Genomic DNA, 110,611 nt, shown 5'->3' with positions numbered 1-110,611 from the left:
CGAAACCGGTGTGGCTGTGGTCCTCGCGCACCGGCATGACCGGCCAGGACGTCGACCTGCGCTGGCAAGCGTTCCTGCGTAGATTCGATCTTGAACACACCTTCCGGCTGTTCAAGCAGACCCTGGGCTGGACCGTCCCCAAGGTCCGCGATCCGCACACGGCCGACCTGTGGACGTGGCTGATCATCGCCGCCCACACCCAGCTCCGCCTCGCCCGCCCCCTCGCCGAGGACCTCCGCCGACCCTGGGAACGGCCCGCCGAGCCCCGCCGACTGACCCCCGCCCGGGTCCGCCGAGGGTTCCGCCACCTCCGCGTGAAGACCGCCCGTCCCGCCGACGTGCCCAGACCCTCCAAGCCCGGACCCGGACGCCCACCCGGCTCGAAGAACCGCAGGCCAGCCCCACGTCACGAGCCTGGGAAGACCGTGAAACGAATCGAAACCCTCACCGAACACGTCCGCCAGAAACAGCAGCGAGGTTAATGATCAAGCTAAGACGACGTCTCATTTGGTGAGTCTTCGGTAGCAGATGAGGGTGCAGGCGATGCTGGTGAAGGCCAGGAAGTGGTCGGCTTTGCGTTCGTAGCGCCGGTGGAGTCGGCGGCAGCCCGCGAGCCAGGCCATGGTGCGTTCGATAGTCCAGCGGTGTCGGCCCAGCCGCTGGGACGACTCGATGCCCTTGCGGGCGATCCGGTGGGTGATCCCGCGCTGGCGTAACCATCGCCGCAGGTGGTCGTAGTCGTAGCCCTTGTCCACGTGTAGTTTGGCGGGGCGCCCCCGGCGGGGTCCTCGTCGGGAGCGGATCGGTGGTATGCCGCGGACGAGGGGTTCGAGGGCCTGGCTGTCGTGGAGGTTGGCGCCGGAGATGCCGATGGACAGGGGCAGACCGGTCCGTTCGGTGATCAAGTGGATCTTTGATCCTTTCTTGCCCCGGTCGACAGGATTCGGACCTGTCAGCTCCCCCCCTAATCAGTTCTGGGAGTCGGCCGTGCGGCAGACTCCGGGTGGTAGCCGACGGCAGGTGAGCACTTTGTCCCCCAGGACTTTCAAGTCCTGCTGAAAGACCGTGCCCCTGCCGTTCGGCCCGGAGAGTTGATCGCTGCTGGGATGTCGTGCGCGCCGGACCTGGCGTGAGCACTGCTTGATTAGGTCGCAGATGGTTCTCCGGCAGGCTGCTGAAGATGACCGGCATCGAGTGCGGGAGGACCGTTGCGACTGTTCGTCGGGGATGACTGGGCCGAGGACCATCACGACATCGAGGTGATGGACTCCACGGGGCGACGGTTGGCCAAAGCCCGAGTGCCCGAGGGGGGGCCTCCCCCTGAGTGGTGGACACGCTGATACTGGATCTGCTTGATCCGGAGGAAGCGAGAAGACCGCCGATGGCGATGAAGGACTACTCGGACGAGTTCAAGGCCGATGCCGTGGCCCTGTACGAGTCCGCACCCGGGGCGACGTACAAGAGCATCGCGGCTGACCTGGGTGTCAACCGGGCGACCCTGCGTGAGTGGGTGCTGCGGGACCGTGAACGCCGTGGTGTCACCGCCGCGGCTGCGAAGCCGGCCGCCCAACCTCGGGAGGGGGTGCCGTCCACTGATCCGGACGAGCGGGTCCGGCAGCTGGAGGCTCGGGTGGCCGAGCTCGAGGCGAGTGAGCGCAAGCTTGCCACCGAGCGGGACATCCTCCGCAAGGCGGCCAAGTATTTCGCCGGAGAGACGAACTGGTGATGAGCCGCTTTCAGTTCGTTGACGACCATCGGAACACCTACGAGGTGAAGCGGCTCTGCCAAGTCCTGGACTTGAACCGGTCCAGCTACTACAAGTGGCTCGCCGGCGCCGAGGGCCGGGCCGCCCGGCAGCGGGAGGACCGGATCCTGGCCGAGGAGATCCGCGAGGTCCACGGCGAGTCCGGCGGCGCCTACGGCTCCCCGCGAGTGACCGCCGAGCTTCGCGAGAAAGGGCGGCGGGTCAATGAGAAGCGGGTCGCCCGGATCATGCGGGCGTTTTCCATCACCGGCATCCGCCTGCGCAGACGCGTGCGCACCACCGTCCCGGACCCGGCAGCCTCACCGGTTCCGGACCTGTTCCAGCGGGACTTCACCGCCACCGAGCCGGGGCGGAAGTACATGGGCGACATCACGTATCTCCCGCTCGCAGGCGGGGAGTTCCTCTATCTCGCGACCGTGCTGGACTGCTTCAGCCGCAAGGTCGTGGGCTGGTCCATCGCCGATCACATGCGCACCGGCCTGGTCGCCGACGCACTGCGGATGGCAGCCTCGACCCGCGGCCGCCTGGACGGCGCCGTGTTCCACTCCGACCACGGGGCGCAATACGGATCCCGGGCCTTCGTCGGCCTCTGCGACCAACTCGGGGTCACACGGTCGATGGGCGCGGTCGGCACCAGCGCGGACAACGCGGCCTGCGAAAGCTTCCACGCTTCCCTGAAACGCGAGACCCTCCAGGGCGCCCACGTCTACGGGGACGCCGACACCTGCCGCAGGACCGTCTTCGCCTGGCTGACCCGCTACAACACCCGCCGCCGACACTCCGCCAACGGCCACCTCAGCCCCAACGAATACGAACACCGACACCACAGTATCAGCGTGTCCACCACTCAGGGGGAGGCCCCGGTCCCGGCGAAGATGCGCTGGCATCTCAGCAAGGGAGTCGCGTTCCCCGGTGCCGACCCCCACACGAAGTACTGCCGCGTCCCTCACCCGGCCGTGTGCCCCGCGGTCGAACACACGGACCTTCCCCCAGAGCTGTCAAGGGGAAGCTTCGCTACAACTGCTCCGCGAGGATGCGTTCGATCACGACGGCCACTCCGTCCTCGTTGTTGGCTGCCGTCCGTCCGGAGGCCGCAGCGATCGCGTCCGGGTGCGCGTTGCCCATGGCGTACGACCGGCCTGCCCAAGTGAGCATCTCCACGTCGTTCGGCATGTCGCCGAAGGCGACGACCTCCTCATTGGAGATGCCGAGTTCGGCGCAGCACAGCGCGAGCGTGCTCGCCTTGGAGATGCCCGGACCGCTGATCTCCAGCAGCGCACTGGGGCTGGACCGGGTGATACTCGCGCGGTCGCCGATGGCGAGGCGGGCCAGGGTGAGGAAGGCGTCCGGGTCCATTTCCGGGTGGTAGGCGAGGATCTTGAGCACCGGCTCATGGGCGCCCGGGGCGTCCGCAGCGAGCAGTTCCTCGGCTGGCGCGAGGATGTCCGGGATCTCTATGTGCAGCTTCGGATACGCCGGTTCCTGGCGGAAGCCGTACGTCTGCTCGACGGCGTAGAGCGTGCCAGGCGCGGCGTCCCGCAGCAGTCGTACGGCGTCGACCGCGTTCTCCCGGGCGAGCTCTCGGACCTTGACGAAGCGGTGGGTACCGGGCCCGCCGTGCAGGTCGACCACGGCGGCGCCATTGCCGCAGATCGCCAGCCCGTGGCTGTGGACGTGGTAGCTGACGACGTCCATCAGGCGGGCCGGGCGACCCGTGACGAAGAACACCTCGATGCCGGCCTCCTCGGCCGCGGCCAGTGCGGCGACCGTGCGCTCGGAGACCGACTGGTCATCGCGTAGGAGAGTGCCGTCAAGATCCGTCGCGATCAGCCGGGGTGGAACGCTGGAGGGCAGCGTCTCAGGCTGTCGGGTCGCTGAGGTCACGGGGTCCCCTTCTCGGATCCACTAGAAGAAATGGATATCACTAGTGCAGCAGGTCGCAAGTCCTGTTCGGGTTGCTGGTGACGTGGTGTGGTGGTCATGCGGCCTTCGTGAGGCTGTCCCGGGCGGGCTCCTGGTGTTGGGGGCGGCGGGCGAGGTAGCGGGCGTGCTCGGCGTCGGCGTCGTAGCGCCACCGGTAGGGGCGGGCGGTGCGGTTGTGCCTGACGGTGAACGCGGTGATCTTGGCTTCGAGGTCGTCGCGGGAGACGAAGTCGCCGCCGCGCAGGACGCGGCGGGTCAGGGCGGAGAACCACTGCTCGATCATGTTCAGCCAGCTGGCGTGCTTGGGGTGACGGTGAACCGGGGGTGGGCGGCGAGCCAGGCGCGGGTGGCCCTGGATGTGTGGGAGGAGCCGTTGTCCATGACCAGGTGGATGCGCAGGGCCGGGTCGGTGCTGCGGTCGAGCATGGCCAGGAAGCGGATGAAGTGCGCGGAGTCGTTGCGCTCGACGCGCTCGGCGACCACCTGGCCGGTGGCCACGTCCATGGCGGCGACGATCGAGACGGTGCCGTGGCGCTTGTACTCGAACTCGACGCGCCGGTCGCGGCCGGGGCTGGCGGGTTGGGCGGGGCGGATGCGGGAGCGGGCCTGGATGCCGGTCTTCTCGTCGACGCTGACGAGGAGGGTGTCGGCGGGGATGTCGAGGTAGAGGCGGCACACGGCGCCGGCCTGGGACCAGAAGGCGTCGTCGTCGGCCCTGTTGAGCCAGCCGCGGATTTTATGCGGGCGCACCCTGGTCTCGGCCAGGACGCGGCGCACGGTTGCGCGCGAGAGCGCCATGCCTCGCGTCGCCAGATGCCCGGCGACCAGCGCCTGTGTCCAGCGGGCGGCGCCCTCGGGCGGGAGGGAGGTGGCGACGGCGATGACGGCCAGGCGCTCGCTGGGCCCGTACCTGTCCGGGCGGCCGCTGCGTGGGTGGTCGAACAGGCCCGGCACGCCGTGCCGGGCGAAGCGCAGCCGCCACCGGCGCACGGTCGGCTCGCTGCAGCCCAGCTCGGCGGCAATCGTGCTGTTGGCCAGGCCGTCCGCGGCCAGCAGCACGATCCGTGCGCGCAGCGCGATCGCCTGCGGGCAGCTCGGGGCGCCGACCATGGCGAGCAGCTTGCGTTGTCGACGAGCGGTCAGATGCAGTGCGGCGGCGGGCGGATGGGCCATCGGGGACGCTCCGGAGCGCGAGGAGATGCGGGACCGCAGCGATCATGCCGTGCCCGCGCCCCCGCCCGGCCCGGGGCGGTGTGCGGCAGACTTCCCCCGTGCCCGTTCCGCCGCGCCCGCTCAAGGCAGTGGTCGACGACCGCGTCGACCACTGCGCCGTCACCAGCGGCCGCTGGCCCGCCCTCACCGAGGTCGACACCCGCTGGCGCGGCTCCTTCGGCTACTTCGCGGCCCTGGTCGGCCCGGAGGAAGAGCAGGAGCGCATCCCGCTGTGCCGCATCGAGTACCTCGGCGGCGACCGGTGGACCTTCGCCCTGTACGACCCTGCCTCGGACTCCTATATCCCCCAGCTCCTGCACACCGGTCGGTGGGAGGGCAGCCCCGACGACGCCTTCGAGACGGCCGCCCTCGTCCATCTCGCTGACTACGAAGCGTGAGCGAGTGCAGGACGCTCAACCCGAACAGGACTTGCGACCTGCTGCACTAGGTCCTGTCTGAAGTCCAGATCACGAATGTGTGGGATCGCCTGCGCGCGACGGGGTGTCCTTGGTAGTCAAGTGGCCATGGCGCGAGGCGATCTCACCGACGAGCAGTGGTCCCTGATTGAGCCCCATCTCCCGATCGCCGCGGTCGGGCCTATCCCCGACCTGCGGAAATACTTCAACGCGGCGATGTGGCGCTTTCGGACCGGCAGCCCGTGGCGCGACCTGCCGGAGGAGTTCGGCCCCTGGCAGAGTTCCTACGACCGCTTCCAGGTCTGGGCGAAGCAGGGCATCTTCCAGAATCTGATGGAGATGGTGATCGCGGAAGCTGCCGCCCGCGACCAGGTCGACCTGGGGCTGGTCAGCGTGGACTCGGCGACAGCACGGGCACACCACCATGCCGCCGGGATGATCCTGGATCCGGAGCAGCTGGCAGCCCTGGAGGCGGCTGTCGAGGCCGAAAAGGGGGTTTGGTGGAAGGACAACAGCCGCAAGACCGGCAGGAAGAGGACCCCGCCCGCGAGGAGCGACGCCGGGTTCGCCGACGGTACCGGATCCGCTTGACCGCCGCTGACCTGGGGCGTTCGAGGGGTGGGCTGACCAGTAAGATTCATCTGGCGGCTGACCGGCGCTGCCGTCCGCTGGCGTTCGTGCTCACGCCCGGGCAGTGCGGTGACAGTCCGCAGTTCGTCCCGGTGCTGGAGAAGGTGAAGGTCCGCGGGCCGGTCGGGCGCCCGAGGACCCGGCCGGACGCCATAGCCGGCGACAAGGCGTACTCGTCCCGCAGCAACCGTGCTCACCTGCGCAAACGCAACATCAAGGCCGTCATCCCGGAGAAGAAGGACCAGGCCGCCAACCGGAAGAAGAAAGGCCGCAAGGGAGGCCGCCCCGTCAGCCACGACTCCGCGCTCTACAAGGAGAGAAACACCGTCGAGCGGTGCATCAACCGTCTCCGAAACTGGCGGGGCATCGCCACCCGCTACGACAAGACCCCAACCAGCTACGAAGCCGGACTGCACCTGTGCGGTGCGATGCTCTGGCTCCGCAGCATCACACCGCCCTCATGATCCGAACTTCAGACAGGACCTAGTCCTGTTTACCTTGTCCGCCGACGTACTGGCGATCAACTACCCTTCTCCCAAAGGGGATGTAAAGTGTCCTGATCGCTTTTCAACCTTCCGCGCGTCCGGCGTCGCCAGCGCGTGCCTGACAAGGGCGGCATTGGTGCATGGTTGACGGTTGCGGCCAGGTGGCTGAGGCGGCACGCATTCCCCGTGCGGCCGCCATCCGGGCTCGGGATGGCTTGGCCAAACCACAGAGGCAGGTTACGCATGGCGAGGTCGGCAGATCACGAGGGCGGCGGCGTAGCGTCTGCTCCCATACGGGTGCTCGGGCCGCTGGAGGTTGACGGCGAGACCGGGGCCGTGCACGTGGCATCGGGCCGACAAGAGGTCGTTCTGTCTGCTCTGGTACTCAATCTGAACCGGGTGGTGGAGACCACTTACCTGGTGGACGCCATCTGGCCGCAGGAGCCGCCGGAAACCGCACGCACCCAGGTCCAGATGTGTGTCTGCAAGCTGCGCAAGGCGCTGTCCGGCGGCGGAGCCGTCGCTGCCATCGAGACACGCGCCCAGGGGTACGTCCTGCGGGCGCCGGAGGAGGCAACCGACATCGGGAACTTCCGTCGACTGGTGAGCGAGGCCCGTGACCTGGCCCGTACCGGCTTCACGCAACCCGCTGTGGAGCGGCTGCGCTTGGCGGAAGACCTGTGGCGGGGCCGGTGCCTGACCGGTATTTCCAGTGAGGTCCTGGCCCGCGTGGCAGCGCAGTTGGACGAGAGCCGCTTGGAGGTACGGGAGACGTGTCTGCGGCTGGAACTCGACCTGGGTCACCACGACCACCTGGTCAGCGAGTTGCGGCAGTTCGTCGCCGCCCATCCGCTGAGGGAGCAGCTGCGGGGACACCTCATGGTGGCGTTGCACCGCTCCGGCCGACAGGCGGAAGCCCTGGAGGTCTACCAGCAGGGCCGGGTACTGCTCGCCGAGGAACTGGGTCTCGATCCGGGCAAGGATCTGCGCGACCTGATGGAGGCGATCCTGGCCGACGACCTCGGCTTGACGCCCGCCGGTGAACCGGCGGACCGACCTCCCGCCGAGGCGGCGCCGCCCGCTGCGGCGGACGAGCGCGAGGCCGCTTCCGATCCGGTCGTCATCCCCCGGCAACTGCCCGCCGATTTCGGCGACCTCGCGGGCAACGACGACATCGTCCAGACGATCTGCGCGGCGGTGACCGAGCGGCAGGAGCAGGGGATGCTGAGCGTGGTCCTGGTGCTCGGCAGGCCCGGTGTCGGCAAGAGCACGATGGCCACGCACGTGGCGCACCTCCTGGCGACCGATCACTTCCCGGACGGACAGCTCTACTGCGATCTGCGGGGGCTCGGCGAAAAACCCGTGGACCCGGCGCAGGCGTTGGGACGGTTCCTGCGGGCGATGGGTATCCCCGGCCAGGCCCTCCCCGAGTCGCTGGACGAGCGCGCGGAGATGTATCGCAGCCTGCTGGCCGACCGCCGGGTCCTGGTGCTGCTGGATGACGCGATGAACGAGTCGCAGGTGATGCCGTTGCTGCCCGGTACCGGCAGCAGTGCCGTGCTGGTCACCAGCCGCGGGCGGCTCACGGCGTTGCCGGGCACGCGCAGCTTCGAATTGGAGCCGCTGGATTCGGAGCAATCCATCCGGCTGCTCGGGCGCATCATCGGGGAGCACCGGGTGGCGGACGAGGCGGAGGCGGCACGCGTCCTCGTCGGTCTGGTGGGCGGGCTGCCTCTCGCACTACGCATCATCGCCGCGCGGTTGGCCGCGCGGCCGCACTGGTCGCTGGCCTCGATGTGGCATCGGCTCAACGACGAGCACCGCCAGCTGGACGAGCTGGCACACGGCGAGCTCTCGATCCGGGCGAGCCTGTCGCTCAGCTACGACGGCCTGGCGGCGGCCGACCGCCGGCTGCTGTGCCTGCTCAGCCTGGCCGGTGGGCCGGTGGTGCCGGGCTGGCTGGGGGCGGCCCTGACGGACGACCACACTCCGCACCCCGCCGACCTGCTGGAACCGCTCGTCGACATGCGCCTGCTCGACATCGCTGGGGTGGACCAGGGTGGGGAGTTCATGTGCGGGCTGCCGCAGATCGTGCGGACCTTCGCGCACGACCGGCTGACCTCGGAGGTCCCGGAGGAAGAACGGGCTGCGGCGGTGCGGCACACGGTCGGCGGCTGGTTGGCATTGGCGGAACGGGCCCACAGGGACATATACGGCGGCGCGTACACGATCGTGTCGGGCCGCGCCGAACGATGGCATCCACCGGAGGACTACGTCCGACGGCACCTCCGCGATGGCCTGGCGTGGCTGGAGAGCGAGCAGGGCAATCTGTCGAATGCGGTCGAGCTCGCGGCCCGGGCCGGGCTCGACGAGTCATGCTGGGAGCTGGCCACCACGTTGGTGACGCTGTTCGAGGCACGGGGTTACCCCGAACTGTGGGAGAGCACTCACCGGGTGGCGCTGGCCGCAGTACGGGAAGCGGGCAACGAACTCGGCCAGGCGGCGGTCCTCGGCTCGCTCGGCACCCTGCACCTGTACCGCCACGAGTACGAGGCGGCGAGTCCTTATCTGACGGCCGCCCTGAGGACCTTCGAACTGGTCGAGGAGGCGACCGGTCAGGCGCTGTGTCTACGTGACCTGGCGCGCATCGAGCGGCACCGCGGTGACAGCGACCGGGCACTGGCCCTCTACGGGAGCGCCGAGCGGAACTTCGCACGGGCCGAGGACAGCATCGGCCGGGCGTATGTGCTCGGCGAGATGGCGCACATCACGATGCGCCGCTCGGATTTCGAGCGCACCCGTTCCTATCTCGACGAGGCGCTCGGAATCTGCCGGTCGGCGGGTTTCGACCGGGGCCAGGCGCTGACGTTGCGGCGGCTCGGCCAGATGCTGATGTACCAGGAGCAGTACGAAGCTGCAGAAAGGATTCTGCAAGAGGTGCTCGCCATGGTCCGAGCGAGCGGTGATCTGGTCGGAGAGGGGCACCTCCTGCACGACCTCGGCCACGTCCACCTGCATCTGCGCCGTACGGACCAGGCCATCTGGTATTACTCGCAGTCGCTCATGGTCCGGGAGCGGATCGCGGACCACAGCGGGGTCGCCGCCCTCCGGGCGGATATGGCCGCAGTCCTCGGCAGGCCGGTCACTCCGGGCGGATAGCGCCGGCGAGCGCCCGCCCGTCACGTCCACGGCGTGTTGTCGTCGGCCGTCCCGTTGGCGACCGACACGGTGGCGTGACCCCGCACGAGCTGGTGCTGAACGCTCGCGGCGCCCACGACCAGCGAGATGGCGACGAGCATTGCGGCGGCGATTGCCTTGGTGAGGTCCATTGCGGTTCTCCTTTGTCGTCCGATCCGTGTCGCTTCGTAACCAGCTTCGGCCCGACGCGTATCGCGACGGCATGCCAGCGTTATCACCGCACTATCCCGGCCCTGACCCGGCGCGAATACGCTCGGCATGCCGGAGCGATAGGGCGTGCGGCGAGATTCATTCCTGCCGACCTCGCAACCCCGCGGCACCCGGCGCTCAAGGAGTGATTCGATGTCCGTAGGAACATGGGCCCCGGCGACGCCCGCACTGTTGAGCGTCCCGGTACCCCCGCCGCAACGCGGCCCCGGAACGCCCGCCATAGCGGCGGTGGATCTTGTCAGGGAATTCACCCGCAAGAAGAAACCCCCGGTACGTGCGCTACGGCGCCTCTCCCTGACCGTGGCGCAGGGCGAAGTGCACGGGCTCCTCGGCCCGAACGGCGCGGGCAAGACCACCTTCGTCAAGATTCTCAGCACCATCCTCTTGCCGACCACCGGCCAGGCGGCGGTCTGCGGTTACGACGTCGTACGCGACAGCCACCAGGTACGAAGGCTGATCGGCGTCGTCATGGGCGGCGAACGCGGCCTCTACACCCGGTTGACCGCCCGGCAGAACCTGGAGTTCTGGGGCGCCGTACAAAAAGTCCCGCACAAGGTGCTGCGGTCACGTACCGAGGAGTTGTTGCACCGGCTCGGGCTGGCGGCGAAAGCGGACGCGCGGGTCGAAACGTACTCGCGCGGCATGAAGCAGCGGCTCCACCTGGCCCGCGGACTGATCGGGGACGCCCGGGTGCTGTTCCTCGACGAACCGACCATGGGCATGGACCCGGTCGCCGCCCGCGAGTTCCGCAAGCTGATCGGCGAACTGCGCGACGAGCAGCGCACGATCCTGCTGGCAACCCACGACATGGCCGAGGCCGAAAGCCTCTGTGACCGCGTGAGTTTCGTCCGCGACGGCACAGTCGTCGCCACCCGCTCGCCACAAGCGGTGGCCGAGCTGGTATCCGCCGCGCAAGGCATCGAACTGGGCGGCGTCGACGCCGCCCTAGCCTCGACGCTGGCCGAAGTACCCGGCGTCACCTCGGTCACCGCCGACGGCCCGACCGTCCGGGTCCTCGTCCGCTCCCAGGACGACTTTCCGCGACTGCTGCACCTGCTGGCCGACCACGGCGTCACGTCGCTGCGCACGCTGCGGCCCTCCCTCGAAGACGTCTACGTACGGCTCATCGGCGACCGCGGACTGGAAGTCTGACCGTGGGCGCCGTCCGGGCCGGATTCCTTCTCCAACTCCGCTTCTACCGCCACTATCCCGACCTGCTCGTGCCGCTACTGACCGCCCCGCTGTACAGCGGGATCTTCACGATGATCATGAGCTACAACGGGCGGACCGATCTGGCGGGTGCCGCCTCGCTCGCACCCTTCTACATGTCGCTGTGGTGGTTCGCACTGTTCAGCGGCGGCTGGATCATCCAGACCGACCGCTGGGAGGGCACCCTCGAATACGTCGTGGCGGCTCCGGCCGACTTCGCGGCGGTGGTCTTCGGCCGGATCGGAGCGACCACGCTCCCCGGGTTCGCCGCGTTCGCCGAGACCTGGCTGTTCGCCCGTTACGTGCTGGGCAGCGACGTCACGGTGCGCCACTGGGGCGTCTTCCTCGGCTCCTTCGCCCTGACGCTGCTGGCCATGGCCGCGACCGCGCTGCTGATGGCGGCGGCGTTCGTGCTCGCCCGCAACGCCGTCACCCTATCGAACTCGATCAGTTTCCCGTTCTACGTGCTCGGCGGGATCCTGGTGCCCGTCGCACTGCTGCCCGGCTGGCTCCAGCCGCTGTCCAAGGCCGTCTTCCTATCCTGGTCCGCCGATCTGCTACGGGCCGGCATCGCCACCGCTCCGGTGCCACACCCGATACGCGGCATGGTCATGATCGCACTTCTGGGGGCGGTCGCGCTGGCCGCCGGCCACACCCTGCTGCGGCGCATCCTCGGCCAGGTACGCAGCACCGGAGAGCTGGGGCTGCGATGAACCTCCTGCACGTCATACGCCGCGCGTTCTGGCTCGGTGCCCGCGACTACACGGCGATCTTCACGTGGAAGACCTGGCTGACCAACTGGTTCGTCCGGGTCATCGCCCAAGTCAGCTTCTTCGCCCTGGTCGGCCGCATGCTCGGCGCCCCCGGCCAGACACAGTTCCTGCTGGTCGGCAACGCCGTGATGCTGGCCGCGATGGTTGGGATGTGGGCCGTCAACATGGTGAACTGCGAACGCAGCGCCGGCACCCTGCCGCTGCTGGCCGCCAGTCCCACCCATCCCGCGGTGGTGCTCGCCGCCCGCGGCTCCTATCTCATCGTCGACGCCACCCTGTCCGCCTCCGGCGCCCTGCTGGTGACCGCTTACCTCTTCGGCATGCCGCTGCCATGGCCCCGGGTGGCCGCAGTGATCGCGCTGATCGCCGTCGTCGCCACTTCGACGTTCTGCTTCGGCACCCTAGCCGGCAGCCTGCTGCTGGGCTTCCGCTCGATCGAGACGATCGTCACCAACGTCGGCCTGGTCGCCCTGATGACCCTGTGCGGAGTGAACGTCCCACTGGACTTCTACCCGGAACCGGTCCGCTGGGTATCGTCCGTGCTCCCGCTGACGCACGGGCTGGTGGCCGTCCGCCACGCCGTGGCCGGTGAACTGCGGGCCGCCCTGCTGCCGGCGCTGCTGGAAGCGCTGGTGGGCGCCGGCTGGCTGACCGTCTGCCTGCTCATCTTCACCACAGTCGTCCGGCGCGGCCGCCGCCACGGAACCCTCGACTACGCGTCGTGACCGGCGCCAGCCCCGCCACTTCGTACGGAGCGAACGATGCCCTGCGCAGCCTCACCCACGGCCGTCCTGAGTACGGTCTCCTCCGACTCGCACACCTGGAATCTGATTTTCCTTGAGCTGCTGCTCACCGAGACCGGCTACCACGTTCACAATCTTGGCGCCTGCGTCCCCGACGAGCTCCTGATCGGGACCTGCCACGACCGGCGCCCCGACCTGCTGGTGCTCAGCTCCGTCAATGGACACGGTGCGATCGACGGGGCACGGGTGATCAGGAGCCTGCGTGCCGCTCCCGCCCTGGCCGCGCTCCCGGCCGTGATCGGCGGCAAACTGGGCACCGACGGGGACAACGGCGTGCCCGCGCGTCGACGGCGGCTGACCGAGGCCGGCTTCGACGCGGTGTTCGAAGGCGCGTCCGCCGTCGTGAACTTCCAGACCTTCGCGCGCGATGTGCGGGATGCAGCGCTGATCCCGGGCGGCGTGCGATGAGGGCCGGCATCCGGCAGGACTTCGGCGGCCTCGTACGACGGGCGCGCGCCCGCGGCGAGATCGTGGTGCAGCCCCGGATGGGGTTCAGCGACCCGGCCGCCATGCGATCGGGGCTGGCAACCGTGGCAGCTCTGCCGGCAGCCACCGCCGGGACGATCACCGTGGACAGCTACACCCGGTTGCGGGACTACGCCGCCTTGCGTGAAGCCCTCGCCGCTGGGGAAACCCTCAACGGTTATCCCATCGTCACCGCCGGAAACCGGACCACCAGGGCAGTCACCCGGGGTCTGACCGACGACGACTTCCAGATCCAAGTGCGGCACGGCTGCCCCGATCCGCTGGACATCGTCCGGTCGATGACGAACGCCGGGCTGTACGCGACCGAGGGCGGCCCGCTGTCGTACTGCCTGCCCTACGGCCGGCTCCCCGTGGCCGAGTCCGTCGAGAACTGGCGGCGTACCTGCGATCTCCTTGCCTCCCAGCGCCACCCGGACACCGAGCCGCATCTGGAGACCTTCGGCGGCTGCCTCATGGGCCAACTGTGCCCACCGGAACTGCTGATCGCGGTCAGCATCCTGGAAGGCCTCTTCTTCCGGCAGCACGGGCTGCGCAGTGTCTCCCTGAGCTACACCCAGCAGACCCACCACGCCCAGGACCGCCAGGCACTTACGGCGCTGCGGACACTGGCCGGTGATTACCTCACCGGCATCGACTGGCACATCGTGCTCTACACGTACATGGGAATGTTTCCCACCACCCCGCACGGCGCACGGCGGCTCAGGAGGCAAGCCGCCCGGTTGGCCGTCGAAGGGCATGCCGACCGGCTGATCGTCAAGACCGCCGCCGAGGCACACCGCATACCCACAACAGCCGAGAACTCCACCGCTCTGCTCGACGCCGCGGCCGATCTCACAGCGCCGGCGGACCGCCCCGTACGGGAGAACGACGACCGCGCCACCAGGGTCGTGGACGACGCACGGACCTTGATCGAAGCAACGCTCGAACTGTCCCCGGACGTCGGCGACGCACTGACCGGCGCGCTGCGCCGCGGCTACCTCGACGTGCCGTTCTGCCTGCATCCGGACAACCCCGGACGGGCCATCTCGCACATCGACCGGACCGGCCGGCTGCGTTGGCTCTCCGTCGGCTCAATGCCGCTGCACGCCGGCCACGGACCGGCGGCCCCGACCTCGACCACGCTGTTGGCCGATCTGGCCCATGTGGCCGGCCGCTTCGACTCACTGGAACCCCGTCCCGGGCCGCGGCACCAAGCGGTTCTCAGCACCGGAGGAATCCGATGACCACCAGCATCCCGATCCACAGGTCCCACCCCATCCAGCAGGACGCCATGCACGACTACTCCACCGAACACACGCCCCGGCTGGTACGCATCGGCGAAAGCGAATGGACGCTGTGGCCCACGGCCATGGTCCGCGGGGCGGGTTTCCCCGCGGAAGCGGTCCAGCGACTCGCCGACGTACAGCTCGCGGCTCTCGCCGACGCGGCCCCTGAGACCGGCGCCCCCGGCGCCGAGTTCCTCCGCGTGTGGGACGAGAGCGCCGAACGGACCAGCGGCGAACTCGCCACGGTGGCCGCGTCCGACCGCTTCCAGTCTGCGGTCGGCTGGCAGAACCCGCGCTTCCTCGACACCGCGGTCGAGCCGTTCCTGCGTCAGCGGGCCGCGGGCAAACCGGCGAACAGCAAGCGCCGCACGCGGGAGCAGACCATCGCGACGTACTGGCAGCGGTACTGCCTGAAGAACGAGACCATCGGGTTCTTCGGGCCGGCGGCCTGGGCGTCGGTCGGCGGCGACGACGAGGTCCTGCACGCCGAGCCGGGCCCGGACATGGTCGCCGAGGGCACGGTCCACCTGGAGCGCTGGGCAGTCGACACGCTCGCCCGCAGCCTGGCCGGGAAGTTCGACCTGCGGCCCTGGCTGCGCCCGCGACGCAGCCCCTTGGTAGGGCTCGACGGCGACCGCGTCGGCCTCGCCGACGGCACGAGCGAACCGGTGGACGCGTGCTCTGCCGCCGTGCTGGCCACGGCCAACGGCGCGATGACCGCCCGCCAGCTCGCCCAGTTGCTGATCGGACGGGCGGATCTTCCGCTGACCAACGAGGCGGATGCCTTCGCTGTGTTCGACCGGCTCCGGCGCAAGCGGTGGCTGATCTGGCGGCTCGAGCTCCCGACCTCGCTGGCGGCCGAGGAAGACCTGCTCGCCCTGCTCGGCGAAATTGACGACGAGGACGTACGCGCCACGACGGTCGGCCAGGTCACCAAGTTGATCGACGGACGGCGGCGGTTGCAGGCCGTCTGGGCCAAGCCCACTGAGGCGAGGCACGAGATGGACCGGCTGGAGCAGACGTTCCAGCGGCTCACCGGAGCCGACGGCACCCGCCGCGCGGGCCAGGCATACGGCGGCCGGACACTCGCCTATCTTGAGTGCCGTCGCGACCTCACTGTGCGGGTGGGGGCCCGGTTCACTGACTCGATGCGCCCGATCACCGGCGTGCTGGACAGCATCCGCTGGCTGACGTGGCGAATCCGTGAACAGCTCGAACCGGACGTCCGCGCCGCGTACCGATCGGCCCAGGGGCGCAGCACGTCCGCCCACGGCGTCGACGCGGCCACCTTCTGGGTCGAGTGCATGCCCCTGCTGGGTGGCCGGATGGACGCCGTGGTCCGCGAAGCCGTCGCCGAGTTCCACCGGCGCTGGCACACCGTCCTCGACCACGACCCGGACGTACACCAGGCCGCCTACACCACGGCGGAGCTGGAACCGGCGCTCAAGGAACAGTTCGACGCCCCCGAACCCGGATGGACCCAGGCCAGGCTGTCCTGCCCGGACGTGATGGTAGCCGCGGGAAGCGACGAGGACGTCCGCCAGGGGCACTACAGCATCGTGCTCGGGGAGGTCCACGCGGCGATGAACTCCCTCGACTACATCTCCATCGTCCCGAGCCATCTCGATCCCGGTGTCCTGCGCGCCGGCCTCGACGCCAGCTTCCCCGGGCCGCGGCTCATGCCGGTGCTGCCGACGGAGAGCCGCCCGCACTTCACCGTGCGATCCCACCCGGCTCTCTTCCGCGCCGAGGACCACCGGCTCGCCATCATGCCGCAGACGCCGCTCCCGCAAGCGGAAGGCACGATCCTGGCCGCGGACGCGGTCGTCCGTGAAAGCGACTGCCGACTCGTCGTGTCGATCCCAGGTCACACCGGGCAGTTCGATGTGTTCGATCTGTTCGGCGAGACGCTGAAAGCCCTGATGCTGCGGCACTTCAGCCTCTTCCCGATCCGGCGCCACCGCCCGCGGATCTCGGTGGACGAGGTTGTCCTCGCCCGCGAGGGCTGGCGTGTTCCCGTGGGCGACCTGGACTTCGCCCGGCTGCCGGACGCAGGGCAGCGGTTCATCGCGGCCCGTCGGTGGGCCGCGAAGCTCGGCCTGCCTCGGTACGTCTTCGTCAAGTCTCCTGTGGAGACCAAACCGTTCTACGTCGATTTCGCCGCGCCTGTCTTCGTCGACATGCTCGCCTCCTGCGTGCGCCGTACCGCCCGGGACGGCACCGGGGGTGAGACGGCCACGCTCACGTTCGTCGAGATGACCCCCGGCCCGGACGAGCTCTGGCTCGCTGGTGGCGACGGTCGGCAATACACGTCGGAATTCCGGTTCGCCGCTCATGACCTGCGCGCGAGGGCAGGAGGCGGACAGTGAACGCGTTCTCCGAGGCCCTCACCGCACTCGGGACCGACCACATCCGGCTCGCGTACCACTACGCGGATGTCGGCGACGCCGACGCATACGGCTCGCTCCTTGACACCGATGTGGATATCGAGGCCCCGGGATTCCTCTACGGCCGGGGCCGGGCCGAAGTCCAGCAGCAAGCGGCCCGACTGGTCCCGGGACAGACCCGGCACCAGATCCACCTCGTCATCGCGGACCAGCGCAGCATCGTCGTGGTGGGCACCGCCCGCACCGGCCACTCGGCGGCCACCACGGAGTTCACCGATGTCTTCATCTTGTCGCGCGACGCGTTAATCCTGCGCCAGCGTCGCTACCTGGCCAGGCGCGACACCAGCACCAACGCCTGAGTTCATGAAGAGGAGTAGTCCGATGAACCACACAGTTGCCGAACTCGATCAGGTCATCACGCTCGTCACGGAGGTCCTCGGAGTCCACGGGCTCACCGCGGACAGCAACTTCTTCGACGCCGGCGGCGACTCGCTGACGGCCGCCCACCTGTCGCTGCTCCTCGAAGAGCGCTTTGGCACGGGAGTGGATCTCTTCACCATCTACGCGTCCGAGGACCTTCGCGAGATCCACACCGCGCTGCTCGACGCGACGGGATGCCCCGCATGAGCGCCGTAACACTCGCGGTGGAGCGGCCGGCAACGCGCTCCGTCCTGATGAGCCGGATACGGCAGATCGCGGCCGAGCGAGGCGGGAACATCGCGATCAGCGGGCCGCACACCCGGCTCGGCTACCGCGACCTGATCGAGCGGGCGGACGCCTGGGCCGAGTTGCTGCGCGGGTACGCGCCTCCCCCGGGGGCCGTAGTGGCGCTGCGGGTGATGGACCCCACGTTCCTCGCTCCGGCGTTCCTCGCCGTCCGCGACGCCGGACTGGTGCCGACGCTGATCGACTCACAGGCCCCGGCAAGCCGCCGTGCCGCGGTTCTCGACGCGGCTCGTCCGGCCTTGCTGATGGACGTACGCGACATGCCCGAGATCGCCGAGGTGTCGTCGGAGCCGAGGCTGCTGCCCGCCGGCGCGGGATATCTGGGCTTCACCTCAGGAACACAAGGCCCGCCCAAGGGCATCGTCGCCCAGGAGCGCGGCGTGCTGCGCTTCATCGACTGGGAGATCTCGACACTCTCGGTCGGCCCCACCGACCGCGTGGCCATGATCAGCCCGCCGACGTTCGAGGTCGTGTTCCGCGAAATGTTCGTCGGCCTGGGCTCGGGCGCACAACTCGTCACGGCGGACGTCACCACGCGCGCCGATCCGCGTGCGGTCCTTCCCTGGCTGGCGGAGCGGGACATCACCGTCGTGCATGCCGTCCCCGGCCTGGCGGCACGCTGGATGGCCGCCGCTCCCGGTGTCCACATGGATCGTCTCCGGTGGACGCTGTTCGCCGGTGAACCGCTGCACGCCTGCCATGTGGACGCGTGGCGAGACGTGGCCCGGCACACCGAGGTGGGTAACCTCTACGGGCCGTCGGAGACGACGCTGGCCAAGTTCTGGTACCACGTGCCCCGGGATCGGCGTCCCGGTCTGCAACCTGTCGGCCGGCCGTTGCCGGGCGCGCGCCTGCGGCCCCTCGAAGCCGCCGACGGCGTCTTCCGGGTGGGCATCGACACCCCCGACGGCTCCTTCGGCTATCTGGAAGGCACGGCATCCCCGGCGGACCATGCCGCTCTGACGCGCACGGCGGGCACCACCGTCTTCCGCAGCCAGGACCTCGGAATGCTGGACGCGGACGGCGATCTGATCATCAAGGGCCGCCTCGACGCCCGGGTCAAGCGGCGCGGGGTGTTCGTCGATCTCGGCGCCATCGAGGAGGCCGCGAACCGGCTTCCCGGTGTCGCCTCGGCCGCCTGCGTGCACACCACTCCGGCCACCGGTGGCTCGATCGTGCTGTGCGTCGAGGTCGATGTGAGGCTGTCGGTACCGGACCTGCGCAGGGCCCTGTTGCGTGTCCTGGGGCCGGAGTCGCCGGACCGGGTCGTCGCCGTGCCACGTCTGCCCCTCTCACCGAACGGCAAGATCGACCGGCGGGCGCTCCTCGCGGCCCTCGAAGCAGAGTCGGCGCCGCTCCCGGAAAGGGCGAGCGCATGACGAACCGCGTCGTGGTCATCGTCGACCCGTACTCCTCCGGGGTTCTCTACGCGCCTGCCCTGCGCAGGGCGGGTTTCTCACCCGTCGCCGTACGCTCCGCCCCGTTCCCGGCCACGCAGTTCACCTCCACGTTTCGCCCCGACGACTTCGACCGGTGCCTGCTCGGGGACACCGGCCTGGACTCACTCGTGCGGCAACTGGCCCCGCTCGGCGTCGCCGCGGTCGTCCCCGGCTCCGAGAGCGGGGTGACCCTCGCCGATCGCCTCACGGCGAGATTGACACCGGCGACCGCCAACCTCCCCTCGCTCGCTCACTGCCGCAATCACAAGGGCCATATGACGGCGGCGGTCGCCGCCGCGGGACTGCCCGTCACCCCGACCGTCTGTGTCCACGAGCCGGACCAGGCGACGGACTTCGTCGAACGCGGCGACGTCGCCGGGCACGACCTCGTGATCAAACCGGCGACCAGCGTCTCCACCGACGGCGTGACCCTGGCCCCCGCCAGCCGGGGCTGGCGTCCCGCCGTCCGGAAACTGCTCGGCAGGACCAACGCCACCGGCGTGCGCAACGAGGAAGTCGTCCTCCAGCGGCGCCTGACCGGCACCGAGTACGTGGTGAACACCTTCACGGCCGAGGGCCGCCACCTGGTCTCCGATGTGTGCCGCTACACCAAGGTGACCAACGGGGACAGCTTCGCGGTCTACCAGGACGTGGAGTTCCTGCCGATGGACGCCCCCCACGTCCCGGACCTCATCGCGTACGTACGGCGAGCGTTGGACGCCCTCGGGTTCCGGTTCGGCGCGGCCCACACCGAGGTGATGCTCACGGCCGAGGGCCCCCGCCTGATCGAGGTCAACTCACGCATCGCGGGCAGCGGCATGGCCGCGGCCGCCGAACTGGCCACCGGCGACAACGCGGTCCGACGGCTCGTCCGCCATCTGCTCGGTGAACGCGACCAGCCCGACGGGTTCACCCTGCGCCGGACCGTGAAGGTGGCCATGTTCATCGCCGAACGCAGCGGTGTCGTCACGAACGTGGAGGCATACCAGTCGATCCTGGCCTTGCCGACCTGCCGTGGCCTGCACCTGAACGTCAGCAACGGCGACCGGATCCAGGCCACCTCCGACCTGCTTTCGTCCCTGCGACTCGGCTGGGCGCTGCTGGCCGACCGGGATCCGGCCAGAGTGGCCCGCGACTACGCCAGCCTGCGTTCGTATGCGAAGGGCATGCGCATCGCCCCCGCAGCGGTCGGGCACGAGAGGCGGGCGGCGTGACCCCGACCGCATCACTCATCAACCGAAAAGATCTTCTCCCTGGAGGACCGATGTCGGAAACCCTGCACTTCTCCCCCACCCTGGTGGCGCCCGCCCTGGTCCGGCGTCAGGTGCCGATGCCGTTGCGATTCGTGGACGGATACCGGACCGACGCGACGATGATGACGTTCGAGGGGCTGATAGACGGCCGGGAGCACATCGCGCTGGGCCTCGGCGATTGGGAAGGTTCCCTGCGCCGGGCGGCCGTAGGTGGCCCGCCGCCTCTGGTGCGCCCGCACAGCGAGTGCCTGACCGGGGACGTGTTCGGCAGCCAGAACTGCGACTGCGGCCCACAGTTGCGGGAGGCGGCTGAGCGGATCACCGATGCCGGCGGAGTGCTGCTGTATCTGCGTCAGGAAGGTCGCGGCATCGGTCTCTACGCCAAGCTCGACGCATACGCGCTACAGCTGGGCGGAATGGACACGTACGAGGCGAACGTCGCCCTGGGCCGCGGTGAGGACGAACGCGATTACGCCGTCGCCGCGCAGATGCTGCTCGCACTCGGCGCCGACCGGGTCAATCTGCTCAGCAACAACCCAGACAAGGCCGCACAGCTCGAGGAATACGGAGTGAGGATCGCCGAGCGCGTCCGGACCGGCGTCCACGTCTCCCCGTGGAACAAGCGCTACCTGACCGCCAAGGCCACTCACACCACGCACACGCTCGACCTGCTCTGACATGACGATACGGCGAGCCGCACGCCGAAACGGAATTCACCGCGCGAGAGGGACATCATGACGGCGTCCAGTTCCGAACGAGGGCCACTGTGCTGGCAGCAGGAATCACTCCTCACCCGTCAACACCAGATCATGCTGGAGCAGAAATCGACCCGCGCCGGCAGCAGAGCCCTCAGCACCAGGTTCGCCATTCCGGAGCATATGACCGACACGGACCTCCACGCCGCGCTCCATCGCATGGCACAGCGTGAGCCTAACTTGCGCGCGATGAGCATAAGTCTGGACGGCGTTGAATACGCGAACACCGCTCCCGTGCCGATCACGCATGTGGAGTGCGACGGGGAGCAGAGCGTCCGAGACTTCATCGCACAATCCGGACGTGCCGAATTCGGCACCGACGGCGGGCCGTTCTGGAAAATCTACGTCCTTCATCACCGGGGAGAGGACGGCAGGTCCTCGCGAACAGCGTGCGCGGTATTGGACCACCTCATAACGGACAGGGCGAGCATGGCTCTCATGCGTCGGGAGCTGAGCGCCAGCGTAGTGGCCGACCCCGGCAAAGGTGCCGGGCGCTATCGGCAATGGGTCGTCGAACAACGCGAAAGATTCGCCGACGGAGCTCCCCGGAACTCGGCGGCGGGCCAGTTTTGGCGCAGCCACCTCGGTGACACGTCACCGAAGCGTCCGACGCCACTCGAACCGTTCGCCAGACGGCCACGCGGCCGGCACTCGGGGAAGGTGTGGGCCATAAGCGAGCACGTCCCCGTTTCGCCGCATCGCCTGAGAGCCGCGTGCAGGAGCGCTCGCGCGACTCCTCTCGTCCTGCACCTGGCGTCCGTGGCCGGCACGATCGCCCAAGCGTCGGACACAACCGACATGACCCTGCGCCTCCAGACCGCCGGTCGGGGCCCGCGTTCGGCCGAAATGTTCGGATTCCTCGCGAACACGGTTCCGATCCGGCTCCGGCACGCGGCGCTCGGTTCCTTCGATGGTGCCGTGGCGGCCGCGCGGAGTGCTTGGGGGCAGATCCTGCCCCACCAGGACACGCCCCTGGGATTCCTGGAGAAGTTGTTCGATCCTTCGGACAGTTCCGGGACCGGAGCGCTGGCCGGTCGTGGCCAGCTGGTTGTCAACTGCTTTCCCGATACGGTGGAAGGAATTACCGGGGTTGACTACGCCGACCGGATCATTGATTTCCCTCAAGATTTCCTCCATCTCTTCATCGTGCCCCTCGCGTCGGGTGGCTTCATGTTTCGACTAAGTTGCGGTGAGGCCGAGCTCGACATCGAAGACGGCCGCATACTGCTGAATCAGCTCAAACAGCAGCTCGTGACAAATGTACGTGCGGTCCTCGGGCACAAACCGGGAGGTGAGCTCTGCCGAACTGCCGTCGACAGGACAGCATGACCCGTTTCCCTCCAGCACGGACAGACTCTCCGACATTACGGATACCGATAAATCACCCGACTTTTCTGGTGATGCGGCTTGCCGAGTGCGGCCGGCCAGGGCCCGGTACCCAACGACGGCACTGAGCTCCTCGCCCAGGTCACCGCGGAGTGCGCCCTACTACGCCGCCAGTGGTAGGGCTGACCTCGAAGAAGAGCGGAGTGGTGGGCCCACGCCGGGCACGGTGCGGGCCGTGACGGAGGTCTGCGCTGCCCGATCCGGTCAGAGCACCAACTTGGCGCCCCAGACGACGACGGAGCGGACGCCGTTTCCAGTGGAGACGACGGCCAATGTGCGGCAGCTCGGGCTAATGCTGACCGCCGTCATGAGGGCGGCGGCCCCGGCCGTGCTCAGCGGGGCGGCTCGAGGAGGTCCACGGTGGCCAGGCCGGTTTCGCCGTCGACGGGGCATCGCGTCCCGCACGACCGCCCACTCCGCGTCGCTCATGTCCGAGGGATACCGCGGCTCGCGGTCCGGATGGTCGCCCGCGTTCCCGAACCGGTGAGCGAGGCAATCACACGACCGAGCACCCGAGTTGGACTCCACCGGCACGGAACCGCAAGACTGCGACACAGGGCCTCCTGACCAGATCGTTCGGACTTCGACAATCCCGAGCTGGACAGGAGGCCCTGCCTTCATGCACACAGGAGCCGAAGATCACGCGACCGAGTCACCGCACTCGAACTGGCGCCCAACAAGATCGGTACGACAACGGCTTCTGAGCTTGATCATTAACCTCGCTGCTGTTTCTGGCGGACGTGTTCGGTGAGGGTTTCGATTCGTTTCACGGTCTTCCCAGGCTCGTGACGTGGGGCTGGCCTGCGGTTCTTCGAGCCGGGTGGGCGTCCGGGTCCGGGCTTGGAGGGTCTGGGCACGTCGGCGGGACGGGCGGTCTTCACGCGGAGGTGGCGGAACCCTCGGCGGACCCGGGCGGGGGTCAGTCGGCGGGGCTCGGCGGGCCGTTCCCAGGGTCGGCGGAGGTCCTCGGCGAGGGGGCGGGCGAGGCGGAGCTGGGTGTGGGCGGCGATGATCAGCCACGTCCACAGGTCGGCCGTGTGCGGATCGCGGACCTTGGGGACGGTCCAGCCCAGGGTCTGCTTGAACAGCCGGAAGGTGTGTTCAAGATCGAATCTACGCAGGAACGCTTGCCAGCGCAGGTCGACGTCCTGGCCGGTCATGCCGGTGCGCGAGGACCACAGCCACACCGGTTTCGGGTCGCGGTCGCCGGGCAGGTGCTCTACCTTCAGCCGGATCAACGTGCCGTGGATCAAAGGGAGTTCACCGCAGTGGTCGAGCCAGGGGCCACGGGCTTGCAGGCGCGGGTGCATCCGGTCCCAGGCGAGGGCTTCGGCCCGGCCGTAGCGGGTGGTGTCGCACGTCGTGGCCTGGTCGGGGGTGTGCCAGGACTCCGGCTTGGAGAAGGTGAGGACGCCGCCGTGCTTGCGGGGCTGCCCGCCGCGCGGGGTGGAGCGGCGCGGGCCGGCATCCCTCAGCATGACGCGGTCCGAGCGGAGCCGGCCGACCAGCTCGACGGGCAGGTCGGCCAGGACGTAGGCGAGGCGGGTGACGTCGTAGCCGGTGTCCATGACGACGAGGATGTCCGCGTCGCCCGGCCGCCACTGCCCGGCGTGCACCAGCCGGGTGACCACCTCGCGCAGTTGGGCGGCGGTCACTGCGGTGGCATCGTCGGCCGGCCCGAGCCGGATCGCGTCCAGCACGGCCGTCCACGACGTGCGTCCCGTCTCCAGTGCGGCGACGAAGGAGTAGGGCCAGCCGGGGATGAACTGATCCGCACTGCGGCCCCGCCCGTAGACGTGGCAGAACAGCAACTCCGGGCTGGTGGGGGCGTCAGGCCGCAGCCAGTTGCTCACGTCGACGGCGAGCACGATCCGCCCGTCAGCGGCACGCGGCAGCGGCGTGGAGGCCAGCAGCCTGCGCAGTCGGCGCGGCTCCAGCCAGCCGTGGTTGACCGCGTCGTACATCGCCCCGTGCCCGCGCCGGTGCTCGGCCGTGAGCGTCAACTCCACCAGCGACGTCACCGGCCCGTCCGAGCACAGCACCGCGTCGGTGAGCTCGAAGAGCGCATCCGCCCGGGTGTAGAGGCAGTCGTAGAACTCGACACGAAAGTGGGACAGGACGCCCAACGCGGCGTCAGTGGACTGTTCAGCGGCGAGACTCTTCACCAGCGGCCGTTCCTTCACGTGACGTTGCTCGACACCTCGAAGCGTGAAGAACGGCCGCCCTGCTGTCCCGAGAACGAACCAAGATCAGCGGGTCAGGTGAACGGCCGAGGTTAAACACCAAGCTTAGAAGCCGTTGTCATACCGATCTTGTTGGGCGCCAGTTCGAGTGCGGTGACTCGGTCGCGTGATCTTCGGCTCCTGTGTGCATGAAGGCAGGGCCTCCTGTCCAGCTCGGGATTGTCGAAGTCCGAACGATCTGGTCAGGAGGCCCTGTGTCGCAGTCTTGCGGTTCCGTGCCGGTGGAGTCCAACTCGGGTGCTCGGTCGTGTGATTGCCTCGCTCACCGGTTCGGGAACGCGGGCGACCATCCGGACCGCGAGCCGCGGTATCCCTCGGACATGAGCGACGCGGAGTGGGGGGAGTGTTCAATGATCGGCGGATCCGATGATCAAGGAGACGCCAGATGAGCGACACGACCATCGAGCAGATACCGGGCAGCGAGCCGACGGCGGGGGCCGTGGCGGCGAGTGACGAGCAGTTGGTTGCGATGCTCGTGGATCGGGCCCGGTCGGAGGGCCTGCAGCTGACTGGGGAGGGTGGGCTGCTCCAGCAGCTGACCAAGCGGGTGCTGGAGTCCGCCCTGGAGGGCGAGATCACCGATCACCTCGGATACGAGAAGCATGACGCCGAAGGTCGGGGCAGTGGCAACAGCCGCAACGGGACGCGGGCGAAGACGGTGCTGACCGATGTCGGCCCGGTCGAGGTCAAGGTCCCCCGGGACGTGGCCGGAACGTTCGAGCCGGCCATCGTCAAGAAGCGGCAGCGGCGCCTGTCCGGGGTGGACGAAATGGTGCTGTCGCTGTCCGCGAAGGGACTGACGCACGGGGAAATCTCCGCCCACCTGGCCGAGGTCTACGGCGCGAGCGTGTCCAAGGCGACCATCTCCACGATCACCGACAGGGTGATGGACGGGATGGCGGAATGGTCCAACCGCCCCCTGGACCGCGTCTATCCGGTGCTGTTCGTGGATGCGATCAACGTCAAGATCCGGGACGGGCAGGTGGCAAACCGTCCGATCTACGTCGTCATGGCCGTGACCGCCGAGGGCCACCGCGACATCCTGGGGATCTGGGCCGGTGACGGCGGCGAGGGCGCGAAGTACTGGCTGAGCGTGTTCACGGACCTGAAGAACAGGGGCGTCGACGATGTCCTGATGCTGGTCTGCGACGGACTGAAGGGCCTGCCCGAGGCGGTGGAGGCCGTCTGGCCTCGAACGATTGTGCAGACCTGTGTCGTTCATCTGCTGCGGAACTCCTTCCGGCACGCGGCCCGACAGGACTGGGACAAGATCGCCAAGGCGTTGAAGCCCGTCTACACGGCGCCGAACGAAGCCGCCGCGACCGAGCGGTTCGGCGAGTTCCAGGAAGCCTGGGGCAAGAAGTACCCGGCGGTCATCCGGCTCTGGGAGAACGCCTGGGCCGAGTTCGTGCCCTTCCTCTCCTTCGACGTCGAGATCCGCAAGGTCATCTGCTCGACGAACGCGATCGAGTCCGTCAACGCCCGCATCCGCAAGGCAGTACGCGCCCGCGGCCATTTCCCCAACGAGGCCGCGGCCATGAAGTGCGTCTACATGGCCCTCATGTCGCTGGACCCGACCGGCAAGGGCCGCAAGCGGTGGACCATGCGCTGGAAGGCGCCCCTGAACGCCTTCCAGATCGCCTTCGAAGGCCGGCTCACCCCGGCCGCCAACTGACCCCTACAAAAACTGGATCAGCCGTCTACTGGACACACCCGCTCGGGGATCGTCTTCTCGAACTCCACCAGCCTGCTGGTGGAGTTCACCAGTCGGGCGTACTCCACCGCGAACTGGTCGTCATCGACGTCATGCTTCAGGACCTCGGCATGGCGAGCGCCGACCTTCTGCTGAAGCTGCGCCAACTGCTCTTCGATCTGCTGCTCGGTGCTGCCCACCGAACCACCCCCACCCGCGATGCGACGACACGCCGACCGGACACTTCCCCGCCGCCGGTCACCGCCAGCCGTCAAATCGATCGACCGTATCCGCAGCTGTCCGGGACTCGCCGGATAATCGCACGCAGTGGCCGAAACCTTGCCGATCACGTCCGTTGTACTGCTGCCTTGCCAGGGGCTTCACGGCGATGGCAGATACGGAGCGCGGGTCAGCCGACGGGCGGTGCAGTCCTGTCGGCGGTGAGCGCGGCCTCCAGGCGGTCCAGCCGTTCGTAGAGGGCGCGTACGAGGCGGGCGCGGTTCTGGACGCAGTGCACGGTGCCCTCAAGCGTCGCGGACAGCCGGCCTTCCGCCTCGCGCAGGACGACGTCGGCGAGCGCCCGGCGCCCGCTGCTCTTCGGCAGCTGGTCCGCGCGGCGCCGGACGTCGGAGGCGACGGCGCGGGCGTGGCCGGTCAGCTGGAGGCCGATCTGCTCGTAGTCGCGCTCCGCGAGCGTGTCCTCGCCGGTCCACGCGAGCACGGCCTTGACGAGGCACTCGTACGGTTCCCGGTCCAGCGGGAGTTCCGCCTCGATCAGCCCGTCGGGGTCGTACAGGACCGTGTGGCTGCTGGTGTGCATGGCGGGCCTCGCTGCCGGGAGCGTCTTGTGCGGGTGGCCGGCGGTCACCGCTGGGGTTCCTCGCTGCCGCCGTCCCCGTCGTCCTGGTCCTCGCCGTGCCGACCGAGGAACCGGGCGAAGCCGCGGTCCGCGCGGGCGAGCAGGGCCGGGGAGGGGACGCCGTAGGCGGGCGGCTGGAGGACGCGGCCCTCCGGGGCCGGGGCGGTGGTGTCGTGGTGTGCGCGCATGCGGCCCCGCCTCTCCGGCTGGTGGTCCGTCGGTGACTTCGACGCTACGCAGCGTGGGAGACCACGTTCAACGAGATTGCGCGAAATTGCGGAGGTTCACTCCAGGGCGTCCATCGCGGCCGCGATGAGCGCGCGGGCAGCCTCGCCGTAAACGGCCATCTCCGCGAGGCCGGCGAACGCCTTCAGGTAGTCGGCGAGCTCGCGCGGCTGCGTCACCTTGATCTCCGCCGTCAGGGTCTCCACCACGGCGCTGGTGTCGTCGTGGACGTAGAACGCCTCCAACGGCCACACGGTGCGCTGCGCGGTGAACGGGATGATCCCCAGCGAGAGGGACGCGAGCGGCATCACGGTCAGGAGGTGGCGCAGCTGGCCGCGCATCGCCTCGGGGTCGGCGGTGCGGAACCGCAGGACCGACTCCTCCATGAGGACGACGTAGCGGTGCCCGCCCTCGTAGAGGAACCGGGAGCGGGCGACGCGGGCGGCGACGGCTTCGGCGACGTCGTCGGGGGTGCCCTGGAAGCGGGTGATCTGGTTCATGAGGGCGGTCGCGAACGCCGGGGTCTGGAGAAATCCCGGGGGCACGTTGGAGAGGTAGACGCGGCAGATCCGGGTCTGCGCGTGCAGGTCGTACCAGTCCTGCTGGACCTGGCGCATCCCGTTGCGGTGCAGGCGGCGCCACTCCATGTACATCGAGTCGACCGCGCGGGCGGTGGCGATGAGGTCGTCGGCCTGGTCGTCCGCGCCGCACGCCGCGCACCAGGTCCGGATGTCCGCGTCCGAGGGCAGGGCGTCGCCTTTCTGGATCCTGCTGGTCTTCGCGGGGTGCCAGCCGCACCGGGCGGAGAGTTCCTTCCCGGTGAGGCCGGCGTCCTTGCGCAGGTGCGTGAGCCGCACGGCGAGCGCCTCGCGGGCCGACTGGGCACTGGACGAGGGTGAGGTGGTCGTCATGGAGTGGCGGCCCTTGATGTGCGTGGGTCAGATCAGATGCGGTAGTCGGCGTGCGGGGTGGCCAGGTCCCACACCGCACGGAACGCCTCCGCACACAGCTTGACGGCCTGCGGGTCCTCGGTGTGGTCGGGCTCCAGGGCCTCGCCGTCGCCGGAGAAGACGTTGAAGCGGACGACCTGGTCGTCGATGAGCCAGAAGTCGTTGCCCGGCAGGGCGAGGGTCGAGGCGCGGCGGCGGGGCAGCCACCGGACCTGTTCACCGGCGCGGAGGTTGGCGTCGGTGATGGCGTGCTCGAAGCGGATGTAGTCGGTGACGGGCTCGGATACGACCCTCGCCCGCCAGACCTTCACCCCGCGCGCGACGGTCCGCTTCACCAGCGGCAGCCACCCGTTCCAGTAGTCCGAGTCGTCTGCGGGGACGCTCCCGTCGCGCAGGAAGGTGTCGTAGACCTCCCGCTCCTCCCCCACGGCGTAGGCGTCGCGGAGCTCCAGGTGCAGGGCGTGCCGTTGGGCGGAGTCGAGCAGGTCCTCAAAGCTGAGGACGGGCGGCTTCTGCGGCATCGCATGCCTTCCTGATCTGGTCGATCATCCGCACGGAGAGCCGGATGACGCCCTCGTCGTCCGCCGGCGGACTGTCCTGGCTGCACGCGGCCCGGGTCGCCGTGTCGGCGAACTTGCCCTGCAGAACCAGTTCCGGCCCCTCAGCGGCTTCGGTGTCCACCCACACCGCGGGGCAGTTCCCTCCGCCGGAGTTCGGGTCCGTGCCGAAGAAAAGTAACGCCATGATCGCCTCCGGAGAAAGCCAGTTGCGGGGAGTTGCGCAATGACCGTCCCGCGCAGCGGCGCCTCGGTCAAGGGCGCGCGGCTTCACCGGCTCGCCGCTACCGCTCCCGGGCCGGCTTCCTCACGCTGGGGCAGGCACGGCGTGGGCCAGGCCGAGTTCCAACGCTAGGCCGCCCACCGGTCGGTGTCCGTGAACGGCCCGGCCCGTTCCTCGAGCATTGCGAGGACCTGGGCGCGGGCGAGCTCCACCGCCTGGTGCTCGATGTCGGTGACGATGCCCAGGCGCCGCACGTGGGCGTACTCGTCTTCGTCCTTCCACGTCCACGTGCTCAGGTCGGGGGCGATGACGAGGTCGACGGTCAGGTCGAAGGTGTCGAACCCGGTCTCGGTGCGGCGGGTGGGGTGCTCGAAGTTGACGTACCAGTTCCTCAGCCCGCCCGCGGTGAAGAAGGCGTTGATGCTGAACCACGCCGCCCGCGGCTTCCACAGCAGCAGCTCCGTCTCCTGCCACACCCCGGACGCCAGCTCCCACTCCCCCGCCGCCATCGCCTCGAACGCCTCCGTGCGCACCGAGCGGTCGCCGTCGGCGCGGGCCTTGGCGTACAGGGCGGGCCAGCGGGCCTGCGTCCCGGGCGCGCACGCCGTCACCAGCGCCTTGCCCGTGTCGGAGACCACGCGCAACGCCAGCTCGCTCCACACGCGCCCGGAGCGGTACACATCACGCCGCACCACCGTCTCCCCAGTCGTGAAGGTTTCCACTGGTGCCTCCCTCGCGAGCCCGGCCGGGACGTCCAGCAGGGCGGGCACAACCTCAGCGCGCCCGGGGCCGGGTGGGCAAGCCGCCGTTCGGGGCGGCTTGCCCACCCCCTCTCGGTCAGGCTTCCCCGGGGGCCGGCTCCCACAGGGAGCGGGCGCGCCCGGTCCCGTCGCAGTGGAAGCAGCAGCCGCTCGCGGCATCGTTGCGGTCGCTGATGGTGTAGGTGGCGTCATGGAAGAGCCGGGTGAGCCCGGCGGTGTGCGCGGCGTGGATCGGGAGCTCCTGCCGTCTGCCGAGCGTGAGCTCCAGGGCGACGCCGGGGCCGGTGAAATGGGCGCGGGGCAGGTTGCCGGTCATCGAGCGGAGCGTCTCGTTCACCTCGTGCATCGTCTCCGCGCCGGTCAGCTGCACCCGGGCCGCGAGGATCGTGTCGGCAGCCGCGGTGAAGGACAGCAGCCCGGCCGGGCGGGCGAGCGGCCCGACACGGCCCACCGCGTCGGGGTGGGTGTGCTGAAGCTGGACCAGGGCGTGCCACAGATCGCCCGGCAGATCGAGGGGGGTGGTGGTCTCTTCTCGGCTGCGTCTCATACGGCCTGTGTACGGCCTTCCGTAGGCCGTGGCCTTCGGGTGGGCCCGCTTGTCCCGCGCGATGGCACGGGGACTTCGGCGCCCGTTCCGCCCACCGGGCCGGACGCCGGACAGCCCCTCCGGCGGCGGGGGCGTGCCCGGCGTCCTGTGCGGCGTCAGCGGCCGGGCGGTTCGGGGTAGCGCCGCCGGCGCCGGTCCGGGTCGTCGACGCCGATCTCGTACCAGGGCTCGCCGCGCTTCAGCCGGGGCAGGGTATTCACCCACACCGCGACGGTGATGCCCTTCACGTCGGCAGTGAGCGCCTGGCGACGGTTGTCGAGCAGGTGCTCCTCCTTCCCCGCCAAAACGACATACAGCAGCGGGAAGCGCTCGGAGCGGGTGTATCGGTGGCGTTGCCAGAACGGGTACGTGCTGCCGTTGGTGCCGCGGGCTCCTTCCCAGACGCGGTGCCCGGCGTAGCGCTCGTAGTCCCAGACCTCCTTCGCGAGGCGGGCCTGGGACATGGTGCCGTTGTCGAGCTCGAAGAGGCGTACCTCGCTGGTCTTGGTCGGCACGGCGAGGACGGCGTCGGTGTTGAAGCTCAGGCCGGTCTGTTTGATGGAGTGGTTCACCTCCACCTGCCAGTCGGTCAGGCACTCACGGTCTCCGGACAGGACCGTGTCGGTGTAGGCGAGGATCATGTCCGTCACCGCGAGACCGTGCGGGCCGAGCCCGGCTCGAACAGCCTTCGCTCCGGTGCCGGCCTTCGGACGCAGCGGCAGCTCATTGCCATCGGCCAGAGCCTTCTGCCCCGCCACCGTCAGGTTCCAGATCTGGTGCTTGCCGTCCTTGCCGTTCGTCTCCGCCAGCCCGAGCTCCGCCAACTCCTTCATCGCCCTGCGCACGTATGACCGGCCATCCGACTTCTCCTTCGTGATCACCTCAGCCATCTGCCGAACCGTCGCTATCCGCACACACCCCAGCAACCGCAGCGCATCGGCTCGTACCTTCCCGGCCGTGGGAGTGGACTTCTTCCCCTTCGCTGACATCTCAGGGGAAAGGAGAGAGGTGTCAGCGTGCCGGGAGGCACCCTTGGAGGTGGTGTGAGCTGCGGTAATGGGCACAACGATGGAATCGTTCACGGCACTGGACGCGGCACTGGATTCCGGGCCGTCCGAAGGCCGCTCAGCACCCCTTGTCCAGGTCGGGCGCGGCTCAGGATCGGGCTGCCGGGCGCTGCTGGTGTACGTCATGACGTGGCTCCTCATGCAGGTGGCGCGGGGGTCCGGATGGAATCCCCCCTCACTTGCTAGAGGTGTCGCGAAAGTCGACGGTGTGACGAACCACCGTTCACCGTTACCGAGCCGTGATCATCCGGTGGGCGCCGCGCAGAGCTCGGAGACGATCGCGAACGACGTCGTCACCATCGGCACCGCCATGGCCGGCGGCATCACCGCGTGCGTGCTCTGGCCGTGCGCCATCCCGTTGCGGATCTGCCGACCATAGTCGAGGTACTCCGCCTGCCGGGCCGTCAGGATGCCGTCTGCCGCGCCCTGCTTGATGAGGCCGTGCAGCGGCTTCTTGCCCGCGTCCGGGATCCGGTCGCGGAGCACGATCTCCACCGCGATCAGGGAGTGCATGACCGCCACGGTGGAGAACTCGTAGCAGTAGTACGACTGGCGCAGCAGCTCGCGCGCCGTACGCAGGACCGTCGCCGCGGCCTCGGGCACGCCGTCGGGCACGACCAGGTCCTCCACGAGGTCGTGCATGTCGGCGTAGCAGGTGACGAAGTAGTGGGCCCGGTCGTCCGGGACCGGGAACGGCAGCCGCTGCGTGGTCATCCCCGCAGTCTCCCAGCGGCACGTCCCGGGCAGCAGCGCCTTTTCCCTGATCGTCGCGCAGAGTGCCGGGGCGGAGATTTCTCCCCCGTTGAAATGGGCGGTATGTCGCAGGTAGCGGACCGTGTCAAGGGGAAACGTCGTGAAGGGCCGGGCCGTGGCTGCTCACCGTCGGTGCGCGGACTCTGTCCACAGGGCCGCGATTGCAGGCTCCTCTTGAGGCCGTCGCGATCAGCGGGGCGGCCCGAACGTGAGGAGCTGTCATGCCCGAGAACACCGTCACCGCGGCGCTCGCCCCGATGGAGCCGACCGAAGTCGCCGACGCCTTCGCTTACATCCAGGCGTGGCACGCCAGGGACATCGACACCGCTGGCGCGGTCGCCGACGACATCGGCCCGGAGAAGCTGGCCCGGCTGCTCCTGGACGTCGCCGCGCGCGTCTTCATCCCGATCACTGCCGAGGACGACCACGACGGGGAGCCGTGCGCGCACTCCTTCCTCGCCGCCGCGCTCGGGAGGCTGCTGCTGGAGCTCGCCTGCCACGGCGTGTGCCTGGCCAGCTCGCGGGGCATCGCCGACACCATCACCCGCTTCACCGAGAACATCCTCACCGACGACCACGGCGACGTCGCCGACGTCCTGCGCCAGCTGGAGGCCGCCGGGATCAAGCAGGCGATGGAGGCGCACCGCACCACCGCGTAGCCGCGCATCCGGGACGGCGGTGGTGCGGCGCACATCGGGACCGCACCACCGCCGCGCGCCTCGCCATCGCACCGACTGACGATGTCCGGCACTCGCGCGCGCATCACGATGTCGAGCATCCGATGTTCCTCACCGCACGAGATGCCCACCGCCCGGATCGCGCGCACCGGCGGCCTACCCCTTGTCCAGCTCCGGCCGGGAGCTCAGCCACCCCTTGTCCAGGTGCGGGCGGCCGCACGTTTCCCCTTGACCACGTTGGATACCGGAGCGTTTCCCCTTGACAGCGCCGGTCCCGGCCGCCGATCAGATCATGGTCAAGGGGGGCTGTGATATAGAGCCCGCCGCCGCGCGCCGCGCGCCCGGTGCGGTCCAGTGGCGCGCCCCGGACCGGATACGCGGCGCGGTGCGGTGCGGTGGTCCGGCGCGCGGCGCGCGTCGCATCGGATGCTCGACATCGTGGTGCGCGCGCGAGTGCCGGGCATCGTCGGGAGGCGCACCGGGTGTCGTGCGGAACATCGTGGTGCGCCCCGGAGTGGAATCCACCGGGTGGAACCCACCGGGCGGTGGCACTCGATGTTCTGCACCCAATGCCGGGCATCGTCCACTGGATGCACGACATCGCGGGTTCCACTCGGTGGACGATGCCCGGCATCGTCACCACAGCCAGGCACTGGAGTGCCCCACGTGTGGTCATGTGAGTCCTCCAGTGGGTGTCCGGCCGGGCGTCTGCTGCACGCCGGGCGGCGGGGTGTGTGACGGAGCGGGCGCCGACGGAGCGGGCTGCGGCCGGGGCTTTTGGGCGACGCCGCGCTGCCGGATGCCGTCCTGGAGCTTGGCGGCCATCTTCGCGACGGCCTCGATCGTGGCGCGGGTCTGCTCCAACGCGGCAACATCGGTCTCCTGCTCCAGGGCGTGGCCGGCTTTCCGGCCGGTGCGGGAGTCCAGGCGGTCCGCGCGGCGCAGCTCGTAGACCCGGGCATTCAGCGCTCCGGCGGCTAGGCGGGCCCGCGCGTAGAGGGGAGCGGTCCGCTTGCGGATCAGCGGGCGCAGCACGGCCTGGTCGTCGGTGTCGCGTGGGTACAGGGCGTGCAGGTCGGCGGTCATCTTCCGGCCCCGGCCGACGGGGCGGGTGTAGTCGTCGACGACGGTCTGCACGATCTGTTCGTCCAGGCCCGGCTGGTGCGGTTGGCCGCGCAGGACGTAGGAGAGGTAGCGGCGCGCTTCGGCGAGCAGGTGGTGGCGTTTGAACGTCCCGCGCATCACGTACACCACGGCGACGACGTCGACGGCCGCCAGGACGACGTCGACCACCGGCCGCACCCGCGCCCACACCGCCGCGGCCGCCGCCCGCGCCCGCTCCGCGAGCCGGTCGATGACGTCGGCGCCGAAGGCGTCGATGGCCGACTCCCGCCACCGCTGGCGCAGTTCGGACAGCGGCCGCGGTTCCTTGCGCTTGGGCGGGCGCGTGCGGTCGGCGGCCCGGCAGGCCAGCCCGTAGGCGGCCCGCTCCCCCGGCTCATGCCCGTGCTCCTCCACGTACTCGGCAGTGAGGACGAACAGCGCCTCCTCGATCTGCTGGCGGCGCGTGGACTGCCAGCCGATGAGCCGCTGATCGATCCCCGATATCTCCATCACGGGACGGCGGCCGGGTGTCACCTCGCGCGGCTCCCACGCCCACCCGAGCCGGGCGGAGACCTCCTCCATGAAGAACAGGAGGTAGAGAGTGTCAGCGGCAACGATGTGGGCCAGCAGCGTGTCCGCCGACAGGTTTCCCCACGTGCCCTTGGCGTCCGGCCGGCGGGCGCGGATCGACACCACCGCATGATCGTGCAGCAGCGGCTTCGACTCCTCAGCTCTGGACTCGTAGTGCCGGAACACCGCGACGATCAGAGCGCCGTCCCGGATCGGCTTGCGGTGCTTGCCGCCGCTCCCCGACCGGATCTGCGCGACCGACTCCCCCAGCCACCCCAGCGTCTTGTCCACGGAGATGTCCTGGCACAGCTCCAGCACCCGGCGTTCCTCGTCGCCCATCAGCGCCCACGCGATGTGGGCTGTCGGCGGCGGCCGGAACACCAGGTCCATGCCCAGCCAGGGCCTGCGCTCCTTGGCCTTCTCCGTCTTCGGCGACCGGTTGTGCTCGATGGGCCTGCCCAGCACGGTCGCCCGCCGGGCCTTCGCCGGGTCGTCGCCCGCCTGAAGGCGCTCGCGCTCGATCCGGTCGGCGTCCGGGTGCCGGCCTTCCCCCAGGAGCAGTTCGGCCTGCCGCTCGCTCACCTCGTCACCGGCCGTGAGGCCGACCGCGGTCAGGCCCTGGCCCCGCCAGATCCCGGGCGGGACACCGGCCTCGTCCTGGGCGTCACGCAGCGCCTTGCCTGCGGGGCGGTGGCCGTCACCGACCATCACGCCGCGGAAGAGGTAGCGCACCCCGTCCCCCGGACGGAGCGCCGATTTGCTGATCATCGGGCCATGGAACACCGGTCATGACCTGCGCAAAAGCGCGATCCGGGGTCCTTCCCGCCGGGCGGGAGGCCATCATCAAGTCTTTACCGTGGGGCCCGCCAGGCGGGCCGTCCCGGCAGCCCGAGACGGTAAGCCGCCGGCCTGTGCACAGTCCGCCGCATGTTGAACGAACTGATCCACGCAGACCTCTGCCCGCTGTGCTCGCACCCGATGCGACCCGAGTTCCGCAGTGTCGGCCGCTCCGCCCAACAGGACCACCCGGCCCGCACCGACTTCCACCGGTACCACTGCGACACCTGCGAGGCCGCCCGCCCCCAGGAGTTCTACGACGCGATGCGCCGCCTCACCGAGAGCTGACGTCGGCCGTGCGAATACTGCGCACCGACGTTCAGCCCTGACGCTTCCGTCGTACCCGCTTCGCCTGCTCAACTCCGGCGCTGTGATCCGTGACGGCTTGGGCGTGGTTCTTGTCGTCTGTGGGAACAGCGCGAGCCTTGAGGTCCGCGATGAGGAGTACGGATGCTTCTCGAAGGTCGACGCTCAAGCCCGCGTGGTGGATCAGGTGCTGAAGGGCAGCGAGCTCTCCAGCGCGTACCGGGACGGAGAGGATCGCGTCCTCGCCCTCGGGAAGTACGGCGTTGATGGCCAGGCGCTCGGCTATGGCGTTCCGGGTGTGACGGAAGCGTGCGCTGAAGGAGCCCCTCTTATCGAACGGGGCGAGCCGGGCCAGGCCGTCGAGGTCGTTGCCGGTCTGGCGGTAGTAGGGACGGTCCTCGCTGCCAGCGTTCCGGAAGTCCAGGAGGCCGGAGAGGAAGAAGCCGGCGACCTTCTCGGGTGCGGGCGCAAGGCCGCCTCCCATCCAGCGGGTGACAGGTGAGATTCCTCGAGCTTCCACAACGAGAGCCCAGCCGCTGCTGGTGTCCCATGTGAGGTGGAGGTCCAGGCCATCCTTCGGCGCCCCGTTGATTTGAGCGAGGGTCTCAAGGCCGAGGTCGACGTATCCGCCGCCGTCATCTTCGGCGTCCTGCAGTTCCTCCGGCTGACACGAGCTGATGGAGATCACTGCGTAGCCGTCGACCTGGAGGAGTTCGGCGACGTCGGCCATGTAGTGGCCAGTGCGGTGGTAGATCGCCCGGTCACGATCTGTGGGGATCGGCTCGCCCATGTGGGAGCGGCTCCTTCGGTGTGGTCGGATGGCGGTCTCCCGATGATCCTCCACCGTGCAGCTGCGGGGCATGGCTTCGGGAGACCCGGTGCCAGCCTTCTGTCGGTGTGGGCAGTGCCCCGCGTATGCGCCCGAGGCGGTCTTGCAGTCAGCGCGTGCCGCTTGGTTGGCTGATCGCTTCGATGACCAGGAGGGGAACGCCGTGGCAGCAGACGAGATCGTGGGCGAGTCGGAGAACTTGAAGTCGCTGATCATCAGCACCGCGCAGGAGCTGTGGGAGGACAAGGATGCGCTGGGGAAGTTCCTGAACGTGGTCCGGCGCAGCGAGGGGTTCGTGAAGCTCGCCGACACCCTGGAGCAGTCCGAGGTTCGGCCGGCGAAGCCGTCGTTCTACGGGGTGCAGAGCCGGGAGTTCCAGGACTGAGTGACCGCATGCCAGCGGCCCACCGCCGTGATGGGTGGTGGGCCGCTGGCATGTCCGGCGCCGGGCGTCAGCCCTTCGGGGCGTGCAGCGCCTTGTTCCGGATCGCGGTGGTCTTCGTGATGATGGCCTGCCGGACCCTCTCGTACTCCGCTGCGTCGTCGGGGCTGGCGGCGGCCTGGGCGAAGACGTCCTTGGTGACGGCCCGGTTCACCGCATTGAGCGTCTTGAGCGCGTCCTTGAGGGTGACCAGATGCTCGGGGACGATCTCGGCATCCTCGATGTCGTCCTCAGCGTCGCTGGAGGTCTCGGACACCTCCGCCGGTTCCCCTTCGCCGCCGCTGGGGCTCTCCCCGGGGCCGGAAGCATCAACGTTCGATTCGGATTCGAACGCAGGCGCTTCAATTGAAGCGCTCTTGTTCGATTCGGATTCGAACGCGGGGGCCTCGGTTCCCACCCCAAGGGTGCGCCGGGTGGCCTGCACGATCACTTCTCGCTGCTGATCCGGCTCGTCCGGCAACTGGCGGGGCAGGCTCTTGTGCACTGCCATCAAGCTGTCCGCCGTGGGATGAGCACCCAGCTCGTAGCTGACGTCGCGAACGGCTTCGTAGAGGGTGACTGCGGCTTCGCGACCGTACTGCTCTTCGGTCTTGCTGGTGACCTTCACCTGTGACGGCTTGGGGACGGTGCCGGTCTTGTGGGCCGTCTCCAGGGCGAGCGGTGCGTTCTTGCGGAGCTGCCGGCCGTAGACAGCAGAGCGGCCGATCTTCGCTTCCACGTAGCCACCGAGGGTGCTGTGGGTGCACCGCCACCACCGGCCCTTCGCCGCGCGTTCCAGGCCCTGCGCGATGACCCAGACTGCGGCATCGCCCGCAGCGAGCGCCGTGCTGATGACGGTCTCGGTCTGCTCCTTCTGCTGCAGTTCCGTCGCGGTCAGCTCGGAGGTGTCGTGGTCGTCGACTTCCCGGACGTCATCAAGGCTCGGCAGTCCGTCGGCGAGGCGGAGCACGGCGTCAATGCTGGTGGCCGGCGTCGGTCCGTCGAGAATTGCCTCGGTGCGGGTCACCACGGCGGCCCCGGCCCCGGAGGAGTAGCCCTCCTCGTTGCCGAAGAGGTCGTCCAGGGCGTCGGTCGCGTCGTAGCTCGGCATCAGGCAGCCTTCCCGTTGCCGAAGAGGATGCTGGCCCCGCGGTCGTAGTCCAGGACCGTGGTGACACCGGGGGCGAAGATGCGCAGCGGCTGCCGGGCGAGCTGGGCTTCTCCGATGCGTACGGAGGTGCGGGCGGGCAGGATCACAGCGTCCGGGTACGCCTTGGCGAGCCTGCCGCCGATCTGCCGGGAGAGCGTGGACTTCTCGAAGTCGGTGAGCACGACGGCCGCGACGCGCAGCTCGGTGTTCAGCCGGCCCTGTACCGAGGTGATCGTGCGGTTGAGGGCGGCGGCGCCCCGCACGTCGAGGCCGCTGGCTCCTTGGACGGGGATGACGACGTCGTGAGCGGCTACGAGGGCGGACACCGTGAGCGGTCCGAGCTTCGGTCCGCAGTCGATGATGTTGACGTCGATGCCGTCGTCGGCCTTGGCCAGGTGGAACTGGAGCTGGGTCTCTGTGCCGGTCGGGTGCTTGGTCTCAACGTCGTCCAGGTCGGGGAACGACGGGACGAAGTACAGGCCCTCGAACGGGGTGGCGTAGGTGATCTCCTGCAACGTGACCGACTGGTCGAAGTACAGGTGCATCAGGTTCTTGCGGTCGGCGGGTTCCACACCTTCGGGGTAGAAGAACCGCAGCCACACCGACAGGGACGCTTCCTGCGGGTCTGCGTCAATGATCCGTACGCGGAGGCCGCGCGCAACGAGGGCCATCGCGAGTTCGAGCGCGGTCGTGGTCTTGCCCGCGCCGCCCTTTTGGTTGCAGATGGCGATGACGCGGGGCAGCGGACCCGGCAGGAAGGTGGGCGGCACCACGATGCCGGCCCTCCACTCGTGGAACGACGAATTGACGTCCCACTCGGTGACGATGTCGAGGAATGCCAGGTCGTCGCTCAGTGGCGAAACCTGTACGGTCTCTCCTTGTGTTTCTCGCATAGCCCGCAACCGTAGCGGGTGAAACACAGGACTCGCCCCGTCTGGTCTTATGACCGGTCGGGGCGCTTCCGTTTCCGCTGGGTGAAGCTACTGACCAGGGGATTCGAACGCCACGCCGTACAAGGCGGGTTGGCTTGCGCCCGCCGTCCCGGCCGTGGGAGAACAGGTCCAGGTTCGAGGTGCTCCCCTGAGACCGGGGAGCCTGCCCGTCCCGACGGACAGCATCCTGGCTGCGCACCGCCTCCCGGGGCGGAGCCTGGTCAGTCAGAAAACCTCAGAGGCCCGGCCGCCGGCGGCTGGGCCTCACCCCGTTCCTGGCCCTGAAACGCAAGAAGGCCCGTACCCCCTGCGGCGTTCACAGGGAGTACGGGCCTTCGTGGTGTCAGGCGTCAGGCCGCCCAGGTCGCGGGCGCGCCTTCATCGGGGTTGGGGATGCCGGCGGCCTTCACCATCGCGGCTGGGTGCCGCAGAGCGGTGATCGGAACGGCGCCGGGCTCGGTGCCGGGAGCCCAGAGCATCCGCCAGGTGTCGTCCCACTCACAGGCGCACCCGTGGTCCGGGTGCGGATGCCGCAAGAAGACGCCGTGCGTGTGGACCGCGCGCGGGATGCGGGGGATGAGCACCGACGGGTCGTCGCCCGGGTACAGGTGCAGGTTCCGCCACCCATGGACTCGGGCCATGTACGCGGCGGCGGCCTCGATGGCGTCGGCCCACCGGTGGTGCCCAAGGACGATGAACGCGACCGGGGAGAGGTGATCCTCGGTGGCGTCGTCGATTCCGGTGACGTACAGGTCGCGATGGGCGACGAAGCCGCTGTCGGGTGCGTCGTCGGCGCAGGGCGTCCAGAGCTGTTCGACGGGGTGCGGGGTGCCGTCGTCGCCCTCGCTGGTCTCGATCTCGTACGGAGCCGTGGTGGTCATGCGCTCGCTCCGGTGCTGGTGCCGGCCGCCTTCAGGACGCGCGGCAGATGGACGTGGAGGTGTTCGACGTCGACCTGGCGGCCGCGGGCGCGAAGTTCGCGGGCAAGCAGTTCGGTGAGACCGGATGCCCTTTTCCGGACTAACCTGCGCGTTTCATCTGGGGTTGCGTCCGGATCATGATCGGAAAAGCGAAAGTGCCTTCTGAGCTGCAACGATGAGGCTTGTCTAAGGTCTCGATCGTTCCAGCGGGAAGGCACTTTCTGCGTGCACACTACCCGGTCACGCCCCAAGCTCGTCGTCAGCGCCGACGGGCACGGGGTGGTCAGCCATGCCGGCTCGCGTCTACTCGCGGATCTGGCCGACGCCACCGCACTGACCAGCGCTTTCTCCGACGCTCTGTGCCGACTGCGGCCTCGTGGCACCGGGCACGACCCCGGCCGCGTCGCGGTGGACCTCGCGGTGATGCTCGCCGACGGCGGCGAGGCGATCGCCGACCTGGCCGTGCTGCGCGACCAGCGCGACGTGTTCGGCCCCGTCGCCTCCACTCCGACCGCCTGGCGGGTACTGGCAGGCATCGACACCGCGACTCTGAACGCCCTGCGGGCAGCTCGGGCCAGGGCCCGCGAGGTCGCCTGGCTGCAAGCAGACGAGACTGGACACGCCATATCCGCCTCGCAGGCCGGAGGCCGTGAACTGCCCGGCCTGGTCCTGGACATCGACGCCACCCTGGTCACCTGCCACTCCGAGAAGGAACAGGCCGCCGCCACCTACAAACGCGGCTTCGGCTACCACCCACTGCTCTGCTTCCTGGACAACACCGGCGAGGCCCTGGCAGGTCTCCTGCGACCGGGCAACGCCGGAGCGAACACCGCAGCCGACCACATCACCGTCCTCGACCAGGCCCTCGCGCAGATCCCCGACGCTCACCGCCACGGCACCCCAGTCCTCATCCGCGCCGACAGCGCGGGCAGCGCCAAAGCCTTCCTCGCTCACATCCGGGCCCTGCGGGAACGCGGGATCCACGCCTTCTTCTCCGTCGGGTATCCCGTCACCGAGCCGGTCCGTCGCGCGATCCGGGCCCTGCCCGAGCACGTCTGGCACCCCGCCCTGGAACAAGACGGTGCCTTGCGCGCCAGTGCCGAGGTCGCCGAGCTGACCGGCCTGGTCGACCTCGCCGGATACCCGGACGGCACCCGCATCATCGTCCGCCGCGAGCGTCCCCACCCCGGCGCCCAGCTGTCCCTCTTCGACCAGGACGAAGGCATGCGCCACCAGGTCTTCCTCACCGACTCGCCCGTCGCAGGCAGCGGCCCGGTCCAGCACCTGGAGGTCCGCCACCGTGCCCACGCCCGGGTCGAGGACCACATCCTCTGCGGCAAGACCACCGGCTTCGGCCGCTTCCCCTCCCGCCACTTCGCGATCAACCAGGCATGGCTGGAGCTGTCCCTGACCGCGGTCGACCTGCTGGCCTGGACGCGAACCCTGCTGCTGGACGGCGAGTTGGCCACCGCCGAGCCCAAGAAGCTCCGCTACCGGCTCCTGCACGCCGCAGCCCGGATCACACGCGGAGCCCGTCGCCTACGGCTACGGATCGCCACTACCTGGCCCTGGCGCCACGAGCTGACCGCCGCGTTTAGCCGCCTCGTCGCACTGCCCCGACCGGCCACGTGACAGACAAGACCGCCACTGACCACCCACGACCCGAGGACCCAGGAGCACCCGGCCATCGCGCCGGGCCTGCGGCATGCCCACCATCCAACAGCAGCCCCACGACCTCCGGCACGGGCGTTCACCCAGCTCAGCCGACCCGAACCGAAACACGGAGGCTAAGAAACGATCAAGGTTTGTGCGCTCGCGCCAGGACGTTGCAGCTGCCGCATGGGCGGTGTCACCCCGGCACCCGAGGTGCCGACTCGCCCCGTCACCATCCCTGCGATCATTTGGTCGTGAGTTACGACCTTGCGGTGTGGGACGGTGAGCGGCCGCTCGATGACGATGCGGCGGGCTCGGCCTTCGATGAGATGTACGAGCGCTACCTCGAATCGGAGGACGTCGCTGTGCCGCCCTCCCCGCGCATCAATGCCTATGTGAACGCCTTGATCGAGCGTTATCCGGAGGATGACCGTGACAGTCCATGGGCGTCCCCTCCGGTCATCGACGAAGCGTCGGGACCGATCGTGTACCTACTCATGTCCTACAGCAGGGCCGAAGAAGTCTCTGAGTACGCCGCTTCGCTGGCACGCGAGTATGAGCTGATCTGCTTTGACCCGCAAGGCGAAACTCTGCGGTCCTGAGTGGCCCAGAGCAGCAGTCGAGGCAGGGACTTGGTCCATCCTCGGAGGCACATGCGCAATCGCCTGCGGGGCAACGAGAGGTGCTTGAGTGTTCACTGGGGGAACCGCACGGCTGCTGGTCAGGAACGACGGTGAAGCAGCGTTGGAGCTGACCGTGGAGCCGTGGGCCGATGCCTACCAGCTCCTGCCGGGGCAGACCTGCGTCGTTGTCACTCACTCCCCGGCGGAAGACGGCTCTTGGTCCGGAACGCTGCGTCGGGACGAGCCGTTCCAGGTCGACCATCGGCGGGATTCGGTCACGGTGTGGGCCAACGGCAACTGCTTCCACCTCAGTGACATGGCGGGCGGTGCGATCGATGCGGCCGACTGGCAGTGCCCTGCCCAAAGCGGTGTTCCTGAACCCGGATCCACCGGCTCGTTTCGTGAGTGATCGTTTTCGGTGATCGAGGCGATGCGTCTGGCGGCGGGCATGGGGTGGCCGCTGGTCTGCCCAGCTTTTCCACATGTCCACAGCTCTCGGGCCCTGGCGGGCGGGTCAGATACGGGCAGGTCAGGTCGGTTGGGGCGGGGTGTGCAAGGTGTTGAAGAGGGCTTCGAAGGCGTCGTGCCAGGGCCAGCGTTCGGGCAGGTGCAGGGTGAGCCGGCGGGCCGAACGGGCCAGACGGGCGGGCACGTTGACCAGGTGATCACGGATGGTCGCGCACGTCGCGCGGGCGTGAAAGGTGCCGGCGAGCGTTCCGCAGGCGCGGGTCAGGTTGAAGGCGAGGGCGGCCAGCGCGAGCCAGGCGGCGTTCGCCTGGAAGCTGCCCGAGGGGGCGTGTGCGAACGGGCCGTTCTTCAGCTCGGAGATCACCTGTTCCACGATCGCGTGGCGCCGGTGGTCACGCTCGGCGTCGATGAGCGGCAGCGTGCTGTCGGTGAACGCGGCGTGGTAGCGCCAGGCGGTGAACAGCTCGCCCTGGCCCCCGGGCACGGTCGCGGGGTTCAGGCGCTTGACGCGTCGCACGATGAGACGGGCGGTGACCTGCTGCTTCTTCGGTTTCGAGGTGAAGGCGGTGTACTCGATCTCGGCGATCTCGGCGTCCGATATCCAGCGTTCCTCCTCGCTGTCCCACACCGCCTTGGGGTACTTGATCGGCGTCCAGGCCGTCTCGTCGATAGCGGCGATGGCCTGCTTGACGGAGGCGTTCATCCGCACCGTGACGGAGAAGCGGGCGCCGAGCGCGCGGCAGGCGGCGATCACCTCGGCGGCGTAGTAGGCCGCATCCGCCCGCACGGTCAGCATCCCGGTCGCACCGGACGCGCGGGCGGTGCGGACCGCCTCGGCGGCGAACGAACCGGCTCCGCGCACCGAGTTCACGCTGCCCTTGCGCAGCCTGGTTGCGGCGATCACCGGGGCGGCCAGCGGCGTGGACAGCGTCGCGATCAGCGCGTTCAGGCCCTTGACCTTGTTGTATCCGTAACCGGTGCCCTGTTTGGCATAGCCGTGGACCGGCTTGATGGTGTCGTCCAGATCGAGGTAGGCGACCGTGTCGGCGCCGGGCAGCAGCGGGGTGTGCGCGGCCAGGCGAGGCAGGAACCGGCGGGCGACGGCGTGCAGTTGCTTCACGTGCCCGTGGGTGAAGGACCGCAGGAAGCTGCCGAGGGTCGACGGGGCGCGGACCCCGGTGAACAGGCGCCGCATCGCGCCGTGCCGCAGCCGGTCCATGTCGTCGATACTGTCCGCGCCCGCGGCCATGCCCGCGATGAGCGCCATCGACTTGGCGGCCGGGAAGGAACCGGTGCCGTTCTTCGAGGCCGGCAGCCGCATCATCTCGCCGACCAGGCCGGGCAGGCCGCACCGCTCGGCCAGGCGCACCAGCGGCGCGAGCCCGCCGTACGCGATCAGATTCGGATCATCGAACCGTGCGGAGACCTTCGCCGCGGCATGGGAAGATTGCATCTCAGAAGTGCCCTGTTGGTCGTGCGTGCTGGAAGCGTGAGAACTCCCATCATCGCAGGTCACAGGGCACTTCCTCGTTCCCGGCAACGTCACCGCCGCACATCAACCGGTGGATCCGGGCTGAAAAGTAGCCGGCTCAACCTGGCGCCCACGGCAGTAAAAGCGGCCCCGCCGAAGGCGGGGCCGTGAGTACTTCGGTGGTGGGAGGTAGTCAGCCTGGCAGTCCGGGTTCTCCCATATCGAGTTGAGGCGTGGGCGTGTTGTCTGTGAAGACGGGGATCCCGAGGTCGACCAGTTGAGGGCGTCCGTCGGCGGGGGCGTTCTTGAGGCTGCTGAGCTTGGCCATCGCGGCGTCGAAGCTGACCTGCAGCCCCTCGACCTCACCGAGCCAGCCGTTGGCGCGGGCCTCGCGGATGCGTTCGCGGAGGTTCTGGATGATCTCGATGAGGCGGGGTTTCTGGCGGGGGTCCATCTGGAGGACGGGGCAGCGAATGCAGGCGTGCTCGTGCTTGCAGGGGGTGCCATAGGGGCGGCCGCAGGTGCCGAGGGAGACCTTGCGGAGTTCGAAGTGCTGCTGGAAGTCGTGCCACTCCGCCGCGGTCGGCTCGCGATATTCCTCTTGGGGGCGCTCGGCCCGGCGCCGGTCGAGGAAGCCTCGGTAGGTGCGTACCAGGTCGTCCTGGAAGACGGCGAGGTATGCCTGGGTGGTGGTCAGTGTTTTGTGACCGAGGATGCGGGCTGCGATGTGGACGGGAAGTCCGCCGGTGACAGCCTCGGTCGCGAACATCCTTCGGAAGTCGTGCGGTGTGTAGCGCAGTGGCTCGCCGGCCTGGTCGTGGAGTCCGGTGGCCTCCAGGGTCCGGTCCAGGGCGCGCTTGATGGCGGCCTCGCTCATGACCTGCGGCTGCCAGTAGGGGCGGCGCTGGAACAGGTGCGGCAGCTGGGGGCCCGTGACGCGCTCGTGTGAGTCGTAGCGGGAGATCAGCGGGATCTTCCCCCCATTGGCGTCGCGCAGGCGCTTGATGATCGTGGCCAGGACGCTGGCCAGTTCGGGGCTGACCAGCAGGAGCCGTTCCTCGTTGCTCTTGGAGGGGACGATCTGGAGGAGCGGGACGACTTCGTTGGTGTCGGGCAGTTTGTAGGAGACCAGCGCGAGGTGCGTGAGCTCGGTCAGTTCTTCGGCGCGAACGCCGGTGTGCCGCAGCGTCTCGATGATCGCCCAGGCCCAGAAGGCGTCATCCTCCACGAGGCTCTGGTTGATCCTTCGTCCGGTGCTGCCGACCTCCTTGATGAAGACGTGCCGTGAGCCGTGATCGAGGCGGCTGGGCACCTGATTCACCCTGGGGAGGACCCGCAGGTAGCGCGCCTCGCCGTGCTCGAAGGTCTCGTTGAACGGTGTGGCGCGGGCAGCCTCCAGTAGAGCGACGGACTCTCGGTGCACTCGCTCGGCTGTCTCCAGCAGCACGGGAAGATGAGGCAGCCGCTCGCGGACTCGCTGGTGCATCCGGGAGGTGGTCTGCTTGTAGATCTTGTGGTTCCCGGCGCCGTCGCCTCGCGTGATCGGGCTTGGCACTGCCCATGGGACCCAGAACGGGTCGTCGTGCGCCCACTCCTGAATGTCGAGGTAGAAGCCGCGCACCCGCATCATGACGTCGATGCGCGAACGGCGCTCTTTGACCTCTCCGCTCTTGTTGACGTAGGTAACCAGCCGTTGTTTCCCGCCGTCGACGACCTCGTCGGGCAGACGGAGGGTGTCGATGCCGGGGTGGTGTGCCTCGATGTCCGCCCAGAACACTCCGGCCAGTTCGCGTACCAGTCCCCGGAAGGTGCCGTAGTCGATCCCGGGGCGGCGTTCTTCGAGGTAGCGGACGAGCAGGTTGCGGACCTGCGTGGACTGGATGTTGTAGGCGTCGACCAGCTCGGCGGTGGGTCGCTGCCCGTGCCGCAGCGCGTCCTTGAGGGTGTCCTTCGAGTCGATGACACCGGCGCCCCGCAGCAGGTCCCAGGCGCTGTGGGTACCCACGTATGCCTCACCGGTCTCTCGCCGCCCGACGGCCCGCAGGTAGAAAACGTCCTCGGCGGTGAGCTGGGCGAGGTCCCGGCCGGTGTGCAGGATGATCGAGGAGATGACCCGCAGGCCCTCGTCGATGTGCCGGGGCATCATGCCGATCTCGGCGCCGAAGTCGCGCATTCGGTCCAGCTGGCCGGCGGGGAACATCTGCTGGACGTCTTTGAAGAGCCGCATCGCCTTGTAGCCGCGCAGGAAGACGTAGCGCGGGAGGACCACCCGGCTGACGAGCAGACTGTTGAGACCCATCATGAGCTCGTTGCGCCTGGACTCCGCGCAGCGCGGATCGTCCTCGTTCAGGGCCAGGATCAGCTCTTTGCCCTGGTCCGCCCCGGCCGCAAGCCATCGTCCCTGCCACCCGTCTTCAGGGAAGGTCAGCAGCCAGTCGAGGATCTTGGCTGCCCCCGCGAGCCGGACAGTTCCGGGCCACATGCCGCGGCTGTACGTTCTCTGCGGCCAGAGCGGCGAGGTCGGCAGCAGGGCCAGGACCTCGTCTCGGGTGAGGTGGTCGTGCGGGCCGACGCGTTCCTTGTCCGCTTTGAGGTCGTGCTCGATGAACAACGGCTTCGTCGGCGCGGGGCCGGTTCCGGCCCGGCGGACGGAGTTGGCTCGGCGGCCTCCCTGTAGCGTCACGCCTGGCCACCTCCGAACAGCACGGCCAGGTCGCTAGCCTCGTAACCGGTCGCGACGCCGGTCGGCACGGGGTGCTTCGCACGTTCCTCACGGGCGGCGAGGTACTCCTGAACCCGGGCGATGACCTGCTCTTCTTCCTCGACGAGATACACGTCGGCGGTAGTGCTCAGGTTGGCGTGACCAAGGATGGTCTGCACGTCTCGCAGCGACAGCCGCTTGTCCCTGGACATCCGCAGCGCGGCGGTGTGCCGCAGGTCGTGCATCGACCAGTTCGTGCCCAGCAGGGCGTTGGTCCGGCGGAACACCGCGCGCAGGGCCTCGTAGTTCATCGGCTGGTAGGCCAGCCCGGCGCCGTGGTCACGACGCCGGAGTGTCCACCACAGCGGGGCCTGCGGATCCAGCGGCGGGCCCTCGCTCTGGTAGAGCCGCAGCCAGATGAACGACTCAGGGCTGGAGGGAAGCCACTGCTCGGCCTGGGAACCCTTGCGCTCGACGCGTACTAGCTGATCGCCCCAGTCGACGTCAACGCCGCGAACCCCGAGGATCTCGGAAGCCCGAGCGGCGTTGCTGATGCCGAGCGCGAGGATCGCCCGGTCCCGGTTGGACCGCAGGGCCGCGAACAGCTCGTTCCATCGCTCGTCCGGCATCTGCCGTGGCCGCCGACGTGGGACCTTGGGGTTATAGCGCAGTCGGCCCTCGCCGCCGTAGGGATCCAGCGGGTTGTGATGGGCATGCGGGCGGCGCCTCGCGCTCCGGGCCAGCGGCACCGGGTTGACCAGCGGGCCGCTGCCCGACTCGATCCAAAATTCGTAGAAGCTCCGGAGTACAGCGTTGCTGTGCCGGATCGTGCGCGGCTTGTAGAGGTCGTCCAGGTACGGCTTCTTCGTGATCGTGTTAGTCGTCCCCGCGGTCGCTGCCGAGTGCGTCCGCGCCGACGTCCGAGGTTTCGTCGCGACCCGCAGCCACAGCACGAAGTCGCGTACCTCGGCGGACGTGGCCGGTCCCATTCGACCTGGACCACGCGAAGCCATCGCCACCAGCGCAGAAGATCGAAGGCGTAGCTGCGGACGCTGCCCGGCCGATTGTCCCGAGCGACGAAGTCGATCAGGAACCTACGAATCGGCTCCACCGCTCTTCCCTCCTCGTCGAAGACCAGCCAGGGCACCGCCCCGGCTCCTACGGCTACATGCCCCCATCTCGGCAAGCGGATCAACTGGATGTCGCGAGACGCTGCGTCCAACTTCTTTGCGCTCCTTCGTCGTTCGGATGCGCAACGTCTACCGACTAGGCCGTGTTTTAGATCGGGGTTCCGGTACACGCCTTGCACCGTGATGATCATGGTGTGGGGCGTGGGGATCTTTCTGATGAGCAGTGGTCGGTGCTGGAGTCGTTGCTGCCTGCGGCAGGCGTGAGCCGCAGGTCCGGGAACCGGCGGCGGTTGATCAATGGAGTTCGGTGGCGGGTACGGACGGGTGTTCCGTGGCGTGATCTGCCGCGCGAGTACGGGCCTTGGCAGACCGTTTACGGACTGTTCCGCAGGTGGCAGCGGCAGGGTGTGTGGGCCCGGCTGCTGACGTTGTTGCAGGCGAGGGCTGATGCGGCCGGGCTGATCACGTGGGAGGTGAACGTCGACTCCACGGTCTGCCGGGCCCATCAGCACGCGGCTGGTGCCCGCCGGGACGGGGCCGGGCAGAAGGAGCCCCCGGGAGGCGTCGGGACCGAACCGGAGGACCACGGGCTGGGCCGGTCGCGGGGCGGGTTCTCCACGAAGATCCATCTGGCCTGCGAGCAGGGCCAGAAGCCACTGTCGTTGCTGTTCACGGCGGGTCAGCGGGGTGACAGTCCGCAGTTCGAGCCGGTCCTGGAAGCGATCCGGGTGCCCAAGGTCGGCGGTGGTCGTCCCAGGCGCAGGCCACTGCGGGTGCGTGGTGACAAGGCGTACTCCTCGCGCGCCAACCGTGCTTACCTGCGCAGACGCGGGATCCGCTGCACCATCGCCGAGCCGGCCGACCAGGTCCGCAACCGAAAGCGCCGCGGCCGGGCCGGTGGCCGGCCGCCGGTCTTCGACCGGGAGGACTACAAGGCCCGCCACGCGGTCGAGTGCGGGATCAGCCGCCTCAAGCAGCACCGGGCTGTCGCGACCCGCTATGACAAGCTCGCCGTCCGGTTCGAGGCGGCCGTCCAGGTCGCGGCGATCCATCAGTGGCTGTGAACCAGCGGCCTGCCGATACGGCCGTGCCATGCTGATCACGGCATTGGGCAGCACATCTTCGGGGAGGGCTTCGGTGGCCGCCAGGTACTACTGCGCCGACAGCGAGAACGGTGACCATGTCGACGACCCGTCCGAGGACGCGCTGTTCATGCTGATCGACGACCTGAACGACTCGGACAACACGTTCGTCGTGATCCAGCCGGACCAGGACGACCCCGTCTGGTTTGCCTCCGTCGCCGTCCTGGACGAGGGCGGATACGAGGTCGTCCGCCGCGACACCACCCGCCGCGAACACGACGTGACCGTCGAGACCAGCAACGACCGCATCGCGGGCGACCTCACCAAGTGGCTGGCCGCCCGCGCTACCTAAAACACGGCCTAGGCCATGCGGGGGATGTGCTCATCTCCGGCGTGTCGTGCGGTAGTCCGGTCAACACCTCTGTGCCTACCTCCTGCACATCCGATGGCGATCCGGCGGGGGCCGGCGGGCAGGTCGGCGTAGTCGGCGAGGTTGGCGAGGAGCTCGCGGGCGCCGGGGGTGTTGAGGACGACGTCCTGGACGCGGGGGTGGAAGCCGTCGAGGTCGAGGATGTCGCGGGCGGCGGCCGGGTCGCGGAGCCGGGCGCGGACGTCCTCAATGCGGTCGGCAGCGGGCGGTACGGGGGAGCCGTCCGGGCCGGTGGGCAGGTGCAGGTAGCCGAACGAGATCAGGCGGATCGGGTGCAAGGGGTTCTCCTGCTCGGTGGTGAAGGACAAGGAACGCCAGAGCGCCGCGTCCGGCCTTCCGGCTCAGGTGCGGCGCTCTGGTGTCTGGCGCGGGCTATCGGGTGGTGGTGCCGGTGACCACGAGGAACTGGTCGGTGGTCAGGTCCATCACGACGTGGGCGTCGTGGCCCTGGGCGCGCTGGGCTGCGGCGTATTCGTCGGCGGGCCAGGAGCCGCGGGGGTGGCCGGCGGGGAAGCGCTCCAGGACGGTGCGGGAGGGCGCGGCGGTGGTCATCGGTCGTCACCGCCGTGCACGCGCTCGTGGATGTCGATCAGGGTGGTGATGGCGTCGGGGTTGTCGGCGAGGCCGACCCACGTGCCGCGCGCGGTGAAGACGGGTACGGCGTCGGTGTCGGCGTCGAAGATCACGCAGTAGTCGCCGTACCGGTCGATGACCATGTCGCTCAGGGCCAGCATCGGCGCGGTGTCCAGGACCTGAAGAACGTCGACGGTGAGCCGGGCGGGCGTACCGGGGTGCTGAGGCTGGACCAGGTCGCCGGTGACGCGCAGCAGGTCGCCAGGCTGTATGCGGGTCAGCAGCTCGTGGACGATCCCGGCGGCCGTGCTGGTGCAGGAGACGATCGTGTCGGGGGCGTCCTCGGGGAGGGTGTCCGCGTCGACGGGACAGACGGTCAGGTCGAACATCGCGGTGCCGTGCGGGCCGGGGGCGGGGATCGCGTCGACCCAGCCGTCGACGGTGCAGTGGGTGGTGTCCATCAGCTGGCCTCCGCCAGGGTCTCGGTGGGGCGAGGGGAGCGGGGTCGGGGGGTGCGCTGCGCGAGCACCAGGAGCTCGGCGTTGCGCTTCTGCTCAGCGGGCGTGAGGGGCCGGGCCTTCGCGGCGCCGTGGCGGTGCCAGAGCGGAGAGGCCGGCGGTTCGGGGTAGGCGAGAGCGTGGTCGACGTCGCGGTCGGTGCTGCTCATGGGGACCTCCGAGGGGGAGGGGTTCAGGCGTGGGTGGCGCGCTTGGTGCTCTTGGGCTGGGTGTCGGAGGCGAAGCGGCCCTCGCGGCGGGCCTCAACGGGGTTCGCGGCGATCCAGTCCTCCGCGCACGCCTTGTGGACGGGCTCCCCGGCGTGGGAGCGCATCGGCGTGGGCTTGTCGCACAGCACGCAGGGGCGGTCCTGCCAGCGGTCGTAGTGCTGGCTGTCGCGCCATTCGAGGAGCGCGCCGGGAGCCGGGACAAGACCCGGCTCGAACGGCGGCTTCTTCTTGGCTCGGGTGGTCACGGCCGGAAGCCGGGCAGCTGCTGGAAGACACGCTCCAGCAGGTCCGGCTTCGGCTTCCAGGGCACGACCTGTCCGCGCGCGGGGACAGGCAGGGGGAGCTCCTGGACGTCCTGGAGCACGAGGTGCCAGGCCCCGGGGTGTGCCCACGGCGAGCAGAGCGGCGCTCCCTCGAGGTCCTGGTGGCAGTCCGTGATCCGGGCGACGCCAACGACCGCGCCGGTGACCAGCTGGCGGTCGCGGATCGTGCGGCCGATCAGCGGGACGCGCAGGGCGGGCCGGTCGAGGGTCTTGCTCGTGTGCAGCAGCACCCAGCCGGTCCGCCACCTGACGGGCCTGTTCTCCACCGTCTTGGCTCCGGCGAGGATGCAGGCCGCGTACGGCTGCCGGATGCTGATGCCGCGGATCCAGTCGCCCTCGGGCAGGGTCACGGTGCTCATGCGGCCCGCCCCCACACCGCCGTGCCCGGACGTCCGGCCCGGCGGCCGTTGATGGACGCCACCGTGACGTGGTGCGCCGTCGCGAGGACCGCCCGGCCGGAGTGCTTGCCGTCGTAGAGAGCGGCATCGGCGGCCCTCTGCAACGCGGTGAGGTCGCGGGAGCCGACCGAGGCCGGGGCCGCGGCGCCGACCGACGCGGCGACGTCGACGGTGCGGCCGTCGTCCAGGGTGACCGGCACGTGGAGCATCCGGACCAGCTGCTCCAGGCGCAGCGCGCGGCGGTCGGCGGTCAGCTCCAGGACCACGGCGAACTCATCGCCCCCGAGCCTGCCGACGGACGCGCGCGGGCCCGCCCACGCGGTGAGCCGGGCGCCGATCGACGCGAGGACGGTGTCCCCGGCCTCGTGGCCCATGCCGTCATTGATCTGCTTGAAGTGGTCGGCGTCGACCATGACCACGGTCACCTTGTCGCCGTGGCGGGCAAGGAGCCGGCGGGCGCGGGCGGTGTAGGCGTCGCGGCGCAGCAGGCCGGTCAGCGGGTCCTTCTCCTTGGCGGCGATCTGCTTGTACAGCGCGACGGCGTGGACCGCCCAGCCGGTCAGCGGAACGGCGGCGGCGGTGATCAGGAGGGTGCGCGGGCCGAACCGGCCCGTCGTGTGCAGGACGGAGTCCATACTGGGATCTCCCTCTCGTCTCGTACGGGATGGGGAACCCGGGGCAGGCGACGGTTTCGACGCCTATGGCGCCTGCCTCGGGGCGAATTCACATCAGGCTGTTGGGGTTGACCCACGCCTTGGCGGTGGCCTTGTGCCAGTCCAGGACCCAGTCGTAACGCAGGCCGCGCGCGGCCCATCCGTCGCTGGAGTCGTCGGGGGCCGGGCGGCCGGCGGACACGTACTGCACGGCGCGGTCGTAGGCGCTGTGCGCGGCGGCCAGGGCCTCGCCCGGTCCGGCGGCGCAGCCGTTGAAGACGTGATGTCCTCGCCGGTCCTGGTCCGTCGCGTGGTGTATCGGGACGTCTACCTCGTATCGGCGCATGACGTCCAACTCCTCTCTGTGTTGAGGGACCACCGCGACCGCCCCGGCCCCCGTCGTGCGGGGAGACCGGGGCGGCACGGAGCGTCCGTCACGCAGGTTGGGGCGGGTCAGAACTCCAGATGGATCGTGATGGGCCGCCGGGAGTCCCCGGCGTGGGTGTGGACGGTGCGGCGGTGCGCGGCGAGACCGGCGCTCCCGCCCTGGACCGGGAGATGACAGTCCGGGCAACCGTGGGCCCAGTCGTCCCCGGCCGGGAGGTCGGCCGGGGTGAGCGGGTGCGGGTGCGGCCCGTCGGCTGCCCGGCTCACCGGCCCTCGCCTTCCGCTGGCTGCCGGTCGGCGAGGGCCAGGAGCTCCGCGGCGAGTTCCGGCGCGGACAGGATGGTGCGCAGGATCGAGGTGATCCCGTCGCGCTCGATGGGGTTCAGCCGGTCCCACACGGCGTGGGCGTCGCCGTGTGCGCCGACGGCCTTGAGGTAGTCGGCCTCGGTGATGGCGGTGTGCTGGGCGCCGCACCGGCCGCACCGGAAGACGGCCTGGTCCCAGCCGCACGCGGGGGCCTTGGTGCTCATGCGCTGATCGCCTCCAGGGCCTGCGCCTCGAGGTCGGCGCGCCCCTCGGGGTCGTCGTCCCAGTCCCGGTAGTGGTCGTCGGCCTCCTGGTCGACGTCGTCGGGGCCGCCGTGGACGGTGCAGACGATGTCCGGGTCGTTGTCCATCGCGCCGGTCAGCGCCTTGTGCAGGTCGCTGACCGAGTAGGCCGGCGCCCACGCCTGCCCGGCGCACTCCGGGTCCGCGGGGCAGGGGAGCGCCACGTCGAAGCCGAAGTCGCCCTCGCCGTCGACGTCCTCGCGCAGCGCCAGGGTGAGGTACTGCTGCCCGAGGCGGATCTCCGCGACGCGGTCGCCGCCCGCCAGGTCCGAGTCCGGGCGCCACCGCCACAGCGGCAGGATCTCCGGGCCGAAGAACCGGCGGGCCAGCCACAGGTCGCCCAGGCCGTCGCTGCCGTCGCGCCCGAGGTCGGCCTCCCGTACCTGTGAAAGCCGCCCGAGGAACGGCTCCAGGCGGTGCAGGGTGTCGGCGAAGACGACCGTGTTGAAGCCTTCGGCCGTGAGCCGCTGGTGCGAGTGGACCATGGCCTGGTGCTGGGACCGGACGACGTCCTCGGGCACCCGCCGGTTGTCCGGGCGCGGGCCCTGCCGCTGAAGGCACACGTCCAGCGGCGTGGCGACGACGACCGCGGCGGTCGGCATGCCGTGCCGCTTGGCGGCCGTCACCAGTTCCGCCCTGACGGGCTGGTCCAGGTTGGTGGCGTCGATGACCGTGTTGAGGTGGCGGGCCATCCTGCGCTCCAGGATCAGCTTGAGGACGTCGGCGGCGTCGCCGGTCGCGTCCTGCCGACCGGGGTCGTCACTGACGACGCCGCGCAGGCCGTCGAGGGAGAGGACCTGGGAGGCCGGCCAGGTGCGGGCCAGGGTCGACTTGCCCGCGCCCGAGGCGCCGATCAGCACGATCAGCCCGTTCTCGGGCAGGTCCGGGTACAGCACCGAGGTCATGCGGGATCTCCTTGCGGGTGAAGGGAGCGGGCGGACCAGTTCAAGCGCGGCCCGGCGTTGTCGGTGAGCAGGGCGGCGGCCTCGTGCAGGGGGCAGGAGGCGTCACCGTCGCGGTCGGGCTCGATCTGCTCCGCCCGGCGCGCGGCGACGGTGAGCAGCTGCGCGAGGGCGGGGAAGAGGCCGCCGGGGACGTCGATGTCCTCCTGAAGCTCGCGCAGGATCGCGGCGAGCTCGCGGGCGTCGACGTCGTCGGCGCCCAGGTCGTCCTCGATCTGCTGGAGGGCGAGCTGGGCGATGCCGACGGAGGCGCGCACCCGGTCCAGGCGGGTGCGGGGGCGGCCGGTCACCGGGTGGTGGCCTTGGTGGTGGCGACCAGGGCGGCGACGGTTTCCCATCCGTGGTGCCAGGCGCCGTCCAGGTGGAACGCCCCGTTGATGCCGAAGTCGGCGAGCTTGTAGAAGCCGCCCTTGCCGGTCTTGGTGGCGATCCTCTCCAGCAGGCCCTTGCCGGGAACCCTGCGATCTGCGGCGTAGTGGGTGCCGAAGGAGATGGCGAGCGCGGCCGCGGCCGCCGCCGGGTGGACCCTGATGCCGAGCGCACGGGCACCGGCCCCGGCCACGAGCGCCTGCGTGGCCGTATAGGTCAGGCAGTGGTGCAGGCACGCCGAACGGCCGCCGGCCGTGCCGTGGGTGGTCTCCTGGCCGGTGGCCGGGTCCTTGAAGGTGACCGGGTGCTCGTCGGAGGCGCCCTTCACCCGGGCGCAGAAGTCGTTCTGGACCCAAAAATCACCGATCGCGCTCCCGGCGCGGGTCAGTCCGAGCAGGGCCGCGAAGACTGCGGGGCGATGCGTCATGCTGGATTTCTCCTGATCTCGATGGGTGAGGGAGCGGGCGGCCGGCTCTTTGCCGATGCTGCGGCCGCCCGGGTGTGGCCCCCGTCCCGGCCTGTGCGGCCGGGACGGGGCTCGCGCTACGCGGCCAGCCGGTGAGCGGCGGGTGCCGAGGGCGCGAAGTAGCTGCTGGGGTCCACCGGGGTGCCGTCGAAGCACTCGATGCAACAGCCGAGCTTCTTGGAGAGGCAGAAGTAGAACCGCCTCCCGCAGTCGCCGCACGTCTGGCGTGCTGCCATCGCCTTGTCCAGGGCCCACTCCTGAGCGAGCGTCGGCGTGCGCTTGGGCACCGCCAGGTCGACGCGGAGCAGGAAGCCGCGGGTCGGGTGACGGCAGGACCACTGCGGGCGGGTCGCGCACAACCTGCACCGCAGGATCGCGACCGGGCCCTGATTGCTGCCGGGACTCAGCTGCATGTCCCGTAACTTCCGTCTGGTCACGAGCCCTTCGGGCACCGTGCCGCGGTCGAACTCCGGCAGCGCCGCGTCACTGCGCGGCACCCGGGTCACCTCGCGGCGGCGGCGCCTCTTTCGGCGGCGCGGCATCACCGGCGCCAGGTGCCGGGCAGCCGGTCGGGGCGGTACGGGTGGCGGGGGCCGGGACGCTGCGGGCGGGGCCGGCCGATGCGGCGGCGCGGGCGGGGGATGAGCACGGGCAGTTCCTCCAGAGGTCGGTGCACAGCTCCGCACCCCGCCGACGTCGAACGTGTCGGCGGGGTGCGGAGCGGCGGGTGCCGGGTCAGGCGGGCGTGTGCGTGCGGTGCGCGCCGGGCGTGGTCGGGGCCGGCGTGGTGTGGCTCGGGCGCGGGTGCTGGGGCTGCTGGTCGGGGGCGCCTTGCAGGTGGGTGCCGATCAGGTATCCGATCAGCAGTCCGCCGGTGCCGTAGACCTTGTGCCGGTTCGCCTTCCACCAGGTGGGTGGGGTCGGCTCCGTCAGCACGCCTATGACGGCCACGTGTTCTCCATTCGGTCGGGGACAGGTCGGGTGGTGCGTGAGGCCGGTCGGCCTGTCCGGCCCTCGCCCCGGCCCCGCGGTGGCGGGGAGGGGCGAGGACCAGGCGGAGCGACCGGGGGGTCAGCGCTGGAGCGGGTGGACGTTGTCGGGTTCGTCGCCGTAGTCGTCGCCCGCCGGGGTGGGGGCGGGGAGCGTGGCGTGCAGGTGGAGCGCGGGGCTGAACTGGTACTGCGGCGGGTGGTTGTGGACGATGGGCCGCAGGCTCAGGCCGCGCAGGGCGAAGATGCTGGCCAGGGCCCACATGAGGGCGGCGAGCCCGGTGGCGGCGGCGCGCCCTCCGGCCGGGGCGGTGGACCAGATCATGGCGAGGGTTCCGATGCCGAACAGCAGCCAGGCGATGCGGGCACCGGCGTTGCCGAAGAACCCGCCGACCAGGCCGAGCAGGCCGGTCAGCTGCCAGAACGCATACAGGGCGGCCGGGGCGACGGCCAGGTGCGCGGCCTGGTCGGCGAGGAACACGCGGACGGGGTGGTCGACCGTGCCCCACAGGCCGCTGCCGTCGCCGCCGCTGGTGGCCGGGACGGCGGACAGGCCCTTGAGTGTGGCGTCGGCGATGTCGCCGGCGGCGTCCAGCATCATGACGATGAGGCTGAGCCCGCCGAACAGCATGGCCGCCTTGATCCAGTTGGCGACCTCGTGCCAGCTGCTGTGCCGGACCTGGAAGACCTCCTCCCAGCGCTGGTAGAGGAAGCCGCCCTCCTCCCACGATTCCTTCCACGCGGCGCGCAGCCACGCGAGCCGCCCGGCGGTGTGCTTGGCGCCCGGTTCGGGGGCCGGAGGCACGGGCGGCAGCTGGTTGAGGAGGTCGAGGAAGGACGGGTTGTCCTGGCCGTTGACGGGCTTGTCATTGTGGTTCATGGCGTGGCTGCTCCTTCTGTCGGAGGGCGGTGGTGGGGTGGGTCAGCGGATCTCGTTGCGGGTGCGGGCGAAGAACGCGCCGCGGGTGGTGCTGTTGTTGTGGATCTCGGTGTGGTGGGTGACCGGACCCTCGAAGACGTTCTTGGTGACGGCCGCGCGGGCCTTGCTGATCGCGCCGCCGATGGCGGTGGCGGCCATGGCCAGGCCCGCGAACGGCAGGGTGACCATGAGGACGCTGTTCAACGTGACGGAGGCCAGGCCCTGGAGCACGAGCCAGGCGCCACAGCCGATGCCGGTGATCCCGGCGCCGACGCCGATGCTCGCGACGGCGATCCCGGCCGCCCAGGCCGGGACGATCCGGTGGTCTTCCTGCTTCACGGGCGGGGTGGTGCCGAAGGCCGGCGGCTCGGTCTCGTCGCGGAACGAGGTGGGGTGGTGGAGTACGGGCTTGGCCGCCCAGGCGTCGATCAGGCGGCGGGCTTCGGCCGCGGCCTCGGACTCGGGCATGCCGTGCTGGGTGTGCAGGGGGTCCATGGGGTGTTCTCCGATCACGCGGAAGGGGAGCACCCTCCTGGCCGTGGTGGCCGGGAGGGCGCGTGGGGGAGGGGCGCGCGACGTCGAAGGGCGTCGCCGGAGCGTGTCCGGCGGCGCCCTTCGGCGTTGCGTAGCAGGGGAGTTGAGGCTGGCGGGTGGGTAGGCACCGCCTACGCGCTGCGGGCATCCTCGGACCAACAGGCGTCGGGAAGGGGTTGGGGTGGAGTTCGTCTTCCAGTGCGGGTGGTGCGACGGAGACAACTTCTTCGTGGGCAGGCAGGTCGGCTTCTGGGTCGACAAGTGGGAGGTGCCCTCGGAGTGGGACTGCCGCTTCTGCGAAGGGCTCAACTACACGCCGGACCCGCCCTGGGAAGAGGCGTAGTCAGAAGCTGGAGATCAGTCCGGCGAACGAGGCGAGGCCGCTGTTGATGGCCGGGGCCAGGCCGGTCGCAGCGAGGGTGAAGCCGAACAGCGTGCAGGCCAGCGCGGAGCCGACGCGGACGTTGCCGCCCTTGATCAGGACGAAGACGATGATGCCCATCAGCACGGCGGCGGAGATGGAGAGGGCCACGGTGGTGGTGCTCCTTCACATGGGTCGGTTGGGGCCGGCCGCGCTCGGGCAGGCCGGCCCCCGGGGTGGGTGGGTGTGATCAGGCGTCGGTGAGGCTCTTGATGGCCTCCAGCGCCTTGCGGGCAGAGACGACCTCCTGGCGACTGCCGCCCTTGGAGCCGCGGCCGCCGCCCTTGCCGCCTCCGCCGCCACGGCGGCGGGAGCCGCCGTCGTCGCCGTCGTCTTCCTTGGGCTCGGGCCAGAACTCGCCGGGCCGTACGGGCTCGTTCCAGTCGAACCACAGGCCGCGCTTCTCCAGCTCGCTGATCTCGTGGTCGGTGAGGTGGTTGACGTCGTCGGGGAACAGTTCGGCGAGGTCGGTGTCGAAGTCCGCGTACAGCGACCGCATGAGGACCGCGCGCCCGTTGTCCATGACCATGATGGCGACGCCGCCGGTGGACACGCCGTTCTCCGGGTCGGCCTCGCCGCGCATGGCCCGCTCGATCGCGGACCCTTCCTGCTGGGCGTAGCGGGCCGGGATGGTCGGCACGTCGTAGGCGTTCTCCATCGTGCCCTCCGCCGCCTTGCGGGTGGCACCGGGCGAGCCCATGTTGAAGATGGACGGCCGGCTGTTCTGCCGCAGGTTGTCCTTCATCTCCGTGCTGAAGCCGTTGTGCGCGAACGGCGACTGCCCGGCCGGGTTGAAGCCGATCCCGTACTTCAGGCCGGTGACCGTGAGGTCATCGCCGTCCTTCTGGATGAACTCGCCGAAGTCCCCGTCCTGCGCCGCGGTCATGAACTCGTCCGCGAACACGTTCAGCTGCCGGTAGGGGCAGCGGGCATCGCCCGGCTTGTAGTCGTGCGCCTCGCCGTCGTGCGGCCAGGGCATCTCCGCGCGGATCTCGCACAGCGCCTTCGCCGCGCGCAGCGAGCGGGCCATCCACAGGGCGTTGGAGCCCTGCCGGTCGATGTACTTGCCCAGCGTGGACGTCTTCTCGTCCTTGCGGACGGTGGAGAGCCACACGACCTGCCCGGCCAGCGACATGGCGGCCATGTCGATCGCGAAGAACTGCGTCTTCCCCGACCGACTCACACCGAGGATCAGCCCGTGCCGGGCGGCGTTCTTGTCGTGCTGGAACACCATGTTCTTCACCGGCTGGCCGGTGATGGTGTACCCGCACACGTACATGCCCTTCGCGTCCGGGGTGAGCAGCTCCCGGGTGGCGGGGAAGATCGCGGACAGCGGGGGCTTGTCGAACGCGCTGATGAGGAACTCGATGCCGTCGATGAGGACGAACACGCAGCTGTCGTCCTCGGGCAGGCCCAGGCCGCGGCAGACCTTGGCCAGGTCGATACGCGGGGACGTGGTGGCGTCGGCCATCTTCGCCCGGTAGAAGGTGACCCCCCGGACGCCGTCGCGGGTCTTGTGGACCAGCTCGGAGCCGGGGGCCCCGCCCTTGGGCGAGCCGACCTTGTCCGTCCAGCGCTCCTGGTCGGTGGGGGCCTTACGGCGGCGCTGGTTGGCGTCGGGGGTGATGTGGGCCTCCAGCCAGCCGGGGCCGCCCTGGCGGCCGGGCTGGATGGCGACCTCCGCCAGGACGACGTCGCCGGAGTGCACGGCGAACGGTGCGGCGACCGCAGCCTCGGTCAGGCCGGTGATCGGCCGTCCGGTCTCCGAGGCGCGCAGCAGGATCGTCATGTCGTGCTGCTGGCCGGGGTGCCGGGTGGCCTTGACGATGTGCGTACGGCCGGGCATCCCGGCCTGCTCCCACAGCATCCGCGCGTCGCGGGTGAGCAGGTCGGCTCCGTCGTCCTGGACGACCGGCTCCTCGAGGACTTCGGCGGGCGCCGGCTGCGCGACGGGCGCGGCCAGCGCGGGGCGGTGACGGCGGCGGGCGTGCCGGGAGAAAGGCATCACCAGGTAGCCGGCCGCCGCCCAGGTCGCGGCGAGCAGCCCGTCCATCCAGTACGGGCCGAAGCCGCCGGTGTGCCCGGCGGTGACGTCGATGGCGGCGGCCAGGACCAGCGGGGACCAGCGCAGGATCTTGCGTCCGGCGCCGGGCTCATCGCTCTTGGCGGCGAGGAACCAGCCGCCGATCCCGGCCGCACCGGCGAGCTGCACGACCTGGTTGACGGGGCTGTCGGGGTAGAGGTTCGGGGCCACGGCCAGCACGGGCGCGGCGAGGGTGTAGGCGAGGCGTTCGAGCGCGACGCTGCGCGGCGTGGTCACCGGCTTCTCCTTCGCAGAACAGCCGCGGGCGGCCCCGCGAGGTGTGCGGGGCCGCCCGTGGCGGGGTGGGTGGGGGAGGGGGTCAGCGGTTGAAGAACCCGGGTCGGGGCGTCTTCTCCCGCCGGTTGGAGCGGATGTCGTCCAGCGCGCCGTAGAGCTTGGAGTGGGTGCGCTTGGTCTCGTGGGTGAGGTCGGCGGTCTCCTGCGCCGTCTCGTACAGCTTCTTGACCTGCACCCCGGCGCCCCCGAGGGCGACGCCGACGTTGCTGGTCAGCTCCACGAACTTCGGGTCGAGTTCGGCGTTGTCGACGTCGCGGGCCGCGTCCTCGGCACGCTTGGCGTTCCTGCGGACGCTGCGCACGAGCTCCTCCAGGCCGAGCCCGGCGTCATCCAGCGCGCGCCCGAGGGCGTCGAGCTTGGCCTGGACGGCCTTGTAGCGGTTGTCGCCGTCGGCCACGGCGGGTGCCGCAGCGCTGGGGCGGGGTGCGAGATCGCTGCTCATCAGCGGGTTTCCTCCCTCTGCTTAGTCGTGGTGGGCGGCGGCGGACACGTAGTTCAGGCCCGCGTCTTCCTTCGCGGCCATGTCCTCGCCGTACACGCGGGCGACCATCGCGGCCGCGAGCTTGGCGGCCTCCAGGGCCAACCCGCACTCGGTCGCGCACCGCTCCGCCTGCTGCTTCATGCGGGCCGCGGAGTCGGCCAGGTCCGAGATCAGCTCGGTGACCTCGGTGGTGACGTTGTGGTCACCGACCAGGTCGGTGGCCATGTCCCGCAGGGCGTCGGCCACCTTGTCCAGGGCCTCCGCGAGGGCTTCGGCCCGCTCCTGGTCGGAGGCGGCCTGGATGGCGATGTTCGCCATCTCCACCAGGTAGTCGTCGAACGTGATGTCCGTGCGGTGCTGGGCGCCGAGGCCGCCCCCGCCGGACGGCCTGCTGACCTGCGAGCTGCTCACGCTGCTCCCTTCCGTGGCTGTCGGCCGACTGGTGCCGGGCCGTGCGGTGTGCTGCTCCGGCGCGGGCGGCAGGCCCCGCACGCCGGCCGTGAGGGCCCCGGGGGCGTCGGGGACGATGTCCGCGTCGACGATGTCGTCGCCGCCCGTGGCGCCGGTGCGCGGCGGGCGGGTGGGGCGGTCGGGCCACTCCACCGTCGGGGTGGAGTCCTCCTCGCCGAACGGGCTGTCCGCCGGACGGCCGCGCCGACCGGCACGCCCCGTACGACCACGCCCCGTACGACCGGTGCGCCCGGTGCGGCGGGAACGTCCGCGCCGACCGGCCCGGCCGGTGGCGCCGGTGCGCCGGCGCCGGAACCGACGCCGCTTCTTCCCGCCGTCAGACGACCCGTCACCGGCCGTGGAATCCGTCCCCGGCGTATCACCCGCCGTGCCGTCCTTCGCGGCGCCGGAGGACCCGCCAGAGCCGTCCTTGGCGTCCTTGCCGTCGGTGCCCTTGGCCTTGGAGTCCTTGTCCTTGGTCAGGTTCACCTTCTCGGTGCCGGCCGCCTTGGCGTCCTTCGCCTCCTGCGCGGCCTTCGCGTCGGCACGCCGCTTGTCGAAGCGACGCTGGGCTTCCTCGCCGACGGCCTTGCCCAGCGTGGTGCGGCCCGGGTCGGCCGACGCCGCGGCTTCCCGCTTCGCCTTCCGAGCCGCGTCCCGCTCCTGGCGCTTGGCCCGGCGGTCCTCCCACGCCTGCTGCCGCTGCGCGCGGCCCTGGTCGCGGTCCTTGGACCGGTCCGCGACACCGGCGGAGTGCCCGGCGCTGCGCCGCTCCTGCCGCCCGGCCTGGCGGGCCCCGGCGCGCTCCTGGCGGCCGCGGGCCCGCTCGGTACGGGCGCCGGACGACTGACTTGCCCTGTCGTCCTTCGAGTTGCCCCGCCCGGAGCCGCCAGAGCCCGTCTGAGAGCCCTTCGAGCCCCCGGACGCGCTGCGCCCGGAACCGGCCGAACGGCCGCCAGAGCCCGACTGAGGGCCCTTCGTGCCGCCCTTGCCGCCTCCGCTACCGCTGCCGCTGCCGCTCCCGGACCCCGAACGGCTCCCGGGGCCGCCGGAGTTGGAGCCGCGCGAGCCGCCGGACCCCTTCGGCCCGGCACCCGAGTTGGTGCGGGACGGCCCGCTGCCGCCCCCGCCGCGCGAGGACCCGCCCCCGCCGCCGGCCTTCGAGCGGCCCTTGTCCGCACCCAGGCCGGAGGAAGACGACTTCGTACGGTCGGCATCCGCCTTTCCGCGCGCCGCCGCCTTGTCGCCCTTCGCTTTCATCATCGCGGCGTGGAGCTTTCCGTTCTGCTCCATCATCGCGACTTCCTGCGCGGTGCGGCCCTCCAGCAGCGCCGCCTTCCGCGCTATTTCAGCCTCACGGAAAGGCGCTTCGCTTTCCTGGTTGTACCGCGCCATTTCCAGTCGGAATTCCAACCAGTCACCGAGACGGTCGGCGAGAGAACGGGGCTGCTCGTATTCGCCTTCCTCGTATTCGCCTTCTTCTTTACCGGCTTCCGACGCGGCAATTCCTTCGGAACGCAGCGCCGCAGCCGGGTTGGGAGCAGCCGGAATCGCGGGAAGTTCCATCGTGGTCTCCTCCGGGCTCTCCGGGGGAGCCTCCGGAATGTCTTCCGGCGGCGGAATGGTGTCGATGAAATCCGGGATCGACGGCAGCGTGTAGGTGGAATCGCCGCTCCACGGACCGTGGACCAGGGTTCCGCCGCCGGTGTCGTCGGACTCGTCGGACACGGGGCACCTCCCCTCCTGGGGACTTGACAGACAGTGGGGTCTCGTGTGCACGCGCGTGCACGTGCACGTGTGCACGCTTTACGCGCGCGAGGCCCCGCCGGAGCCCGGCGGGGCCTTCATGGGGTGACGCTCAGCTACGCGGGCCGTGCTGCTTCAGGACGGTGTCCGCGTACTGCATGAGGTGGTCGAACAACCGCGGGTCGCCCGCCTGCCGCTTCTCCAAGACCAGCTTGAAGAGGCGGCAGACCAACGTGAATGCGGTGACGACATCACCGCGTCCCGCTTTTACGTCCCGGCTGATTTCGGTTCGAGTAACGCGGAGCCAGAATTCCATCCGGCCGATTTCCCCGCGACTTTCGATCGCCTTGCGCTCTTCTTCCTGCAGCCAGCCGTTCCGCCCTTGGATCGAGCGTTCGGTACTGCTGAGGGGGCGCGTCACGCCGACTCCCTCTTACCGAGGTCGTAAATCGACGTGGGACCACCATAGCCGGAATTCTGGTTCTGCGCACCCTGCTGGGGCGGCGGGGGTGCGACCTGGAGCGTCGGCGGGTTCTTCTTCCGCTGCCTTTCGATCTCCTTTTCCTTCCTGTCCTTCGCCGTATTCACGACGGATTCGTCGTGGGCGCGGCGCTTGTAGGCGCTCTTTTCCAGGCCCTCGGTCAGGTTGTTGAGGTTCTTGAGCACGTTGCCGAGGGCCTTTTCGACGGGCATCGCGCGCAGCCGGGCGTGGTACCAGCGGTCGCCCTCCACGTTCGTGCCGCGCAGGTGCACGCGGGTCTCGAGCGCGAGGGTCTCCAGGTTCTTGCCGATGTCCAGCAGGACCCGCTGAACGTCGGCCAGGTACCGGGCGGTTGCCTCCGGGCTCTGCGCCACGTCGCGCAGGGGGGAGTAGTTCGGGTCGTTGCCGTTCATGCGAGAAGACCTCCAGGTCTCGGGGGTTGGGGAGGGGGAGTCCGTCCCCGAGGCTGTTGCGCGGGGTGGTGATCGGAGCGATTTCGTCCGCGCCCCGCTCGGGGCGGGCGCGGGCGTGCGGCCTGCCGGCCGTGGCCGTCACCGGTCCGCGCTCACGCTCGGGAGCGTGGGCGCGGGCCGGGGGCGACCATGAGCGGCAGGGGTTCTGCCAGAGGGTGAGCGCATCGGCGCTCACCGAGCGCTCGCCTACGCGCTCGGGGTGACTTCTTCGACCTGAGCGCGCAGGCGCTGGGCGGTCGGGCGGGAGACCGGGGTGTCGGACAGTTCCGCGTCGGTGAGCGCGTCGCGGATCTCCTTCCACTCGGGGCGGCGCCCGAGCTCGGTGTAGAGGAGACGGATGCGAGCGTGGCGGCGCTCGGTGAGCGCGTCGCTCTCGCTGCGGGAAAGAGCGCCGTCCGCTCGGTGAGCGTCGTCGTCCTCCGTGTCGCGCTCACCCTCGTGAGCGCCGGAGGTGAGCGCCGGGCGCTCGCGCTCGCCGTCCGTCTCCCCGGCGGTGAGCGCGCTCACGTCGGGGTGAGCGCGCGCGCTCTCCTCCACGCGCTCGATGGTGTGAGCGTCCTCGGGGGTGAGCGTGTCGGCGAGCGCGGCGGGCGCCTCTCCGAGCTTGAGTGCCATCCGCTGCTCCAGCGGAGCCTTGCTCCGCCACCGCCAGCCGTACTTCTCCTTGAGCTGCGCTCGCAGGTAGGTCTGCTCCTGGAGGCGGGTGAGCGCCTCCTCGTAGCTGGTGATCTCCCACAGGATCATCCGGCGGCGAAGCCGGGCGGTCGGGATCGGAGCGAGGATCCAGCGCGAGCGGCGCACCGTCTCCATCCGCTTCTTGCCGGTGACCGCGCCGATCCGCGTGCCGTACACGTGCGAGGCGATCTCGGAGAAGATCACCCAGAGCAGCGTGAGGGCGGCGTGCCCGATCCGGCCTCCGGGAGTGGAGGACGCCTGCCAGTTCAGGTAGACCGTCACCGCCGTCAGCGCGCGGGGCACCCACCGGATCCAGCGGAGCTCCATGCCCATCCGGATCAGGATCAGGTTGGCGCCGGTGAAGGCGGGGATGGCGACGTCGATGCCGACGGGCAGCAGCCACGGCCAGTCCCAGCCCCAGCTGGCGGCCTTGGTCTCCAGCGCGGTGTAGGAGGAGAGCAGCCCGAGCGTGGAGACGACCGCGGCCGCCAGGACGATCCCGACGACCAGCACCAGCTCCTGGCCGGACAGCGGCGGCACCCCGCCGGCGGGCCGGGCCTCGTCGCGGGCCTTGCGCCGTGCGGCGCGCGACTCGGTCCGGATCTCCCGGCGCCGCGCCCGCTGCACGGTGCGCTGCGTCGCCGCCTCGAGGACCCGGTCCGCTTCGGCTCGGGCCTGCGCGGCGGCGGCCTGGTCGGCCGTGGCCTGCGCCGCCGCCTCCCGGGCCGACTGCGCGTCGGCTTCGGCCTGCTCGCGCAGCCGGGCGGCGTCCTTGTCGGCCGCCGTCCGCAGCTCCTCAGCGGAAGTGCGGGCGTCGGCCAGGGCGCGGTCGGCATCCGCGCGAAGGCCGGCGGCGACCTTCTCGGCTCCGGCCCGTACCTGCGCGGCCTGGCCGTCAGCGCTCTCGCGCATCCGGTCGGCCTCGCCCCGCGCCCGCTCCAGCACCTGTTCGGCGTCGGTGGTGGCCCGGGTGCGGGTCTCAGCCGCGGTGCGCTCCGCAGCCGCGAGCAGCTCGGTGCGCACGTTCTCCGCGTCGGCGAGGGCCTTCGCGGCGGCCTGCGCGGCCTCGGTCCGGACCTGCTCCGCCTGCGCGGCCGCCGAGGTGGTGACCTCCTGCGCCTGGCGGCGCGCGTCGGCGAGCAGCTGCTCCACCGTCACCTTGGCGTCGGCGAGGACCTTCTCGGCCTCACCGGCCGCCGTCGCCGTGACGGTGTCGGCATCGCGGCGCGCGTCGGCGAGCAGCTGCTCCGCCGTCGCTTCGGCGGCGGCCCGGCGCTGGTCGGCGTCGGCGGCCGCCGTGGTGGCGGCCTCCGTGCGGACCCGGTCGGCGTCCGTCGCGGCGACGGCCAGGAGGCGGGACTGCTCGCTCGCGGCGGCCTCGGTGATCGAGGCCGCCTCGGTGCGGGCACCGTCCAGCAGCTCGGTGGCGCGGGCCTCGCCGTCGGCGAGGATCCGCGCGACGTCGTCGAGGGCCTGGTCCCGAAGGTCGGCAGCGCGGTCGGCGGCGTCGGCCACGACCAGGTCGGCCTCCGGGAACACCAGCGGCACCTTCTCCTCGGGGGCGGTGGCCTGGGCGGGGATGGAAGCCGGCGTCGCCGGTGCCTTGGCGCGCCCGTTGCGGGGCTTCGGGGTCGCCGCGGGCTGGCGCCGGCGGCGGGTGGCGGGCTTGGTGGCCACGGGGAGTCCTCTCTCTTCCGGGCGCCTCCGTACAGAAGGGGCACCGTGGATCTACGGCGGTGGGTAGGATCGTGACCAGGCCCTCCGGGGCCCCGGCAGCTTGAATGCCGGGGACTCGGAGGGCCGTTCTGCGTGGGGCAGGTAGTCAGCGCGGGGCGGGCAGCGCGGCGGCGTCCCGTACGAGGTGCTGGCGCAGCCAGGCGACGGCGGCCGAGGTCATCGCCCCGGTGTCCGGCTCCTTCAGCGGGGCCGTGTCGATGTCGTGCATCGCGTCGGTCGCCGGGAGGGGCCGCATGTAGTCGGGGTCGATGCCCGCGCGGTAGCTGAGGCTGCCCAGTTCGGTCAGGTCGTAGAGGACCTTGCCGGTGTCGACGTGCGTCCAGGACCGCTCCACCCGGCCGACGAAGGTGTGGCCGGGCTGGCCGAGCCAGAACCGTTCGACGTTGCGGAACAGGACGATGTCGCCCTTGATGTAGGTGACGGCCGGTCGGGTGGTCTGCGTCTGCTGCCCTGCCATGTGCTCTCCTCTTACTCTCGTGGTCCGGGGTGCGGCGGCCGGTGCGGTCGGATCAGGCAACTGGCAGTCGGTCACCGCTGAGCGGTGGTCACCTCGTCGCGGGTGGGGAAGTTGTGGCGGCCGTCGTCCATGCGGACGGTGAGGTGGCCTCCGGTGTGGACCTCTTCGACGGTTCCCTGGTCCCCTGCCTTGTGCCGGGTGCCGAGCGCCTCGATGTCGGTGGTGAGCGTGACGCGGTCTCCGCGCATGGCCATCCCTTCGTGGTCCGGACTGTCCGGCTCCCTGTCACCGCCCGTCCCGGCCGCTGGGGTGCGGCGGCCGGTGCGGGCGGATCGGGCAGCCGTCAGGCCATGGCCGCGACGGGACGGTGCGGGGCGACGACCTGGCCGTCGGGCAGCAGCTCGCCGGTGTCCTCGAAGAGCACCAGGGCGTTGCACAACAGGCTCCAGCCCTGCTCCGGGTGGGCCGCCACGACCTGCGCGGCCTCGCGGTCGGAGCTGGCCGTCGGACACTTCGGCGTGTGCGTGCACTGCGAGTCCGTCATCCGGGTGGTGCCCGTGCGGGTCGTCGCGGTGTCGAGCTGGTGGCTGCTTTCCATGGGGCTCTCCTGCGGGGGAGGAAGCGATCCCGGGATTGTTCCGGGCTGGAGACGTGCGAAAAGGCCGGCGGCCCGTCGTGCGGACAGCCGTTGTGCGGCAGTGCTGTGGGGCGGGCCGGAAGTTGCCCGACGCTCCCGTCAGGCGGTGCGGTTGCGGGCGGCGCGGCGCTTGAGGGAGCGGCGCTCCTTCTCGGACAGCCCGCCGAACACGCCGTAGTTCTCGCCGCGCTCCAGCGCGCCCTGGAGGCAGGACTCCATCAGCGGGCAGCGACGGCAGACAGCCTTGGCTTCCTCCTCCCAGAGGAGCGCCGGGCCGGTGTCGCCGATCGGGAAGAAGAGCTCGGGGTCCTCGTCGGCGCAGGCCGCGCGGGGGCGCTCGATGATGTCGGTGGTGTCGGCGCCGTAGTAGGGGGTGCGTACGATGGAGCTGTTCATCAGGGCCTCCCAGAAGGTCCGTACGACAGCCCCGGGGGTGCATCCCTGGGGCTGTTTGCGTGGTGGCGGCCGGACGGGCCGGAGCGAAGGTGAGCTCCCGACGCTCTCCGCCGGCCCCGCCCGTGAAGGCGCGGAGACGACGGGCAATGCCGGGGGATCGGTCAGCGGCGGTTGTTCTCCGACCGCTGGTTCTGCTCAGCGTTCTTGCGCGAGAGCTCAGCGCGCTCCGCGTCGGTCAGGCTCGTGACGGCGTTCACCGGACCGCCCCCATCTGCGCGAGGGTGCGGCGGGCGCGGCGGCCGGCCTTCGCAGCGCGGGAGTCGCCGTCGGCCACCAGGTGGCGGACCAGCTGGTGGAAGGCGTCGGTCTCGTCGCGCTCCGGGCCCTTCTGGTTGTCGGCGTCCTCCATGTCGTCGTAGAGGCCGTTCGACGGGGCGGGGATGGTGCGTGTCATGCTGGGCATCAGGTCCTCCGATACAGGTCCTGGACAGTCCGAGGGCTGCAATCCCAAGGGCTGTCACGATCACTCCCCAGTCGGGGAGTCGACTGCTGTACGAGCAGCCACGGCCCCGGCCGCCCCCTCTTGAAGCGGGGCGGCCGGGGCCGTGGTCGTTCGTCTCGGTGCGGGTCAGGCCGCCGACGTCGCCGGGGTCTTCCGGGCGTACTGCCTGCCCAGTTCGGCCTGCCGCCGGTCGTGCGCCTTGATGTCCTGCGGCAGCGTCGGGAGGTCGGGACCACGGAACTCGGAGAGCGAGCCCTTCTTCCGCGCCGTGCAGCGGTTGTTCGCCTTCTCGACTTCCTCGCCGCCGTGCTTGGCCCACTGCGCCTTGCGGACGGCCGGCGCCGACTGCTTCCGCGCGGCGCGCTGCTCCTGGCGCTCCAGCTGCTCGCGGGCCTCACGGCGGGCGGGCTCCTCCTGGAGGGCGAGGACGTAGCGGCGGGCAAGGATGCCGCCGTCCGTGCAGTGCGTGCCCTTGACGCACCGGATGCAGCCCTTGCGGTGCGCAAGGTAGGACTGGCGGGTCGTCTCCAGCGTGACCTCCGCCTTAATCCGGGAGACCGGAACGGCCGGAGCCGGGAGCGGCTTGTAGAACTGCTGCGCCGCGCGCCGGTTGTCCTGCGGCATCGCCTCCCGCAGCAGGCGGTTCTGGTCGGACTGCCAGCGCCGTACGTCGATGTCGATTTCCACGACCTGGTCGGTGCCGGGGCACAGGGTGTGCTTCTCGCCGTCCGCGACCTTGTCGGTAACGCAGTGCTCGCGGATCTTGAGGACCTTGTCGCCCATGATCCGGCGCCAGGTGCGGCAGTCGGGGCAGGCGATCGACTTGACCTCGTCCGGACGGACATTGAAGTCCTCCGGGGCCATCGAGCTGAGCAGCAGCGGCGCACGGCGGTTGGTGTTCTTGGACCGGTTACGGCCGGGGCGAATGCGGGGCATCGGATCCTCCTGACGTGGGGTGGGTGCGGGTGCTGCCTTCTCTGCCGCGCCAGGCCGGCCTTTCGGCTGGTGGTCCTGGCGGACAGACAGCGCAGCAGCGCCGTCGGGGTGAATCAGGTGGAGCTATTCGGTACAGGGGCCTGGCCGGGGGAGCTCGGCTCACCCCACTGCCTCGCCTCCGAAGAGACGGTGGCTTCCTGCTGTTGATCTCTGGTGCGGTCAAGCGTGCGGGCTTTAGCTAGTAGACTTAGATTGACTACTCAATGCCCGACGCAATGAAGCATGCACGCTGCGCGACGCGGGGTCAAGCCCCTTCGGCTAGATTGACTAGTCATTCCCGGGCATGTAGACATCTCCCATGGCAGTCAGCGGCAGGGCCCGAGCCCTCTACCAGCGCATCGCGGACAAACTCCGTGCTCAGATCACCGATGGGACGCTGGTTCCTGGTGACCGGCTGCCGACCGAGGCGGAGATCGCCTCCGAGTGGGACACGACCCGTTCGACTGCCGTGCAGGGCCTGAAACTGCTGGTCAATGAGGGTCTGATCATCAGCGACCGCCCGCGGGGGTACTTCGTTCGCAGCCGGCGTCCGATGGTCTATCGGCCGCAGGGCGAATTCCGAAAGCGACCGCTGTCCCCTGAGATGGACCAGTTCCTCACGCAGATGTCCGAGGAGGGGCGCGAGGCCAGCCAGCACATCGAGGTGCAGGTCGAAGCGCCGTCTCGGCAAGTGCGCGAGCGCCTCCACCTGGATGAGGGGGAGCTGGTTGTCGTCCGGCGCCGTGTGCGCTTCGTTGACGGAGTCCCCTACAACACGAACGACTCGCACTTCCCGCTCGCGCTGGTCCAGAGCAGCGAGATCATGAACCCGGACGACATCGCCCGCGGTGCGAACGTCGTCCTGTCGGAGCTCGGATACGAGCAGGTCCGCGCGCTGGACGAGATCCAGGTACGGATGCCGACTCCCGAGGAAGCCGACCGCTTGCAGCTCGGTCCCGGCACGCCCGTGGCAGTCCATCTGTGCACTGGGTTCACCAAAGACGGCAGGCCGGTCCGCGCTGTGGTCAACGTGCTGCCCGGCGACCGACACGTCATCACCTACGAGCGCAGCCGCCCCCAGTTCGATGCCGCACCGATAATCCGCCAGGCCGTTGCCGCAGACCTGCGCACGGTCATTGACCTGTGGGAACACGCTGCCTCGTGGCTCGGCGAGCGAGGCATCGATCAGTGGCAGTACCCGCCGCGTGAAGACCGCATCAAGGCCAACATCGCGGCCGGCGAGTGCTGGATCGTCGAAGCCGACGGCGCGCCCGTGGCGACCATCACAGTCGATGAGCACGCCGACTCGGACTTCTGGAATCCCGATGAGGCTGCCGAGCCAGCGCTCTACGTGCACCGCATGGTCGTGCGCCGCGATGTGTCGGGGCTGGACCTCGGCTCGGCCATGCTCGACTGGGCGGGCCAGCACGCTACGAACCAGGGCAAGCAGCTGCTCCGCCTGGACGCCTGGCGCACCAACGAGGGGCTGCAGAAGTACTACACCGACCGGGGCTTCAAGCACGTTCGGACCGTCGAAGCCGCCGACCGAAGCAGCGGTGCCCTGTTCCAGCGCCCCTCCAGCTACAGCCGTAAGACCGGGCCGCAGCTCGCCGTTGTTCCGGCCGAAAGCAAGCACTGACTCAACCCCCTCGCTGGACTCGAGAACCCGACGATTCGGTTCTAGTCCCGGGGAGCTGCAAGTTCCAGATCTGACATGTGGCCGGGTGAACTGGCCACATCAGCCACAGGATTGGGGCGGGATGGCACAGAAACCGAGGGAGCTGACGCCCTGGGTGTCCCCCCTGCACAACTGGGGCTACCAGCTGCGCGAGCTGCGGAATTCGCGGGGTCTCAGCCTCCGCGAACTCTCGAAGCCGACCCGCATCGACCACGCTCACCTGGGGCGATTCGAACGAGCGGAGCGCATGGCCGACCGCACCCAGGCAGCGCTCCTGGACGACGCCCTGGGCGCCAGCGGGCTGCTGCTCCGCCTCTGGGAGCAGATCGGTGACGAGCGTGGCCATGTGGCCAATCCGCCCGTTCATGTGGCCAACTCGGCGGTCAGCCTGGCCTTGGCGGCAGCAGACCAGGCAGCGTCGGACGGTGAGGGGATCTCGGTCCCGTGTCGTCTACGCGATGGGTCGGTGGTTTGGGTGGCTCTGGAACGGCGTGCACTGCTGCGCGCGGGGGTGGGGTTGGGAGCCGCTGCGGCGGTGGGCATGGGCTCGCCGGCGGCTGCGGACTCGGGCGGCGTTCCGAGCCTGGTCCGCAAGGCGCGGGCCGCGTCGGCATACGGCTCGACACCGGTGGAGCACCTGCGCCGCGCCCGTCGCCACCTGATCGACGGCGACAACCTTCTCGGGCCGCGCCACGCTCTCAAGACCACGCGCGACTACATCGACGTCATCCAGCAGCTGCGGCGGGAGGCGAAGGGCACCGACCGGCACGACCTGATGAAGCTCCAGACGCAGTACGGGGAGTTCCTGTCCTGGCTCCACCAGGACCTGGGTAACCCGGATGCCGCGTCGTACTGGCTCGACAGGGCGATGCAGTGGTCGTACACGGTCGGCGACACCGACCTGACCACCTACGTCATGGCTCGCAAGGCCCAACTCGCCGGTGACACCGCCGACCTGGTCGACGTCGTCGACCTGGCCGAAGCCGCCCAGCGGATGGCCCGGCCCCGCAGCCGGCTCGCCGCCGTCGCCCGCACCTACGAGGCGTACGGACACGCCCTGCGCGGCGACGCCGACGACAGCGAGCGCGCCATCGACTCCGTGCGCAATGCCCTGGACGGCATCGGCTCCGACCCCACCCCGTGGGGCGTGTGGCTGAACGCCTCGTACGTGGAGGTCCACCGCGCCCAGGGCCTCGAAGCCCTCGGTAAGCACGACCAGGCCGCGGACGCGTTCGGCGCCGCCATCCGGCTGATGCCGGACGGCTACCACCGCGACCGGGGCGTCTACATGGCGCGGCAGGCCGTGGCGTTGGCCGGCGCCCGCGCCCCGGAGCAGGCGGCCGCCCTCGGGATGCACGCGCTGACCGTCGCGGAGGACACGGGCTCCGGTCGGATCACGAACGAGCTCGTCCGGCTCGACAAGGCCCTGGTCCCCTGGCAGCGCGAACCGGCCGTGGCCGAGTTCCGCGCCGACTTCGACTCCACCCTCTTCCACGAGACTGAAACGGATGCCTGAGCAGATGACTGCCCGCCCGTACGTTCTGCTGTCCGCCGCCATGTCGGTCGACGGCTACCTGGACGACACCAGCCCCGAGCGGCTGCTGCTCTCCAACGCTGAGGACTTCGAACGCGTCGACCAGGTCCGCGCAGAGTCCGACGCCATCCTGATCGGCGCGAACACCATGCGCCGGGACAACCCGCGCCTGTTGGTCAACAGCGACGAACGCCGTGCTCAGCGCGTCGCCGACGGCAAGCCGGCCTACCCGCTCAAGGTCACGGTCACCCGCACCGGCGACCTCACCGCCGACCTGAAGTTCTGGCACCACGGCGGCGACAAGTTGGTCGTCACCGTCGACAGCGCGGTGGAAAAGGTCCGTGCGACGCTCGGGGGCCTCGCCGACGTCGTCAGCGTCGGGCCCGACCTCGATTGGGGCCTGGTCCTCGATGAGCTCGGGCGCCGCGGCGTCAAGCAGCTGATGGTGGAGGGCGGCGGCACGATCCACACCCAGCTCATGGCGCAGAACCTGGCCGACGAGGTCCACCTCGCCGTCGCGCCGCTGCTCGTGGGCCAGGCCGGCGCCCCGAAATTCCTGGGCGCCGCCGACTACCCGGGCGGGTCGACCTCCCGGATGCGTCTGCTGGAGGCCCGCGCGATCGGCGACGTCGTGCTGCTGCGCTACGCCCCGAAGGAGCGCGGTTGATGTACGCGCCCGACCGAGACGAGGACCTCCGCTGGCTGCGGCGCGCGATCGACCTCGCCGCGCTGTGCCCCCCGGCCGCCGGGGCGTACTCGGTGGGCGCGGTCATCGTTGCCGAGGACGGCACCGAGCTCGCGGCTGGCTACTCGCGCGAGGCCAATCCGCGTGAACACGCGGAGGAGGCCGCCCTCGCGAAGCTGCCGGTGGGCGACCCGCGGCTGGCCACGGCGACGATCTACTCATCCCTGGAGCCTTGCTCCCAGCGGAGCGCGGATCGTACTCCGTGCGCGCAGCGGATCCTCGAGGCCGGGATCCCGCGCGTCGTCATCGCCTGGCGCGAACCTCCGTTGTTCGTTGCCGACTGCGTGGGGGTCGAGCAGCTCGCCGAGGCGGGTGTGGACGTCGTGGAGCTGCCGGAACTTGCGGAGCGCGCGCGCGCTGCGAACTCGCACCTGGGGCTCTCGTGACCGCTCCTGTCCGTGATACCGACATCTCTGCTTCGTTGGCAGTAGGCCAGTCGCTTCCCTACCAAAGATCCAGTGGTGTATCTTTCAGTACATCTTGGATCATGGAAGGGTTGGGTATGTCCGTTTCCGATGGCTCGCAGCGGGTCGACGCCCTGCTGAACAGCCTGGATGACGTCCTGCCACCACCAAGTGTGCGCGCGAAGCTGCGCCTTGCCGCGGGCCTCACCCAGCAGGAAGTCGCGGAGGCCGTGGGCGTGAAGCGCCTTGCCGTGGCTCGCTGGGAGCTGGGACAGGCCCACCCGCGGCGCCCTCATCGCGAGAACTACATGCACCTACTCAAGGGCCTCGCCGAGCGGTTCCCTGAGGCCGCGAGGTCGGATGAGGGCATGCCGACGCCGGCCTCGGAATCAAGGGGGTCGGGGTGACGTAGCCGCCACCGGCCGCGCGCGCCAAACGAGTGGACTGCAATCCGCTCCGGCCTCGCGCGGCCCTTCGCGCCGACCATCAGGTCGGCCGCCCAGTCCCCGGTTGGCCCCGGTTCTGGGCTCCAGCTCATCGAGCTGGGTTTTGCAATGTGATGCACCACCCGGTCCGCGAGGACCAAGCACCAACGCAGTTGCCCTTCTGCAAGAGGGCCTCTACACAGCAGTTCCGCCGAAGCGGTTCTGCAGTTCCTCCGGCCCCTGCAAGGGCCTTGGAACACGGCACGACCAGCCCGAGGGCTGTCCGTGTCACCCGTCCGGTTCACGAGAGAAGGGAGACCCGCCTCTGGTTCTTCGTCCGGTGCCCGCTCCTCACGGAGGGGGCTCGTGGTGTCTCCCAGTTCGCTCGTCGACCGTCCCGCGTTGCGGGGTGGTCCGGCTCGCATATGAGAGTTGGTGTCTTCGCCATAGTGCCCGATCTGGTGTCCCCTGAAAAGTCGAGCACCGCCCGTTTCAGCCCGGTTCGCACCGTTGGCGCGTTTCACGTGACGGAACAGGCGTCCCTTATCCAGTGCTTCACGGCTTTTAGAAAGGAAGTGGCTCTTCCTGTAGGAAGCCACGAGCTGATCGTTTCGCCTGGGTCTGTCCGGCCGCTCCTCGGCAGCTGTGTCCGCGAGAGCGTCGTCCCGTGTGGCGGGACGGGTTCCAAAATTCCTGCCCGCCCTGCGGGAGCGCCGAGGGTGATCCGGGCTCAGCGGGCTCTGTCCACAGGCCGTCTCGTGCAGGGTCGGCGGATGGATCAGGAAACGTGCGTTCTGCCTGCTCAGGAGGGTGTCCGCTTTGGCGTGTACACCTGCCCGATGACGAAGATGACCTCGGTCCTGACGGTGTCCGCCGCTCGTGTCTCGGCGGTGGGTCGATGAGCGCCGTGGCGGCACGGGCCGCTGCGTTCGCGCGCCCTCGTACGGAGTTGTCCGTCCCGGCCGGGCCGGTCCCGGAGCGGGCCGCGGGCCATCCGCTGTCGCTTGGGCGGGATGCCCGCGCCCGTCTGGGTGGCGCGGTGCGCACGCTGCTGGACCTGGACGGCCTGGACGGTGCGCCGGATGCGTTGCGTCTGGCGGTGCTGGTGCTGGCGTCGCGGACGCCGTCGGAGACCGGTGTGGTGAAGATCCATACCTCGGAGTTGGGCCGGTGGCTCGGGCTGTCGGCGTCGTACACGGCGTCTGAGGTGGTGTCGGGGCTGCGCGGCTCGGGCGTGGTGTCGGTGGAGACCGAGAAGGGCGAGTACCGCGAGGACATCGGCCTGGAGTGCAAGGTGCTGCCTCTGTGGGCGGCGCAGGACGTCGTCGGGCACCCGCTGAATCTGGCGAAGAAGGAGTACGCGACGCTCCAGCGGCTGTTCGAGGCCGTGATGGCGCCGGGCTGGAAGCACAAGGACGGCCGGGTCACTCCGGCCGGGCTGATCGGTACGCGTACCGGTCGGGGAGCGGCGACGGACCGTCTGGCGCTGCTGCTGCTGGTGCTGGAGGCGCGGGAGACCGGGCGGGTGCGGCAGTGCGGCGGGACGGTGGACACCAAGCGCGGCCGCGCGGCGGCGACGGTGGCCCGGCTGCTCGGGTGCACGGCGTCGGCGGGGGAGCGGGTGCTGGAGCGCCTGGAGGACTGGGAGCTGGTGCTGCGGGTGCGGCTGCGGACGGCGTCGAAGATGGCGCACCGGACGCGGCTGATGGTGCCGGCGGTCGCCGCCGCGCACGGTCGCACGGTCGCCGACGACCTCCGGGAGGACCGCGCGGAGGACCTGGAGCCCAATTTTTCAGACCCCGACGTTGCGGCAGGGCCTAGTGAGGCTCCGGGGACGGAGATGGAACCGCAGGTCAGCGGCAGGTCTGTGACGAATGAGCCGGATGTTGCAGACCCCGACGTTGCGGCAGCCCTTCACACTGACCACCCTCACCTGGTTACTCCCGTCGTTGATCTTTCGCTCGCTGGTGGTTTTTCCGGCGAAGGCCGTGGTGGGAACGACTGCCTGCCGGACCGCGCGTGCGTGCGCGAGGACGGCGGCCCGCTCCGCGGGGAACAGCCGCAGGAGTCCCCGGTCGTCGAAGGCGTGAAGGGCAACGGCGGGCCGGTGAGCGACGGCTCGGTGCGGGTCGTGGACGGTGCGGGTCAGGGCAGGCAGCAGCGGGGGAGGGTGTTTCTGCCGCCGGAGGATCTGCGGGCTGTCTTGGCCCCGGTGGACCTGGTGTGGGCGCGGCTGGAGCGTCCGGCCGCCCGGCGCCTGGTGGAGACCGCCGCCCGCAGCGAGCTCGGCCGGGTCGTCGGGTTCGCGGGCCGTACGGACGCGCCGCAGATCCTCGCCGACCGCCTCGCCCGGCGCCTGGCGGAGCAGATGCGGCTGGCCGGGCCGATCAAGGACCCGGTGGGCTGGCTGATCGGCCGGGGCCTGCCGCAGCGCCAGCTGTGCGCGGAGACCCGGTGCGACGAGGGCGCGCTGCTCGACTCCGGCCGGGACTGCCCGCGCTGCGAGGACCGGCAGCTCGACCGCCGCGACCAGCGCCGTGCAGTTGCGGCCGCCGTCGACGCCGCGATGCCCGGAACCTCCGAGAGCGAGCGCCGCGCGGCCGTCGACCAGCAGTTGCACCAGGACGTGACGGCCGAAGCGTGGGCCAAGGCCCGCCGGTGGGAGCAGGTCCGCGAGCAGCAGGCAGCCGCTGCCCAGGCCCGCGCCGAAGCTGCGGCCGCGCAGCCGGCCGACGTCGCCGCGGACGAGCCGGTGGCCCCGGTCGTGCTGCCCGCGCCGCGCCCGGCCCCCGCCATCGTGCCTGCTTCGCAGCCGGAGCCCGCCGACGTCGATGACGACCAGGAGCTCGTCCTCGAGGACCTCACCCCCGACCAGGTGCGCAACTGGCGGGTGCGGGCGCTCAAGGACCACCAGGTGGTGTTCGACCACATCGACCGCTACGGCGAGCCGTCGGCCCGGCGCCTGTTCAGCAACCAGCTGGTCGACCAGGCGCAGCACCACTCCCGGCTTGGTCACCTGGACCTCGGCTACACCACCTGGGGGCAGGTATGAGCGGCGGCGAGACGTCCGGCGTCGACCTGGCCCGGGTCGCGCTGCGGGCCGCGATGGAGGCGGCCCGGCCGTCGCGCGTGGACCCGCACGTTGCGGAGGCGATGGAGCGGCAGTCCGCCGCGATGCGGGCGCTCAGTCTCCGGGCGTACCCCCACGTCGTTCCGGACGATGCGCCGGCCCCGATTGAGATGGCCCGCGCACAGCGCCGCCGCCAGGCCAAGGCGACCGAGGCCGCCGCGCTGCGCCGGGCCCGCGCCGAACGAGCAGGTGCAGCCGTGTCCTCGGCACCTTGCCCTCGGCATGCGGCCGGTGAGGTGGCATGAGCCCGACGTCGTGATGCCTGGTCAGTAGGGGGCTTCGCTTGCTGGACGACTTCACGGCCGGCATGCAGGGTCCGGGCCCATTGGAGCGCGCTGTTCGGAGTCGGGGACAGCGACATCAGCCGTAGCCTGTTCAGCTCGGCGGCGGTGTCGGGCAGCTCAGGGGGGAAGGCGGCAAAGAGTGCCGACTCGTTGCCGGGCTCGAGATGCTCGGCCACCTGGGGGAGCGTGACACCGTCTCCTGCCATCCGGTCCAGGGTGGCTGCGCAGAGGGCAAGGCCGATCACGAGGGCGACGTCGGAGAGTAGATCGTCGAGCGGGATGCTCCACGCCTCTGCGTGCTGGTCGAGTCGTCGCTGGTGGCCCGGGTCGGCGACGTGGTGATCGACGATCCTCCGTGCGAGCTGTAGGCAGTTCATGAACTCGTCTGTGTTCATCGATGAGCCTCGTCCCCGCGGACCATCCCCGCGCGCGCGGGGATGGTCGGCGACGCTGCTTGTGTGGGGTCGACGGGGCCGAATCGCGTGGCGAGGTCGCCGCCTCGGGGGAGGGGCTTCTGGAGCTGTCCTTCCTCCGGGGTGGGGCATCAGGCTCACCGCGGAACGGGCCGACGCGGACCAGGTCCCGCTGGTCCACGACCACCGCGCCCACTTCCACGGCCGCCCGGCGCAGCTCGGGCTCCGCGACGCCCCACCGACCGCCGCCCACCCTGAGCGTGGGCACCACGCGGCCCGACCCACAGCGCGTCAGCGGCCTCCGGGGTGATCAGGCCGTCCGCACGGCCGGGCACGACACGCTCCATCATGTCGACAGGCTAACGGCGGGGACACGCCGACGGGTTCGAGCGGCCGGGCCCGGGACGCCTGCTGGTGGTCGGCGGGGATCGCGTCGGGGAGGGGCTGAACCACACCTGCCCCGGTGGCCGTGGCCACGGGGCGGGTACACGGCCGCAACCCCGGACCGCCCTGGCCTCACGCTTTTATGAAACGGGCTGTCCGGGAGGCGGTCAGGAGAACAGAAGGCGCCTCTGAGCAGCAAGAATGCGTCCATGCCGACGGTCGTCAGGTCGTCTCCCGGGCCGGTCCTGCTCGTCGAAGCGGCCCGCACGGCCGGCCTTGACTCCCGGCACCGCCTCGAACCCGTGGGTGCGGCCCCGCCGTCACTCGGCCGATGCCCGGTTCCGCTGCTGGGATTCCCGCCCTCTGCCGGGTAGGGTGATCACATGCAGCTGTTTCTGACACCTCCGCCGCCCGCCTCATAGAGCGGGCAGTCATGCATAGCCATCCCAGGTTACCGGGGGTGGCTGCGCGGGTTGCCCACGAAGAATTCGTGACGGCAATCAATTGAGGAGATCTCAGTTGCAGTCCTCTTCTGCCCTGTCGGTTCGGCAGGGTGTTCTCTACGTCGCAATCGCGGCCACAGCATGGGGTACTGGCGGTGCTGCGGCCGCCGAACTGTACGACGTGGGCGGAATCGGGCCCATCGCCACGTCCTTCTGGCGGTTCCTGAGCGGACTCGGGCTGCTTCTGGCAGCTCACCTGGTCCGACGGTCCCGGCGGCCGTCGGACGCGCTGTCGCTGCGCGCGGCGTTCGCGGCGAACCCGCGGCGAACCATGATCACGGGCTTAGGGCTGGCGGTTTACCAGACGGCCTACTTCGCCGCTGTGCAACAGGCAGGACTCACCGTGGCCACCGTGGTGACGCTGGGCTCGGGTCCGGTTCTGGTCGCCGCCGGAGCCCGGCTCACGCTGGGCGAGCGCACCGGCGCCGCCGGAGCGGCCGCCGTGGGGTGCGGCGTTGTCGGCCTGGTGCTGCTGATGGGGGGCGCGGACGCAAGTATCGGCCCGGCGCCTGTCCTGGGCATCGGATACGCGCTGCTGTCCGCCGCAGGCTACGCGGGCGTGACTCTCCTGGGTCGCTTCTCCGGCCGGGAGAAGGGCAGCGGCGCGTTCGAGTCCACGGTGACCGGCTTCGCGGTGGGCACCGTTTGCCTCCTCCCGATGGCGCTGATGGAGGGACTGGTGCCCGACATGGAACGCCCGGCATGGACCCTGAGCCTGATCCTCTACCTCGGGGCCGCGCCGACAGCTCTGGCGTACACGCTGTTCTTCGCCGGCCTCGGCGCCTTGCGGGCGACCACGGCCTCCGTGGTCGCCCTGATCGAGCCGCTCACCGCGGCGGTCATCGGCGTCCTGCTCTTCGGTGAGCGACTGAACGCGATCGTGCTCACCGGCACGGCCACCCTCCTGTTCGCCGTGCTCTTCCTCGCAGTCGACGAGGGCTCCGGCCGAGCGACATCCCGAAGGACCCCCGACCCGGACCTGGGTCACGATCAGCCCGCATCGCAGTCGACTCTACGGGCCAAGGACTGACCCAGAGCGCCACGTACACGGCGGGCAGCGGGCCGTACGAGCCCGTTGCCCGCCGTTTTTCGCCGGGGCCGGACGCACGCGCATCGCGCCACCCCCATTCAGCGCACCGATTCCTATACCAGCCGCGTCAAGACCCCTGATCACGACAGATCCCGATGCGACGTAGATCTCTGATCACCTGGGAAGTTAGCGTTCTTCCGGTGACCATGCCAGGAGCATGGCGAGCTGATATATGACAGGAGACAATGTGGCTACAGCAGACCACTTAGTCCGTCAGATTCCAAGCCTGGACGCCTTTCCGGTGGTCGAGGAAATATCCTCGCTGCTGAACCGTCCCGCAGAGGATCTCGACACGTCACTGACCGTCGGGAAGCGAGCGGCTCTCTGTTCGGCCGTCAGCGAGCTCAACGCCAAGGCGGCAACGGGTGATCCGGCAGCGTTCCATGGCCAGCAACTGCTGCTGTCCCGGATCTACGGGCTTTCCCTGCAACTGCCCGACGGGGCCAACGCCGAAGGCTCCCTGGCCGTCCACGAGGTTCTCCGCCTACTGGAACAGGCCACCGTGGCCACTGAGGACGCCGAGCTGGAGCCCGGCATACTCGACGCCGCGCCGGCCGAGCCCGCCGCCTTCCTCTCGTGGCTGAAGAAGCTCGCCCGAGAGCACCGGGTCTACAAGCACCCGTACTATCGCGAGTTCATCCGCGACCGGGCCGCCTCGGAGGACCTGCGAAACTACGTGATCCAGGAATCGGTCGTAGACGGGCGATTCGACGATCTGCTCGCCATGATGCAGGTCGGCACCAGCGGTGCCGCGAAGATGGAGATCGCCGAGAACTTCTGGGACGAAATGGGAAACGGGGACCCGTCACAGGTCCACACCCATCTCTTCAACCAGATCTACCAGGTCTTCGACATTTCCACCGACGAACTGGAGCAGTCACTCACCGCGAACGCGCTGCTGTCCGGGAACCTCGCCGTTCTCCTCTGCCGGTACCGGCACCTCTACCCGGAAGCCGTCGGATTCCTCGGCATGACCGAATGGCTGGCGCCCGACCGCTTCGTGCAGGTCGTGCATGCCTGGGAGCGGCTCGGGCTTCCCGACATCGGCATCGTTTACCACAAGCTGCACATCACCGTCGACTCCCGACACGCAGCCGGCTGGTTCCACAACGTGGTCGTCCCGGCCGCCGAGTCAGAGCGGATGCGTCGCGCAATCGCCCGGGGGACGCTGTGGCGGCTCAACTCCTCGGCCCGCTACCTCGACGAACGCATGCCCGCACTCGCCGCTCACTGACAGGTCCGACAGAAAGGCTCCGCGCCATGGCACTCGGCCCTCAGGGGTTCTCGGTCATCGACCTCCCTCCGGCCACACCGGAGATGTTGGAGAGCTACGACGACCTCCCGCTCGACCCGTACATGGGCAACGGCACGCGCTTCAAACGGTTCGCGCAGTACCGGCTCTCGCCGGAACCCGGACGCGACCAGGGCTGGCTCTACGAGAAGCTCCCGCAGCGCGACTACACCACCTACAAGACGTTCAACAAGGTGGGGGGCGGCATTCGCCGCACCTACGAGACGATTCTCGTCGACTTCACTCCGATGATCACGCTCGGTGCGGACGCGATGGGTCTGGCCCGTGGTGAGGACTGGCAGATCAACGTCCACCAGAACCGGACCAGGGCCGACGGGCAGCGCCCGGGACCGCTGACTCCGGAGGGGGTGCACCACGACGGACACGAGTACGTCATGATCGCCGTGCTGCGGCGGAACAACGTCGGCGGCAGCGAGACCCGTCTGTGGAAGCCGGGCGCTGACAAGCCCTTCTGGACCGGCACGCTGGCGGGCGGTCAGGCCGTCCTCCTGGACGACAAGGCACTCCAGCACGACGTCACGGACGTGCTGTCCGCGGACGGCGGGCCCGGCCACCGGGACATCGTGATCGTCGCCTTCTCCCGCTGGAAGGACAAGTGGTACGGCGACGAGCACGACGAGGCGGCCCTCGCCAACCGCCCGAAGAACTGACCGGCGGTAGCAGTTCGCTCATGGTCGACTTCGTGAAGTACCAGGCGCTGGGCAACGACTACCTGATCGTCGACCCCAGCCGTACCGGCAGTACCGTCCTCGGCCACGAGCCCTCGCCCAAGGCCGTCCGGTTGCTCTGCCACCGGAACTACGGGGCAGGTGCGGACGGGCTTCTTCTCGGGCCGCTGGAACGCCCCGAGCCCGGCGCCCCGGTGCCACTGCGGATCTTCAACGCGGATGGCAGCGAGTGCGGGATGAGCGGCAACGGGCTGCGAATGTTCGCCCTGTACCTCGCCGAGCACCATGTCGAGGCGTGGCGTACGGGAGAGCCGTTCACGGTACGGACCCGCGGCGGTGACGCGGACGTCCGGATTACGGACTTCCGCGACGGCCAGGTGTGCCTGGGCATGGGCCGGCCGCGCTTCGCCCCTGCCGAAGGCGAAGCGGGCAAGGGCGGGAACCGGGACGGCGGCGGCTTCGGCGTCGCCGTCCCGCTCTCCGGCGAAGGTCCGGACGCCGTGGTCACCGTCACCGACCTGCACCTGGGCGTTCCGCACACGGTCGTGTTCCGGGACCGGGTCGACGGGGAGCTGGCTCAGCGCCTGGGCCCCGCTCTCGCCTGGCATCCCCGTCACCCCGAGGGCACCAACGTGGAGTTCGTCCGCGTTCACGACGACCGCACGCTGGAGGCCGTGGTCTGGGAGAGGGCCGCAGGCTCGGTACCCGCTTCCGGCAGCGGGGCTTGTGCTGCCGCGGCCGTGGCGCACGCGCGCGGTCTCGTCGGTCGCGACGTGCGGGTCCGCATGCCCGGCGGCGAGGTGGATGTGAGCGTGGCGCGGGACGGCCGGGTCAGTCTGACCGGGACCACGCGGGAGGTGATGCGGGGCATCCTCTCGCCCTCACTGCGCGAGGAACTGACTGATCAAGGTGCGGGGGCACGACCGTCCGGAAGGAGAGCCACATGAGCCTGACACACGTGCCCGGGGCCTGCCCACTCGATTGCCCGGACGGCTGCAGCTGGCAGGTGGCCGTCCAGGACGGTGAGGCCGTCGCGCTGCGCGGCACACCGGACCACCCCTACACCAGGGGCACCCTGTGCGTGAAGGTAAACCAGTTCTTGGACCACACGCGCGCCCCCGACCGGCTGCTTCACCCCCTGCGGCGCGTCGGCCGCAAGGGCGAGGGCCGGTTCGAGCGCACCAGCTGGGACAGCGCGCTCGACGAGATCGCCCGGCGGCTGACCGAGACGATCGAACGCCATGGCGGCGAGGCGATCTGGCCGTACCAGGGCACCGGCACCCTCGGGTTTCTCCAAGGGCTGCAGGGGCGGGCCGGCAGCAGACTGTGGAACGTTCTGGGCGCTTCGCGCCACGACATGACGATCTGCTCGATTGCCGGGCTCACCGGGCTCGCGTACACACTCGGCACCAGCACGGGAATCGACCCGGAGAACCTGGAGTACTCCCGGCTGATCCTGCTCTGGGGGAGCAATCCCCTCACGACCCACCACCACCTGTGGAGGGTGATCGAGCGGGCGCGGCGAGACGGCGCCCATGTTGTCGTCATCGACCCGGTCCGCAGCCGTTCGGCCGCCCAGGCCGACCAGCACGTGGCACCGCTTCCGGGCACGGACGCGGCGCTCGCCCTGGGACTGATGCACGTCATCGCCCAGGAAGGTGCCGAGGACCGGGAGTACCTGGACACCTGCACCGTGGGCTGGGAAGAGTTCCGAGCGAGAGTTCTGGAGTTCGACCCGCAACGCACGGCGCGGGAAACGGGGGTCTCCGAGGAGGAGATCGTCCGACTCGGGCGGCGCATCGCCGACAGCCGGCCCACCGCCATCCGGGTGTCGCAGGGCATCCAGCGCCAGGCCGGGGGCGGCAATGCCCTGCGGACCCTGGCCTGCCTGCCCGCGGTGACCGGTGACTGGCGACGCCCCGGCGGTGGTCTGCTCTACTCGACCGATGGCCACTTCGGCGGGAACCGCGAGGCCCTCTACCGGGACGACCTGTTGACCCGGCCGGTGCGGAGCCTATCCATGACACGGCTGGCCGAGGGACTCCTCGAGGTCGCCGATCCTCCCGTCGAGGCACTCGTCGTCTACGGCGCCAACCCGCTGGCCAGTGCCCCCGATCAGAACCGGATCCGCCAGGGCCTGGCCAGGGAGGACCTGTTCACCGTGGTCATGGACCACTTCCAGACCGACACCGCCGACTACGCGGACATCGTGCTGCCCGCCACCATGCAGCCCGAGCACCTGGACGTACACGATGGCTACGGCCATCTGTACGTCACCTGGAACGAACCGGCGGTCGCGCCGCCCGGGGAGTGCCTGTCCACCACCGAGACGTTCCGGCGCCTGGCCCGAGCCATGAAGCTGACGGAACCGTCGCTGTACGCCGACGACGAGGAGCTGGCGGGCGACCTGCTGAACTCGCCACATCCGTCCCTGGCCGGCATCACCACGGACACGCTGCGTGCGAAAGGCTGGGCACGACTCAACTACCCTAAGGGTTACGTGCCCTTCGCCGACGGCTTCCCCACCCCCTCGGGGAAGCTCGAGTTCGTCTCGGAGACCGCCCGGGCCGACGGCCACGATGCGGTGGCCGGGTACCTGCCGGCCATGGAGACGGCTGACGACGAACTGGCACGCGCCTTCCCCTTTGTCCTCGTCTCCGTGGCGAACCACTTCTTCCTCAACACCGTGTTCGGGAACAAGCCGGGGCTGCGACGGCGCGCCGGCCAGCCCTATGTCGTGCTGCACCCGAGGGATGCCGCGGCGGGCGGCATCGCGACCGGCGACCGCGTCCGGGTGGCCAACAGCCGGGGCATGTTCGAGGCCCAGGCCAAGGTGGACGATGTGGTACGCCCAGGAGTCGCCATGACGGTCAAGGGCCACTGGCCGAAGCTGACCGGAGGCTCGGGACCGAACGCGACCGTCGACGAGCGGGACGCGGACATGGGGGGCGGAGCCGTCTTCCACGACAACCGCGTGCGGATCACCCTCCTGCCTCCGGGCGGGGACGAGAGCAGTGAGGACTGCGGATGAAATTTCGACAACTGGGACGTAGCGGCCTTCAGGTCAGTGAGATCGCGTACGGCAACTGGCTCACGCACGGCGCCCAGGTCGACGACGACCAGGCCGTCCGATGCGTCCACGCGGCGCTGGACGCCGGGATCACCACCTTCGACACGGCTGACGTGTACGCCGGGACAGCCGCCGAGGCCGTACTCGGCAAGGCGCTGAAAGGTCAGCGCCGCGACTCCTTGGTGATCTCCACCAAGGTGTTCTTCCCGATCGGGCCCGGGCCGAACGACGGCGGCCTGTCACGCAAACACGTCACCGAGGCCGTCCACGGCTCGCTGGCGCGGCTGGGGACCGACTACGTCGACGTGTACCAGGCCCATCGATTCGACGATCGCACTCCGCTGGAGGAGACCCTCAAGACCTTCGACGACCTCGTCCGGCAGGGCAAGGTCCTCTACATCGGCGTGTCGGAGTGGACTGCGGACCAGATCGCTCGGGCCATGAAGCTCGCCGGCGAGCTGGGTCTGGAGCGGTTCGTGTCCAACCAGCCGCAGTACTCGATGCTCTGGCGGGTCATCGAGGAGGAGATCGTGCCCCTCTGCGAACGGGAGGGACTCAGTCAGATCGTCTGGTCGCCCCTCGCCCAGGGCGTACTCACCGGCAAGTACCTGCCCGGGCAGCCGCCACCCGCGGGATCCCGGGCCGCGGACGAGACCGGTTCCGGCTGGGTGAAGGCGTTCCTGCGTGACGAGGTGCTGGAGCGGGTGCAGCAGCTCACCCCCATCGCCGGGGAACTGGGCCTGACTGCGGCTCAGCTCGCTGTCGCCTGGACGCTCCAGAACCCGAACGTCGCCGCGGCCATCGTGGGGGCTTCCCGGCCGGAGCAGATTCGTGACAGTGCGAAGGCTGCGGGCATCCGTATCGAGCCGGAACTGATGCGTCGCATCGACGCGGTCCTCGACCCCGTCGTCGAACGTGATCCGGCCAAGGTGGACAGCGCCGACTGAGGCCTGTCCCACAGTACCCGGCGGATCGACGTGCGGCGTCGGATGCGGTGCATCGCAAGGCGGAGAGTCGCGCTCGCACTGGGTGCATTCGGGCGATTCGACAACGCGGCGAGGTGCCGTAGCCGTCGTCGCGCGCCCGGCGGGTACCGCGGGACAGTCCTGAGGGCGTGTGGCGAAGGTCCCGCCGATGCCACTTTCGCCACACGCCCCAGCGCTGCCCCGCACACGCCCATTCCGACCACTCCCTTAAGGACATCCATGACATTCACCCCGTTCGAACTGCTGGAATGGCAGCGGAGGCTGGGGCCCACGGCCACCCACAGCCTGGCCGACAGCGGCTGTCGGCCGATCCGGCTGCGCGACCTCGTGGACAGCGAGCAGTCACTGAACCAGCTTCTCGACAGCGAGCTCAGCTACCCGCCGACGTGCGGCACCGAGCAACTGCGCACGCAGATAGCGCACTGGCACGCCGGGAGCAGGGATCACGCCTCCGAGGTCATCGTCACCGTCGGCGCGGCGGAGGCCAACACCGTCGCCGTGGAGACCCTCATACGCCCCGGAGACCACGTGGTGACCATGTCACCCGGCTACCGTCAGGTCCGGGGTGCCGCGCTCAACCGCGGCGCCGTCGTCGAGGATTTCCCGCTGGATCCGCAGCGCGGCTGGCGACCCGACATCGACGCGCTGGCGAACACGGTCCGGCCGGACACCAGGGCCATCGCGGTGACGAACCCCAACAACCCGGCCGGCACCATCCTCACCGAGGAGGAGATGCAGGCGATCGTCTCCATCGCGGACCGTGCGGGCGCATGGATTCTCTCCGACGAGGTGCACCGCGGCACCGAACTCCACACCGACGACGTCAGTCCCACCTTCTGGGGGCGCTACGACCGAGTGGTGTGCGTCGGCAGCCTCTCCAAGGCGTTCGGCATGCCGGGCCTGCGACTGGGCTGGCTGATCGCGCCGCCCACGCTCGTACAGCAGCTTCGCCAGCGGCACGAGTACACCACGGTCTCCGCGGCCGGACCGGCGATGGCCCTCGCGGAACTGGCGCTCACCCCCACCACCCGCGCCCGGCTCCTGAACCGCTACCGGGGCTTCCTCCGCGAGAGCTGGACGCAGATGCAGCGGTGGGTCGACTCCCACGATCGGCTGCTGTCGGTCGTGCCACCCGAGGCGACCTCCCTGGCATTCGTCCGCTACAGGCTGGACCTGCCCAGTACGGAGGTCGCCGAAGCCCTGCACGACCGCGGTGGGGTACTGGTCGGCGCCGGAACCCATTTCGGCACCGACCACCATCTCCGGTTCACCTACGGGCAGGAGCCGGCCGAACTGGCCGTCGCCCTGGAGAAGACCTCACGGGTGCTGAAGGAACTGAGCGCGTGAACCCCACGGCGCTGCCGCTGATCGACGCCGCCGAGCTGGCGCGCCGCCTGCCTGTGCCACAAGCCGTCCGGGCAGTGGCACAAGCCCTGCGCGCGGGGCTGGACCCCGAGACGGACATCCCCCGCACCGTGCTCGACGTCGACGCGGGCCAGTTGCTGCTGATGCCCTCCACGACGTCCACGTACGCCGGGGTCAAGATCGCCGGAGTCGCGCCCGGCAATCCCGCGTGCGGGCAGCCGCGCATCATCGCCTCCTATCTCCTGATGGACGCAGCCACCCTCCGCCCGGCAGCTCTGATCGATGGCTCCGCCCTGACGCTGCTGCGCACTCCCGCGGTCTCCGCCGTGGCCGTGGACCACCTCGCAGTCCCGGACGCCGGACGGCTCGTCGTCTTCGGGGCCGGACCACAGGCATGGGGCCATGTGGAAGCCGTCCGGGCCGTACGCCCCCTCGCCTGGGTCGGCGTCGCCGCGCGCCGCCCGGAGCAGGCCCGGAAGCTGGTCGAGCGCTGCCGGGATGCCGGCCTGGACGCAGGGGCGGTCTCGTCGGAAGCCGTTGCGACCGCAGACATCGTGGCCTGCTGCACGACATCGCGCACACCGCTGTTCCCGGCCGCAGCCGTCGCGCCCCACACGGTCGTCGTGGCGATCGGTTCCCACGAACCGACGGCCCGAGAGGTGGACACCGAGCTCGTTGCCCGGGCCACGGTGGTTGTCGAAGCCCGCGCCACGGCGCTGCGTGAGGCGGGCGACATCCTGATTCCGCTGCGCTCTGGTGACATCGGCGCCGAGGCGATAGCGGGCAACCTGTCCGAGCTCGTTCATGGCGCCGTGCCCGTCAGGCCCGCAAGACCGAAGCTCTTCAAGAGTGTCGGCATGTCGTGGCAGGACCTGGTGGTGGCAGCAGCCGCCATGGAGCGACCCGCGTGAGCACACCCAGGGGGCCGGGAACCCGCTGTCCGGCGACAGGCTCCGCCGCCGTGGCCGCATCGTGCCGAGAAGAGGACCGAGAGCCATGAACAACGCGTTCGAGACCGCCGTCAATGTCGTCATCGCCCTGGCCGTCCTCGCAGTCGCGGCGCTCCCCGCGATCATCGGAACCATCCGCGACCGCCGCATCGATGTTCAGCTGCGAGACGCGGAACAGGGCCGAGACCGCCGCACCGGCGTCCTGGTCGTGTTCGACCTCGCCTACGGTCCGCACGAGGACAGGGCCGTCCGCGCGAATGCAGGCCGCAACAGCAAGTGACGGCGGTGCCAGGCGCGCGCCGGAGCCGGAGCACAGGTGGCGATCGGGAGGACGCAGGGCACACGACGCGGATACCGCGCAGGAACGGCGCCTCGCTGGCCGCTGTCCACACCCAGCGCCGGGCGATGGAAGCCCAGATCAACACCCTGTTGGAGGCTCACCCTCTTTCCCCGGTCCTGACGTCGATGCCCGGCGTCGGCGTCAGGACCGCAGCCGTCCTGCTGGTCACCGTCGGCGACGGCACCCACTTCCCCACCGCCGCCCACCTCGCCTCCTACGCCAGCCTCGCCCCCACCACCAAGCAGTCCGGGACACCGTCGGCGGTGACACCATCGTCTTGGCCAAGGGCGGTTTGCCCGCCGTCGGTCCCGCCGCCAAGGGCGGAGATGCCGTCGGCCGGCGCCACGGCGCGGGGGTGCCTCTATGTCTTTCGTCAAGGCGCCTGTGTCGGGTTTCGGGTGGTTCGGGCTCGCTGAGGTTAAGCGGCGAGTTCGACGTCCGTCGGTGTCCGGGATTCGTAGAAGGTGCCGTCGCGGAGCATGGCGAACAGGACGCTGATGCGTTGGCGGGCGAGGCGGAGGAGGGCTTGGGTGTGGGTCTTGCCACGGGCTCGTTGCTTGTCGTAGTAGGCGCGGGAGGCCGGGTCGGCGTTCATGCAGGCGAAGGCGGAGAGAAACATGGCCCGTTTGAGCTGCCGGTTTCCGCCTCGGGGTGCGTGTTCGCCGTGGATCGAGGTCCCGGACTGCTTCGTGGTGGGGGCGCGAGGCCGAGTTCTACGACTACGCCACCAAGCGGGACAAGAACCTGCACCGCTACCGCTGCCCGGCCGAGCTGCCCGAGAAGGTCACGGAGCAGACCGCCGCCGCCGCGCTCGCCGCCCACCAGGTCCTCGGCTGCACCGGATACTCCCGCTCCGACTTCATGGTGGGCGACGACGGCACGGTGGTGTGGCTGGAGGTCAACACGCTCCCGGGCCTGTCCCGCACCGGGAACCTCGCGACCATGGCCGAAGCGGCGGGCATCGACTACGACCAGCTCATCCGCCTGATCCTCGCCACCGCCACTGACCAGGGGTACCGGCCGTGAGCGGGCTGACCGCCCGCGACGTCGAGCAGGCCGCCGCCAACCTGGCCCCGGTCGTCTCCCGCACCCCGGCCCTGTCCGCGCTCTGCCTGGACCAGGCCGCCAGGTGGCCGGTGGTCTGCAAGGCCGAGAGTCTCCAGCGCACCGGCTCGTTCAAGTTCCGCGGCGCCTACCACCACGCCTCCTCGCTGCCCGCCCGCGAGCGGGAGAACGGTCTGGTCGGGGCCTCGTCCGGAAACCACGCCCAGGCTCTCGCCCTGGCCGGACGCCTCCTCGAAGTGCCGGCCACCGTGGTCATCCCGGCCGACGCGCCCTCCCCGAAGGTCGAGGGGGTCCGTGCCCTGGGCGGCCGGGTCGTCACCTACCAGCGCGGCGCCGACGACCGTGATGCCCTGGTCGCCGAGATCGCCGCCCGGGAAGGGCAGGCGGTCGTGCCGTCGGCGAACTCGCGCCACATCATGGCCGGGGCCGGGACGGCCGCGCTCGAGCTCCTCGCCGACCATCCCGAGATCGGAACGCTGGTCGTGCCGGTCGGCGGCGGCGGTCTCGCCGCCGGGACCGCCGTGATCGCCAAGCACCTCAACCCCGCCGTGAAGGTGTACGGCGTCGAACCCGAGCAGGGGGCGGACACGCTGCTGTCCCTGAAATGCGGCCAGCGCATCGCCCTCCCGGACCCGCCGGTCACGATCGCCGACGGCCTCGGGCACTTATGCCCGGCACCGCTGGCGTGGGCGGTGAACTCCACGCTCCTGGACGGGGTCGTGGCCGTCACGGACCGGCACATCACCACCGCCATGGCCTTCGCGTTCCGGCACCTGAAGGTTGTGGCCGAGCCGTCCGGCGCGTGTGCCCTGGCCGCCGTCCTCGCCGGCCTCGTCCCGCACGAGTCCGGCACGATCGGCGTCATGATCTCCGGCGGCGGAGTGGACCTGCCCACCTTCCACCGGCTCATCACCGACACGACCGCCCGGAAGGAACCCGCCCGTGCCTGAGCCGTTCCCCACGATCACCCAGTACGCCAGCCCCGACCTGATCCATGCCATCGCCTACGAAGGCCACGACCCCGGCAACGATCCCCGCTGGGCGGAGTCCGGCGCACCGGACCAGACCACCTACTCCCGCTGGTGCCGGCACATGTGCGGGATCGCCTGCCTGCGCATGGCACTCCTCGCCCGCAACGGCCACGCCCCCACTCTCTTCGCCCTCCTCGACGGAGCGCGGAAGTACGGGGCCTACACCGAGGACGCGGACACCGGCGCCATCCGGGGACTGATCTACGCCCCCTTCGCCGACTACGTCCGCGACGCCCACGCCCTGACCGCCGAAGTCCACCGGACGCTCCCCGTCCCCGGCCTCCTTGACCTGCTCGACGCCGGACGACTCGCCCTGGTCTCCGTACACAAGGAGATCCGGCGTCCCGACCGCTCCGCCCCCGGCAAGGGCGGTCACCTCGTCCTCGCCACCGGCCGAACCGGGGACACGATCCACTTCCGCAACCCCTCCGGCGACACCGAGCAGACCCGTTCCGCGGCCCTGTCCGTTGGCGTGTTCGCCGGCTTCTACGCCGAGCGCGCAGTGAGCATCACCTGAAGTCCGGGCGCGGGAAGCAGCTGCGCCGCCATCACAGGCGCTGCTCACAGCAAGGCCCCCGGCTGATGCCGGGGGCCGGTTTCGTAGCTGCTCAGCCCCTGTTAACCCCATTGGGTCCAACAGGTCTATGAGTCAGGGGTTGAGGTCGAGGACGCGGACGGGCTCGCCCTCCCACCGGCCGGGAGTGGTGGTGGCGACGACGGCGCCGTCGGGCCGGTCGGCGGTGGGCTGGGCGGCGTGGTGGGCGTGGGCCTGGGCCTGGGCCCAGGTGTCCTGGCGCGCGATGTCCAGGACGGCCGGGAGGTCGAGGTCGAGGACGGTGATGCCGGGCAGGGCGGCCAGGTGCTCGGCGGTGCCGGGGCGGGCCCGGTCGGCTTCGACGAGGGCGCAGGCCGGCGCGTAGAGGTACCAGTCGGGCTGGGCGTGGGCGCGGTTGTCCTGTCGCAGCGCAGGTGGCAGTTGACGTGACGCTGACTTGCATAGGTGCCAGATGTTCTGGGACTGCGGGCCGGTGACTATCTCAAACGATCTGGCTCTCGCGGAAGTGACGAGGGCGCCAGGTGGCCCGTCCGTTGTCAGTGGTGCCTGGCAGGGTGCTCTTCGTGAACCTTGAGAAGTTCTGGGAACTCGTGGAGACCTGTCGCCGCCAGACGCAAAGCAGAGATGCACGACTTACATGGCTTCGTGAGGATTTGTCGCGCAGGCCGCTGGAAGAGATCGTTGAGTTCCAGATGTGCCTGGACCAAGTGACCCGTCAGGCTTTCTCCTGGGAACTAGTGGCTGCGGCGGAGCGGATCTTCGGTGGCCGGTGTTCGGATGACGACTTCTGCTACTTCGGCCTCTGGATGGTCGGGCTGGGCAAAGAAGCCTTCGGGCGAGCCGTGCTCGACCCTGATGCTCTGGCTGACACTCCTGATGTCCTGCGCCTGGCGGGGCGAACTTGGAGGTCCTGGGGCGATGACTGGCCCGGTTGGGAATCGCTCGACTATGTGGCGTTGGAAGCATTCGGGCTTGTGACTGGGGATCCCGACGAGTGCGGGGATGCCTTCTATGCGGCGGTGCGGACCCGGCGGGGCGAGCACGCGGTCGGCCAGGGCCCGGCCGGGAAGCGCTGGAACGTCTGGGATGAAGAAGAAGCGGCTCGCAGGCTGCCGAGGTTGAGTGCGTTGTGGTAAACCGGATCTTGTTCGAGTGGCAGCGGGTGATCATCTGGACGGAGGTTCGGGTGCGGTCGCGGGCATGAGAGAACGGGCCCCTTGGTAGTGACGCGGTTACGACACCAGCACGACCAAGGAAGCCCGTTGCCTGATCAGTTGAGCAGTATCTCTGTGCATGCGTCCACCGCGGTCACCCTTGGGTGTGACTGCTACGTGCACCGGTTCGGTTCGATCGCTCCGGGACGGCGGGCAGGCTGCTACCCCAGTGACATGACGGATGCGGAGTGGGCCGAGGTCCGCGCCGCGATGCCGGTGCCGGCGTGGCTCCTCAAGCTGGGCGGGCGTCCGGAGGCGTTTTGCCACCGCGAGATGCTTGACGCGGTGCGCTACCTCGTCGACAACGGCGTGAAGTGGACGGCTCTGCCGGTCGATTTCCCGTACTGGCGGGCGGTCTACGACTTCTTCCGCCGCTGGCGGGCCTACGACTACGCGCGTGAGCTGTACGAACGCCTGCGACGTTCGGCGAGGGAACGTTCAGGCCGCAACGCCGAGCCCAGCGCGGGAGTCATCGACAGTCAGTCGGTGGACGCCTCCGAGACCGTCGGCGAGGACAGTCGCGGATACGACGGCGGCAAGTCACGTGATGGGCGCAAGCGTCACATCCTGACCGATACCGAGGGTCTGCTCCTGGAGGTGACCGTGACCACGGCCGATGTCCACGACTCCAAGGCCGCCCCCGCCCTGCTGGAGACGTTCATGGACCACCCGGGTCGGCTGCTGAAACTGGTGTGGGTCGACAGCGCCTACCAGGGCTCGGCCCTGGCCAAGGCGTTCGCCCGTCACGGAGTCCGGATCGAGGTCGTGCGCCGATCCGACGGACACCGCGGATTTGTCGTACTGGCCCGCAGATGGGTCGTGGAACGAACGCTGAGCTGGCTCTCCCGCTCACGCCGCCTCAACCGCGACCACGAACGCCGCCCCGATCACCACCAGCAGATGGTGTGGTGGGCAGCCACGATCAGGCTGTCGCGCCAGGTGGCCGGCGATGCCCCGCGCTGGCCGGAGAAGCGTCCCGGCCGACGGCCCCGGGCACAGGCATGAACCGTCCATTCTTCTCCCGCACCAGCCAGCCCCGCTTCTCCAGCGCGTAGGCACGGTGACGGATCTTCTCCACCTCGTTCTTGATCTCCGCCTCACGGCCCACCACGCGCGTCAACTCCACCCCGCTCACCGGCCCCGAAGCGGCCACCACCGCGGCGAACACCTCCCGATACAGGCCGCTGAGCACCTCCTCGCCCATGCCCGACCGCCACACCGGCGGCCGCTCGCCATGCACCGCGTCGGAGCCGCTCGAACCCATCACGGCAGCCGCCTCACCACCAGACGCCACGGAAGCCGGCGTATTCACCGCACTCTCCTCGGCCAGCACCGACACGAGCTCCTCACGCCCCACACGGGCCCGCTCGACTCGCTCTCGCGCAGCATCCACCTCCGCCTGAGCCTGCTCCAGGACCTCCGTCCAGGACTCCAGCTCCTGCCTCGCCCGCGCCTCACGCCGTTCCATCAACCCCAGCACCGACGGCATCGCGCCCTCCTCGATCCACAACAAGCCGTCCGCTGCCTGCCCCTACCCCTCCGCGAACATGCCCCGCACACGAAGAAACCCCTGCTCATCGAACAGAGACTCCCTTTGCCACAACGCACTGAGCATCATGTTCCCGCTCAGCGCCGACGCATGAGGCGCGACGAGTAGGCATTGTTGCTGAAGAGCGCCGGGACTTTGGTGTTCTCAACGGGCTTGCTTCCACGGAAGCGTGTGCAGGTCAGCTGCCTTGCTCTTCCGTGAAGCTGCCCATGGTCTCCCGCAGGCGGCGCCGTGCTGCATCCAGACGCTCCGCGTAGTCAGCGGCGAAGATCCCGGGAAGCGCCTTGTCCAGCATCCCCGCGAGCTTGTGGATCGGGGCCCAGGCGGCTGGGTCGTCAACCAGACGACTGAGGTCCGTCATCTGAACTCGCTCCAGCCAGTCCGAGAGGACGAGTGCCTCGTCGGGGGTGAGCTTGATGGTGATCTCCGTGCCGTCCACGAGTCGAACTTAGCCCGGAGCCTCACGGAAGTCTCGTTCGCGATAGAGACAGAAGCGCCGGTAGAGGGGGTCCTGGGTTCCGAGGGTGGTGTAGATCCGCGCGAATCGTCGGCTCAGCTCGGCGGTCGTCGCAAGATAGAGCTCCTTGGGATCGAGGGCAGTGGTGGGCGGGTCGAGGATCAGGTGCGTCAGCACCACGACTTCGGGGAACGCCGCGAGGTGGCTGCGGTCCTCAGCCGAGATCTTCTTGCTGACCGCGAGAGCTTCGACTCGGTCGAGGCGGTCGGTCCACTCCTTTCCAAGATCGATCGGCATTCCGGAGGCGGACCAGTCCTCGACGATTCTCCGTGCCAGGTCGAGGGCTTGTCGGACCTGGCGGTGACGGCGGGCGAGCTGGTCGAGTCGACGCTGGGCCTCGATGACTTCCGGCAAGGAGACGAGCGGGATGTCGTGAGTGGAGCGGGTCCAGAGCTGATGCCGCAGGCAGAGGTGGACGTGGGCAGGCGAGAGGGTGATGACCACGGAAGCGGTGAGGCTGCGGCGGGCTGTGCAGCAGCGGCAGGGGCGGCTGATCAGCTGTTCCGTTCGCCGCCCGGGAGCATGCGGGCTGAGGAAGTCGGCGAGCGCGGGCAGGGCCCGGGCGAGCTGGGACGTTGGGCGCCCGGAGAGTGTGGCCAGGCGTTCAGGCGAGTGGGGAGTCCAGCCGGCCGTGGTGTTGCTGAGCGGGGAGAACTCCAGCGGCAGCGGTCCAAGGAGGCGGGCGAGGAAGCCCGCGGGACGGTTGTTGGCGACGGCCAGGCGGTGGAGATAGGAACCGACGGTCTCGTTGTGGATGGGCCCGAGAGCGATGGGCAGCTGACGAAGTTGGTCAGGCTGCGTCGACATCCGGCCTCCGGCGGCGGGGGCGACGGTTGCGGCGGTGTTCCTGGCGGGCGTCCTCGGCAGTCTGGTCGACCTCGATGGTCTCCAGAGTCTTGCGGGTGATGGCCTCGCTGCCGTTGATGATGGCCTCAAGGGCGGCGCCGCGGACGAGCTGGGAGAGGCTGCCGATCGCGCCGTCAGTGCGTTCGTGGAGGTAGCCGTCGAGTTTGACCAGGCTGCCGGGCTTGTGCCGGTGGAGTCGCAGGGCGTCTTCGAGCGAGGCGACCAGGTTCCGCCAGTTCTGCCGCTGCCCGGTGGTGCCGTAGGCGAACGGTTCGGTCTCGGTGACGGTGTATCGGCCAGCGATCTGCTGACCCCGGACCCCGCTGAACAGGCCGCTCGCGGCGACGTCGATGCCGGCGAGCACGAAGGTGGCGGGGATCCGCTCGGACAGGTATTTGAGCTGGTCGGAGGCTTCGGCCCCGGTCTGGGTGGCGAGGTTGAGGTTGTGGATCTCGTCGACGAGCGCGAGTTCGACACGCATTTTGATCAGCAGGTCGCAGACGGCGTTGGTGATGGAGGTCTGGGTCTCCTGCCGGACGACGGGAAGGCCGAGGAACCGGGCGAACTCGATGGCGAGCATCTTCGGGGTGGCCCGGGGCGGGACGGTGACGTAGACGACCGGCAGTCGCCCTGCGGCGGCCGAGCCGAGCCGTTTGCGGACCAGAAGTTCATGGTTGCGGCCGAGCTGGGCGATGGCGGTCGTCTTGCCGGTCCCGGCCTGGCCGGTGACGATCAGCCCGCGGCGGCCGGAGATCTGGTGCCGGTTGAGCAGGACCAGGCGCCGTCCGGTGGTGAACACGTTGCGGACGGTGGGGGTGGCCACGATCACGAGCCGGGAGTGGTAGTCCAGCCGGGGCTCGTTGTAAGCGAGACGCTTCTCCTCGGTGAGGGCCTTGAAGGCCCGTGGCGAGAGCATGGCCGGGCAGACCGGGGCGTCGTCGACGAACTGTCTCCAGCCGTCCTTGGTGGTCAGCGGGTTGTGCTCGTCGTCATGGGTGTCAGGCGGAGTCACCACAGCGGGTTTCCTTCCTCTTCCAGGGGGTTGAAGACGCCGAACGGGGTGACCGGCGCATCCTCCGGCCCTTCGGTCTCGCTGTCGTCCGCATCGGCGGACCGGGCAGGCGGGAGTGTGGGCCGTGCGGGGGCCTCAAGGGATGCCCGGGTGCGGGCCATGACCTGTTCCGATCCGGCCGGCGGCTTTCCCGACCTGCGCAGAAGCTTGGCCAGGACCTGGGCGATGGCGGTCTCGCTGGTGTCGTCGCGGCCTTGGTCGGCGAGAAGTTGGCGTGCGTGGCGCCAGGTGAAGTCGGCGAAAGGGGCCCGGACCATGGGCAGGTGTGTCCACAGGGCTTCGATCCATCGGCGGCTGTCGCTTCGCCGTACCCAGACGCGGGAGACGTCGTAGGGGTCGTAGTGGACCTCCCACAGATCCTGCTTGCCCGTCACCCCGGACGGCTGCCTTCGTAGCCGGTTGAGCTCGGGGCTGTCGTAGGTGCGGTAGTTGACCTTGATGCCGTAGTCGTTGACGGCCCTCCAGACCGCGGGTAGCAGCTCGATGTAGTCCGCCGCCGACAGAGCGACCGGCAAGTATCCGGTGCGGGCGACGGCGATGGCGTACGACTCGTTCGGCGACAGCGTCCGCCCCGCCATATAGGGGTTGCGCAGACCCTCGTGCGGACGCTGCTGCCAGCAGATGATCCACTCGTCCAGGAGATCCTGGAGCTGGGCGAGGGTCCAGACCGCCTCGGAGGCCGGATCGCTGCCGCGACGGGTGACATCGGAGCCGGTGTAGCCCGCGACGTACTGGCAGAACAGTGAGTTGATCGACGCGAACGTCCTCTCCACGATCGCCTTGTCCGTCGGGGTCCTGGGCCTCGCGAGCTGCAAGGAGATCCCCAGCAGCGAGCAGGCGGAGGAGAACGTGTCGGAGACGAACACCTTGCCGTGGTCGATGACGATGGTGTCCGGGACGATGACCGGCTTGGCCGCGGCCTTCTCCAACCGCGTGTCCACCGCCATGAGCCGCTGGTGCGGCAGGACCGAGTCCGACATCGCCAGGGTCTGGCTCCAGCCCGGCCGCATCGGCTCGGGAACCAGCATTCTCGCCAGCAGCACCGCGGCGTCGACGCCTTTCGTGCCCGCGGGCCTGAGCAGGGCCGCGCAGATCGTGCGTGTCGTGACATCGACCGCGATCGTCAGTTCCGGGCGGGCCACGACTCCGTCGTCCAGCACCGCCATCACGTCCAGCCGCGTGGAGTCGATCTGCACGATCTCCCCGGGGCGGGCGGCCATGGAGGGAGTGAACGGCCCCACGGGCCGACGCGCTCGCTGGCGGCGGACCGTGGCCGAACCGAAGGACTCGTTGTTCCTGGCGAGGCTGTTCACCAGCCGGTAGAAGGTCGCCCTCGTCGGCAGGAGCTTCACCGCTTCCTCGCCGTGCTTCGCGGCGAGGATCTGCTCGGCCCGCAGCATGAGCCGCTTGCGATCCCCCGTCGAAAGGTCCGTCTGCCCGGCCAGGGCCTCGGTGACCGCCTCGACGACGCGCTCGTCCGTCCTTCCCGTGCCGGGGACCGGGGCCGGCGGTTTCCGGGACCGGCCGTCCACCAGCCCCCACAACCCCTCGGCCTCGTAGCGCTGCCGCATCCGCAGAAAGGTCCGCTTGCTCATCTGCTGCCCGCCGGCCGCCAGCTCGGCCACCTTCGCAGCTTCTCGCTCCATCAGCGTCCGCCAGGCCGGGTCGTACTCAGGCCGAGGAGACGTGCCTTCCGGAGCATCCGGAGGCAGCCCGGTCAGTACTTCCACCACGTGCTGTTCCCAGAACCGGGCCTGCTCGACGGCCGCCGTCGGCAACGCGTCCACCAACGCGAACGGCGGCAGGACTCGTTCCGGAACCGCCTCCGGCCCACGGTCCAGCACCTCGAAATCGGCGGCCGCCATCACGTAGCCGGCAGCCATGACACTGGTGTCGCCCTCGTCGCTGAGCAGCCGCAGGGTCATTCCATCCAGGCCGATGATCTGCTGGTTGTGGCCCTCGAACCGAATCCGGTCCCCGACCCGCAGAACCCCGCGTGGCGCCAGTTCAGCCATGACTCGCCGCCGCGCGGCCGATCACGGCGCCGTCTCCCAACGGCACCGACAGGTCAAGACGCAGGTCACCGCACCACAGCAGGTGGTAGAGCGTCGGCAGGACGGACAACGGGTCCCCCACTGCCTCGGCGCCGTCCATGAGCAACCGCGGGTCATCAAAGGCGTCCATGAGGCGTTTCGCGACGTCGCCGACCCGGTTGCGTGGATGCCGGTAGCCAGACAGCCAGCGAACGTTGGTCATCTCCACCGGATCGGGCTCGTGCACCAGGGCGAAGGACCAGCAGCCCATCTCCTGGCATATCGCTTCGGTCGCCGAGAACTTCACCGCGTCCTCCGGGCCGACCCGGTCCGCCGGCCGGACATCGACGACCAGGCCCGAGCCGTCCTCCAGCCGTGCAAAGTAGTCCGGCGTATGCGAGATCCGGTGCTTCTCCCCCTGCCATGTCACCCGGAACGGCTGCGAGGCCAGCCCCACCACCCTCCGGTCATGGTCAAGGAGCATGGCCCGGTCCCGCTCCAGCCACGACTCGAACCCCACCAGCGACTGCGTCGTCGCCGCCCAGTACCAGCCCGTGAAGTGCCGCTGCCCGCGGTACGACGTGAACCGCCGCACCGGAAGCACCGACTCGAACCGAACCCGGGACACCGCCTCCAGCACGGACCTCCGCAGCCCGCCACCCTCACCATCAGCCCACTCGACATCGACCAGACCCAGATCCATCGCCACCCCCGGCTCCGCGTACCTGCCGAAACGACCGTGACAGGTACCGCGAGAACCAGACCAGGAAAATGAGATCAAACCCCACGTATGGGGCAAACGTCGCCGCTCAGCGCGCGACACACTGAGAATCCGACAGCGCGAACGAGAAGCGGTGAGAATCCGACAGCTTCAATGCGACAGGACAGCGGTGGATGAGGCCCTGTTCTCCCGAAGCTACGGTGAAGTGACAAGTAGCTCTCTGCAATCAGAGTGACGCTCGGTCAGGATAGCGGGGCGGGGTCCGGGGACTTCGCCGACCTGGAGGACGGCGAAGTCGGCGTGGGCCTGCTCGACGGCCTCGGGGTACGCCTCGCGCTTGGCGTGTGCGGCGAGCGCCCGGTAGATGCTGGCGACGGAGGGGTTCTGTCCTTTGCGCTTGCCGGTGGGAATGATCAGGTCGGGCTGGATCTGTTCGACGGACTCGCCGCCCGCGCGGCGCCGGAGCACGGTGTGGAGCATGTCATCGGTGATGACCGGGGGCCGGCCGCCGTGCTTGCCCTTGCGGGCCGCGGTGTCGAGTCCTTCCAGCGTGGACTCGCGGATGTTCTCCCGCTCGGTCTCCGCCATCGCGGCGAAGAACGCGAACAGGAGCTTTCCGGGGCCGGTGGGGTCGTAGATGCCGGGCAGGGGCCCGGCGAGCATCTCCAGGACCAGGCCGTGGGCGGTGAGGTGGTCGGCGAGGGCGGTGAGCTCGGCGGCGTCGCGGCCGAGCCGCTTCATCTCGTACACGGTGAAGATGACCCGGCAGTGCGGGGCGTGCGCCTTGACCTCCCGCGCCGTCCGCAGCGCCTCCTCGAACTTCGGCCGGACCCGAACCCGGGTGCTGATCTTCTCGCTGAAGATCTTGTCGCGCGGGATGCCGTGCTTGGCGAGCGCGTCGAGCTGGGAGTCGAGTTCCTGCCCGAGGGTCGAGCACCGCGCGTACCCGATGCGGATGTCCGCGCTCGGCAGGTCCGGGTCGATCGGCGCCGGCGGCGGAGTGCCCGGCCGCCACGGCCGCCCCGGGCCGCGGTCGGCGGGGGTCGGCACCCGCAGCGCCTTCTTCAGCCGGGGCACCATGGTGAAGCGGCGGGTGTGGTAGGCGGAGGCGACCGCGCCGCCGCGCGAGCGGCACGGCGAGCCGGGCTGTGCGTCACACTTCGGACAGGCGTGCTGTTCGACGTCGTCCGCGGCCGACCGGTCGGCCGGGGAGGGCTGCTGATGGTCCGTCATGGGCCCGGATTTTCGCACAATGCAAGTCTCAGAAGGGGGCCCGTCCCGCTTTTGGGTGAGAACGGGTTCCGCGAACGAATCCGGGTCCGGCGGGGGTACGGCGGCCCATTGTTGATCTTGCTCGCGCAAAGGAGCTCGGCGTAGGCCCTCGGCAGGAACAGGCTGCCGCCGGAGCAGGTCATCAGCTCCAGCGGCCGGGTGTTGGCGATGTTCTGGCGGCGGTCGCTGTAGGCCGCGGTGAACTCTTCCCACGTCAGGTCACCGGGCAGTCCGCGGGCACCGATGCGCTGCCAGCTGTCGTTCCACTCTTCGTAGTGCCGCTGCTCCTGGTGCTGCTGGCGGGCGTCCCAGTACATCCAGGAGGCGATCTTCTCCCGCCAGTCGGCCCGCCCGCGCTCCTCCAGGTCCTGGTCGGCACGCTCGCGGAAGGGCGGCACCTGGAACTCGACGACGTCGCCGAGGTCCACGCGGAAGTCAGCGAATGCCTGGGCAGCGCGTCGGATGTCCCGTTCGTCGTACGTCCACTTCGACCTGTTCTTGTAGCAGCGGATCGCGATGTCGCCGATGACGACGTGGCCGTGCTGGCGCAGCTGCACCATGTGCACGAGGTCGTCCAGGTCGAGCGGGAGGGCGGAGCCGGCGGAGATCTCCGCGAAATAGGTACGGGCGAGCCGGGGGCTGATCTGGGCCATGCCCGGATGGTGGCAGCGGGGTCTGACAGCACCCGCCGCACACCCGCACGTGCGAGCGGATCGCCGTACGGACACGCGAATTCGGCTCTATGCGCCGTCCTCGAAGCCGCGGTCGAAGCCCTTGAGGACCGGGTCGAGCTCGGCGGCCGCACCGCACAGCGAGCACAGCCGGACACCCGGCTGCTGCGCCACGTCCAGGGCCCGCCCCACTGTCAGCACTGGTACCCCGGCCGGGGCCTCCTCGCAATCGACGGCGTGCACGACACCGCCCCGGCCGGGACCGCGGCCACGGGCCTTCGCCAGCACCCAGCCCGACGGGCGGCGCGGCCCGAGGACCTGGTCCACGAGCGACGGCTTCGGCAGGTACTCGGTGGGCACCTGGTCGTACGCGACGCCGTCCACGGGCCGCACGTGGTCCGGAGCGCGCACCCAGACCCGGTACTCGGCAGGCTCCACCGAGTCGTCGGGACCATTGCGGTACGCCGGGAGCCCGACCTCGTACAGCCAGCCGTCGGGCGTCTGGCGCCGGGACCACAGGCGGGCAACGACCTCCTGGTCCCCGGGCAGCAGCACCCGGATGGGCACCGGCTCGGGGGCGGAGGACGTCGTCACGCCTCCCACGGTACGGACGGGCGCCTGACCGCCGCCGATCGGCACGACCGGGGCAGGCGCCCGTCCTCCGTCCACAGGCCGGCCGTGGCCGACTGGACGGCATGAGCGATCACGAGCAGCAGCAGCCGGCCCCGCGCCGGGGCAAGGTCCTGGAGGCCCTCGCGCGGGCGGAGCGGAAGGTGTTCACCCGGCCCGTGCCGAAATCCGCGAATGCACAGGTGAAATTCCTCCTCACGCGGGTGAAGGGGTCGGCCAAGGCCCTGGCGGAGCGTGTGGGTACCTCGACCCGCACGATCGAACGCTACCGCGCCGGGAAGCTGAAGACCCCGCAGAAGCGTCTGCAGGCCGCCTTGGTGGAGGAGACGGAATCTGAGTGGCAACCGCAGGTCAGAGCGCAGGCACGTGAACAGGCAGCCACCTCCAGCGGCATGATGGTGGAGGTGACGGCGTACTTCGGGTTCACCGGCAAGGGCAGCTCGGACGACGGCCGCGAGCGCCAGATCACCACGGCGATCTCGCCCACCTACGCGAAGCGGATCCTCGAACTGCAGGAGGCCGGCGCGACGGAGGAAGAGCTGCATTCGGTCGTCGCTGAGGCCATCACGGAGTCGTATTTCACCGACTGGGGCACCCGTGCCGCTGGCCTGCGCGCGGATTTCACACACGTCCAGGCAATTAGTTTCCGGTTCTGACTCGCCTGAATTCACGACCTGCTAGAAACGTATTCGGCGGGTCGTCGCACAGTGCTCTGACGGCGGCCCGCTCCCGAATCCGCACCACGAATACGAGGCCGAAGATGACCACGCCCTGGCCGCCCTCGCATACCCGCCGCCCGCTCGCCCCTCGCGTCGCCGTGCCCCGGGAGCCCGTCGACCCCGCCCGCATCGGCCGCCGCGTCGTACGGCGCCAGGCGAAGGGTATGGACGCGGCCGCCATCGCGGCGGCCCTCGAGGACGCCCGCTTCGACGCGCGGCAGGCATCCCGGCACGAGGACCTCGCCGGTGACGAACGCGGCCGGGCGGAGCTCGCGGAGTGGGAGCGCCTGGACCAGCTGCTCGCCGCCGCGCCGGCGGGCACCGTCTACGACCCGGACACCGACCCCGTCGTCCAGGCCGAGCTCGCCGCCGACGCCGCGGCCGCCGCCGACCGGGAAGCCGCCGTGCGCGAGGCGCAGCGGGTCGTGGCCCGCGCCGACGAGCTCCAGGCGCTGCGCGAGCTCGGCGCCCTGGAGCAGACCGAGCCCCGCGACAGGGACGAAGCCGCCCGGGACGAGCTGACCCGGCGAGCCGGCAGGTACGTCCGGGCCGACGTCGACGACTGGCTCGCCCACGCCCTGGCCGCGCACCGCGGGCACCACCGCGACCCGGCCGCCCGCGAAGCCGCCGCCGGCCTCCTGCCGCCACCGGTCCTCGCGCACGCCGCGCTGCTCGCCGAACTCGCCCGCCTGGTCCCCGGCGCCGCCGTCGACGAGCTGGCGTTCGCGGCCCGGCTCGCCACTGTCCTGTGTCATTGATCCGGGACCGATTGCCACTGAAGTTGGACCACTCACGAGCAGCCAGGAGATCTGCCGTAGGGAGGGGGCATCCGGAAGGGTGCCGCGGTGACGACGTACGGCTGGCTGAGCCCGGATCCACCGGCTCGTTTCGTGAGTGATCGTTTTCGGTGATCGAGGCGATGCGTCTGGCGGCGGGCATGGGGTGGCCGCTGGTCTGCCCAGCTTTTCCACATGTCCACAGCTCTCGGGCCCTGGCGGGCGGGTCAGATACGGGCAGGTCAGGTCGGTTGGGGCGGGGTGTGCAAGGTGTTGAAGAGGGCTTCGAAGGCGTCGTGCCAGGGCCAGCGTTCGGGCAGGTGCAGGGTGAGCCGGCGGGCCGAACGGGCCAGACGGGCGGGCACGTTGACCAGGTGATCACGGATGGTCGCGCACGTCGCGCGGGCGTGAAAGGTGCCGGCGAGCGTTCCGCAGGCGCGGGTCAGGTTGAAGGCGAGGGCGGCCAGCGCGAGCCAGGCGGCGTTCGCCTGGAAGCTGCCCGAGGGGGCGTGTGCGAACGGGCCGTTCTTCAGCTCGGAGATCACCTGTTCCACGATCGCGTGGCGCCGGTGGTCACGCTCGGCGTCGATGAGCGGCAGCGTGCTGTCGGTGAACGCGGCGTGGTAGCGCCAGGCGGTGAACAGCTCGCCCTGGCCCCCGGGCACGGTCGCGGGGTTCAGGCGCTTGACGCGTCGCACGATGAGACGGGCGGTGACCTGCTGCTTCTTCGGTTTCGAGGTGAAGGCGGTGTACTCGATCTCGGCGATCTCGGCGTCCGATATCCAGCGTTCCTCCTCGCTGTCCCACACCGCCTTGGGGTACTTGATCGGCGTCCAGGCCGTCTCGTCGATAGCGGCGATGGCCTGCTTGACGGAGGCGTTCATCCGCACCGTGACGGAGAAGCGGGCGCCGAGCGCGCGGCAGGCGGCGATCACCTCGGCGGCGTAGTAGGCCGCATCCGCCCGCACGGTCAGCATCCCGGTCGCACCGGACGCGCGGGCGGTGCGGACCGCCTCGGCGGCGAACGAACCGGCTCCGCGCACCGAGTTCACGCTGCCCTTGCGCAGCCTGGTTGCGGCGATCACCGGGGCGGCCAGCGGCGTGGACAGCGTCGCGATCAGCGCGTTCAGGCCCTTGACCTTGTTGTATCCGTAACCGGTGCCCTGTTTGGCATAGCCGTGGACCGGCTTGATGGTGTCGTCCAGATCGAGGTAGGCGACCGTGTCGGCGCCGGGCAGCAGCGGGGTGTGCGCGGCCAGGCGAGGCAGGAACCGGCGGGCGACGGCGTGCAGTTGCTTCACGTGCCCGTGGGTGAAGGACCGCAGGAAGCTGCCGAGGGTCGACGGGGCGCGGACCCCGGTGAACAGGCGCCGCATCGCGCCGTGCCGCAGCCGGTCCATGTCGTCGATACTGTCCGCGCCCGCGGCCATGCCCGCGATGAGCGCCATCGACTTGGCGGCCGGGAAGGAACCGGTGCCGTTCTTCGAGGCCGGCAGCCGCATCATCTCGCCGACCAGGCCGGGCAGGCCGCACCGCTCGGCCAGGCGCACCAGCGGCGCGAGCCCGCCGTACGCGATCAGATTCGGATCATCGAACCGTGCGGAGACCTTCGCCGCGGCATGGGAAGATTGCATCTCAGAAGTGCCCTGTTGGTCGTGCGTGCTGGAAGCGTGAGAACTCCCATCATCGCAGGTCACAGGGCACTTCCTCGTTCCCGGCAACGTCACCGCCGCACATCAACCGGTGGATCCGGGCTGAGTTTGGACGATGCGCGTAGTCAATTCGGGTGAATCCCGCATCCGAGGTGCCGGGGGGAGGGGAACGTAGCGGTGCCGGATTTTCCGGCATCTTCGTACCGGAGGTAAAACCTATGCCCCTTCGTCCTGTCCTGGCCGCAGCGGCTGGGGCCCTGCTGATCACCGTGTCGGTGCCGAACTCCGCTTCCGCAGCGACCGGCGAGTTCCAGTACCGAGGTCCGCTCCTCGGCTCCCACACCCTCATCGACCCGCCCGACGAGGAGTGCATCAACATCGGGGAGGCCACCAACCTTCTCCCGGCCCAGTCCCCGCGGAACCTCACCACCTCGACCGCCACGGTCTTCCTGGACTTCGACTGCGACGGTGACACCTTCACTGTCCTGAACCCGGGCCAGACCGGGGGGCTTCTGGTCAAGTTCCGGTCGGTCGTCTTCAGCTGACTGCCCTGACCGGTAGGCCCTGAGCGGGCACCACCCGGTCACCCTGCACCCATCTCGAAGGCCACTCCAGAAGCACCCCAGCGCCACATCGGCTGCGGCTGCGCTCACACGTCCAGCAGCTTGTACGACGACGCTGCACCACCTCTGGATCGGACTGGAGCCCCGGCACAATGTCTGGGGCTCCACACCAGCGGCTGCGTCTCGTGCTGACCTGCGGCTTCCAAACAGTCCAACTTCGCGGTCACGAAGTTCGGTTGTCCAACTTCGATGGCAAACGAGCCAGGTTCGGTGTCGGAGAACAGCCACCACCGAGCCCGAAGCCGCCGGAGCCCTCGCCGCGTTCCTTGCCCGCGCCCGCCCCGCCCGCTGATCACCAAGGGTGACTGTCACGCTGTCACGCCCGTGTGTCACGCGCCCTCGTTCCGGCTGTCACGCTGGGGTGTCACGCTGCCACTCGGGCCCAGAATCACGGGGCTAACCCCTGGATCTCGGCCTTGCACGAACAGCGTGACATCCCGCCGGGCGTGGTTACGGAAAGCAACCGATACCCAATTCAGCCGGAGCGGTCCCCGGCCCCCGCCGCGCCCGGATTGCGTTCTCCGACTCCGCCGCCAAGCAGCTGGAGAACATCACCAGCGAGGCGGAGATCCACGCCCTGGACCGCGCCCTGGTCGTCGTCTCCGTCGAACCCGACGTTGGCGAGCCGATCCCCGGCGACACCGCCGGCCCCCAGCTGCGCGAGTACGCCGACGAGGTCGAGCGCGTGCGCTTGTTGTACTGGGTCACGGCCTTGAAGACCGTGGTCGTGGTCGCCTACCTCGAGGTCTGACCCGCGACGTCCTGGACCAGGCCGGCCGCGTCCTGCTGGCGCGGCCGGCCTCTGCGCGTGTCCGCCGTTTGGTGAGGGATCGGGTCCGTCGGTTGATGAGGGATCGCTCGCGTACAAGGAAGACCTAGGTCCTGTCTGAAGTCCAGATCATGAATGTGTGGGATCGCCTGCGCGCGACGGGGTGTCCTTGGTAGTCAAGTGGCCATGGCGCGAGGCGATCTCACCGACGAGCAGTGGTCCCTGATTGAGCCCCATCTCCCGATCGCCGCGGTCGGGCCTATCCCCGACCTGCGGAAATACTTCAACGCGGCGATGTGGCGCTTTCGGACCGGCAGCCCGTGGCGCGACCTGCCGGAGGAGTTCGGCCCCTGGCAGAGTTCCTACGACCGCTTCCAGGTCTGGGCGAAGCAGGGCATCTTCCAGAATCTGATGGAGATGGTGATCGCGGAAGCTGCCGCCCGCGACCAGGTCGACCTGGGGCTGGTCAGCGTGGACTCGGCGACAGCACGGGCACACCACCATGCCGCCGGGATGATCCTGGATCCGGAGCAGCTGGCAGCCCTGGAGGCGGCTGTCGAGGCCGAAAAGGGGTTTGGTGGAAGGACAACAGCCGCAAGACCGGCAGGAAGAGGACCCCGCCCGCGAGGAGCGACGCCGGGTTCGCCGACGGTACCGGATCCGCTTGACCGCCGCTGACCTGGGGCGTTCGAGGGGTGGGCTGACCAGCAAGATTCATCTGGCGGCTGACCGGCGCTGCCGTCCGCTGGCGTTCGTGCTCACGCCCGGGCAGTGCGGTGACAGTCCGCAGTTCGTCCCGGTGCTGGAGAAGGTGAAGGTCCGCGGGCCGGTCGGGCGCCCGAGGACCCGGCCGGACGCCATAGCCGGCGACAAGGCGTACTCGTCCCGCAGCAACCGTGCTCACCTGCGCAAACGCAACATCAAGGCCGTCATCCCGGAGAAGAAGGACCAGGCCGCCAACCGGAAGAAGAAAGGCCGCAAGGGAGGCCGCCCCGTCAGCCACGACTCCGCGCTCTACAAGGAGAGAAACACCGTCGAGCGGTGCATCAACCGTCTCCGAAACTGGCGGGGCATCGCCACCCGCTACGACAAGACCCCAACCAGCTACGAAGCCGGACTGCACCTGTGCGGTGCGATGCTCTGGCTCCGCAGCATCACACCGCCCTCATGATCCGAACTTCAGACAGGACCTAGGACTGACTGACCAGATGACGACGAGCGCGCCCTTCCCACCCGCCGTAGGCGAAGTACCGGAAGTACAGCCGGGCACTCCTCGCCCGGCGGGCTCGCACTCGCCTTGCACCCCATTGGTAGGTACTACAGGTAGTACCTATGTGCGGGTTGTAGATCTCTCCCCCTGAGGGCGAAGCTCGCTGTGCGGGCACACACCACCCGCCACCACCTGCACCGAGGCCCACCCCGCCCATCCGGCGCACATGATCCTTCCCGGCGCTGTACGGCCGTCTGCGGCGTTCTGACGCCCTTCCGGCTCCCGAGTGACGATCAAGGCCCTGAAAGGCGCCCACAGCGGCGCACAGCGCTTCCAGCGGCGGTGAAGCGCCCTGCCCCTCGGCGACAACTCCACGATGGGCGCCACGCCCTCGCTCCTCGGTCGCCGCCTTCTGCTGCTCCCGGCCCGAGCTCTACTCTCAGGGGGAAGGAGACTCAACCCGCACGTAGGTACTACCTGTAGTACCTACCAATGGGGTGCAAGACGCGCTCCGCCCTCGCCAGGCCGCGGCCGTCGGCGGCCCGTCGCCCGGCCGGGTGCAGCGCCTCGTGCTGCTCGGCCGCCGACGTCCTGCTGCTCCTGGTGGTGAAGGGTGCAAGACGCCTGCTGCACGCCCTTGAGGAGTGCAGCGCAGCATTCGCACGGCCCAGGCGGCACACGGGTGCTGCTCGGGTAGCAAGGCCGCCCTAACCCGGGCAGCACGAGGCGCAGCAGAGCTACTCGGTCCGCTGCCGCTTTGTTCTGCTGCTCCAGAACAAAGCGGTTCACCTGGTGCTACCGCCAGCTCGCGCCGGCCTGCACGGAGCCGATGACGCCGTGGCTCGCGTTTGTTCTGCTCCTCCAGAACAAAGCGGTTTAGGTAGTGCTACCGGCAGGAGTGCGCAGGGCATGAAGGAGGCGCCGCACCAGGAGGTGCGGCGCCTTGGGCCTTCGGTGGGGCGGTTCAGCCGGTGGCGGCCAGATTGGCGACCTGGGCGGCGAACCGGGCCCGGCGTTGCTCGGTGAAGCGCTCGGGTTCGGAGGCTTTGATCTCCGGGATCGGCATGGGGTAGGCCACCTTGCCGTCGGTCAGCACCGGGTGAAGTTGGTACAGGGCGTCTTCCAGGCTCCAGGCAAGCCCGCACTCGCGGAGCTCCTTGAAGCCGCGGTTCACGGTGGGCTTGCTGGCGCCCAGCTCGCGCGCCATCTCGTTCTGGCTGATCGCGGCAGTGCCGGTGTCCGGGTTGCTGAGGTACAGCAGCTCGTCCAGGACGCGACGGCCGGCGGTGGAGACGTCGACCAGGGACAGGATGCGCAGGGCGTCGCGGGTGAGCGTGACGGGCGCCTCAGAGGGAGGGCTGGGGACGTAAGAGCTGCTCACGGAGCCTCACCACTTCCGATCAGAACGACGCTGCCACAACGAGGATATGCCGCGCGGGATCACGCGCTCGCCTTGCGCACGGGCCGCCGCTGGCGGAGCGTGACGACCTTCTCCTTGCGGCGGGCGGCCTCGGCGGCCTTCTTCTCCGCCTCGCGCGCCCGGCGCCACTCGGTGGGGTAGTCGGCGTGCGGAATGATGCAGGCCGGCCCGTCGGCGGCGTTCCAGAGCTTCTGCCACTTCTCCTGCTCGCCGGAAGTGCCGGCCACCGTGAGCCACGGGTTCAGCTGGAGGATGCCGCGCTTGGCGGTGCGCATCCAGCCGATGTGGGCGAAGAACTGGCTGGCCTCGCTCACCGAGGCCACCGACAGGTTGCACCGGGCCTGGAGGTCGCGCTGGTTGGTCTTCACGAAGCCGCGGGGGACGTCACGGTCCTTGTCGTTGGCGCGGTTGGCGTCCTGCAGCGCCATGAGCTTGCACCAGACCTGGAACCAGGAGCCGGGCATCTTGAGGCTGCCGAGCACGTTCAGCAGCAGCCGGGCGTCCAGGACGTAGCCGCTGACCTCGGCGCTCGCGGCGAACTCGCGGCCCTGAATCTTCTCCACGCCCAGGATCAAGCCGCCCTTGCCGTCCGACCGCGCGACCACGCGCTCGCCGGGGCGGACGATCGGCAGCTGTTCCATCGGCACTGTCCTCCAGAGATGATCAACGGTTCGGTGAGCACGGTAGCACTAGGTAAACCGGCTTGTTCTGGAGGGGCAGAACAAACGGTGCCTCACAGTCACCTAACGACCCGTCAGGTTCAGGGTGACTTTGTTCTAGATCTCCAGAACACTCGGGAGCCGTTTGTTCTGGAGATCTAGAACAAACGGTTTCGCATCATCGCAGGTCAGAGCCGTTTTCAGCGGTGCGCCCTCTTATGTGTCTTTAGACACCGGCCACCACCCAGGCCCCTGCCACCACACCGCGCACCGCGCGGCAAAAACCGCTGGTCACGGCGGGCGCGTCGCCGCTGGTGACCTGCGGATCGTGGGGGCCGGCCTTCGTGGCTGAGCTCGCTTCGCGTGCGGCGCCGTCTCCGGGTGCGGGCCGGGGACAGCAGCAGCGGCTCTGAGTCTCGGGTGGTACCAGCCATGACGATCAAAACCCCGGAAGCGTGGCTGGTCCCGGCGGGCGGTTCCGCCGCCCGGCCCTGGAGGGCCGGGCGGCTCCGCTACCTCCGCACGTCGAAATTCCGGCTTTCCGATATCTGAGGTTCCGTTCTGTGGCGCAGGTCCGCAGCTTCCCAATCTAGGATTCCTCGCGTGAGTGGTTGGCAGAATTCGCGGGCTGACCGTCTATCAAAAACCGCGTCCCCGCCGGGTGGTTGGGGGGTGTCCTGTGTTTCCGCCAACGGTACATACTGCATCTACCGGATGCATCCGATACACTGGAACCCACACGAACGAGCGACCCCCACCCCCTCGTAGCCAGCCAGGCCCGCGCCAGCGGGCCCCAACGGTTCTGGAGGCGCAGCCGGAAGGACCGTTGGGCGGGGGAGCGCAGCGGACCCGCCGGGAGCGGCCCCGCGCTCCCCCCAACTCCCGCACTAGAGGCCCCACTAGCCGCACCGTCACCCCCCGAGCGGCCCGGCCGCGCGATGCGCGGCCCGCCGGGCGCGCAGCGGCCGGCCCCACCGGTCCCTGGAGCGCAGCGGAGGGGACCGCCCGTGCTCCGCACGGGCCAGCGGGAGCGCAGCGACCGCTCCGCTTGCACATCGCGCAGC

General features: G+C 69.8%; 117 protein-coding genes and 7 pseudogenes (1 of these 124 cut by a window edge). 55 read left to right on the top strand and 69 right to left on the bottom strand.

Going from position 1 to position 110,611, the window contains the following annotated elements:
* Nucleotides 1-482, top strand: partial view of an NF041680 family putative transposase gene (locus OG393_RS34790; RefSeq protein ID WP_327379039.1) — the 3' end only. It extends 970 nt beyond the left edge of the window; 482 of the gene's 1,452 nt are visible here — the last part of the coding sequence; the start codon falls outside the window, past its left edge; its stop codon occupies nt 480-482.
* Nucleotides 483-503: 21 nt separating this feature from the next.
* On the opposite strand, the pseudogene OG393_RS34785 reads toward OG393_RS34790, so the two are convergent.
* Nucleotides 504-965, bottom strand: a pseudogene (locus OG393_RS34785) (IS5 family transposase); the annotation flags it as partial.
* Nucleotides 966-1,381: 416 nt separating this feature from the next.
* Between OG393_RS34785 and OG393_RS34780 the strand changes: the two are divergent.
* Both OG393_RS34780 and OG393_RS34775 read left to right on the top strand, forming a co-directional pair.
* Nucleotides 1,382-2,607: pseudogene (locus tag OG393_RS34780) on the top strand (IS3 family transposase); the annotation flags it as partial.
* Nucleotides 2,602-2,754, top strand: a pseudogene (locus OG393_RS34775) (DUF6083 domain-containing protein); the annotation flags it as partial. The pseudogenes OG393_RS34780 and OG393_RS34775, both read left to right, overlap by 6 nt.
* 25 nt (nt 2,755-2,779) lie before the next feature.
* Here the strand turns inward: OG393_RS34775 and OG393_RS34770 are convergent.
* The 3 genes from OG393_RS34770 to OG393_RS34760 all read right to left on the bottom strand — a co-directional run bounded on the left by OG393_RS34770 (nt 2,780) and on the right by OG393_RS34760 (nt 4,861).
* A complete protein-coding gene (locus tag OG393_RS34770; RefSeq protein ID WP_327379057.1) occupies nt 2,780-3,649 on the bottom strand; it encodes an HAD-IIB family hydrolase in 870 nt (289 codons plus the stop codon).
* Nucleotides 3,650-3,743: 94 nt separating this feature from the next.
* On the bottom strand, nt 3,744-3,971 hold the full coding sequence (locus tag OG393_RS34765; protein WP_327379056.1) for a hypothetical protein: 228 nt from the start codon (nt 3,969-3,971) through the stop codon (nt 3,744-3,746).
* Between the two features lie 2 nt (nt 3,972-3,973).
* Nucleotides 3,974-4,861: an IS630 family transposase gene (locus tag OG393_RS34760; RefSeq protein WP_327379055.1), complete on the bottom strand. Its 888-nt coding sequence runs from the start codon at nt 4,859-4,861 to the stop codon at nt 3,974-3,976.
* 98 nt (nt 4,862-4,959) lie between these two features.
* On the opposite strand from OG393_RS34760, the gene OG393_RS34755 reads away from it, so the two are divergent.
* From OG393_RS34755 to OG393_RS34745, 3 genes and pseudogenes are all read left to right on the top strand, one after another.
* On the top strand, nt 4,960-5,298 hold the full coding sequence (locus tag OG393_RS34755; protein WP_327379054.1) for a hypothetical protein: 339 nt from the start codon (nt 4,960-4,962) through the stop codon (nt 5,296-5,298).
* Between the two features lie 126 nt (nt 5,299-5,424).
* A pseudogene (locus OG393_RS34750) lies at nt 5,425-6,410 on the top strand (IS5 family transposase).
* Nucleotides 6,411-6,674: 264 nt separating this feature from the next.
* On the top strand, nt 6,675-9,590 hold the full coding sequence (locus tag OG393_RS34745) for an AfsR/SARP family transcriptional regulator (RefSeq protein WP_327379053.1): 2,916 nt from the start codon (nt 6,675-6,677) through the stop codon (nt 9,588-9,590).
* Between the two features lie 20 nt (nt 9,591-9,610).
* Here OG393_RS34745 and OG393_RS34740 read toward each other — a convergent pair whose 3' ends face one another.
* The gene (locus tag OG393_RS34740) at nt 9,611-9,760 is read right to left on the bottom strand and encodes a hypothetical protein (RefSeq protein ID WP_327379052.1); all 150 of its coding nucleotides are present in this window, start codon (nt 9,758-9,760) and stop codon (nt 9,611-9,613) included.
* A gap of 211 nt (nt 9,761-9,971) precedes the next feature.
* On the opposite strand from OG393_RS34740, the gene OG393_RS34735 reads away from it, so the two are divergent.
* From OG393_RS34735 to OG393_RS34680, 12 genes are all read left to right on the top strand, one after another.
* Complete coding sequence (locus OG393_RS34735) at nt 9,972-10,991, top strand: ABC transporter ATP-binding protein (RefSeq protein WP_327379051.1); 1,020 nt, start codon at nt 9,972-9,974, stop codon at nt 10,989-10,991.
* 2 nt (nt 10,992-10,993) lie between these two features.
* Nucleotides 10,994-11,761 (top strand): ABC transporter permease, encoded by a 768-nt coding sequence (locus tag OG393_RS34730; RefSeq protein WP_327379050.1) that lies wholly within the window; start codon nt 10,994-10,996, stop codon nt 11,759-11,761.
* Nucleotides 11,758-12,546: an ABC transporter permease gene (locus OG393_RS34725; protein ID WP_327379049.1), complete on the top strand. Its 789-nt coding sequence runs from the start codon at nt 11,758-11,760 to the stop codon at nt 12,544-12,546. The genes OG393_RS34730 and OG393_RS34725 overlap by 4 nt, the downstream gene beginning before the upstream one ends.
* A gap of 36 nt (nt 12,547-12,582) precedes the next feature.
* Nucleotides 12,583-13,032: a cobalamin B12-binding domain-containing protein gene (locus OG393_RS34720; protein ID WP_327379048.1), complete on the top strand. Its 450-nt coding sequence runs from the start codon at nt 12,583-12,585 to the stop codon at nt 13,030-13,032.
* Nucleotides 13,029-14,333: a methylaspartate mutase gene (locus OG393_RS34715; protein ID WP_327379047.1), complete on the top strand. Its 1,305-nt coding sequence runs from the start codon at nt 13,029-13,031 to the stop codon at nt 14,331-14,333. The genes OG393_RS34720 and OG393_RS34715 overlap by 4 nt, the downstream gene beginning before the upstream one ends.
* Nucleotides 14,330-16,744 (top strand): lantibiotic dehydratase, encoded by a 2,415-nt coding sequence (locus OG393_RS34710; protein ID WP_327379046.1) that lies wholly within the window; start codon nt 14,330-14,332, stop codon nt 16,742-16,744. The genes OG393_RS34715 and OG393_RS34710 overlap by 4 nt, the downstream gene beginning before the upstream one ends.
* Nucleotides 16,741-17,121, top strand: coding sequence for a nuclear transport factor 2 family protein (locus tag OG393_RS34705; RefSeq protein ID WP_327379045.1), 381 nt, complete (start codon nt 16,741-16,743; stop codon nt 17,119-17,121). The genes OG393_RS34710 and OG393_RS34705 overlap by 4 nt, the downstream gene beginning before the upstream one ends.
* A 22-nt stretch (nt 17,122-17,143) precedes the next feature.
* Nucleotides 17,144-17,389, top strand: coding sequence for an acyl carrier protein (locus OG393_RS34700; RefSeq protein WP_327379044.1), 246 nt, complete (start codon nt 17,144-17,146; stop codon nt 17,387-17,389).
* A complete protein-coding gene (locus OG393_RS34695) occupies nt 17,386-18,867 on the top strand; it encodes an AMP-binding protein (protein WP_327379043.1) in 1,482 nt (493 codons plus the stop codon). The genes OG393_RS34700 and OG393_RS34695 overlap by 4 nt, the downstream gene beginning before the upstream one ends.
* Entirely contained in the window at nt 18,864-20,141 is a 1,278-nt protein-coding gene (locus OG393_RS34690; RefSeq protein WP_327379042.1) for an ATP-grasp domain-containing protein, read from the top strand. Before OG393_RS34695 ends, OG393_RS34690 begins: the two co-directional genes overlap by 4 nt.
* A 50-nt stretch (nt 20,142-20,191) precedes the next feature.
* Nucleotides 20,192-20,857 carry a GTP cyclohydrolase II gene (locus OG393_RS34685; RefSeq protein WP_327379041.1) on the top strand — a complete coding sequence of 222 codons (666 nt, stop codon included), beginning with the start codon at nt 20,192-20,194 and terminating at the stop codon, nt 20,855-20,857.
* Nucleotides 20,858-20,989: 132 nt separating this feature from the next.
* Entirely contained in the window at nt 20,990-22,264 is a 1,275-nt protein-coding gene (locus OG393_RS34680; RefSeq protein WP_327379040.1) for a condensation domain-containing protein, read from the top strand.
* A gap of 770 nt (nt 22,265-23,034) precedes the next feature.
* Here OG393_RS34680 and OG393_RS34675 read toward each other — a convergent pair.
* A complete protein-coding gene (locus tag OG393_RS34675; protein WP_327379039.1) occupies nt 23,035-24,486 on the bottom strand; it encodes an NF041680 family putative transposase in 1,452 nt (483 codons plus the stop codon).
* A gap of 463 nt (nt 24,487-24,949) precedes the next feature.
* Here OG393_RS34675 and OG393_RS34670 point away from each other — a divergent pair, with 463 nt between their 5' ends.
* Entirely contained in the window at nt 24,950-26,239 is a 1,290-nt protein-coding gene (locus OG393_RS34670) for an IS256 family transposase (protein WP_442817451.1), read from the top strand.
* 17 nt (nt 26,240-26,256) lie between these two features.
* Here the strand turns inward: OG393_RS34670 and OG393_RS34665 are convergent, their stop codons facing one another.
* From OG393_RS34665 to OG393_RS34620, 10 genes are all read right to left on the bottom strand, one after another.
* Nucleotides 26,257-26,457 (bottom strand): hypothetical protein, encoded by a 201-nt coding sequence (locus OG393_RS34665; protein WP_327379038.1) that lies wholly within the window; start codon nt 26,455-26,457, stop codon nt 26,257-26,259.
* Between the two features lie 209 nt (nt 26,458-26,666).
* Nucleotides 26,667-27,077 carry a DUF6415 family natural product biosynthesis protein gene (locus OG393_RS34660; protein WP_327379089.1) on the bottom strand — a complete coding sequence of 137 codons (411 nt, stop codon included), beginning with the start codon at nt 27,075-27,077 and terminating at the stop codon, nt 26,667-26,669.
* Between the two features lie 44 nt (nt 27,078-27,121).
* Entirely contained in the window at nt 27,122-27,304 is a 183-nt protein-coding gene (locus tag OG393_RS34655) for a hypothetical protein (RefSeq protein WP_327379037.1), read from the bottom strand.
* 96 nt (nt 27,305-27,400) lie between these two features.
* Nucleotides 27,401-28,252 carry a helix-turn-helix domain-containing protein gene (locus OG393_RS34650; protein WP_327379036.1) on the bottom strand — a complete coding sequence of 284 codons (852 nt, stop codon included), beginning with the start codon at nt 28,250-28,252 and terminating at the stop codon, nt 27,401-27,403.
* Between the two features lie 32 nt (nt 28,253-28,284).
* The gene (locus OG393_RS34645; RefSeq protein WP_327379035.1) at nt 28,285-28,812 is read right to left on the bottom strand and encodes a DUF6879 family protein; all 528 of its coding nucleotides are present in this window, start codon (nt 28,810-28,812) and stop codon (nt 28,285-28,287) included.
* Nucleotides 28,781-29,035, bottom strand: coding sequence for a hypothetical protein (locus tag OG393_RS34640; protein ID WP_327372356.1), 255 nt, complete (start codon nt 29,033-29,035; stop codon nt 28,781-28,783). Before OG393_RS34640 ends, OG393_RS34645 begins: the two co-directional genes overlap by 32 nt.
* 164 nt (nt 29,036-29,199) lie before the next feature.
* Nucleotides 29,200-29,793, bottom strand: a complete 594-nt coding sequence (locus OG393_RS34635; protein ID WP_327379034.1) for a DUF402 domain-containing protein — start codon at nt 29,791-29,793, stop codon at nt 29,200-29,202.
* A gap of 115 nt (nt 29,794-29,908) precedes the next feature.
* Nucleotides 29,909-30,379 (bottom strand): hypothetical protein, encoded by a 471-nt coding sequence (locus OG393_RS34630; RefSeq protein WP_327379033.1) that lies wholly within the window; start codon nt 30,377-30,379, stop codon nt 29,909-29,911.
* Between the two features lie 155 nt (nt 30,380-30,534).
* Entirely contained in the window at nt 30,535-31,407 is an 873-nt protein-coding gene (locus OG393_RS34625) for a replication-relaxation family protein (RefSeq protein WP_327379032.1), read from the bottom strand.
* Between the two features lie 321 nt (nt 31,408-31,728).
* Nucleotides 31,729-32,199, bottom strand: coding sequence for a hypothetical protein (locus tag OG393_RS34620; RefSeq protein ID WP_327379030.1), 471 nt, complete (start codon nt 32,197-32,199; stop codon nt 31,729-31,731).
* Nucleotides 32,200-32,459: 260 nt separating this feature from the next.
* Here OG393_RS34620 and OG393_RS34615 point away from each other — a divergent pair, with 260 nt between their 5' ends.
* Complete coding sequence (locus OG393_RS34615; protein ID WP_327379029.1) at nt 32,460-32,897, top strand: hypothetical protein; 438 nt, start codon at nt 32,460-32,462, stop codon at nt 32,895-32,897.
* Nucleotides 32,898-33,587: 690 nt separating this feature from the next.
* On the opposite strand, the gene mobF is transcribed toward OG393_RS34615, so the two are convergent.
* On the bottom strand, nt 33,588-35,357 hold the full coding sequence (gene mobF, locus OG393_RS34610; RefSeq protein WP_327379028.1) for a MobF family relaxase: 1,770 nt from the start codon (nt 35,355-35,357) through the stop codon (nt 33,588-33,590).
* 159 nt (nt 35,358-35,516) lie between these two features.
* Between mobF and OG393_RS34605 the strand changes: the two genes are divergently transcribed.
* Nucleotides 35,517-35,714, top strand: a complete 198-nt coding sequence (locus OG393_RS34605; RefSeq protein ID WP_327379027.1) for a hypothetical protein — start codon at nt 35,517-35,519, stop codon at nt 35,712-35,714.
* Between the two features lie 31 nt (nt 35,715-35,745).
* On the opposite strand, the gene OG393_RS34600 is transcribed toward OG393_RS34605, so the two are convergent.
* Nucleotides 35,746-36,522 (bottom strand): DUF6292 family protein, encoded by a 777-nt coding sequence (locus tag OG393_RS34600; RefSeq protein ID WP_327379026.1) that lies wholly within the window; start codon nt 36,520-36,522, stop codon nt 35,746-35,748.
* A 202-nt stretch (nt 36,523-36,724) separates the two neighbouring features.
* Here OG393_RS34600 and OG393_RS34595 point away from each other — a divergent pair, with 202 nt between their 5' ends.
* Nucleotides 36,725-36,946, top strand: a complete 222-nt coding sequence (locus OG393_RS34595; RefSeq protein ID WP_327379025.1) for a hypothetical protein — start codon at nt 36,725-36,727, stop codon at nt 36,944-36,946.
* Between the two features lie 67 nt (nt 36,947-37,013).
* Here the strand turns inward: OG393_RS34595 and OG393_RS34590 are convergent, their stop codons facing one another.
* The 3 genes from OG393_RS34590 to OG393_RS34580 all read right to left on the bottom strand — a co-directional run bounded on the left by OG393_RS34590 (nt 37,014) and on the right by OG393_RS34580 (nt 39,945).
* Entirely contained in the window at nt 37,014-38,093 is a 1,080-nt protein-coding gene (locus OG393_RS34590; protein ID WP_327379024.1) for a hypothetical protein, read from the bottom strand.
* On the bottom strand, nt 38,093-39,025 hold the full coding sequence (locus OG393_RS34585) for a ParA family protein (RefSeq protein ID WP_327379023.1): 933 nt from the start codon (nt 39,023-39,025) through the stop codon (nt 38,093-38,095). Before OG393_RS34585 ends, OG393_RS34590 begins: the two co-directional genes overlap by 1 nt.
* Nucleotides 39,026-39,414: 389 nt before the next feature.
* Nucleotides 39,415-39,945, bottom strand: coding sequence for a hypothetical protein (locus OG393_RS34580; protein ID WP_327379022.1), 531 nt, complete (start codon nt 39,943-39,945; stop codon nt 39,415-39,417).
* A gap of 264 nt (nt 39,946-40,209) precedes the next feature.
* Here OG393_RS34580 and OG393_RS34575 point away from each other — a divergent pair, with 264 nt between their 5' ends.
* The 3 genes from OG393_RS34575 (at nt 40,210) to OG393_RS34565 (ending at nt 42,669) form a co-directional block, all read left to right on the top strand.
* Nucleotides 40,210-41,616 carry an IS1380 family transposase gene (locus OG393_RS34575; RefSeq protein WP_327379021.1) on the top strand — a complete coding sequence of 469 codons (1,407 nt, stop codon included), beginning with the start codon at nt 40,210-40,212 and terminating at the stop codon, nt 41,614-41,616.
* A 275-nt stretch (nt 41,617-41,891) separates the two neighbouring features.
* Entirely contained in the window at nt 41,892-42,239 is a 348-nt protein-coding gene (locus OG393_RS34570; protein WP_327379020.1) for a hypothetical protein, read from the top strand.
* Nucleotides 42,240-42,327: 88 nt separating this feature from the next.
* The gene (locus OG393_RS34565; protein WP_327379019.1) at nt 42,328-42,669 is read left to right on the top strand and encodes a hypothetical protein; all 342 of its coding nucleotides are present in this window, start codon (nt 42,328-42,330) and stop codon (nt 42,667-42,669) included.
* Nucleotides 42,670-42,789: 120 nt separating this feature from the next.
* Here OG393_RS34565 and OG393_RS34560 read toward each other — a convergent pair whose 3' ends face one another.
* The 3 genes from OG393_RS34560 to OG393_RS34550 all read right to left on the bottom strand — a co-directional run bounded on the left by OG393_RS34560 (nt 42,790) and on the right by OG393_RS34550 (nt 47,889).
* Nucleotides 42,790-44,181, bottom strand: coding sequence for an IS1380 family transposase (locus OG393_RS34560; protein WP_327372736.1), 1,392 nt, complete (start codon nt 44,179-44,181; stop codon nt 42,790-42,792).
* Nucleotides 44,182-44,392: 211 nt separating this feature from the next.
* Complete coding sequence (locus tag OG393_RS34555) at nt 44,393-46,882, bottom strand: tyrosine-type recombinase/integrase (RefSeq protein WP_327379018.1); 2,490 nt, start codon at nt 46,880-46,882, stop codon at nt 44,393-44,395.
* Complete coding sequence (locus OG393_RS34550) at nt 46,879-47,889, bottom strand: tyrosine-type recombinase/integrase (RefSeq protein WP_327379017.1); 1,011 nt, start codon at nt 47,887-47,889, stop codon at nt 46,879-46,881. Before OG393_RS34550 ends, OG393_RS34555 begins: the two co-directional genes overlap by 4 nt.
* A 335-nt stretch (nt 47,890-48,224) precedes the next feature.
* On the opposite strand from OG393_RS34550, the gene OG393_RS34545 reads away from it, so the two are divergent.
* Nucleotides 48,225-49,094 carry an IS5 family transposase gene (locus OG393_RS34545; protein WP_327379016.1) on the top strand — a complete coding sequence of 290 codons (870 nt, stop codon included), beginning with the start codon at nt 48,225-48,227 and terminating at the stop codon, nt 49,092-49,094.
* A gap of 28 nt (nt 49,095-49,122) precedes the next feature.
* A complete protein-coding gene (locus OG393_RS34540; protein WP_442817450.1) occupies nt 49,123-49,464 on the top strand; it encodes a hypothetical protein in 342 nt (113 codons plus the stop codon).
* Nucleotides 49,465-49,472: 8 nt separating this feature from the next.
* On the opposite strand, the gene OG393_RS34535 is transcribed toward OG393_RS34540, so the two are convergent.
* The 18 genes from OG393_RS34535 to OG393_RS34450 form a co-directional block, all read right to left on the bottom strand.
* Nucleotides 49,473-49,820: a RapZ C-terminal domain-containing protein gene (locus tag OG393_RS34535; RefSeq protein WP_327379015.1), complete on the bottom strand. Its 348-nt coding sequence runs from the start codon at nt 49,818-49,820 to the stop codon at nt 49,473-49,475.
* Nucleotides 49,821-49,914: 94 nt separating this feature from the next.
* A complete protein-coding gene (locus tag OG393_RS34530; protein WP_327379014.1) occupies nt 49,915-50,094 on the bottom strand; it encodes a hypothetical protein in 180 nt (59 codons plus the stop codon).
* Nucleotides 50,091-50,576, bottom strand: a complete 486-nt coding sequence (locus OG393_RS34525; protein ID WP_327379012.1) for a hypothetical protein — start codon at nt 50,574-50,576, stop codon at nt 50,091-50,093. The genes OG393_RS34530 and OG393_RS34525 overlap by 4 nt, the downstream gene beginning before the upstream one ends.
* Entirely contained in the window at nt 50,576-50,782 is a 207-nt protein-coding gene (locus tag OG393_RS34520) for a hypothetical protein (protein WP_073920992.1), read from the bottom strand. Before OG393_RS34520 ends, OG393_RS34525 begins: the two co-directional genes overlap by 1 nt.
* A 23-nt stretch (nt 50,783-50,805) precedes the next feature.
* Complete coding sequence (locus OG393_RS34515; protein WP_073920993.1) at nt 50,806-51,087, bottom strand: hypothetical protein; 282 nt, start codon at nt 51,085-51,087, stop codon at nt 50,806-50,808.
* Nucleotides 51,084-51,524, bottom strand: a complete 441-nt coding sequence (locus OG393_RS34510; protein ID WP_327379011.1) for a hypothetical protein — start codon at nt 51,522-51,524, stop codon at nt 51,084-51,086. The genes OG393_RS34515 and OG393_RS34510 overlap by 4 nt, the downstream gene beginning before the upstream one ends.
* Complete coding sequence (locus tag OG393_RS34505; RefSeq protein WP_327379010.1) at nt 51,521-52,198, bottom strand: GGDEF domain-containing protein; 678 nt, start codon at nt 52,196-52,198, stop codon at nt 51,521-51,523. Before OG393_RS34505 ends, OG393_RS34510 begins: the two co-directional genes overlap by 4 nt.
* A gap of 88 nt (nt 52,199-52,286) precedes the next feature.
* Nucleotides 52,287-52,562, bottom strand: coding sequence for a hypothetical protein (locus OG393_RS34500; RefSeq protein WP_327379009.1), 276 nt, complete (start codon nt 52,560-52,562; stop codon nt 52,287-52,289).
* A 107-nt stretch (nt 52,563-52,669) separates the two neighbouring features.
* Nucleotides 52,670-52,870, bottom strand: a complete 201-nt coding sequence (locus tag OG393_RS34495) for a hypothetical protein (RefSeq protein ID WP_327379008.1) — start codon at nt 52,868-52,870, stop codon at nt 52,670-52,672.
* Nucleotides 52,867-53,133, bottom strand: coding sequence for a hypothetical protein (locus tag OG393_RS34490; protein ID WP_327379007.1), 267 nt, complete (start codon nt 53,131-53,133; stop codon nt 52,867-52,869). Before OG393_RS34490 ends, OG393_RS34495 begins: the two co-directional genes overlap by 4 nt.
* Complete coding sequence (locus tag OG393_RS34485; protein WP_327379006.1) at nt 53,130-54,116, bottom strand: ATP-binding protein; 987 nt, start codon at nt 54,114-54,116, stop codon at nt 53,130-53,132. Before OG393_RS34485 ends, OG393_RS34490 begins: the two co-directional genes overlap by 4 nt.
* Nucleotides 54,113-54,463: a hypothetical protein gene (locus tag OG393_RS34480; protein WP_327379005.1), complete on the bottom strand. Its 351-nt coding sequence runs from the start codon at nt 54,461-54,463 to the stop codon at nt 54,113-54,115. The genes OG393_RS34485 and OG393_RS34480 overlap by 4 nt, the downstream gene beginning before the upstream one ends.
* Complete coding sequence (locus OG393_RS34475) at nt 54,460-54,969, bottom strand: hypothetical protein (RefSeq protein ID WP_327379004.1); 510 nt, start codon at nt 54,967-54,969, stop codon at nt 54,460-54,462. Before OG393_RS34475 ends, OG393_RS34480 begins: the two co-directional genes overlap by 4 nt.
* 116 nt (nt 54,970-55,085) lie before the next feature.
* Complete coding sequence (locus OG393_RS34470; RefSeq protein ID WP_327379003.1) at nt 55,086-55,505, bottom strand: RRQRL motif-containing zinc-binding protein; 420 nt, start codon at nt 55,503-55,505, stop codon at nt 55,086-55,088.
* A gap of 44 nt (nt 55,506-55,549) precedes the next feature.
* Entirely contained in the window at nt 55,550-55,684 is a 135-nt protein-coding gene (locus OG393_RS34465) for a hypothetical protein (protein WP_327379002.1), read from the bottom strand.
* Between the two features lie 59 nt (nt 55,685-55,743).
* Nucleotides 55,744-55,959, bottom strand: coding sequence for a hypothetical protein (locus OG393_RS34460; protein WP_073920997.1), 216 nt, complete (start codon nt 55,957-55,959; stop codon nt 55,744-55,746).
* Between the two features lie 120 nt (nt 55,960-56,079).
* Nucleotides 56,080-56,877: a hypothetical protein gene (locus OG393_RS34455; RefSeq protein ID WP_327379001.1), complete on the bottom strand. Its 798-nt coding sequence runs from the start codon at nt 56,875-56,877 to the stop codon at nt 56,080-56,082.
* 42 nt (nt 56,878-56,919) lie between these two features.
* Nucleotides 56,920-57,411, bottom strand: a complete 492-nt coding sequence (locus tag OG393_RS34450; protein ID WP_138899410.1) for a hypothetical protein — start codon at nt 57,409-57,411, stop codon at nt 56,920-56,922.
* Between the two features lie 220 nt (nt 57,412-57,631).
* Here OG393_RS34450 and OG393_RS34445 point away from each other — a divergent pair, with 220 nt between their 5' ends.
* The gene (locus OG393_RS34445) at nt 57,632-57,793 is read left to right on the top strand and encodes a hypothetical protein (protein ID WP_327379000.1); all 162 of its coding nucleotides are present in this window, start codon (nt 57,632-57,634) and stop codon (nt 57,791-57,793) included.
* Here OG393_RS34445 and OG393_RS34440 read toward each other — a convergent pair whose 3' ends face one another.
* From OG393_RS34440 to OG393_RS34380, 13 genes are all read right to left on the bottom strand, one after another.
* The gene (locus tag OG393_RS34440; RefSeq protein ID WP_138899411.1) at nt 57,794-57,982 is read right to left on the bottom strand and encodes a hypothetical protein; all 189 of its coding nucleotides are present in this window, start codon (nt 57,980-57,982) and stop codon (nt 57,794-57,796) included.
* Nucleotides 57,983-58,061: 79 nt separating this feature from the next.
* Nucleotides 58,062-60,191 (bottom strand): chromosome segregation protein ParM, encoded by a 2,130-nt coding sequence (locus tag OG393_RS34435; RefSeq protein WP_327378998.1) that lies wholly within the window; start codon nt 60,189-60,191, stop codon nt 58,062-58,064.
* 82 nt (nt 60,192-60,273) lie between these two features.
* Nucleotides 60,274-60,693, bottom strand: coding sequence for a conjugal transfer protein TraB (locus tag OG393_RS34430; RefSeq protein WP_327378997.1), 420 nt, complete (start codon nt 60,691-60,693; stop codon nt 60,274-60,276).
* Between the two features lie 21 nt (nt 60,694-60,714).
* Entirely contained in the window at nt 60,715-62,478 is a 1,764-nt protein-coding gene (locus tag OG393_RS34425; protein WP_442817454.1) for an ATP/GTP-binding protein, read from the bottom strand.
* A 562-nt stretch (nt 62,479-63,040) separates the two neighbouring features.
* Nucleotides 63,041-63,349, bottom strand: a complete 309-nt coding sequence (locus tag OG393_RS34420; RefSeq protein ID WP_138894301.1) for a hypothetical protein — start codon at nt 63,347-63,349, stop codon at nt 63,041-63,043.
* Complete coding sequence (locus OG393_RS34415; protein ID WP_327378995.1) at nt 63,346-63,822, bottom strand: hypothetical protein; 477 nt, start codon at nt 63,820-63,822, stop codon at nt 63,346-63,348. Before OG393_RS34415 ends, OG393_RS34420 begins: the two co-directional genes overlap by 4 nt.
* Before the next feature lie 246 nt (nt 63,823-64,068).
* Nucleotides 64,069-66,234 (bottom strand): DUF2637 domain-containing protein, encoded by a 2,166-nt coding sequence (locus OG393_RS34410; protein ID WP_327378994.1) that lies wholly within the window; start codon nt 66,232-66,234, stop codon nt 64,069-64,071.
* 145 nt (nt 66,235-66,379) lie between these two features.
* Nucleotides 66,380-66,751 carry a hypothetical protein gene (locus OG393_RS34405; RefSeq protein ID WP_327378993.1) on the bottom strand — a complete coding sequence of 124 codons (372 nt, stop codon included), beginning with the start codon at nt 66,749-66,751 and terminating at the stop codon, nt 66,380-66,382.
* 71 nt (nt 66,752-66,822) lie between these two features.
* Entirely contained in the window at nt 66,823-66,999 is a 177-nt protein-coding gene (locus OG393_RS34400) for a hypothetical protein (RefSeq protein ID WP_327378992.1), read from the bottom strand.
* A 95-nt stretch (nt 67,000-67,094) separates the two neighbouring features.
* Entirely contained in the window at nt 67,095-67,295 is a 201-nt protein-coding gene (locus tag OG393_RS34395; protein ID WP_327379087.1) for a DUF5999 family protein, read from the bottom strand.
* Between the two features lie 192 nt (nt 67,296-67,487).
* Nucleotides 67,488-67,784, bottom strand: coding sequence for a WhiB family transcriptional regulator (locus OG393_RS34390; RefSeq protein WP_327378991.1), 297 nt, complete (start codon nt 67,782-67,784; stop codon nt 67,488-67,490).
* 253 nt (nt 67,785-68,037) lie between these two features.
* Nucleotides 68,038-68,247, bottom strand: coding sequence for a hypothetical protein (locus OG393_RS34385; protein WP_327378990.1), 210 nt, complete (start codon nt 68,245-68,247; stop codon nt 68,038-68,040).
* Between the two features lie 165 nt (nt 68,248-68,412).
* On the bottom strand, nt 68,413-69,222 hold the full coding sequence (locus OG393_RS34380; protein WP_327378989.1) for a hypothetical protein: 810 nt from the start codon (nt 69,220-69,222) through the stop codon (nt 68,413-68,415).
* A 358-nt stretch (nt 69,223-69,580) separates the two neighbouring features.
* On the opposite strand from OG393_RS34380, the gene OG393_RS34375 reads away from it, so the two are divergent.
* The 17 genes and pseudogenes from OG393_RS34375 to OG393_RS34295 all read left to right on the top strand — a co-directional run.
* Nucleotides 69,581-70,900: a GNAT family N-acetyltransferase gene (locus tag OG393_RS34375; protein WP_327378988.1), complete on the top strand. Its 1,320-nt coding sequence runs from the start codon at nt 69,581-69,583 to the stop codon at nt 70,898-70,900.
* A gap of 121 nt (nt 70,901-71,021) precedes the next feature.
* Complete coding sequence (locus OG393_RS34370; RefSeq protein WP_327378987.1) at nt 71,022-72,455, top strand: helix-turn-helix domain-containing protein; 1,434 nt, start codon at nt 71,022-71,024, stop codon at nt 72,453-72,455.
* A gap of 4 nt (nt 72,456-72,459) precedes the next feature.
* Nucleotides 72,460-73,140, top strand: a complete 681-nt coding sequence (locus tag OG393_RS34365; protein ID WP_327379086.1) for a RibD family protein — start codon at nt 72,460-72,462, stop codon at nt 73,138-73,140.
* Entirely contained in the window at nt 73,140-73,604 is a 465-nt protein-coding gene (locus tag OG393_RS34360; protein ID WP_327378986.1) for a deaminase, read from the top strand. Before OG393_RS34365 ends, OG393_RS34360 begins: the two co-directional genes overlap by 1 nt.
* A gap of 116 nt (nt 73,605-73,720) precedes the next feature.
* Nucleotides 73,721-74,029 (top strand): helix-turn-helix domain-containing protein, encoded by a 309-nt coding sequence (locus OG393_RS34355; RefSeq protein ID WP_327378985.1) that lies wholly within the window; start codon nt 73,721-73,723, stop codon nt 74,027-74,029.
* Nucleotides 74,030-75,086: 1,057 nt separating this feature from the next.
* A complete protein-coding gene (locus tag OG393_RS34350) occupies nt 75,087-77,099 on the top strand; it encodes a hypothetical protein (protein ID WP_327378984.1) in 2,013 nt (670 codons plus the stop codon).
* Nucleotides 77,096-77,422: a hypothetical protein gene (locus OG393_RS34345; protein WP_327378983.1), complete on the top strand. Its 327-nt coding sequence runs from the start codon at nt 77,096-77,098 to the stop codon at nt 77,420-77,422. Before OG393_RS34350 ends, OG393_RS34345 begins: the two co-directional genes overlap by 4 nt.
* Before the next feature lie 1,355 nt (nt 77,423-78,777).
* The gene (locus tag OG393_RS34340) at nt 78,778-79,791 is read left to right on the top strand and encodes a DMT family transporter (RefSeq protein WP_327378982.1); all 1,014 of its coding nucleotides are present in this window, start codon (nt 78,778-78,780) and stop codon (nt 79,789-79,791) included.
* A 232-nt stretch (nt 79,792-80,023) separates the two neighbouring features.
* Nucleotides 80,024-81,085: an iron-containing redox enzyme family protein gene (locus OG393_RS34335; RefSeq protein ID WP_442817449.1), complete on the top strand. Its 1,062-nt coding sequence runs from the start codon at nt 80,024-80,026 to the stop codon at nt 81,083-81,085.
* 26 nt (nt 81,086-81,111) lie between these two features.
* Complete coding sequence (locus tag OG393_RS34330) at nt 81,112-81,813, top strand: 2OG-Fe dioxygenase family protein (protein WP_327378981.1); 702 nt, start codon at nt 81,112-81,114, stop codon at nt 81,811-81,813.
* Nucleotides 81,814-81,833: 20 nt separating this feature from the next.
* Entirely contained in the window at nt 81,834-82,778 is a 945-nt protein-coding gene (gene dapF / locus OG393_RS34325) for a diaminopimelate epimerase (RefSeq protein ID WP_327378980.1), read from the top strand.
* Entirely contained in the window at nt 82,775-84,862 is a 2,088-nt protein-coding gene (locus OG393_RS34320) for a molybdopterin-containing oxidoreductase family protein (protein ID WP_327378979.1), read from the top strand. The genes dapF and OG393_RS34320 overlap by 4 nt, the downstream gene beginning before the upstream one ends.
* Entirely contained in the window at nt 84,859-85,848 is a 990-nt protein-coding gene (locus OG393_RS34315) for an aldo/keto reductase family protein (RefSeq protein ID WP_327378978.1), read from the top strand. Before OG393_RS34320 ends, OG393_RS34315 begins: the two co-directional genes overlap by 4 nt.
* Nucleotides 85,849-86,106: 258 nt before the next feature.
* Nucleotides 86,107-87,234 (top strand): aminotransferase class I/II-fold pyridoxal phosphate-dependent enzyme, encoded by a 1,128-nt coding sequence (locus OG393_RS34310; RefSeq protein WP_327378977.1) that lies wholly within the window; start codon nt 86,107-86,109, stop codon nt 87,232-87,234.
* Entirely contained in the window at nt 87,231-88,163 is a 933-nt protein-coding gene (locus tag OG393_RS34305; protein ID WP_327378976.1) for an ornithine cyclodeaminase family protein, read from the top strand. The genes OG393_RS34310 and OG393_RS34305 overlap by 4 nt, the downstream gene beginning before the upstream one ends.
* Before the next feature lie 85 nt (nt 88,164-88,248).
* The gene (locus tag OG393_RS34300; RefSeq protein WP_327378975.1) at nt 88,249-88,482 is read left to right on the top strand and encodes a hypothetical protein; all 234 of its coding nucleotides are present in this window, start codon (nt 88,249-88,251) and stop codon (nt 88,480-88,482) included.
* Between the two features lie 89 nt (nt 88,483-88,571).
* Nucleotides 88,572-88,796, top strand: a pseudogene (locus OG393_RS34295) (transposase); the annotation flags it as partial.
* A 164-nt stretch (nt 88,797-88,960) separates the two neighbouring features.
* Here the strand turns inward: OG393_RS34295 and OG393_RS34290 are convergent.
* Nucleotides 88,961-89,242, bottom strand: a pseudogene (locus OG393_RS34290) (transposase); the annotation flags it as partial.
* Between OG393_RS34290 and OG393_RS34285 the strand changes: the two are divergent.
* From OG393_RS34285 to OG393_RS34275, 3 genes are read left to right on the top strand one after another with little or no spacing between them, the layout of a single operon-like run.
* Nucleotides 89,194-89,568 carry a hypothetical protein gene (locus OG393_RS34285; protein WP_327378974.1) on the top strand — a complete coding sequence of 125 codons (375 nt, stop codon included), beginning with the start codon at nt 89,194-89,196 and terminating at the stop codon, nt 89,566-89,568. The pseudogene OG393_RS34290 and the gene OG393_RS34285 sit on opposite strands and share 49 nt — an antisense overlap.
* Nucleotides 89,565-90,557 (top strand): threonine/serine dehydratase, encoded by a 993-nt coding sequence (locus OG393_RS34280; protein WP_327378973.1) that lies wholly within the window; start codon nt 89,565-89,567, stop codon nt 90,555-90,557. Before OG393_RS34285 ends, OG393_RS34280 begins: the two co-directional genes overlap by 4 nt.
* Nucleotides 90,550-91,155, top strand: a complete 606-nt coding sequence (locus OG393_RS34275) for a peptidase (RefSeq protein ID WP_327378972.1) — start codon at nt 90,550-90,552, stop codon at nt 91,153-91,155. The genes OG393_RS34280 and OG393_RS34275 overlap by 8 nt, the downstream gene beginning before the upstream one ends.
* A 132-nt stretch (nt 91,156-91,287) precedes the next feature.
* Here the strand turns inward: OG393_RS34275 and OG393_RS34270 are convergent, their stop codons facing one another.
* Complete coding sequence (locus tag OG393_RS34270; RefSeq protein WP_442817453.1) at nt 91,288-91,647, bottom strand: hypothetical protein; 360 nt, start codon at nt 91,645-91,647, stop codon at nt 91,288-91,290.
* A gap of 68 nt (nt 91,648-91,715) precedes the next feature.
* Between OG393_RS34270 and OG393_RS34265 the strand changes: the two genes are divergently transcribed.
* Nucleotides 91,716-92,330 carry a DUF4240 domain-containing protein gene (locus OG393_RS34265; RefSeq protein ID WP_327378971.1) on the top strand — a complete coding sequence of 205 codons (615 nt, stop codon included), beginning with the start codon at nt 91,716-91,718 and terminating at the stop codon, nt 92,328-92,330.
* A gap of 252 nt (nt 92,331-92,582) precedes the next feature.
* Nucleotides 92,583-93,413, top strand: a complete 831-nt coding sequence (locus tag OG393_RS34260; protein WP_327372459.1) for an IS5 family transposase — start codon at nt 92,583-92,585, stop codon at nt 93,411-93,413.
* Here the strand turns inward: OG393_RS34260 and OG393_RS34255 are convergent.
* The 9 genes from OG393_RS34255 to OG393_RS34215 form a co-directional block, all read right to left on the bottom strand.
* On the bottom strand, nt 93,331-93,897 hold the full coding sequence (locus OG393_RS34255) for a hypothetical protein (protein ID WP_327373031.1): 567 nt from the start codon (nt 93,895-93,897) through the stop codon (nt 93,331-93,333). The two genes, OG393_RS34260 and OG393_RS34255, sit on opposite strands and share 83 nt — an antisense overlap.
* A gap of 238 nt (nt 93,898-94,135) precedes the next feature.
* Nucleotides 94,136-94,396, bottom strand: a complete 261-nt coding sequence (locus OG393_RS34250) for a hypothetical protein (protein WP_327374962.1) — start codon at nt 94,394-94,396, stop codon at nt 94,136-94,138.
* A 9-nt stretch (nt 94,397-94,405) separates the two neighbouring features.
* On the bottom strand, nt 94,406-95,281 hold the full coding sequence (locus tag OG393_RS34245; RefSeq protein ID WP_327374961.1) for a TniQ family protein: 876 nt from the start codon (nt 95,279-95,281) through the stop codon (nt 94,406-94,408).
* The gene (locus OG393_RS34240) at nt 95,265-96,332 is read right to left on the bottom strand and encodes a TniB family NTP-binding protein (protein WP_442817452.1); all 1,068 of its coding nucleotides are present in this window, start codon (nt 96,330-96,332) and stop codon (nt 95,265-95,267) included. Before OG393_RS34240 ends, OG393_RS34245 begins: the two co-directional genes overlap by 17 nt.
* On the bottom strand, nt 96,329-98,407 hold the full coding sequence (locus tag OG393_RS34235; protein WP_327374959.1) for a Mu transposase C-terminal domain-containing protein: 2,079 nt from the start codon (nt 98,405-98,407) through the stop codon (nt 96,329-96,331). The genes OG393_RS34240 and OG393_RS34235 overlap by 4 nt, the downstream gene beginning before the upstream one ends.
* Nucleotides 98,400-99,128, bottom strand: coding sequence for a TnsA-like heteromeric transposase endonuclease subunit (locus tag OG393_RS34230; protein ID WP_327378422.1), 729 nt, complete (start codon nt 99,126-99,128; stop codon nt 98,400-98,402). Before OG393_RS34230 ends, OG393_RS34235 begins: the two co-directional genes overlap by 8 nt.
* Nucleotides 99,129-99,341: 213 nt before the next feature.
* On the bottom strand, nt 99,342-100,379 hold the full coding sequence (locus OG393_RS34225; RefSeq protein WP_327378970.1) for a recombinase family protein: 1,038 nt from the start codon (nt 100,377-100,379) through the stop codon (nt 99,342-99,344).
* The gene (locus OG393_RS34220; RefSeq protein WP_327378969.1) at nt 100,376-101,071 is read right to left on the bottom strand and encodes a hypothetical protein; all 696 of its coding nucleotides are present in this window, start codon (nt 101,069-101,071) and stop codon (nt 100,376-100,378) included. The genes OG393_RS34225 and OG393_RS34220 overlap by 4 nt, the downstream gene beginning before the upstream one ends.
* 87 nt (nt 101,072-101,158) lie before the next feature.
* A complete protein-coding gene (locus OG393_RS34215) occupies nt 101,159-101,683 on the bottom strand; it encodes a DUF6233 domain-containing protein (RefSeq protein WP_327378968.1) in 525 nt (174 codons plus the stop codon).
* Nucleotides 101,684-101,784: 101 nt separating this feature from the next.
* Between OG393_RS34215 and tpg the strand changes: the two genes are divergently transcribed.
* Nucleotides 101,785-102,375, top strand: coding sequence for a telomere-protecting terminal protein Tpg (gene tpg, locus OG393_RS34210; RefSeq protein ID WP_327378967.1), 591 nt, complete (start codon nt 101,785-101,787; stop codon nt 102,373-102,375).
* Nucleotides 102,376-102,479: 104 nt separating this feature from the next.
* Entirely contained in the window at nt 102,480-103,196 is a 717-nt protein-coding gene (locus OG393_RS34205) for a hypothetical protein (protein ID WP_327378966.1), read from the top strand.
* 260 nt (nt 103,197-103,456) lie between these two features.
* Here OG393_RS34205 and OG393_RS34200 read toward each other — a convergent pair whose 3' ends face one another.
* Complete coding sequence (locus tag OG393_RS34200; protein ID WP_327372736.1) at nt 103,457-104,848, bottom strand: IS1380 family transposase; 1,392 nt, start codon at nt 104,846-104,848, stop codon at nt 103,457-103,459.
* Between the two features lie 236 nt (nt 104,849-105,084).
* Between OG393_RS34200 and OG393_RS34195 the strand changes: the two genes are divergently transcribed.
* The 3 genes and pseudogenes from OG393_RS34195 to OG393_RS34185 all read left to right on the top strand — a co-directional run bounded on the left by OG393_RS34195 (nt 105,085) and on the right by OG393_RS34185 (nt 107,429).
* Entirely contained in the window at nt 105,085-105,411 is a 327-nt protein-coding gene (locus OG393_RS34195; RefSeq protein WP_327378965.1) for a hypothetical protein, read from the top strand.
* A gap of 544 nt (nt 105,412-105,955) precedes the next feature.
* Nucleotides 105,956-106,240: a hypothetical protein gene (locus OG393_RS34190; RefSeq protein WP_327379084.1), complete on the top strand. Its 285-nt coding sequence runs from the start codon at nt 105,956-105,958 to the stop codon at nt 106,238-106,240.
* A 204-nt stretch (nt 106,241-106,444) separates the two neighbouring features.
* Nucleotides 106,445-107,429, top strand: a pseudogene (locus OG393_RS34185) (IS5 family transposase).
* A gap of 1,003 nt (nt 107,430-108,432) precedes the next feature.
* Here the strand turns inward: OG393_RS34185 and OG393_RS34180 are convergent.
* Nucleotides 108,433-108,849 (bottom strand): helix-turn-helix domain-containing protein, encoded by a 417-nt coding sequence (locus OG393_RS34180; protein ID WP_030791302.1) that lies wholly within the window; start codon nt 108,847-108,849, stop codon nt 108,433-108,435.
* A gap of 59 nt (nt 108,850-108,908) precedes the next feature.
* Nucleotides 108,909-109,529 carry a hypothetical protein gene (locus OG393_RS34175; RefSeq protein ID WP_030791300.1) on the bottom strand — a complete coding sequence of 207 codons (621 nt, stop codon included), beginning with the start codon at nt 109,527-109,529 and terminating at the stop codon, nt 108,909-108,911.
* Nucleotides 109,530-110,611: the final 1,082 nt, after the last annotated feature.

The organism is Streptomyces sp. NBC_01216, assembly GCF_035994945.1.
Taxonomy (GTDB): Bacteria; Actinomycetota; Actinomycetes; order Streptomycetales; family Streptomycetaceae; genus Streptomyces.
Note: the sequence above shows the minus strand (reverse complement) of the source record. Positions and strands in the feature narration are given on the sequence as shown.

What these genes read in the sequence shown, in the direction of transcription:
- OG393_RS34530 (WP_327379014.1), bottom strand. Translation starts at nt 50,094, where the DNA reads ATGACCACCGCCGCGCCCTCCCGCACCGTCCTGGAGCGCTTCCCCGCC.
- mobF (WP_327379028.1), bottom strand. Translation starts at nt 35,357, where the DNA reads ATGATCAGCAAATCGGCGCTCCGTCCGGGGGACGGGGTGCGCTACCTC.
- OG393_RS34695 (WP_327379043.1), top strand. Translation starts at nt 17,386, where the DNA reads ATGAGCGCCGTAACACTCGCGGTGGAGCGGCCGGCAACGCGCTCCGTC.
- OG393_RS34760 (WP_327379055.1), bottom strand. Translation starts at nt 4,861, where the DNA reads ATGGCCCATCCGCCCGCCGCCGCACTGCATCTGACCGCTCGTCGACAA.
- OG393_RS34195 (WP_327378965.1), top strand. Translation starts at nt 105,085, where the DNA reads ATGCCCCTTCGTCCTGTCCTGGCCGCAGCGGCTGGGGCCCTGCTGATC.
- OG393_RS34700 (WP_327379044.1), top strand. Translation starts at nt 17,144, where the DNA reads ATGAACCACACAGTTGCCGAACTCGATCAGGTCATCACGCTCGTCACG.
- OG393_RS34670 (WP_442817451.1), top strand. Translation starts at nt 24,950, where the DNA reads ATGAGCGACACGACCATCGAGCAGATACCGGGCAGCGAGCCGACGGCG.
- OG393_RS34605 (WP_327379027.1), top strand. Translation starts at nt 35,517, where the DNA reads ATGTTGAACGAACTGATCCACGCAGACCTCTGCCCGCTGTGCTCGCAC.
- OG393_RS34430 (WP_327378997.1), bottom strand. Translation starts at nt 60,693, where the DNA reads ATGAGCAGCGATCTCGCACCCCGCCCCAGCGCTGCGGCACCCGCCGTG.
- OG393_RS34520 (WP_073920992.1), bottom strand. Translation starts at nt 50,782, where the DNA reads ATGAGCAGCACCGACCGCGACGTCGACCACGCTCTCGCCTACCCCGAA.
- OG393_RS34380 (WP_327378989.1), bottom strand. Translation starts at nt 69,222, where the DNA reads ATGCCCCGCATTCGCCCCGGCCGTAACCGGTCCAAGAACACCAACCGC.
- OG393_RS34540 (WP_442817450.1), top strand. Translation starts at nt 49,123, where the DNA reads ATGCTGATCACGGCATTGGGCAGCACATCTTCGGGGAGGGCTTCGGTG.
- OG393_RS34200 (WP_327372736.1), bottom strand. Translation starts at nt 104,848, where the DNA reads ATGCAATCTTCCCATGCCGCGGCGAAGGTCTCCGCACGGTTCGATGAT.
- OG393_RS34245 (WP_327374961.1), bottom strand. Translation starts at nt 95,281, where the DNA reads ATGTCGACGCAGCCTGACCAACTTCGTCAGCTGCCCATCGCTCTCGGG.
- OG393_RS34230 (WP_327378422.1), bottom strand. Translation starts at nt 99,128, where the DNA reads ATGGATCTGGGTCTGGTCGATGTCGAGTGGGCTGATGGTGAGGGTGGC.
- OG393_RS34590 (WP_327379024.1), bottom strand. Translation starts at nt 38,093, where the DNA reads ATGCCGAGCTACGACGCGACCGACGCCCTGGACGACCTCTTCGGCAAC.
- OG393_RS34175 (WP_030791300.1), bottom strand. Translation starts at nt 109,529, where the DNA reads ATGGAACAGCTGCCGATCGTCCGCCCCGGCGAGCGCGTGGTCGCGCGG.
- OG393_RS34765 (WP_327379056.1), bottom strand. Translation starts at nt 3,971, where the DNA reads ATGATCGAGCAGTGGTTCTCCGCCCTGACCCGCCGCGTCCTGCGCGGC.
- OG393_RS34645 (WP_327379035.1), bottom strand. Translation starts at nt 28,812, where the DNA reads ATGCCGCAGAAGCCGCCCGTCCTCAGCTTTGAGGACCTGCTCGACTCC.
- OG393_RS34310 (WP_327378977.1), top strand. Translation starts at nt 86,107, where the DNA reads ATGACATTCACCCCGTTCGAACTGCTGGAATGGCAGCGGAGGCTGGGG.
- OG393_RS34745 (WP_327379053.1), top strand. Translation starts at nt 6,675, where the DNA reads ATGGCGAGGTCGGCAGATCACGAGGGCGGCGGCGTAGCGTCTGCTCCC.
- OG393_RS34600 (WP_327379026.1), bottom strand. Translation starts at nt 36,522, where the DNA reads ATGGGCGAGCCGATCCCCACAGATCGTGACCGGGCGATCTACCACCGC.
- OG393_RS34330 (WP_327378981.1), top strand. Translation starts at nt 81,112, where the DNA reads ATGGCACTCGGCCCTCAGGGGTTCTCGGTCATCGACCTCCCTCCGGCC.
- OG393_RS34525 (WP_327379012.1), bottom strand. Translation starts at nt 50,576, where the DNA reads ATGGACACCACCCACTGCACCGTCGACGGCTGGGTCGACGCGATCCCC.
- OG393_RS34370 (WP_327378987.1), top strand. Translation starts at nt 71,022, where the DNA reads ATGGCACAGAAACCGAGGGAGCTGACGCCCTGGGTGTCCCCCCTGCAC.
- OG393_RS34580 (WP_327379022.1), bottom strand. Translation starts at nt 39,945, where the DNA reads ATGACCACCACGGCTCCGTACGAGATCGAGACCAGCGAGGGCGACGAC.
- OG393_RS34500 (WP_327379009.1), bottom strand. Translation starts at nt 52,562, where the DNA reads ATGCGCCGATACGAGGTAGACGTCCCGATACACCACGCGACGGACCAG.
- OG393_RS34625 (WP_327379032.1), bottom strand. Translation starts at nt 31,407, where the DNA reads ATGTCAGCGAAGGGGAAGAAGTCCACTCCCACGGCCGGGAAGGTACGA.
- OG393_RS34715 (WP_327379047.1), top strand. Translation starts at nt 13,029, where the DNA reads ATGAGGGCCGGCATCCGGCAGGACTTCGGCGGCCTCGTACGACGGGCG.
- tpg (WP_327378967.1), top strand. Translation starts at nt 101,785, where the DNA reads ATGAGCGATCACGAGCAGCAGCAGCCGGCCCCGCGCCGGGGCAAGGTC.
- OG393_RS34475 (WP_327379004.1), bottom strand. Translation starts at nt 54,969, where the DNA reads ATGACGCATCGCCCCGCAGTCTTCGCGGCCCTGCTCGGACTGACCCGC.
- OG393_RS34225 (WP_327378970.1), bottom strand. Translation starts at nt 100,379, where the DNA reads ATGACGGACCATCAGCAGCCCTCCCCGGCCGACCGGTCGGCCGCGGAC.
- OG393_RS34505 (WP_327379010.1), bottom strand. Translation starts at nt 52,198, where the DNA reads ATGGACTCCGTCCTGCACACGACGGGCCGGTTCGGCCCGCGCACCCTC.
- OG393_RS34615 (WP_327379029.1), top strand. Translation starts at nt 32,460, where the DNA reads ATGCCCGAGAACACCGTCACCGCGGCGCTCGCCCCGATGGAGCCGACC.
- OG393_RS34385 (WP_327378990.1), bottom strand. Translation starts at nt 68,247, where the DNA reads ATGCCCAGCATGACACGCACCATCCCCGCCCCGTCGAACGGCCTCTAC.
- OG393_RS34255 (WP_327373031.1), bottom strand. Translation starts at nt 93,897, where the DNA reads ATGCCGTCGGTGCTGGGGTTGATGGAACGGCGTGAGGCGCGGGCGAGG.
- OG393_RS34685 (WP_327379041.1), top strand. Translation starts at nt 20,192, where the DNA reads ATGTCGGAAACCCTGCACTTCTCCCCCACCCTGGTGGCGCCCGCCCTG.
- OG393_RS34585 (WP_327379023.1), bottom strand. Translation starts at nt 39,025, where the DNA reads ATGCGAGAAACACAAGGAGAGACCGTACAGGTTTCGCCACTGAGCGAC.
- OG393_RS34320 (WP_327378979.1), top strand. Translation starts at nt 82,775, where the DNA reads ATGAGCCTGACACACGTGCCCGGGGCCTGCCCACTCGATTGCCCGGAC.
- OG393_RS34680 (WP_327379040.1), top strand. Translation starts at nt 20,990, where the DNA reads ATGCTGGAGCAGAAATCGACCCGCGCCGGCAGCAGAGCCCTCAGCACC.
- OG393_RS34740 (WP_327379052.1), bottom strand. Translation starts at nt 9,760, where the DNA reads ATGGACCTCACCAAGGCAATCGCCGCCGCAATGCTCGTCGCCATCTCG.
- OG393_RS34550 (WP_327379017.1), bottom strand. Translation starts at nt 47,889, where the DNA reads ATGGGACCGGCCACGTCCGCCGAGGTACGCGACTTCGTGCTGTGGCTG.
- OG393_RS34375 (WP_327378988.1), top strand. Translation starts at nt 69,581, where the DNA reads ATGGCAGTCAGCGGCAGGGCCCGAGCCCTCTACCAGCGCATCGCGGAC.
- OG393_RS34360 (WP_327378986.1), top strand. Translation starts at nt 73,140, where the DNA reads ATGTACGCGCCCGACCGAGACGAGGACCTCCGCTGGCTGCGGCGCGCG.
- OG393_RS34510 (WP_327379011.1), bottom strand. Translation starts at nt 51,524, where the DNA reads ATGAGCACCGTGACCCTGCCCGAGGGCGACTGGATCCGCGGCATCAGC.
- OG393_RS34620 (WP_327379030.1), bottom strand. Translation starts at nt 32,199, where the DNA reads ATGACCACGCAGCGGCTGCCGTTCCCGGTCCCGGACGACCGGGCCCAC.
- OG393_RS34400 (WP_327378992.1), bottom strand. Translation starts at nt 66,999, where the DNA reads ATGCGCGGAGACCGCGTCACGCTCACCACCGACATCGAGGCGCTCGGC.
- OG393_RS34560 (WP_327372736.1), bottom strand. Translation starts at nt 44,181, where the DNA reads ATGCAATCTTCCCATGCCGCGGCGAAGGTCTCCGCACGGTTCGATGAT.
- OG393_RS34335 (WP_442817449.1), top strand. Translation starts at nt 80,024, where the DNA reads ATGACAGGAGACAATGTGGCTACAGCAGACCACTTAGTCCGTCAGATT.
- OG393_RS34660 (WP_327379089.1), bottom strand. Translation starts at nt 27,077, where the DNA reads ATGCACACCAGCAGCCACACGGTCCTGTACGACCCCGACGGGCTGATC.
- OG393_RS34490 (WP_327379007.1), bottom strand. Translation starts at nt 53,133, where the DNA reads ATGAGCACCAAGGCCCCCGCGTGCGGCTGGGACCAGGCCGTCTTCCGG.
- dapF (WP_327378980.1), top strand. Translation starts at nt 81,834, where the DNA reads ATGGTCGACTTCGTGAAGTACCAGGCGCTGGGCAACGACTACCTGATC.
- OG393_RS34455 (WP_327379001.1), bottom strand. Translation starts at nt 56,877, where the DNA reads ATGAACCACAATGACAAGCCCGTCAACGGCCAGGACAACCCGTCCTTC.
- OG393_RS34355 (WP_327378985.1), top strand. Translation starts at nt 73,721, where the DNA reads ATGTCCGTTTCCGATGGCTCGCAGCGGGTCGACGCCCTGCTGAACAGC.
- OG393_RS34300 (WP_327378975.1), top strand. Translation starts at nt 88,249, where the DNA reads ATGAACAACGCGTTCGAGACCGCCGTCAATGTCGTCATCGCCCTGGCC.
- OG393_RS34650 (WP_327379036.1), bottom strand. Translation starts at nt 28,252, where the DNA reads ATGACGACCACCTCACCCTCGTCCAGTGCCCAGTCGGCCCGCGAGGCG.
- OG393_RS34395 (WP_327379087.1), bottom strand. Translation starts at nt 67,295, where the DNA reads ATGACGGACTCGCAGTGCACGCACACGCCGAAGTGTCCGACGGCCAGC.
- OG393_RS34690 (WP_327379042.1), top strand. Translation starts at nt 18,864, where the DNA reads ATGACGAACCGCGTCGTGGTCATCGTCGACCCGTACTCCTCCGGGGTT.
- OG393_RS34205 (WP_327378966.1), top strand. Translation starts at nt 102,480, where the DNA reads ATGACCACGCCCTGGCCGCCCTCGCATACCCGCCGCCCGCTCGCCCCT.
- OG393_RS34655 (WP_327379037.1), bottom strand. Translation starts at nt 27,304, where the DNA reads ATGCGCGCACACCACGACACCACCGCCCCGGCCCCGGAGGGCCGCGTC.
- OG393_RS34365 (WP_327379086.1), top strand. Translation starts at nt 72,460, where the DNA reads ATGACTGCCCGCCCGTACGTTCTGCTGTCCGCCGCCATGTCGGTCGAC.
- OG393_RS34735 (WP_327379051.1), top strand. Translation starts at nt 9,972, where the DNA reads ATGTCCGTAGGAACATGGGCCCCGGCGACGCCCGCACTGTTGAGCGTC.
- OG393_RS34235 (WP_327374959.1), bottom strand. Translation starts at nt 98,407, where the DNA reads ATGGCTGAACTGGCGCCACGCGGGGTTCTGCGGGTCGGGGACCGGATT.
- OG393_RS34425 (WP_442817454.1), bottom strand. Translation starts at nt 62,478, where the DNA reads ATGATGGAGCAGAACGGAAAGCTCCACGCCGCGATGATGAAAGCGAAG.
- OG393_RS34315 (WP_327378978.1), top strand. Translation starts at nt 84,859, where the DNA reads ATGAAATTTCGACAACTGGGACGTAGCGGCCTTCAGGTCAGTGAGATC.
- OG393_RS34710 (WP_327379046.1), top strand. Translation starts at nt 14,330, where the DNA reads ATGACCACCAGCATCCCGATCCACAGGTCCCACCCCATCCAGCAGGAC.
- OG393_RS34720 (WP_327379048.1), top strand. Translation starts at nt 12,583, where the DNA reads ATGCCCTGCGCAGCCTCACCCACGGCCGTCCTGAGTACGGTCTCCTCC.
- OG393_RS34630 (WP_327379033.1), bottom strand. Translation starts at nt 30,379, where the DNA reads ATGAGACGCAGCCGAGAAGAGACCACCACCCCCCTCGATCTGCCGGGC.
- OG393_RS34485 (WP_327379006.1), bottom strand. Translation starts at nt 54,116, where the DNA reads ATGACCTCGGTGCTGTACCCGGACCTGCCCGAGAACGGGCTGATCGTG.
- OG393_RS34220 (WP_327378969.1), bottom strand. Translation starts at nt 101,071, where the DNA reads ATGGCCCAGATCAGCCCCCGGCTCGCCCGTACCTATTTCGCGGAGATC.
- OG393_RS34345 (WP_327378983.1), top strand. Translation starts at nt 77,096, where the DNA reads ATGAGCGGCGGCGAGACGTCCGGCGTCGACCTGGCCCGGGTCGCGCTG.
- OG393_RS34415 (WP_327378995.1), bottom strand. Translation starts at nt 63,822, where the DNA reads ATGAACGGCAACGACCCGAACTACTCCCCCCTGCGCGACGTGGCGCAG.
- OG393_RS34390 (WP_327378991.1), bottom strand. Translation starts at nt 67,784, where the DNA reads ATGAACAGCTCCATCGTACGCACCCCCTACTACGGCGCCGACACCACC.
- OG393_RS34725 (WP_327379049.1), top strand. Translation starts at nt 11,758, where the DNA reads ATGAACCTCCTGCACGTCATACGCCGCGCGTTCTGGCTCGGTGCCCGC.
- OG393_RS34450 (WP_138899410.1), bottom strand. Translation starts at nt 57,411, where the DNA reads ATGGACCCCCTGCACACCCAGCACGGCATGCCCGAGTCCGAGGCCGCG.
- OG393_RS34405 (WP_327378993.1), bottom strand. Translation starts at nt 66,751, where the DNA reads ATGGCAGGGCAGCAGACGCAGACCACCCGACCGGCCGTCACCTACATC.
- OG393_RS34640 (WP_327372356.1), bottom strand. Translation starts at nt 29,035, where the DNA reads ATGGCGTTACTTTTCTTCGGCACGGACCCGAACTCCGGCGGAGGGAAC.
- OG393_RS34260 (WP_327372459.1), top strand. Translation starts at nt 92,583, where the DNA reads ATGACGGATGCGGAGTGGGCCGAGGTCCGCGCCGCGATGCCGGTGCCG.